Source organism: Candidatus Phytoplasma meliae, from assembly GCF_016876135.2.
This window is the reverse complement of sequence record NZ_JACAOD020000001.1, coordinates 1-115,343: the sequence shown is the minus strand read 5'-3', so window position 1 is coordinate 115,343 and position 115,343 is coordinate 1. Positions and strand designations below refer to the sequence as shown.

108 protein-coding genes, 15 tRNA genes, 3 rRNA genes, 1 other RNA gene and 2 pseudogenes (1 of these 129 running past the window's edge) are annotated in these 115,343 nt (G+C 29.0%); 23 read left to right on the top strand and 106 right to left on the bottom strand.

Features of this window, described 5'->3' with window-relative positions:
* From trhO to rpsT, 5 genes are all read right to left on the bottom strand, one after another.
* Positions 1 to 513 carry the 5' portion of an oxygen-dependent tRNA uridine(34) hydroxylase TrhO gene (trhO, locus tag CHTY_RS00645; protein ID WP_203552001.1) on the bottom strand. 468 nt of this gene lie to the left of the window's left edge, so only the first 513 of its 981 coding nucleotides appear in the window; it begins with the start codon at positions 511 to 513; its stop codon lies off the left edge, out of view.
* Between the two features lie 104 nt (positions 514 to 617).
* Positions 618 to 947, bottom strand: coding sequence for a hypothetical protein (locus CHTY_RS00640; protein WP_203552000.1), 330 nt, complete (start codon positions 945 to 947; stop codon positions 618 to 620).
* A gap of 61 nt (positions 948 to 1,008) precedes the next feature.
* Entirely contained in the window at positions 1,009 to 2,286 is a 1,278-nt protein-coding gene (gene serS / locus CHTY_RS00635; RefSeq protein WP_203551999.1) for a serine--tRNA ligase, read from the bottom strand.
* Positions 2,287 to 2,763: 477 nt separating this feature from the next.
* Positions 2,764 to 3,018: a hypothetical protein gene (locus CHTY_RS00630; RefSeq protein ID WP_203551998.1), complete on the bottom strand. Its 255-nt coding sequence runs from the start codon at positions 3,016 to 3,018 to the stop codon at positions 2,764 to 2,766.
* Positions 3,019 to 3,083: 65 nt separating this feature from the next.
* Complete coding sequence (gene rpsT / locus CHTY_RS00625) at positions 3,084 to 3,344, bottom strand: 30S ribosomal protein S20 (protein WP_203551997.1); 261 nt, start codon at positions 3,342 to 3,344, stop codon at positions 3,084 to 3,086.
* Between the two features lie 397 nt (positions 3,345 to 3,741).
* On the opposite strand from rpsT, the gene CHTY_RS00620 reads away from it, so the two are divergent.
* Together CHTY_RS00620 and CHTY_RS00615 are read left to right on the top strand one after the other, a co-directional pair.
* Entirely contained in the window at positions 3,742 to 4,497 is a 756-nt protein-coding gene (locus tag CHTY_RS00620; protein WP_203551996.1) for a hypothetical protein, read from the top strand.
* 227 nt (positions 4,498 to 4,724) lie between these two features.
* Complete coding sequence (locus CHTY_RS00615) at positions 4,725 to 5,069, top strand: hypothetical protein (RefSeq protein WP_203551995.1); 345 nt, start codon at positions 4,725 to 4,727, stop codon at positions 5,067 to 5,069.
* 225 nt (positions 5,070 to 5,294) lie between these two features.
* Here CHTY_RS00615 and CHTY_RS00610 read toward each other — a convergent pair whose 3' ends face one another.
* The 7 genes from CHTY_RS00610 to plsY all read right to left on the bottom strand — a co-directional run bounded on the left by CHTY_RS00610 (position 5,295) and on the right by plsY (position 12,261).
* Positions 5,295 to 5,699, bottom strand: a complete 405-nt coding sequence (locus CHTY_RS00610) for a transcription antitermination protein NusB (protein WP_203551994.1) — start codon at positions 5,697 to 5,699, stop codon at positions 5,295 to 5,297.
* A gap of 5 nt (positions 5,700 to 5,704) precedes the next feature.
* Positions 5,705 to 6,316, bottom strand: a complete 612-nt coding sequence (locus CHTY_RS00605) for a superoxide dismutase (RefSeq protein ID WP_203551993.1) — start codon at positions 6,314 to 6,316, stop codon at positions 5,705 to 5,707.
* Between the two features lie 128 nt (positions 6,317 to 6,444).
* On the bottom strand, positions 6,445 to 7,806 hold the full coding sequence (locus CHTY_RS00600) for an FAD-dependent oxidoreductase (RefSeq protein ID WP_203551992.1): 1,362 nt from the start codon (positions 7,804 to 7,806) through the stop codon (positions 6,445 to 6,447).
* 115 nt (positions 7,807 to 7,921) lie between these two features.
* Positions 7,922 to 8,359: a holo-ACP synthase gene (locus CHTY_RS00595; protein WP_246454051.1), complete on the bottom strand. Its 438-nt coding sequence runs from the start codon at positions 8,357 to 8,359 to the stop codon at positions 7,922 to 7,924.
* Positions 8,356 to 9,318, bottom strand: coding sequence for a DNA-binding protein WhiA (gene whiA / locus CHTY_RS00590; RefSeq protein ID WP_203551991.1), 963 nt, complete (start codon positions 9,316 to 9,318; stop codon positions 8,356 to 8,358). The genes CHTY_RS00595 and whiA overlap by 4 nt, the downstream gene beginning before the upstream one ends.
* A gap of 21 nt (positions 9,319 to 9,339) precedes the next feature.
* The gene (gene ligA, locus CHTY_RS00585; RefSeq protein ID WP_203551990.1) at positions 9,340 to 11,370 is read right to left on the bottom strand and encodes an NAD-dependent DNA ligase LigA; all 2,031 of its coding nucleotides are present in this window, start codon (positions 11,368 to 11,370) and stop codon (positions 9,340 to 9,342) included.
* A 186-nt stretch (positions 11,371 to 11,556) separates the two neighbouring features.
* Positions 11,557 to 12,261 carry a glycerol-3-phosphate 1-O-acyltransferase PlsY gene (gene plsY / locus CHTY_RS00580; protein WP_203551989.1) on the bottom strand — a complete coding sequence of 235 codons (705 nt, stop codon included), beginning with the start codon at positions 12,259 to 12,261 and terminating at the stop codon, positions 11,557 to 11,559.
* 364 nt (positions 12,262 to 12,625) lie between these two features.
* Here plsY and CHTY_RS00575 point away from each other — a divergent pair, with 364 nt between their 5' ends.
* The 6 genes from CHTY_RS00575 (at position 12,626) to dnaJ (ending at position 22,317) form a co-directional block, all read left to right on the top strand.
* A complete protein-coding gene (locus CHTY_RS00575; protein ID WP_203551988.1) occupies positions 12,626 to 14,845 on the top strand; it encodes a hypothetical protein in 2,220 nt (739 codons plus the stop codon).
* Between the two features lie 744 nt (positions 14,846 to 15,589).
* On the top strand, positions 15,590 to 17,224 hold the full coding sequence (locus CHTY_RS00570; protein WP_203551987.1) for a DEAD/DEAH box helicase: 1,635 nt from the start codon (positions 15,590 to 15,592) through the stop codon (positions 17,222 to 17,224).
* Positions 17,225 to 17,525: 301 nt separating this feature from the next.
* On the top strand, positions 17,526 to 18,551 hold the full coding sequence (gene hrcA, locus CHTY_RS00565; protein WP_203551986.1) for a heat-inducible transcriptional repressor HrcA: 1,026 nt from the start codon (positions 17,526 to 17,528) through the stop codon (positions 18,549 to 18,551).
* A gap of 75 nt (positions 18,552 to 18,626) precedes the next feature.
* Positions 18,627 to 19,388, top strand: a complete 762-nt coding sequence (locus CHTY_RS00560) for a nucleotide exchange factor GrpE (protein ID WP_203551985.1) — start codon at positions 18,627 to 18,629, stop codon at positions 19,386 to 19,388.
* A complete protein-coding gene (dnaK, locus tag CHTY_RS00555) occupies positions 19,372 to 21,219 on the top strand; it encodes a molecular chaperone DnaK (RefSeq protein WP_203551984.1) in 1,848 nt (615 codons plus the stop codon). Before CHTY_RS00560 ends, dnaK begins: the two co-directional genes overlap by 17 nt.
* 66 nt (positions 21,220 to 21,285) lie before the next feature.
* Positions 21,286 to 22,317: a molecular chaperone DnaJ gene (gene dnaJ / locus CHTY_RS00550; RefSeq protein WP_203551983.1), complete on the top strand. Its 1,032-nt coding sequence runs from the start codon at positions 21,286 to 21,288 to the stop codon at positions 22,315 to 22,317.
* A 93-nt stretch (positions 22,318 to 22,410) separates the two neighbouring features.
* Here dnaJ and CHTY_RS00545 read toward each other — a convergent pair whose 3' ends face one another.
* The 7 genes from CHTY_RS00545 to lysS form a co-directional block, all read right to left on the bottom strand.
* Positions 22,411 to 23,949 carry an ABC transporter ATP-binding protein/permease gene (locus tag CHTY_RS00545; protein ID WP_203551982.1) on the bottom strand — a complete coding sequence of 513 codons (1,539 nt, stop codon included), beginning with the start codon at positions 23,947 to 23,949 and terminating at the stop codon, positions 22,411 to 22,413.
* Between the two features lie 193 nt (positions 23,950 to 24,142).
* On the bottom strand, positions 24,143 to 26,569 hold the full coding sequence (gene pheT / locus CHTY_RS00540) for a phenylalanine--tRNA ligase subunit beta (RefSeq protein WP_203551981.1): 2,427 nt from the start codon (positions 26,567 to 26,569) through the stop codon (positions 24,143 to 24,145).
* Positions 26,566 to 27,588 carry a phenylalanine--tRNA ligase subunit alpha gene (gene pheS / locus CHTY_RS00535; protein WP_203551980.1) on the bottom strand — a complete coding sequence of 341 codons (1,023 nt, stop codon included), beginning with the start codon at positions 27,586 to 27,588 and terminating at the stop codon, positions 26,566 to 26,568. The genes pheT and pheS overlap by 4 nt, the downstream gene beginning before the upstream one ends.
* An 85-nt stretch (positions 27,589 to 27,673) precedes the next feature.
* Complete coding sequence (locus tag CHTY_RS00530; RefSeq protein ID WP_203551979.1) at positions 27,674 to 28,042, bottom strand: hypothetical protein; 369 nt, start codon at positions 28,040 to 28,042, stop codon at positions 27,674 to 27,676.
* Positions 28,043 to 28,085: 43 nt separating this feature from the next.
* Positions 28,086 to 28,883, bottom strand: coding sequence for an HAD-IIB family hydrolase (locus CHTY_RS00525; protein ID WP_203551978.1), 798 nt, complete (start codon positions 28,881 to 28,883; stop codon positions 28,086 to 28,088).
* 157 nt (positions 28,884 to 29,040) lie between these two features.
* Positions 29,041 to 31,914 carry a DNA polymerase III subunit alpha gene (gene dnaE, locus CHTY_RS00520; RefSeq protein ID WP_246454050.1) on the bottom strand — a complete coding sequence of 958 codons (2,874 nt, stop codon included), beginning with the start codon at positions 31,912 to 31,914 and terminating at the stop codon, positions 29,041 to 29,043.
* 21 nt (positions 31,915 to 31,935) lie between these two features.
* Positions 31,936 to 33,531, bottom strand: a complete 1,596-nt coding sequence (gene lysS, locus CHTY_RS00515; protein WP_203551977.1) for a lysine--tRNA ligase — start codon at positions 33,529 to 33,531, stop codon at positions 31,936 to 31,938.
* A gap of 371 nt (positions 33,532 to 33,902) precedes the next feature.
* Here lysS and gtfA point away from each other — a divergent pair, with 371 nt between their 5' ends.
* Positions 33,903 to 35,360: a sucrose phosphorylase gene (gene gtfA, locus CHTY_RS00510; protein ID WP_203551976.1), complete on the top strand. Its 1,458-nt coding sequence runs from the start codon at positions 33,903 to 33,905 to the stop codon at positions 35,358 to 35,360.
* A 204-nt stretch (positions 35,361 to 35,564) separates the two neighbouring features.
* Positions 35,565 to 37,046 carry an MATE family efflux transporter gene (locus tag CHTY_RS00505; RefSeq protein ID WP_203551975.1) on the top strand — a complete coding sequence of 494 codons (1,482 nt, stop codon included), beginning with the start codon at positions 35,565 to 35,567 and terminating at the stop codon, positions 37,044 to 37,046.
* Between the two features lie 35 nt (positions 37,047 to 37,081).
* On the opposite strand, the gene CHTY_RS00500 is transcribed toward CHTY_RS00505, so the two are convergent.
* Genes CHTY_RS00500 through CHTY_RS00485 form a run of 4 tightly spaced genes read right to left on the bottom strand, consistent with a single transcriptional unit; the run spans position 37,082 to position 43,105 of the window.
* Entirely contained in the window at positions 37,082 to 37,726 is a 645-nt protein-coding gene (locus tag CHTY_RS00500) for an FtsH/Yme1/Tma family ATP-dependent metallopeptidase (protein ID WP_203551974.1), read from the bottom strand.
* A complete protein-coding gene (locus tag CHTY_RS00495) occupies positions 37,723 to 40,971 on the bottom strand; it encodes an AAA family ATPase (protein ID WP_203551973.1) in 3,249 nt (1,082 codons plus the stop codon). The genes CHTY_RS00500 and CHTY_RS00495 overlap by 4 nt, the downstream gene beginning before the upstream one ends.
* Before the next feature lie 51 nt (positions 40,972 to 41,022).
* Entirely contained in the window at positions 41,023 to 41,793 is a 771-nt protein-coding gene (locus CHTY_RS00490) for a hypothetical protein (protein WP_203551972.1), read from the bottom strand.
* A 55-nt stretch (positions 41,794 to 41,848) separates the two neighbouring features.
* On the bottom strand, positions 41,849 to 43,105 hold the full coding sequence (locus tag CHTY_RS00485; RefSeq protein ID WP_203551971.1) for a hypothetical protein: 1,257 nt from the start codon (positions 43,103 to 43,105) through the stop codon (positions 41,849 to 41,851).
* Positions 43,106 to 44,747: 1,642 nt separating this feature from the next.
* Here CHTY_RS00485 and dnaX point away from each other — a divergent pair.
* From dnaX to tsaB, 10 genes are all read left to right on the top strand, one after another.
* Positions 44,748 to 46,568 (top strand): DNA polymerase III subunit gamma/tau, encoded by a 1,821-nt coding sequence (dnaX, locus tag CHTY_RS00480; protein ID WP_308705362.1) that lies wholly within the window; start codon positions 44,748 to 44,750, stop codon positions 46,566 to 46,568.
* A gap of 39 nt (positions 46,569 to 46,607) precedes the next feature.
* Positions 46,608 to 46,892: a YbaB/EbfC family nucleoid-associated protein gene (locus CHTY_RS00475; RefSeq protein ID WP_203551970.1), complete on the top strand. Its 285-nt coding sequence runs from the start codon at positions 46,608 to 46,610 to the stop codon at positions 46,890 to 46,892.
* A gap of 102 nt (positions 46,893 to 46,994) precedes the next feature.
* The gene (gene rpoE / locus CHTY_RS00470) at positions 46,995 to 47,510 is read left to right on the top strand and encodes a DNA-directed RNA polymerase subunit delta (protein WP_203551969.1); all 516 of its coding nucleotides are present in this window, start codon (positions 46,995 to 46,997) and stop codon (positions 47,508 to 47,510) included.
* Positions 47,511 to 47,677: 167 nt separating this feature from the next.
* Positions 47,678 to 48,361, top strand: a complete 684-nt coding sequence (locus tag CHTY_RS00465) for a CDP-alcohol phosphatidyltransferase family protein (protein WP_203551968.1) — start codon at positions 47,678 to 47,680, stop codon at positions 48,359 to 48,361.
* Positions 48,362 to 48,395: 34 nt separating this feature from the next.
* Positions 48,396 to 49,265 carry a phosphatidylserine decarboxylase gene (locus CHTY_RS00460; protein WP_203551967.1) on the top strand — a complete coding sequence of 290 codons (870 nt, stop codon included), beginning with the start codon at positions 48,396 to 48,398 and terminating at the stop codon, positions 49,263 to 49,265.
* 123 nt (positions 49,266 to 49,388) lie between these two features.
* A complete protein-coding gene (locus tag CHTY_RS00455) occupies positions 49,389 to 51,005 on the top strand; it encodes a CTP synthase (protein WP_203551966.1) in 1,617 nt (538 codons plus the stop codon).
* Between the two features lie 327 nt (positions 51,006 to 51,332).
* Complete coding sequence (locus CHTY_RS00450; RefSeq protein WP_203551965.1) at positions 51,333 to 53,345, top strand: DNA topoisomerase subunit B; 2,013 nt, start codon at positions 51,333 to 51,335, stop codon at positions 53,343 to 53,345.
* A gap of 85 nt (positions 53,346 to 53,430) precedes the next feature.
* On the top strand, positions 53,431 to 55,920 hold the full coding sequence (gene gyrA, locus CHTY_RS00445; protein WP_203551964.1) for a DNA gyrase subunit A: 2,490 nt from the start codon (positions 53,431 to 53,433) through the stop codon (positions 55,918 to 55,920).
* Between the two features lie 61 nt (positions 55,921 to 55,981).
* Positions 55,982 to 56,416, top strand: a complete 435-nt coding sequence (tsaE, locus tag CHTY_RS00440) for a tRNA (adenosine(37)-N6)-threonylcarbamoyltransferase complex ATPase subunit type 1 TsaE (RefSeq protein ID WP_203551963.1) — start codon at positions 55,982 to 55,984, stop codon at positions 56,414 to 56,416.
* 43 nt (positions 56,417 to 56,459) lie between these two features.
* Complete coding sequence (gene tsaB / locus CHTY_RS00435) at positions 56,460 to 57,068, top strand: tRNA (adenosine(37)-N6)-threonylcarbamoyltransferase complex dimerization subunit type 1 TsaB (protein ID WP_203551962.1); 609 nt, start codon at positions 56,460 to 56,462, stop codon at positions 57,066 to 57,068.
* A gap of 323 nt (positions 57,069 to 57,391) precedes the next feature.
* Here the strand turns inward: tsaB and CHTY_RS00430 are convergent.
* The 73 genes and pseudogenes from CHTY_RS00430 to CHTY_RS00070 form a co-directional block, all read right to left on the bottom strand.
* Positions 57,392 to 57,467, bottom strand: a tRNA-Phe gene (locus CHTY_RS00430).
* A gap of 9 nt (positions 57,468 to 57,476) precedes the next feature.
* A tRNA-Asp gene (locus CHTY_RS00425) sits at positions 57,477 to 57,552 on the bottom strand.
* A gap of 6 nt (positions 57,553 to 57,558) precedes the next feature.
* A tRNA-Met gene (locus CHTY_RS00420) sits at positions 57,559 to 57,635 on the bottom strand.
* Positions 57,636 to 57,666: 31 nt separating this feature from the next.
* Positions 57,667 to 57,757 (bottom strand) — tRNA-Ser (locus tag CHTY_RS00415).
* 6 nt (positions 57,758 to 57,763) lie between these two features.
* Positions 57,764 to 57,840 (bottom strand) — tRNA-Ile (locus CHTY_RS00410).
* Position 57,841: 1 nt separating this feature from the next.
* Positions 57,842 to 57,918: transfer RNA gene (locus CHTY_RS00405), tRNA-Met, on the bottom strand.
* Positions 57,919 to 57,956: 38 nt separating this feature from the next.
* Positions 57,957 to 58,032, bottom strand: a tRNA-Ala gene (locus CHTY_RS00400).
* 5 nt (positions 58,033 to 58,037) lie between these two features.
* A tRNA-Leu gene (locus tag CHTY_RS00395) sits at positions 58,038 to 58,124 on the bottom strand.
* Positions 58,125 to 58,168: 44 nt separating this feature from the next.
* Positions 58,169 to 58,244: transfer RNA gene (locus CHTY_RS00390), tRNA-Lys, on the bottom strand.
* A gap of 3 nt (positions 58,245 to 58,247) precedes the next feature.
* Positions 58,248 to 58,323, bottom strand: a tRNA-Thr gene (locus CHTY_RS00385).
* A gap of 75 nt (positions 58,324 to 58,398) precedes the next feature.
* A tRNA-Val gene (locus tag CHTY_RS00380) sits at positions 58,399 to 58,474 on the bottom strand.
* A gap of 42 nt (positions 58,475 to 58,516) precedes the next feature.
* Positions 58,517 to 58,623: ribosomal RNA gene (rrf, locus tag CHTY_RS00375) — 5S ribosomal RNA — on the bottom strand.
* Between the two features lie 32 nt (positions 58,624 to 58,655).
* Positions 58,656 to 61,505 (bottom strand): 23S ribosomal RNA (locus tag CHTY_RS00370).
* A 57-nt stretch (positions 61,506 to 61,562) separates the two neighbouring features.
* Positions 61,563 to 61,639, bottom strand: a tRNA-Ile gene (locus CHTY_RS00365).
* Between the two features lie 65 nt (positions 61,640 to 61,704).
* Positions 61,705 to 63,237: ribosomal RNA gene (locus CHTY_RS00360) — 16S ribosomal RNA — on the bottom strand.
* The 16S, 23S and 5S rRNA genes sit together here with 13 tRNA genes alongside, the layout of an rRNA operon.
* 102 nt (positions 63,238 to 63,339) lie before the next feature.
* Positions 63,340 to 63,423: transfer RNA gene (locus CHTY_RS00355), tRNA-Tyr, on the bottom strand.
* Positions 63,424 to 63,604: 181 nt separating this feature from the next.
* Positions 63,605 to 65,071, bottom strand: a complete 1,467-nt coding sequence (locus tag CHTY_RS00350; RefSeq protein ID WP_203551961.1) for a YidC/Oxa1 family membrane protein insertase — start codon at positions 65,069 to 65,071, stop codon at positions 63,605 to 63,607.
* Between the two features lie 18 nt (positions 65,072 to 65,089).
* A complete protein-coding gene (gene rnpA / locus CHTY_RS00345) occupies positions 65,090 to 65,437 on the bottom strand; it encodes a ribonuclease P protein component (RefSeq protein ID WP_203551960.1) in 348 nt (115 codons plus the stop codon).
* Positions 65,438 to 65,587: 150 nt separating this feature from the next.
* On the bottom strand, positions 65,588 to 65,722 hold the full coding sequence (gene rpmH, locus CHTY_RS00340) for a 50S ribosomal protein L34 (protein WP_203551959.1): 135 nt from the start codon (positions 65,720 to 65,722) through the stop codon (positions 65,588 to 65,590).
* A gap of 146 nt (positions 65,723 to 65,868) precedes the next feature.
* The gene (proS, locus tag CHTY_RS00335) at positions 65,869 to 67,293 is read right to left on the bottom strand and encodes a proline--tRNA ligase (RefSeq protein WP_203551958.1); all 1,425 of its coding nucleotides are present in this window, start codon (positions 67,291 to 67,293) and stop codon (positions 65,869 to 65,871) included.
* A 291-nt stretch (positions 67,294 to 67,584) separates the two neighbouring features.
* Positions 67,585 to 67,676: transfer RNA gene (locus CHTY_RS00330), tRNA-Ser, on the bottom strand.
* Between the two features lie 94 nt (positions 67,677 to 67,770).
* Positions 67,771 to 67,844: transfer RNA gene (locus tag CHTY_RS00325), tRNA-Cys, on the bottom strand.
* A gap of 13 nt (positions 67,845 to 67,857) precedes the next feature.
* A complete protein-coding gene (locus CHTY_RS00320; protein WP_203551957.1) occupies positions 67,858 to 69,126 on the bottom strand; it encodes an aminopeptidase P family protein in 1,269 nt (422 codons plus the stop codon).
* Positions 69,127 to 69,246: 120 nt separating this feature from the next.
* Positions 69,247 to 69,396 carry a 50S ribosomal protein L33 gene (gene rpmG, locus CHTY_RS00315; RefSeq protein ID WP_203551956.1) on the bottom strand — a complete coding sequence of 50 codons (150 nt, stop codon included), beginning with the start codon at positions 69,394 to 69,396 and terminating at the stop codon, positions 69,247 to 69,249.
* 79 nt (positions 69,397 to 69,475) lie between these two features.
* A complete protein-coding gene (locus CHTY_RS00310) occupies positions 69,476 to 70,444 on the bottom strand; it encodes a hypothetical protein (protein WP_203551955.1) in 969 nt (322 codons plus the stop codon).
* Positions 70,445 to 70,526: 82 nt separating this feature from the next.
* Entirely contained in the window at positions 70,527 to 70,721 is a 195-nt protein-coding gene (locus CHTY_RS00305; protein ID WP_308705361.1) for a hypothetical protein, read from the bottom strand.
* A 148-nt stretch (positions 70,722 to 70,869) separates the two neighbouring features.
* Complete coding sequence (locus tag CHTY_RS00300; RefSeq protein ID WP_203551954.1) at positions 70,870 to 71,154, bottom strand: HU family DNA-binding protein; 285 nt, start codon at positions 71,152 to 71,154, stop codon at positions 70,870 to 70,872.
* Positions 71,155 to 71,260: 106 nt separating this feature from the next.
* On the bottom strand, positions 71,261 to 72,250 hold the full coding sequence (locus tag CHTY_RS00295) for an NAD(P)H-dependent glycerol-3-phosphate dehydrogenase (RefSeq protein ID WP_203551953.1): 990 nt from the start codon (positions 72,248 to 72,250) through the stop codon (positions 71,261 to 71,263).
* Positions 72,251 to 72,384: 134 nt separating this feature from the next.
* Positions 72,385 to 73,734, bottom strand: coding sequence for a ribosome biogenesis GTPase Der (der, locus tag CHTY_RS00290; protein WP_203551952.1), 1,350 nt, complete (start codon positions 73,732 to 73,734; stop codon positions 72,385 to 72,387).
* Entirely contained in the window at positions 73,724 to 74,407 is a 684-nt protein-coding gene (gene cmk, locus CHTY_RS00285; protein WP_203551951.1) for a (d)CMP kinase, read from the bottom strand. The genes der and cmk overlap by 11 nt, the downstream gene beginning before the upstream one ends.
* A gap of 40 nt (positions 74,408 to 74,447) precedes the next feature.
* The gene (locus tag CHTY_RS00280; RefSeq protein WP_203551950.1) at positions 74,448 to 75,185 is read right to left on the bottom strand and encodes a pseudouridine synthase; all 738 of its coding nucleotides are present in this window, start codon (positions 75,183 to 75,185) and stop codon (positions 74,448 to 74,450) included.
* Positions 75,186 to 75,268: 83 nt separating this feature from the next.
* Positions 75,269 to 76,120: a tRNA pseudouridine(55) synthase TruB gene (truB, locus tag CHTY_RS00275; protein ID WP_203552023.1), complete on the bottom strand. Its 852-nt coding sequence runs from the start codon at positions 76,118 to 76,120 to the stop codon at positions 75,269 to 75,271.
* 32 nt (positions 76,121 to 76,152) lie between these two features.
* Positions 76,153 to 76,476 carry a thioredoxin gene (gene trxA / locus CHTY_RS00270; RefSeq protein ID WP_203551949.1) on the bottom strand — a complete coding sequence of 108 codons (324 nt, stop codon included), beginning with the start codon at positions 76,474 to 76,476 and terminating at the stop codon, positions 76,153 to 76,155.
* A 185-nt stretch (positions 76,477 to 76,661) separates the two neighbouring features.
* Entirely contained in the window at positions 76,662 to 78,227 is a 1,566-nt protein-coding gene (gene metG / locus CHTY_RS00265; RefSeq protein WP_203551948.1) for a methionine--tRNA ligase, read from the bottom strand.
* A 49-nt stretch (positions 78,228 to 78,276) separates the two neighbouring features.
* A complete protein-coding gene (gene rsmI / locus CHTY_RS00260) occupies positions 78,277 to 79,122 on the bottom strand; it encodes a 16S rRNA (cytidine(1402)-2'-O)-methyltransferase (RefSeq protein WP_203551947.1) in 846 nt (281 codons plus the stop codon).
* Positions 79,123 to 79,184: 62 nt separating this feature from the next.
* Positions 79,185 to 80,168, bottom strand: a complete 984-nt coding sequence (locus CHTY_RS00255; RefSeq protein WP_203551946.1) for a DNA polymerase III subunit delta' — start codon at positions 80,166 to 80,168, stop codon at positions 79,185 to 79,187.
* Entirely contained in the window at positions 80,147 to 80,779 is a 633-nt protein-coding gene (tmk, locus tag CHTY_RS00250; protein WP_203551945.1) for a dTMP kinase, read from the bottom strand. The genes CHTY_RS00255 and tmk (CHTY_RS00250) overlap by 22 nt, the downstream gene beginning before the upstream one ends.
* A gap of 27 nt (positions 80,780 to 80,806) precedes the next feature.
* Positions 80,807 to 81,538, bottom strand: a complete 732-nt coding sequence (gene truA, locus CHTY_RS00245; protein WP_203551944.1) for a tRNA pseudouridine(38-40) synthase TruA — start codon at positions 81,536 to 81,538, stop codon at positions 80,807 to 80,809.
* 139 nt (positions 81,539 to 81,677) lie between these two features.
* The gene (gene rplQ / locus CHTY_RS00240) at positions 81,678 to 82,034 is read right to left on the bottom strand and encodes a 50S ribosomal protein L17 (protein ID WP_203551943.1); all 357 of its coding nucleotides are present in this window, start codon (positions 82,032 to 82,034) and stop codon (positions 81,678 to 81,680) included.
* A gap of 21 nt (positions 82,035 to 82,055) precedes the next feature.
* Entirely contained in the window at positions 82,056 to 83,048 is a 993-nt protein-coding gene (locus CHTY_RS00235; protein WP_203551942.1) for a DNA-directed RNA polymerase subunit alpha, read from the bottom strand.
* 32 nt (positions 83,049 to 83,080) lie between these two features.
* The gene (rpsK, locus tag CHTY_RS00230) at positions 83,081 to 83,467 is read right to left on the bottom strand and encodes a 30S ribosomal protein S11 (RefSeq protein ID WP_203551941.1); all 387 of its coding nucleotides are present in this window, start codon (positions 83,465 to 83,467) and stop codon (positions 83,081 to 83,083) included.
* A 15-nt stretch (positions 83,468 to 83,482) separates the two neighbouring features.
* The gene (gene rpsM / locus CHTY_RS00225) at positions 83,483 to 83,848 is read right to left on the bottom strand and encodes a 30S ribosomal protein S13 (protein WP_203551940.1); all 366 of its coding nucleotides are present in this window, start codon (positions 83,846 to 83,848) and stop codon (positions 83,483 to 83,485) included.
* A gap of 17 nt (positions 83,849 to 83,865) precedes the next feature.
* A complete protein-coding gene (rpmJ, locus tag CHTY_RS00220; RefSeq protein ID WP_203551939.1) occupies positions 83,866 to 83,982 on the bottom strand; it encodes a 50S ribosomal protein L36 in 117 nt (38 codons plus the stop codon).
* Positions 83,983 to 83,993: 11 nt separating this feature from the next.
* Entirely contained in the window at positions 83,994 to 84,212 is a 219-nt protein-coding gene (gene infA / locus CHTY_RS00215) for a translation initiation factor IF-1 (protein WP_203551938.1), read from the bottom strand.
* Between the two features lie 39 nt (positions 84,213 to 84,251).
* The gene (gene map, locus CHTY_RS00210) at positions 84,252 to 84,995 is read right to left on the bottom strand and encodes a type I methionyl aminopeptidase (protein WP_203551937.1); all 744 of its coding nucleotides are present in this window, start codon (positions 84,993 to 84,995) and stop codon (positions 84,252 to 84,254) included.
* Positions 84,995 to 85,645, bottom strand: a complete 651-nt coding sequence (locus tag CHTY_RS00205; protein ID WP_203551936.1) for an adenylate kinase — start codon at positions 85,643 to 85,645, stop codon at positions 84,995 to 84,997. The genes map and CHTY_RS00205 overlap by 1 nt, the downstream gene beginning before the upstream one ends.
* Before the next feature lie 19 nt (positions 85,646 to 85,664).
* On the bottom strand, positions 85,665 to 86,924 hold the full coding sequence (gene secY / locus CHTY_RS00200) for a preprotein translocase subunit SecY (protein WP_203551935.1): 1,260 nt from the start codon (positions 86,922 to 86,924) through the stop codon (positions 85,665 to 85,667).
* A gap of 1 nt (position 86,925) precedes the next feature.
* Complete coding sequence (gene rplO, locus CHTY_RS00195; RefSeq protein ID WP_203551934.1) at positions 86,926 to 87,363, bottom strand: 50S ribosomal protein L15; 438 nt, start codon at positions 87,361 to 87,363, stop codon at positions 86,926 to 86,928.
* Positions 87,363 to 87,560 carry a 50S ribosomal protein L30 gene (rpmD, locus tag CHTY_RS00190; RefSeq protein ID WP_203551933.1) on the bottom strand — a complete coding sequence of 66 codons (198 nt, stop codon included), beginning with the start codon at positions 87,558 to 87,560 and terminating at the stop codon, positions 87,363 to 87,365. Before rpmD ends, rplO begins: the two co-directional genes overlap by 1 nt.
* Positions 87,557 to 88,072 carry a 30S ribosomal protein S5 gene (gene rpsE, locus CHTY_RS00185; protein ID WP_203551932.1) on the bottom strand — a complete coding sequence of 172 codons (516 nt, stop codon included), beginning with the start codon at positions 88,070 to 88,072 and terminating at the stop codon, positions 87,557 to 87,559. Before rpsE ends, rpmD begins: the two co-directional genes overlap by 4 nt.
* Before the next feature lie 13 nt (positions 88,073 to 88,085).
* Positions 88,086 to 88,439 carry a 50S ribosomal protein L18 gene (gene rplR / locus CHTY_RS00180; RefSeq protein ID WP_203551931.1) on the bottom strand — a complete coding sequence of 118 codons (354 nt, stop codon included), beginning with the start codon at positions 88,437 to 88,439 and terminating at the stop codon, positions 88,086 to 88,088.
* Positions 88,440 to 88,449: 10 nt separating this feature from the next.
* Positions 88,450 to 89,004, bottom strand: coding sequence for a 50S ribosomal protein L6 (gene rplF / locus CHTY_RS00175; RefSeq protein ID WP_203551930.1), 555 nt, complete (start codon positions 89,002 to 89,004; stop codon positions 88,450 to 88,452).
* Between the two features lie 22 nt (positions 89,005 to 89,026).
* Positions 89,027 to 89,419, bottom strand: a complete 393-nt coding sequence (gene rpsH / locus CHTY_RS00170) for a 30S ribosomal protein S8 (protein ID WP_203551929.1) — start codon at positions 89,417 to 89,419, stop codon at positions 89,027 to 89,029.
* A 15-nt stretch (positions 89,420 to 89,434) separates the two neighbouring features.
* Complete coding sequence (gene rpsN, locus CHTY_RS00165; RefSeq protein ID WP_203551928.1) at positions 89,435 to 89,704, bottom strand: 30S ribosomal protein S14; 270 nt, start codon at positions 89,702 to 89,704, stop codon at positions 89,435 to 89,437.
* A 14-nt stretch (positions 89,705 to 89,718) separates the two neighbouring features.
* On the bottom strand, positions 89,719 to 90,267 hold the full coding sequence (gene rplE / locus CHTY_RS00160; protein ID WP_203551927.1) for a 50S ribosomal protein L5: 549 nt from the start codon (positions 90,265 to 90,267) through the stop codon (positions 89,719 to 89,721).
* Between the two features lie 15 nt (positions 90,268 to 90,282).
* Positions 90,283 to 90,630 carry a 50S ribosomal protein L24 gene (gene rplX, locus CHTY_RS00155; protein WP_203551926.1) on the bottom strand — a complete coding sequence of 116 codons (348 nt, stop codon included), beginning with the start codon at positions 90,628 to 90,630 and terminating at the stop codon, positions 90,283 to 90,285.
* A 12-nt stretch (positions 90,631 to 90,642) separates the two neighbouring features.
* On the bottom strand, positions 90,643 to 91,005 hold the full coding sequence (gene rplN, locus CHTY_RS00150; RefSeq protein ID WP_203551925.1) for a 50S ribosomal protein L14: 363 nt from the start codon (positions 91,003 to 91,005) through the stop codon (positions 90,643 to 90,645).
* Positions 91,006 to 91,017: 12 nt separating this feature from the next.
* Complete coding sequence (gene rpsQ, locus CHTY_RS00145; RefSeq protein WP_246454043.1) at positions 91,018 to 91,281, bottom strand: 30S ribosomal protein S17; 264 nt, start codon at positions 91,279 to 91,281, stop codon at positions 91,018 to 91,020.
* 209 nt (positions 91,282 to 91,490) lie between these two features.
* Positions 91,491 to 91,685, bottom strand: a pseudogene (rpmC, locus tag CHTY_RS03570) (50S ribosomal protein L29); the annotation flags it as partial.
* Positions 91,682 to 92,104, bottom strand: a complete 423-nt coding sequence (rplP, locus tag CHTY_RS00135) for a 50S ribosomal protein L16 (protein WP_203551924.1) — start codon at positions 92,102 to 92,104, stop codon at positions 91,682 to 91,684. The gene rplP and the pseudogene rpmC, both read right to left, overlap by 4 nt.
* Positions 92,082 to 92,837, bottom strand: coding sequence for a 30S ribosomal protein S3 (rpsC, locus tag CHTY_RS00130; RefSeq protein WP_203551923.1), 756 nt, complete (start codon positions 92,835 to 92,837; stop codon positions 92,082 to 92,084). The genes rplP and rpsC overlap by 23 nt, the downstream gene beginning before the upstream one ends.
* Positions 92,815 to 93,210: a 50S ribosomal protein L22 gene (gene rplV, locus CHTY_RS00125; protein ID WP_203551922.1), complete on the bottom strand. Its 396-nt coding sequence runs from the start codon at positions 93,208 to 93,210 to the stop codon at positions 92,815 to 92,817. Before rplV ends, rpsC begins: the two co-directional genes overlap by 23 nt.
* Positions 93,211 to 93,256: 46 nt before the next feature.
* The gene (gene rpsS, locus CHTY_RS00120; protein WP_203551921.1) at positions 93,257 to 93,541 is read right to left on the bottom strand and encodes a 30S ribosomal protein S19; all 285 of its coding nucleotides are present in this window, start codon (positions 93,539 to 93,541) and stop codon (positions 93,257 to 93,259) included.
* Between the two features lie 14 nt (positions 93,542 to 93,555).
* Complete coding sequence (gene rplB, locus CHTY_RS00115; RefSeq protein WP_203551920.1) at positions 93,556 to 94,386, bottom strand: 50S ribosomal protein L2; 831 nt, start codon at positions 94,384 to 94,386, stop codon at positions 93,556 to 93,558.
* Positions 94,387 to 94,413: 27 nt separating this feature from the next.
* Positions 94,414 to 94,704 (bottom strand): 50S ribosomal protein L23, encoded by a 291-nt coding sequence (gene rplW / locus CHTY_RS00110; protein WP_203551919.1) that lies wholly within the window; start codon positions 94,702 to 94,704, stop codon positions 94,414 to 94,416.
* Positions 94,701 to 95,327 (bottom strand): 50S ribosomal protein L4, encoded by a 627-nt coding sequence (gene rplD / locus CHTY_RS00105; RefSeq protein ID WP_203551918.1) that lies wholly within the window; start codon positions 95,325 to 95,327, stop codon positions 94,701 to 94,703. Before rplD ends, rplW begins: the two co-directional genes overlap by 4 nt.
* Positions 95,314 to 95,973 carry a 50S ribosomal protein L3 gene (rplC, locus tag CHTY_RS00100; RefSeq protein WP_203551917.1) on the bottom strand — a complete coding sequence of 220 codons (660 nt, stop codon included), beginning with the start codon at positions 95,971 to 95,973 and terminating at the stop codon, positions 95,314 to 95,316. The genes rplD and rplC overlap by 14 nt, the downstream gene beginning before the upstream one ends.
* Positions 95,974 to 96,049: 76 nt before the next feature.
* Positions 96,050 to 96,367: a 30S ribosomal protein S10 gene (gene rpsJ / locus CHTY_RS00095; RefSeq protein ID WP_203551916.1), complete on the bottom strand. Its 318-nt coding sequence runs from the start codon at positions 96,365 to 96,367 to the stop codon at positions 96,050 to 96,052.
* 213 nt (positions 96,368 to 96,580) lie between these two features.
* Positions 96,581 to 96,775, bottom strand: a complete 195-nt coding sequence (gene rpmF, locus CHTY_RS00090; protein ID WP_203551915.1) for a 50S ribosomal protein L32 — start codon at positions 96,773 to 96,775, stop codon at positions 96,581 to 96,583.
* Positions 96,776 to 97,310: 535 nt separating this feature from the next.
* On the bottom strand, positions 97,311 to 98,231 hold the full coding sequence (locus tag CHTY_RS00085) for a hypothetical protein (RefSeq protein ID WP_203551914.1): 921 nt from the start codon (positions 98,229 to 98,231) through the stop codon (positions 97,311 to 97,313).
* A gap of 41 nt (positions 98,232 to 98,272) precedes the next feature.
* A complete protein-coding gene (locus tag CHTY_RS00080) occupies positions 98,273 to 99,943 on the bottom strand; it encodes an AAA family ATPase (RefSeq protein ID WP_203551913.1) in 1,671 nt (556 codons plus the stop codon).
* A 234-nt stretch (positions 99,944 to 100,177) separates the two neighbouring features.
* Positions 100,178 to 100,978: a hypothetical protein gene (locus tag CHTY_RS00075; protein WP_203551912.1), complete on the bottom strand. Its 801-nt coding sequence runs from the start codon at positions 100,976 to 100,978 to the stop codon at positions 100,178 to 100,180.
* A gap of 27 nt (positions 100,979 to 101,005) precedes the next feature.
* A complete protein-coding gene (locus CHTY_RS00070; protein WP_203551911.1) occupies positions 101,006 to 101,794 on the bottom strand; it encodes a hypothetical protein in 789 nt (262 codons plus the stop codon).
* A gap of 841 nt (positions 101,795 to 102,635) precedes the next feature.
* Between CHTY_RS00070 and CHTY_RS00065 the strand changes: the two genes are divergently transcribed.
* The 3 genes from CHTY_RS00065 (at position 102,636) to CHTY_RS00055 (ending at position 104,537) form a co-directional block, all read left to right on the top strand.
* Positions 102,636 to 103,247, top strand: a complete 612-nt coding sequence (locus CHTY_RS00065; protein WP_203551910.1) for a hypothetical protein — start codon at positions 102,636 to 102,638, stop codon at positions 103,245 to 103,247.
* Complete coding sequence (locus CHTY_RS00060; RefSeq protein ID WP_203551909.1) at positions 103,231 to 103,596, top strand: hypothetical protein; 366 nt, start codon at positions 103,231 to 103,233, stop codon at positions 103,594 to 103,596. Before CHTY_RS00065 ends, CHTY_RS00060 begins: the two co-directional genes overlap by 17 nt.
* Before the next feature lie 407 nt (positions 103,597 to 104,003).
* Positions 104,004 to 104,537, top strand: a complete 534-nt coding sequence (locus CHTY_RS00055; RefSeq protein ID WP_203551908.1) for a hypothetical protein — start codon at positions 104,004 to 104,006, stop codon at positions 104,535 to 104,537.
* A 183-nt stretch (positions 104,538 to 104,720) separates the two neighbouring features.
* Here CHTY_RS00055 and rnpB read toward each other — a convergent pair.
* From rnpB to CHTY_RS00005, 10 genes and pseudogenes are all read right to left on the bottom strand, one after another.
* Positions 104,721 to 105,105, bottom strand: an RNA gene (gene rnpB, locus CHTY_RS00050) — RNase P RNA component class B.
* Between the two features lie 102 nt (positions 105,106 to 105,207).
* The gene (locus CHTY_RS00045) at positions 105,208 to 105,438 is read right to left on the bottom strand and encodes an AAA family ATPase (RefSeq protein ID WP_203551907.1); all 231 of its coding nucleotides are present in this window, start codon (positions 105,436 to 105,438) and stop codon (positions 105,208 to 105,210) included.
* A gap of 851 nt (positions 105,439 to 106,289) precedes the next feature.
* Positions 106,290 to 107,798 (bottom strand): hypothetical protein, encoded by a 1,509-nt coding sequence (locus tag CHTY_RS00040; RefSeq protein ID WP_203551906.1) that lies wholly within the window; start codon positions 107,796 to 107,798, stop codon positions 106,290 to 106,292.
* A 43-nt stretch (positions 107,799 to 107,841) separates the two neighbouring features.
* Complete coding sequence (gene tmk, locus CHTY_RS00035) at positions 107,842 to 108,489, bottom strand: dTMP kinase (RefSeq protein WP_203551905.1); 648 nt, start codon at positions 108,487 to 108,489, stop codon at positions 107,842 to 107,844.
* Positions 108,490 to 108,724: 235 nt separating this feature from the next.
* Entirely contained in the window at positions 108,725 to 109,234 is a 510-nt protein-coding gene (locus CHTY_RS00030) for a hypothetical protein (RefSeq protein WP_203551904.1), read from the bottom strand.
* A gap of 108 nt (positions 109,235 to 109,342) precedes the next feature.
* On the bottom strand, positions 109,343 to 111,268 hold the full coding sequence (locus CHTY_RS00025; RefSeq protein ID WP_203551903.1) for an ATP-binding protein: 1,926 nt from the start codon (positions 111,266 to 111,268) through the stop codon (positions 109,343 to 109,345).
* On the bottom strand, positions 111,217 to 112,227 hold the full coding sequence (locus CHTY_RS00020) for a DUF2963 domain-containing protein (RefSeq protein WP_203551902.1): 1,011 nt from the start codon (positions 112,225 to 112,227) through the stop codon (positions 111,217 to 111,219). The genes CHTY_RS00025 and CHTY_RS00020 overlap by 52 nt, the downstream gene beginning before the upstream one ends.
* A gap of 157 nt (positions 112,228 to 112,384) precedes the next feature.
* Complete coding sequence (locus CHTY_RS00015; protein ID WP_203551901.1) at positions 112,385 to 114,472, bottom strand: coiled-coil domain-containing protein; 2,088 nt, start codon at positions 114,470 to 114,472, stop codon at positions 112,385 to 112,387.
* A 32-nt stretch (positions 114,473 to 114,504) separates the two neighbouring features.
* Positions 114,505 to 115,119, bottom strand: coding sequence for a ribonuclease III domain-containing protein (locus tag CHTY_RS00010; protein WP_203551900.1), 615 nt, complete (start codon positions 115,117 to 115,119; stop codon positions 114,505 to 114,507).
* A 19-nt stretch (positions 115,120 to 115,138) separates the two neighbouring features.
* Positions 115,139 to 115,343, bottom strand: a pseudogene (locus tag CHTY_RS00005) (hypothetical protein); the annotation flags it as partial.

Below are 115,343 nucleotides of genomic sequence, written 5' to 3'. Positions count from 1 at the left end.
GCGAAAATTTTTAATTTTAGGATTATAAGCGTTACGAAAATGACCTAAATCATATTCATAATAATTTCTAGCGTCTAAAATAAGAACATTTTCTTCTTGCATTGCTTGATAAAATGCTTGAGGTTTGAGGTATTTTCCTCTATTTTTTAAAATATTTATATCTTCTTTTAAATTAAGATTTACTAATTCTTTTTTAACTTTAACAGAAAGTCGAGGAAAAATATGAGCGTTAATTGAGGATATCTTAAAAACAATATCACTAAATCGGGAGTCCTTTTTTAAATCATTCATGTAGGTTTGAATGTTTTTAACGATTCCTGATAAAGTTCCATTAATCCCTTCTTCAGAAAGGATAATTCGTCCTAAAAGACCTAATTTTTGACAATATTGAAAATGTTGTTTATGAAAAGAAACAATATCTTGAAGTTTAGTATAGTGATAATATAAAATAGCTTGATATTGATCCTTAGGTGTTAATTTTTGTACATAATTTGTTATTGTGTTATTGGTCATAAAAAGATTTATGCCTCATTTCCATTGAGTATTAAAAAATTTTATAATTGTTAAACTTATTGGATGATGGGAAATATAATTAAAATTTAAAATAAGATAAAGAATTATGTTTGAGAATTAGATTTCCAAAAAATATACATGTTTTGAGCACCATTAGACATTTTTTTTAAATCTGATAAATTATATTTAATTTCACCTTTAAATGAAGGATCTCTTTGTCCGTTGTCAAAGTAAACTCCTAATAATCCTAAAGGAGAGTCTTTGATGCGACATAAAAGACAGGGGTAAGTGGCGATAGTTTCGGAATTATAACAAGGATAACGTGAAACAATACCCCAAAATGATGGATGGATATGCTTTTTAATATAACAAGCAATTTGTTGATTGAAAGTTTGTTCTTTTCGAGGAGATAAATAAATATTTTTAATTTCCATATTGGATAATCCTTGTTATTTGATTTAATAATATGATATACAATTATTGAAATAATCAAAATTATTTAATGATATCAGTTTTTAAATAAGGAATTAAAACTTGAGGAACTCGAATAGTGCCATTTTTATTTTGGTAATTTTCTAAAATAGCAATTATTGTTCGTCCAATAGCTAAACCAGATCCATTTAAAATATGAAGATACTCCTTTTTATTAATTTCTTCATTGTGTAATTTAATATTAGCACGACGGGCTTGAAAGTCTTCGGAATTACTAATTGAGCCAATTTCACGATAACAATTAGAACTTGGTAAAAAAACTTCTAAATCATAAGTTTTAGCCATACTAAAACCGAGATCACCTGTAGATAATAAAACTACTCGATAAGGAAGGCGAAGTAATTGCAAAATTGATTCAGCATCTTTTAACATTTGTTCTAAACAAAGATAGGAATTTTGAGGATGAGAAAATTGAATTAGTTCAACTTTATTAAATTGATGTTGTCGAAAAATACCACGAGTATCTTTTCCAGCAGAACCAGCTTCTTGGCGAAAAGCAGTTGTATAAGATACATATTTCAGTGGTAAGGATGAAGTTTTAAAAATTTCATCACGATGTAAATTAATAGTTGGGACTTCGGCTGTTGGATTCAAATACAAATCATGTTTATGATGTAATATTTGATAGACTTCATCTTTGAATTTTGGCAATTGTCCTGTTGAAAACATTGACTTTTCATTAACAATATAAGGTGGAATAATTTCTTGATATCCTTTTTGACTGTGTACATCCATCATAAATTGAATAAGAGAACGTTCTAAACGAGCTCCTAACCCTTTGCAAACAACAAAACGACTACCTGTTATTTTAGTGGCTCTTTGGAAATCAAAAATATCTAATTTTTCAGCTAAAGCAACATGATCTTTAATGTCAAAATCAAAATGACGAATTACTCCTTGGCGATATAATTCTTGATTAGTTGTATCGTCTTTTCCTATCGGTAAAGAATCATGTGGGATATTGGGAGTATTGCTTAAAATATCAAAAATTTCTGCTTCTATAAGTTTTAATTGATTTTCTAATTTTTGCAAGTTATCGCGTAAAAAATTATTTTTTGCTAAAAAAAGTGATAATTCTTTGTGATTTTCTTTAGCTTTTTGAGCAACAGTTTTAGCTAATTGATTTTTTTGACTTCTTAACTGTTGAATTTGCAAAAGCAAAGATTTCCTTTGAGATGATAAAAAAGGTAATTTTTTCAAATAATCAAAGTTTTGGTTTCTTTTTTGTAACTTTTTGATAATTGATGGCAAATTTGCAACAGTAAAATTTAAATCTAACATATAATGTCTCTTTTATTTGAAAAAATTTCTTTTTTGTGTTTTGATTGACTTTTGAAAAAATAAAAAGTAAATATGTTTTTTTAGTTAGTTATCAAAAGCAATTATAAAAAATATTAGTAATTTATATTTTTGCAACTTTTTCAACTGTAACATAGTAACATAGGTTAATTAGTTGTTTTATTTATAAAACAAAATAACTTTTTTATTATTTCTTTTAGGTTTTTCTAAAAAAGTCAATTTTTAGGTTTTTTATTTTTATTTATGGTTTTATGTTTTTTTGTTATTGAGTGCTTTTTTCTACTTGATATTTAATATTTACATTTTAATTTATGAACTAACCAAGATATTAAAAAATGATGATTATTATCAATTTTTGCCAATTTTACTAATTATAAATTAAGATATTTGGATAAAAAAATCCATCTTTTATTTTTCATAATTTTTCTTTTTGATTGTTAACAGATAATTATTGAATTACTATCTTGAAAATAGTGATAGTATTTTATCTTTGAAAATAAATAACAAGATAACTATAACAATAATAACTATTGATGCAAGTATAATTATTAATTTTTTATTTTTTGGCTTTGCATTAACGTTTAGTGGTATTTTAACAGTAGTTTTAACATTTTTTTTAGGAACAGTTATATTATTTTTGATAACTTTTTTATTTGAGTTAATTTTATTTTTATTAGTCTTATTGTCAGTCTTGTTGTTTTTATTATTCGCCATTATTTTTTATTTCCCCTTCAATTGGTTTTTATTAAAATTGTGATTTTTAATTTACGATTTAAAATTTAAACAGTATTAACTAGTTTTTGCAAAATTGATTTATTTCTAGCGGCATAATTTGCATGATAAACTCTTTTAGCTACACCTTTATCTAATTTTTTGTAAGCATAACTTAACAAAGATAAAGCTTTAGTTTTGTCAGCGCCAGCCACTGCACCTTTAACTTGTTTGATAACTGTTTTGACAGATGATGAAAAAGAAAGGTTTCTTAGACGACGCTTTTCATTGGTTTTATTGCGTTTTATTTGTTGTTTGATATTAGCCATTATTTTTTTATTCTCCCATTACTATATTTTTTATGATAATTAATTATTAATAAACATTAATAACTCTAATAAAAATTATATCAAAAATTATATCAAAAAACAAGTTTCTTGATCTCTTCTTTTTTTAGATAGAATTCTCTTGAAAATATATTTTTAAAAGTTGGGAATTTGAGTAAATTAGATCAACGGGATGATGTATTTATGCAAAAAATTATTTTATTTAATACAAAATATGATTTTATGTTATATTATTAATTAGTGTTTGGTGTTTGTTTAATGTTTTAATTAATCAGTAAGTTGAATAAGTTTTGTATTTAGATTAAATGCAAAAAAGTTATCAAAATGAATGTTCATTGATAAAGGTAAATAAAATCTAATAGAAAGAAGTTTAATATTTATGAATTATAAATCTTCCTCATTTAGGAAAATATTTTTAAAACATTCATCTGATAGTTTTTTAAAAATAATATTTGCTTTGGTTTTAACACTTATCACTATGATAGTTTTTGGATATCATATATATGATATATGCTCTAAAAAACAAGAATTACGTAGTTTAATTTATCTTTTTACATCTGAAAGTAATATTTTAGTTTTGGTTGTGATGATATTATTTTTCACTCCTTTAAGAAATAAAAAATACTTTATCTATTTATCTTTTATTGCTTTGATCAGCATTTTGTTCACTTTCCTTGTTAACCATATTATTCTTGACAGTCAAGAAATTACAAAATTTACTTGTAATATGAATCAAACAACAATTCACTATAAACACACTGTTATTCCTATTTTATACACATTATTTTACTTTGGGAACAATCTGAAAGCTATTTCTGTATCTCAAGTATATATGTGTTTAATTCACCCTTTATCTTATTTTACATTCTTTTTAATTAAGGGTTTATTAAATCATAGCGCTTCTTATCCTTATGATTTTATTGATCCTCGTAAACCAGGTATTTTTCGCATTCATCCTCACCAAGGATATCCTTATCTTTTATTAATGGTTTTAGTTTTATCGGTGTTAGTTTACGCCTTGGCTTATGTATTAACTTTAATTAAAAATAAATGGTTTTCATTGCAGCAGGAAAAAAAATCACGTTTATCAAAGAATAAGTTGCGTTCATCAGCGTCAATTCGTTCTAAAAAATAATTTGTTTTTAAGATTAAGTTTTTATACTATTCACCATATTTAATAAGTTATTAGGCATATTATTTCAACAACTTGTCCACGATTTAAAAACATCAATTTATTTTTGGTGTTAAACCTACTGGTAATAGTTTGGCGTTTTAACAATTGCTGGTGAAGATTAATTCAATAAATATGAAAATATTTATTGAATATTTTTAGATAAAAATAATCAAAAGGGGGTTTATAAAATGGGTTTTTGGAATAGCGTTGGCAATGTATTAGGGTTAAACGATAAAAAGAAATTAAAAAATTTAGTTAACAAAAGAATGATTATAAATTCACAAATAAAAGATATTCAATTATCTATGATTGGTCTTGATAACTCTGTTTTAAAACAACAAGCTGAATTCAAAATTAATTCAATTTCTCAAAGGAATGATGAATTAGATTTTACTAAAAAAAATTTTTTTACTAAAAATAAATTTATTAATGAACTTATTTATCATCATGATTCATTAGAAAAAGAACTTAATGGTTTTATTGCAGAATTAACACAACTGCAACATAAGTTCAAAGAGTTTAAATTAATTTAAAAAATAAAGTAGAATCAAAATTGACATTTTCTTATTAATTTTACTAAAAAAAGTTTAAAAGTGTACTTTTTTTCATAATTTAAACAAAAAAACACTCTAATTACATTTAGTATATTAAACTATTAGTAAATATTTATCCTAAATTTATTAATTATTGATCTATCTATATTCAAAAAGAGACTGCTTAAAGTCTCTTTTTTTAGTAAAACGATGAAAAATAGTTAATTAATTGGATGTAATTTGTAACTCTTTATTAATTTTATCTAATAATTTATTATTAAATTTATGCTGTTTTTCGTCGTTTAAATTACAAAATTTCTTGGTTAATTCAACAGCTTCATCAATAACGATTGCATAAGGAACATCTTTTTCTAATAATTCAAAAGTAGCTAAACGAATGATGGCCTTATCAACTTTGTTTAAACGATTTATTTTGTAATTATATAAATTTTTAATAATGATGTTATCAATCAATTTTAATTTAGCAATAATTTTATGAAATACATTACTGACTATTTCAGATTCTTGAGACAAAAAAGGTAAATTATTTTCATAAAAATCATATTGATATAATAATTTAATTATTTCAATGCGTAATAATCTCGATTCTTTTTTCTTTTGATTATTCATGGTGATTATTTTTGAGAGGCTTGAAGTAAATTAGTTTCAATTTGTTGCCAATTTAAAACATTAAAAAAAGCTTCAATATAATCAATTCTTCTGTTTTGATAACTTAAATAATAAGCGTGTTCCCAAACATCTAACCCTAAAAGAGGAGTTCCTTGGTTTAAAACTACATCTTGATTAGTGGTTTGAGCAATTGTTAAACGTCCTTGTGGATCTAAGATTAGCCAAGCCCAACCGCTACCAAAAATAGTTTTAGCGGTCGCACTAAAAGAGTTTTTGAAAGATTCGATAGAACCAAAAGTCGTTGTAATCATTTCTTTTAATTTTCTTTGTGGACCCGCTCCATGATTTAATTTTAAAATTTTCCAAAAAAAAGTATGATTAAAGTGACCACCACCGTTATTGCGGACTTTTTGGCGGATATCTTCAGGAATTAAAGTTAAATTGGTAAGCATTTGTTCTAAAGTTAAATCAATTTTAGGATATTTTGTTAATGCTTCATTAAGATTATTAATATAGGTTTGATGGTGTTTGGTATGGTGAATTTCCATAGTTTTTTGATCAAAAAATGGTTCTAGATCGTTGTATTGAAAATGAAGTTTTGGTAAAGTAAAGTTCATCTAGTTTTCCTCCTTGAAATATAAATGAGTTGAATTGTTTTTTTGTTAGTTTGTTTTAATAAAAAACATTGTTTGTGTCTGCGATAACAACAAACAATGTTTATATTAAATGAAAATAAGTTGAAGCATTAATTAGTTAATAAATTTTTTGATTGACTTTTATCTAAAGCTTTAAGGCCTGCTAAGTTTAACAAACTCCAAGGTTTGTTGAAATGAGGTTGGAAAAAGAAATCAACAAAAGCTAATTGTTCGATGGTCATATTGTTTTGAATACAAACACTTAAAGTGTTTATTTTTTCTGTTAAATCAAGGCGAGAAACAATTTGGCCACCTAAAATTTTATGAGAACCTTTATCAAAAACTAATTTCAAAGTAACAGTGTCATAATCTGGCATAAATTCAGGTCTATTAGCGTCTTTGATAGTAACGGTTTCATAGTTTTTACCTAGATCTTTAGCAACTGTTTCTGTTAGCCCAGTGGAAGAAATATTTAAATCAATAATTTTAATGCCACTGGTTCCTTGAGTTCCTAAATATTTAACTTGTTGTTTTTCAATGTTTAAACCAACAAGTGTCCCCATTCTAATAGCGTTAGTAGCTAAAGGCATATATTTAACTTCGCTGTTAGGGTTATAATAAACATTAACACAGTCACCACAAGCATAAACATCTGGATTAGAAGTTTGCATATATTCGTTAACTACTAAAGCTCCATTAGGAGATGTTTTTAAGTCTTGAGCAAATAAATGAGTATTTGGTTTAAAACTAATGCACATAATTACCATTTCAGTTTCAAAAGAATCTTTATCTGTTTTAACACGTGTGACTAAATCATCTTTGGTGGTAAAACCAGCTATTCTTTGGCCTAAAGCCAATTTTACTCCGTGTTTAGTTAATTCTTGTTGTGCTAAATCAGTAAATTCTTTATCTAAGTATTTAGACATAATACGAGGTTCGCCATCGATTAAAATAACTTCTTTGTTGCGCAAAGCAAAAGCTTCTGCTAATTCGATTCCAATATAACCAGCACCTACAACAGTTATTTTGTTAACCTTTTTGCTATATGCAATAATATCTTTGGCATTGTCAAAATTTTTAGATAATAAAACATTTTTGCTTTTAATTCCTTCAATTGGCGGAATAACAGGCCAAGAACCAGCAGCAATGACTAATTTATCGTAAGTATCTGTAAATTCTTCATTAGTAGTTAAGTTTTTAACTATTACTTCTTTTTTATTAAAATCTACTTTTAAGACTTCATGTTTTAATTTGGTCGTTATTCCCATATTTACTAATTCATCAGGGTTAGAATAAAAAAGCCCACGACTATCTTTGACCACGCCGCCCACATATAAAGCGATTCCACAAGAAAGAAAGGAAATATTATCATTTCTTTCGTAAACTAAAATGTCGGTTTGAGGGTTGTTTTTTTTCATAGTTTTGGCAGCAGCAGTTCCTGCATGAGTACAACCAATGATTATAACTTTCATAATTTTGTTATAAAACTCCTTTTAAATTTCTTTTATTTCAAGATTTTTTTCTACACACATCTAATTATACAATAAAAAGAGATAACTTTAAGAAACAATTTAATATTTTTTACTTTTAGGTTTGTTCCTTTGATAAAAGATTTTCGTAGACCATCGCTAAAGCTAAAGCATAGTTGGAAGTATGAGTGATGGAAAGTAAGACTTGGTGTTTGGGGTTAGGGTTGGCTAGATAGGGAGCGCCGTTTTGATCGGTGAGAATAGACCATTCACGATAATGAGGGTTGACGAAATTCAGATTTTTTGTCGTTTTAAAAGCTTTAAAAAGGGCTTCTTTGGCTGCCCATCTTCCTGCTAAAAAATCTAATTGACGTTGACTATTTTTAAAAGTAAGATAAATTTGATTTTCTGATAAAGATAAGATTCTAGGAGCTAAAATTTGTATTCCTATTTTTTTAATTTTGTTGATTTCTACTAAATCAATACCAATGTTGGGGACGTTCATTTGCATATTTTCTTTCCAATGTGTGTTTTTTTGGATATTTTTTGTTTTCATTCGTTTTGTTCATTTGTGTTTGTGGGATTTGGTTTTAAGTGGGCACTTATTTCTTTAATTTTTTGAAAATAATAATTTAATCCTGATTTGGTTATTTTAGGATTATATCTTTGGTTATATTTTTGGGTTAATTCTTTCAGACTTAAATCAGGATATTTTTTTCTTAATTGGATAATTTGAAGTATTTTTTCATTTTTAGGAATTGTTTTGATTTGCTTTTCGACTAAATTAATTTGTTTTAATTGTTTGTTGGAGGTATTGATAATTTTTTGTTCGTTTGAAATTTCAAAATTAATAGTTGATTTAATATTTTGTTGAAATTCTTTGTTAATGATGATTTTTTCATATTGAAAGACCATTTCCAAAGCCCCAATTAATCTTAAAAAATCAATAATCATTTGAGATTCTTTTAAATAAACCAAAAAACCTTTTTTATGTTGAATTATTTTAGCGTTAAAATTTAAAGAAAGCATTATTTTTTGGATTAATTGAATTTTGATAATATCTTTATGAAAAAATTCTAAATGAGAACTATTTTTTTGAGGATCGTTGACATGGCCGATACAAAAAAAACTTCCTCTTAAATAAGCTTGTTTGGCTTTTGAATTAGTTTTTAATTGAGTAAAGATTGTATTTTGGTTTTGGAATAATAAATTATGTTTTTTTAAAATAATAGCAATTTCTTTTTCAATTCCTATATGAATACTTTTTAAATGAGGTAGATTGTACTCTTTGCTAGTCATTAAAAAAGAATTGGTATTAGGATAAAAAGCTTTAATTAAGATTAAAAATCTTCTTGCAATTTTGAGGTTTTTGGTTTTAAACCATAAAATGGTTTTTTCATGGTTTTTTTCTACTTCACAACCAAAATGCAATAAAGCAGTTAATTCAAAAAAATTTTCGAAAGAAGAAAATTGTTGAAAAGTTATTTCTTCTTTGATATCGATAGTAAAAGACATAAGTGCCTCTTTTGTGATTTATTATTTGAGTTTGTTATTGTTTTTTGTGATTTGATTTTCTTTTAATAAAGTTTGAAGTTGGTTTTCTTCTATAATAGCTATTTTTAATTGTTTTGCTTTGGTTAATTTAGAACCAGCATTGTTACCAACTATTAGATAATCAGTTTGAGAAGAAAGAGAATTAACAATAATGGCTCCCATATTTTTTAATGTTTTAGTAATTTCAAAACGATTATATTGTTCAAGAGTTCCTGTGAAAACAATTTTTTTATGAGTAAATAAATTATGTTCAAATTGTTTTTGGGTGTTGTTGCTTTTAAAAGCAACTCCTAAATTTTGCATTTTGGTAATTTCTTCTAAATGATTAGGGTTACTAAAATATTGTTGTAGGCTTTCGGCAATTTTATCACCTATTTCTTCGATATTGGTTAAAGTGGTAAAAGAAGCTGTGATGATCTTATTTATGGTTTTGAAGTTATTTGCTAAAACTTGTGCTATTTTAATACCAATGTGTTTAATTCCTAAAGCAAATAAGGCGTTTTCTAAAGATTTGTTTTTGCTTGCTTCTACCCCTTTTAAAATTTTGTTAATTTTTTTTTCGCCAAATCCAGGAATTGTTTTGATAATGTTGACGTGATTATGTAATAAATATAAATCTGATGGCTGTTTGATTAAATTTTGATTAAACAAAGTAATAATGGTTTGTTCTCCTAAAACATCAATATCCATGGCATTTTTTGACACATAATGAATTAATTTTTGAATTTTTTGTTGATAACAATTGTCATTAAGACAAAAATAATCGACTTCTCCTTCTTTTTTGATTAAATTAGTTAAACAATAAGGACATTGTGAAATCATGAGGGTTTTTGGTTGCTTGTTGCGTTTGCTTTTGATAACTTCTAATATTTCAGGAATAACAGATCCTGCTTTGTGAATTTTAATATGATCGCCAATACGAATATCTTTTTTACAAATATAATCATAATTATGTAAAACAACTTTAGAAATTAAACTACCATCAACCATAACTGGCATAATTTCGCAAACAGGAGTAATGACACCAGTTCGTCCTAATTGAAAAATAATATTTTGAACAATACTTTGGCTACTTTTAGTTTCAAATTTATAAGCAATCGCCCATTTAGGAACTTTAGAAGTTGCTCCAATTAAAGAATGAAGTTCAAGTTCGTTAATTTTAATGACAATGCCATCGGCATCATATGGAAGCTTTTCTTTTAAAGATTGATAATTTTTAATGTTAGCGATTAATTCTTGAAATGAAGAAGCTAAATGATAATGAGGATTGACTGTAAACCCTAAAGAAATTAAAAATTCTAAAGCTTCTTTTTGAGTCTTTTTGATTAAATAAGGGTTTGTGATGTTATAAATAAAAATTGATAAATTTCTTTGAGCCACAATAGTGGAATTTAGTTGTCTTAAAGTTCCTGAAGCTGCATTACGAGGGTTTACAAAAAGAGGTTTTGTTTCTTTCTTACGTTGTTCGTTTAATTTTTCAAAAGCTTGATAAGATAAATATACTTCTCCTCTAACTTCTAAATCAATTGCTTGGTTTAGTTTTAAAGGAACAGTTTTAATGGTTTGGATATTTCTTGTGATATCTTCTCCTAAAATACCGTTACCCCTTGTTAATGCTTGTGTTAAAATTCCTTTTTCATACTTTAAACTAACAGCTACGCCATCAATTTTTAATTCAGTTAATAAAGTAAAAGTAGGCTTGATTTTACAAATACGATTATAAAAATTTTGTAATTCTTCTAAATTAAAAGCATTAGCTAAAGACATCATGGGGGTGAGATGTTTTACTGTTTTAAATTTTTTTTCGATAAAGCCGCCTATTTTTAATGTCGGGCTATAAGGAAATTGATATTGCGGATATTTTTGTTCCAATGTGATTAATTGCTTTAATAAAGCATCATATTGTTGATCGTTAATTTCGGGGTTACTTAAATTATAATATTGATAATTTGCTTGATTGATTTGTTTGATTAAAAATTTAATCTTTTGCTCAATGTTATTTAAATGTGGCATTAAATGTTACCTTTTAATTATTCTTTTATTATTCTTTAATATGATATTTATGATAAAGAAATGGGAGTTGTTTTAAAATTTCGTTTATTATCGTATTTATTGTATTTTATTATATTGACATGTTTATTGTTAGTTGCCATAAATAGTTGATGATTGATGGTTTTGATAGTTAATCAGTCATTTTATTTATTTTAATTTATTTGGTTTATTCTTGTTGTAAAATTTATTTTCTTTTCCTTGCCAAAGACGGATGATATTAGAATGATGTTTTAAGATGATAATTAAAGTAACAATTCCTATAGCAATATATAATGTTACTTCATTAATACAGTTTGTTGTGTGATTATAACTAGTTATTGATGTAATTTGTAAATAAAGGCTAAGCCAAAGTAATAAGTTAACTAAAATAGTAGCAATTAAAGCCGATAAGGAAGCGTAACCAGAAAGTTTTAAAAAAAGAAGAAATAACGCAATTCCATAAAATCCTATTAAAGGATTAATAGCAGTAATAACACCTACTGAAGTAGCAATTGCTTTGCCTCCCTTAAAACGATTAAAAAGAGAAAACATATGTCCTATAATAGGGGCAATCATTAAAAGAGAAATAGTAATATCTTTATTATTAAAGGGGCTGGGGCCATGATAATTTTTAAAACAATCTGATTTAAGACAAATGATGGCTGGAAAAAATCCTTTCAGAAAGTCAAATATAAAAACTAAAATACCCCATTTTTTACCTAATATTCTAGAAGCATTAGTGGCTCCAATATTGCCTGAACCAGTATAACGTAAGTCCTTTTTTTGTACTATTTTACCAATAATTAATCCTGAAGGAATAGATCCTAAAAGATAAAATAAGATAAATAAAGTGATTATTTGTAAGCTGTCCATATTTTTTAATCCTTTGTAAATTTGATAAGTGTTAAAATATCATTCATTGTTTGAATAAATAAATCTTTTAAAAAGATGAAATTATAAAATTTAATAGTATCTTGAACTTTTTTTGATATTATTCATAAATAAAGAATCAATAATATTGTACCATAATCATTAGTTTTTTTGATTTGAGTATTTGAGATGGAGTGTGATTATTTTTTATGAGATGCTTTTTAATAACATATCTCCTTTTTTATCTTAAAAACAAGCATTTTTCTTGCAAAAAAAAAAAAAAAGAGTACAATAGAATTTGTACAATAAAATTAAAATGAAGAAAGTACAATCAATTAAAATAAAAGATAAAAAGGAGCACTAAAAAATGCAAAATCAACCTAATTTTTACCCTTATCAACCACCTAAATCAAATGCTAAAAAAATTATTATTTCAATTATAGTTGTTATTGTTTTGGGCGTAGTTGGCTTGGGTTTTTATGTTTATAATCAACCTTCTTACCAATCTCTTAAAAAGTTGCAAAAGACGGAAATGACAAAAATGGAAAATTATTTAGAATTTCAAAGATTAATTAGTGAAAACAAAATAGAAGAATGTAAAAATAAATTTACAGCTAAAGATTTAAAAACCGCTGGTTGTTCAGCTCGAGAATTAAAAGATGCTGGATATACACTGGAAAACTTAAAACAAGCTGGATATAAGGCTCAAGATTTAAAACATGCTGGATATACACTTAAAGAATTAAAAAATACTGGATATACAGCAAAAGAGTTAAAAGATGCTGAATTTAAAGCTAAAGATTTAAAACAAGCTGGATATACTTTACAAGAATTAAAAGATGTTGAATATACACCTAAAGATTTAAAAGATGCTGGATATACAGCACAAGAATTAAAAAATGCTGGATATACAGCAAAAGATATTGTAGATTCATATCGATACCATTTATACGGGGAAGAACAAATCAAACGTATTCAATGGTTGAAAGAAGGTGGATACACACTTAAAGAATTAAAAAATGCTGAATTTGAAGCTCAAGATTTAAAAGATGCTGGATATACAGCACAAGAATTCAAAAATGCTGGATATACAGCAAAAGATATTGTAGATTCATATCGATACCATTTATACGGGGGGGAAAAAATCAAATATATTCAATGGTTGAAAGAAGGTGGATACACACTTAAAGAATTAAAAAATGCTGAATTTAAAGCTAAAGAGTTAAAAGATGCTGGATATAAGGCTCAAGAATTAAAAAATGCTGGATATACACCTAAACAATTAAAAGAGGCTGAATATAAAGCTAAAGAGTTAAAAGATATTGGATACACACTTAAAGAATTAAAAGATGCTGAATTTAAAGCTAAAGAGTTAAAAGATGCTGGATATACAATTCAAGAATTAAAAAATGCTGGTTATACAATTCAAGAATTAAGAGAAGGTCGACTTACAGCTCAAGAGTTAAAAAAGGCTGGATACCAAGCTCAAGAATTAAAAGAGGCTGGATATACAGCTAAAGAGTTAAAAGATATTGGATATACGCCTAAACAATTAAAAGAGGCTGGATATACGGCAAAAAACATCATAGATGAACATAATGTTTTATATGTAGAATACGACAAAAACCAATTTATTAAATGGTTAAAAGATGCTGAATATACAATTCAAGAATTGAACAACGCTGGATTGAAACCTGAGTACTTCAGATTATATGGGAAAACAATTCAAGAATTAAAACAAATGCGTTTTTTACCACAAGATATAATAAACGCTGGATATAATATTTCAGAGTTACTAAATAATGGGTATACACTTCAAAATATTAAACAATATCATGAAAAAATTGTTATAGCGTTAAAAGATGCAGGATATAAAGCTCACGAATTAAAAAATAATGGATTTACATCTACAGATATTAAAAAGAAATATGAATATGGATATACAGGAATAGCCAAATGGTTAAAAGAGGGAGGATATAAAGCTCAAGAATTAAAAGATGCTGAATATACATTACAAGATTTAAAAGATGCTAAATATACACTTAAAGAATTAAAAGATGCAGGATATAAAGCCAAAGAATTAAAAGATAATGGATATACAGATCAACAATTAGAAGATGCCCAGTTTACAGAAAAAGAAATTCAAGATGCTTATAATTTGGATGAGAACGAAATCGAAAAAATACATGGCTATAATTTAAGATTTACAATTGATGAAATTGTTAAATTGAAAAGAGCAGGAATTCAAATTATAAGAGAATATTCATATGAACCAAGCGAAATCGAAAAAATACATGGCTATAATTTAAGATTTACAATTGATGAGATTATCAAATTGAAAAAAGAAGGAATTCAAATTATAAGAGAATATTCATATGAACCAAGCGAAATCGAAAAAATACATGGCTATAATTTAAGATTTACAATTGATGAGATTATCAAATTGAAAAAAGCAGGAATTCAAATTATAAGAAAATATTCATATGTACCAAGCGAAATTGAAAAATTAAGCAATAATACAAGTTTGTCAGTTGATAAAATTATTGATTTGAAAAATAAAGGAAATTTACAACAATATCTTAAATAATAAAGTTTATTTTCGATATATAAACAAATATGATCAAAAGACTCAAGCAACATTGAGTCTTTTTTATTTTATGCTTCTTTTTACCTCATTTATCTAAAAAAATTAATCAAATAACAAACAAATCAAAAATCACAAAAAGAATTGATATTTTAACAAATATTTATAAAAAAACAAAAAAATATTGAAAAGAGTTGTTTTTTAATCAATTTAAAAGTATAATATTAGAGATACAGTAAAAATTTATAAAATGTTTAAATTACAAAAACTATTATCAAATAGTCTAATTTGTTTTTCAAAAAAGGTTTTATAAAATTTGCATTTTGAAGTAATGAATATGTTCATCAATTGTTTTATTTTTCTTTGTTTTATAATTACGATAAAATAATTAATCTTTTAATTTTATACGTTTATTACTTATTTCGCTTTTCCTTCAATTGCTTCAATTTGTTTTATTATAGAAATGTTTTAGTTTTAAATGTCAAAATATTTTAAAAACTAATTACTAAGCAAATAGTTTTTCAAATACGTCTTTAGTCTTTCTTATTTTCAGGTTATTAAATTTAGTTTAATTATTTATTATCAAAAATTAATAAGACTAAAGTTTCTTTAATCTAATTTATCCAGAAACACATTTCTTAAAAACAATTTTTAAGAATATTTGGCAATCCTTGTGCAAAAACATTTTATATTTCTACTTGTATATTTTATTTTCAATATTAAAAAAAAGAAAGAGATGAAGAAATTATGAATACTTTATTTGAACAATTGCCTATCTTAGAACAAACTAAAAAAGCTTTAAAGGAATTAAATTTTATTGATGCTACCCCTATTCAAGCTTTAGTTATTCCAGAAATTATAGAAGGTCATGATGTGATTGGACAAGCACAAACAGGTACTGGAAAAACTTTTGCTTTTGGGATTCCCATTATTGAAAAAATTGATCCTAAATTAGCTAAAACTCAAAGTTTAATTTTATGTCCTACCAGAGAATTAACCCTTCAAGTATATGAAGAATTAAAAAAATTATTACGTTTTTATCATGAGATTAGAATTGCTGTTATTTTTGGAGGCGAATCTTATACTAAACAATTTAGAGCTTTAGAAAGTAAACCTCATTTAATTATTGCAACTCCTGGTCGCATTATTGATCACTTAGAAAAAGGAAAAATTGACTTATCAGGTTTAAAAATTTTAACCCTAGATGAAGCCGATGAAATGTTAAAAATGGGTTTCCAAGATGCTTTAGAAACTATTTTAAAGCAAATTCCTGAAAAAAGACAAACAGTTTTATTTTCAGCCACTCTACCTCCTTTTATTAAAAAAATAGCTAGTAAATATCAAAAAGATACTAAGATTTTAAAAGTTCCTGTAACTAAAGTTGCTGTTAATGCAATTGAACAATTTTATTTTTTAGTGAAAGAAGTTGACAAAAATAAGTTATTGTTACGTTTATTAGATTTAAAAAAAGACCATTCTGTTATTTTATTCGCTAACACTAAAAAAGATGTTGATGAAATTGCTTCTTATTTACAAGATAAAGGTTTTTTAGCAGATGCTGTTCATGGTGATTTAAAACAAAATCAAAGACAATATGTCATGAATAACTTTCGTAAAGGAAAAATTAAGATTTTAATTGCTACTGATGTAGCTGCTCGTGGTTTGGACATTTCTGATATTAAAATAGTAATTAATTATGATTTACCACATGCAGAGGAAGTTTATGTACACAGAATTGGAAGAACTGGACGAGCTGGTAAAAAAGGATTAGCTTATAGTTTAATCAGTCCTCGTAAAATGGGTCAACTTAAAAAATTAGAATATTATTTAAAAGAAAAAATTAATTTTTTAGAAATTCCTTCTGTAGATAACATTCAAAAAGAACTTTTAAAAAATTTTGAAAAACAAATATTAGAGATGATTACTCAAAATAATGAAGAAAAAACAAATTATCCTTTAATAGAAGGCTTGTTAAAACAATTTTCAGCAGAACAAATTATTCAAGGATTATTAAAAGATATTTTACCAAAAAAAAGACACTATCCGGATATTTTGGCGCCAAGAATAGGTTTTAATAACTCTTTTACTTCGAAAAGTTTTAATGAACCTCGTTTCCATGAACCCCGCTATGGTTCTTCTAAGAGAAGTGATTTTATAGAAGTAATAATTAATTTAGGTAAAAAAGATAACATCAACCCAACAACCTTAATTAGACTTTTAAAAGATCAATTTCAAATTTATGGAAAAAATATTGGTAACATTAAGCATTTAACTCATGAAACTATTTTTGAAGTTGCCAGTCGTTTTTGGTATCAAATGAAAAACAAAACTAATGTTCGTTTTCAAAATAAAACTTTAATTGTTAATAAAAAAAATTATTAAGACATGATAAAGCCACTTTAAAAGGTTTTTAAAAATACTTTTATGTCTTGAAAAACAAGAATCAAAACATAATCAATTAAAAACTAACTTATGCTAAAATGAGTTAGTTTTTTTATATTTTAGCAGAATTAATTAAAATCATAAATTAGATTCATAAATGAAAATTAGTAGAAATAAGCAGTTAGAAATAATCTAAATTTAAATTAATGTTTTTTTAATTGAAAAGATGTTGACAATATTCTTAAAAAGTAATATAATATTATTGGCAATCGTTAATTTGAGTGCCAAGAGGTATTAATTTATGCTTTCAGATAGAAAAAAGTTAATTTTAAAAGCTGTAGTCGAAAATTATTCTCAAAAAGGTCACCCAGTAGGTTCAAAAGCTTTAATTCAGTTCCCTTATCTTCAATTTTCAAGTGCTACCATTCGTTATGATATGGTTCAATTAGAACAGGAAGGTTTTTTAAAAAAAACTCACACTTCTAGTGGCAGAATCCCTTCTTTTAAAGGATATACTTACTACTTAACGCATTTATTAACTAGGGATCAAGATGTGGCTCGTTTATTTCCTTTAATTGATGGAGTGATGAAAAAAAAAAGTTTGCATAAAGGACAAGTAATTAAAGAAACTTTGAATTTACTTAATAAATTGACTAGTTATACTGCTATGGCTATTGGTTCCGATGTTTTTAATAACAGTAAAGTAAATAAAATTGATTTTATTCCTTTGAGTCGCTCTCAAGCTTTAATTTTAATTATTACTGATCAAGGAAACGTTCAACATCAAAATATTTCTTTATCTCAAAATCAAGAAATTAGTCTTTATGAATTAAGAGATGTTGTCAAAATTATTAATGATTTACTTGTGGGAAAATATTTATCTGCAGCTGTTAAAATTATTCAAAGTGATTTTGTCAAACAAACTATTGCTAAATATATTAGTTTTCAAGAGCAATTAATTACTTTGTTTATTGAAGCTTTTAGTAGTTTTGCTTCAGAAAATCTTTATTTTGCAGGAGTTTCTAAAATGGTTGAAAAACCAGAATTTAGTAATCTTGAATTAATTAAAAAGTTTATGAGTCTTTTAGAACGTAAAGAATTATTAAAAATTATGTTAATTCAAGAAGGCTTATCTTTTAAATTTTCAGATGAGTTGCAGTTAACTCCTTTAAAAGATTGTATGATACTTTCTATTCCTTTTACTGTTAATTCTAAGGAAAAAGGAACAATTGCCATTTTAGGACCTTCTTGGATGAAATACCCTAAAGTTATTCCTCTTTTAGAATATTTAGCTATTCATTTATCAAAATTAAATGATTCACAATAATCAAGCCCTAACAACTTAAAAGAAAAATGATGATTTCAAAAGACAATAATAATTTTAAAGAAAAGAGGTTGTAAAATGTTTTTGGATCAAGAAAAAGACCAAAAGGCAAACCAAAATGCAAATGCCGATGCAAATTCAAACGCAAACACTCATCAAGAAGCAAGTAAAGTGGCAGAAGAACAAACTCACAACAACAATCATGATGCTTCAATAAATAAAGATACTGCTCATTGTTGTTGCCATAAATCAGATTTGAAGAATTCTCCAACCAGCACCAAAAAGGAAACTGATAAGAGTTTAGATAAACAAAATATATGCGAAGGTGAACACTTAACTCAAATAACTAAATTAAAAACTCAAATTAAAGAGTTACAACAACAAAATAAAAAACAAATTGACATAGAAAATGAACTTTTGAAAAACAAAGCAGAACTAATTAATTTTAAAAAAAGAATGCAACAACAAAAAATACAAGAAGTTAAATATGCTTCAAGTGCTTTTATTAGTAATTTATTAATCCCTTTAGAGCAGTTGGAAAAAGTGTTAGAATTTTCAACCGATAATGAATTATTAAAAAAGTATTTATTAGGATTTCAAATGATTCAACAACAAATTAAAACTATTTTAAAAGAAGAGGGGGTTGAAGAAATTCAAGCTTTAGGACAAGTTTTTGACCCTAAAGTGCATTATGCTTTAGAAACAGTTTCAGACCCTCAAAAACCTAATAAAACAATTATATCAGTTTTACAAAAAGGTTACTTTTATAAAGACAAAATTTTAAAACCAGCAATGGTTCAAATTAATGAATGGAGTGATAAAAATGGCGAAAACAAATAAAATTATAGGAATTGACTTAGGAACAACTAACTCTTGTGTTGCTGTTATGGAAGGCGGAGAGGCTAAAGTTATTCCTAATGCTGAAGGAGGAAGAACAACCCCTTCAGTTGTTTCTTTCAAAGGAAATGATATTATGGTAGGAGAAATTGCAAAACGTCAAGCAATTACTAATCCTAACACTATTAGCTCAATTAAAAGACATATGGGAGAATCTCAATATCGTGTTGATGTTAATGGTAAAAAATATACTCCTCAAGAAATTAGTGCCATGATTTTAACCAATCTTAAAAAAACTGCAGAAGATTATTTAGGAGCAGAAGTTAGTGAAGCTGTGATTACAGTTCCTGCTTATTTTAATGACTCTCAAAGACAAGCTACTAAAGATGCTGGTAAAATAGCTGGTTTAAATGTAAAACGAATTATTAATGAACCAACTGCTGCTGCTTTAGCTTATGGAGTTGATAAAGGCAACAAAGAACAAACTGTTTTAGTTTTTGACTTAGGGGGCGGAACTTTTGATGTTTCCATTCTTAATTTAGCTGATGGTACTTTCGAAGTGCTTTCGACTTCTGGCGATAACGCTTTAGGGGGCGATGATTTTGATGCTCGTATAGTTGATTTTTTAGTTAAAGAATTTAAAAAAGAACACAGTGTTGATTTATCAAAAGATAAAATGGCAGTACAAAGATTAAAAGATGCTGCTGAAAAAGCTAAAAAAGAATTAAGTGGTGTGACTGCTACTCAAATCTCTTTACCGTTTTTAACTATGAGCGCTGCAGGACCTTTACATTTAGATTATAATATGACACGCGCTAAGTTTAATGAATTAACCAAAGATTTAATCGATCGTTGTTTAGGCCCTGTTAAACGTGCTTTAAGTGATGCTAAATTAACAATTGATCAAATTAATCAAATTCTTTTAGTAGGTGGTTCAACTCGTATTCCAGCTGTTCAAGAATTAGTTAAAAAGGAATTAAAAAAAACCCCTAATAAAAGTATTAACCCTGATGAAGTAGTTGCTATTGGAGCCGCTATTCAAGGAGGTATTTTAACAGGAGATGTGAAAGATATTTTACTTTTAGATGTAACTCCACTTTCTTTAGGAATTGAAACATTAGGTAATGTTTTTACTAAATTAATTGAAAGAAACACTACGATTCCAACTTCTAAAAAACAAGTGTTTTCAACAGCAGCAGATAATCAACCGGCAGTAGATATTCATGTTTTACAAGGAGAAAGACCTTTAGCAGCTGATAATAAAACTTTAGGTAGATTCCAATTAGCAGATATTCCACCAGCTGCTCGTGGCATTCCTCAAATTGAAGTTACTTTTGATATAGATGCTAACGGAATTGTTTCTGTTAAAGCTAAAGATTTAGGGACTCATAAAGAACAAAAAATTACTATTTCTGGAAGCGGCGCTTTACAAGAAGAAGAAATTCAAAGAATGATTCGTGAAGCTGAAGAAAATGCAGAAACAGATCGTATTAAAAAAGAAGCAATTGATGCTCGCAACGAAGCTGATAACATGATTTTTATGACTAAAAAATCTTTAGAAGATCTTAAAGATGAAGTTCAAGCAGAAGAAAAAGCTAAAATAGAACAGCAAATTAAAGAATTAGAAGAAGCTTTAAAAGGCGAAGATGTTACTTTGATTAAAGAAAAAACAGTTAGTTTGTCAAAAGAATCACAAAATATTGCTATGAAAGCTTATCAAAAAAAACAACAAACTCAAGATACTAATGCGAAACAAGAAGATCAAAATACGACTTCTGCTAATGCCAAAGATGGAGTAGATAAAGTAGTTGATGCTGATTTTGAAGAAAAATAAACTATAAAAAATAATAAAAAAGGGGGCAACCCCTTGATTTTATTATGAGGCGGAGCGATATAAAAAATGACTAAAAAAGATTATTATCAAATTTTAGGATTAAGCAAAGATGCTACTCCTGAAGCAATTAAAAAAGCTTATCGTGTTCTTGCTAAAAAATATCATCCTGATATTTCTAAGGAAACCAATGCAGAAGCTAAATTTAAAGAAGTACAAGAAGCTTATAGTGTTTTAAGTGATGCTAATAAAAAATCTAATTATGATCGTTTTGGTTCTGCTTCAGAACAAGGGTTTGAAGGCTTTAGTGGCTTTGAAGAAAGTATTTTTAATTCTTTTGGAGATTTTTTTGGGAATAGACAGACTAAAAAAACTAATTTTGACAAAAAAGTAGAAATGACAATTAGTTTTATAGATGCTGCTTTAGGAGCTCATAAAAATATTGAAATTATAGTTGAAGCTGATTGCAAAGTTTGTCAAGGTTTAGGAGCTTCATCTTCTAAAGATATTACTAAATGTTATCGGTGTGGTGGCTCGGGACAAATTATTATTGAACAAAGAACTTTTTTAGGTAATATTCGTTCTCGTCAAGTATGTCCTAATTGCCATGGTCAAGGAAAGCAAATTAAAAATAAATGTTATGCTTGTCGTGGTGAAAAACGTCAAAAAGTTAAACAAACAGTTAGTTTTGATATTCCTGCAGGAATTGAAGAAGGAATGTCTTTGCAAATACCTGGGAAAGGGCATTTTATTCCTTCAAGTTCTCAAGTAGGTGATTTATATGTTATTTTTAAAATTCAACCTCATAAATCTTTTGTTAGAAAAGGTCAAGATATTATTTTAGAAATTTTTATTACTTTACCAGAGGCTGTTTTAGGAACTAATATTTTAATTCCTACTATTTATGGTGATATTAGTTTAAAAATACCTGCAGGAACACAATCTGGCAATAAATTAAGAATTAAAAATAAAGGGATATCTTATCTTAATTCTTCTCATCGTAAAGGCGATCAATATGTGGTAGTGCATTTGAAAACACCAATTCAACTTACTTTGGAAGAAAAAAAACTTTATCATAAGTTATTGCAATTGCAACATTAAAAAAATCAACTATTAAGTTGATTTTTTTTTGTTATATGGGTTTAAAAAAAAGAAAAGACTATCTTCAAAAGATAGTCTTATTGTTTTAAGAAATTATTTTTTTAAGATAACGTCAATTGGTTTTTTGCGAGATAGTTTTTTGATAGCAGGGTAAGTGGTTAAGAAAACTAATAGTACACATAAAAGGAATTCCATTAAAAATAAAGAATACCAAGCAATTATCCATTGATGTTTTAATTCGAGGTTGATTCTTGTGAGACTTTGCATGAATACCGTCATTTCCCAACCTTTTTGTTGACCTAAGGAAAAATAATAAGCAAATGGTTCTGACATCCAAAAATATTTTATTCCAAATAAGATAATTCCCCAAATAGTGGCCAAAATTGCAATGATTAAGCCTTCGCTAAAAAATATTTTAAAAACATCTTTTCCACGGGCACCTAAAGCGCGTAAAATACCAATATCTTTGTGTTTGAATTGGATACTTTTTTTAACAAAACCTCCTGTAACTATCCAAAAAAATAGTTGAACAAATAAAATTGTAATTATGAAGAAAATTTGCAAATTTGTCAAAGGTAATTTACTCTTGATTGCTTCAAAAAGTTCTGGCGCCATTTGCGCTTGTGTTTGTTTATAAAAAGAAAGAGCATTAACTAAAACAACAATTTGTAAATAAACAGCAAATGATAATCCAACACTTGCTAAAGAAACAAAAGCAGTAGAAAATTTTTTATTTTGTAAGAAACTAGATCCCATTTTAAAAGCAATTTTAGAAGGTAAAACACTTGGACTCTTTACAAGAGGTTGCCCTTCATCTTTTATTTTAGTAGGATCTGTAGAAGTAAATTGTTTTTTTAATTGATGTGAACCTTGTCCTTGTTGTTGAATTTGCAACAGTAATTCTTCTGTTAAAACTTTTCCCTTTTCCAATTTTATTTTGGGAGTTTCTTTTTTTGAAAGATCACGGGTTAAATCAGAAATTATTATTCCATCTTTAAATTCAATAACACGATCACCATAATTATAAGCATTTTCATGATCATGACTAACAACGCATACTAATTTTTCTTTAGATAAAGCTTGTAAAATATTAAAAATTTTAGTTCCTGTTTCAGAATCTAAATTCCCTGTTGGTTCATCTGCTAAAATAATTTGAGGATTTTTAACAATTGCTCTAATAATAGCGATTCTTTGTTTTTGTCCTCCTGAAAGTTCGTTGATTTTACGATAATCAAAACCACTCATTTCAACATCTTTTAATAATTGATGAATTAAATTAGGGTTAACTTCTTTTCCTTGTAATTGTAAAGGTAAAGCAACATTTTCAAAAACAGTCATATCTTCAATTAAATTAAAATCTTGGAAAATAAAACCAACATTACCATTGCGATAACAATCTATATCGTTGGCATTTAGATTTCTTAAAGAAGTATTGTTAATTGTGATTTCACCGTTATCACAATAATCAAGACCCCCTAAAAGATTAAGTAAAGTAGATTTTCCGGAGCCAGATTTTCCTAAAATAAAGACTAAACCTTTAGAAGGTAATTTTAAAGAAACATTGCTTAAAGCAATAGAAGGAATCCCTGTTTTACTGATAAAACCTTTATTAAGGTTGGTTATTTGAAACATGTTTTTCCCCTTTCGTTGTTTGTGTTAAAAGAAAAATAAAATGAAAATTATACAAAAAATTATATAATAGCCGAGATTAATTTTAAAGCTACAATTTAATTGTATCATATTTAATTATTAATGTTGTTTTTTTAAATTTTTAAGGCAATATGATATTGTTTGTAATGGTTGATGTAAAAAATAGTTAAAGTTGTTATCTAATTTGAATTTGATATTTTTTCATTAAAGTTTGAATAATAGTTTGCATTTTTTGGTCAATAGTTGTTTTATCTAAGTTTTTATTAGGATTAGAAAAAGAAAGTCTTAAACCTAAAGAACGAATTTTATCTTGATTGGAGGTAGTTGCTTGATAAACATCAAAAAGTTCACAATTAATCAAATCAAGTGAAGAGTTTTTATTAATGGTTTGTATTACATGCTCAAAAGAATACTTTTGATTGATGAAAAAAGCTAAATCGCGAGTAATTACTGGAAATTTAGAGATAGGTTGATATAAAGTGGTTGGTGTTTGGGTTAAAATAGGTTTAGTTAATAAAAATTCACAAAGAAAACTATCTTTTAAATGATGTTTTTCATTAAATTGAGGATGAGTTTTGCCAATTATTCCAATAATTTCATTGTTGTATAAAAGGTTAGCTTGAATATTCGGATGAAGATTTAAGTTAGAAGAACTTTTTTGATAAGTAAGGTTAATTCCTAGAAAAGCACTTATTTGCTCAACAACCCCTTTTAAAACAAAAAAAGAACTAGTAATGTTTTGCTTTAACCATCCACTGTTTAAGAAATCACCACTTAAAGCTAAACCTAAGGTTAATATTTCTTCTTGGGGGTAATAAACTTTTCCAATTTCAAAAAACGCATTATCAAAAGTTTGCCTTTTGTGATGATAACTTAAAACTTCAGCTAAACCACTTAATAAACTTTGTCTTAAAATAACTTTATCTTGTGACAATGGGTTTATAATTGCAAGATGTTCTTTTTGATAATGAAAAGCATTAAACATTTCTTGACTAATTAAACTATAAGTAATAGTTTCGTAAAAACCTAAATTAATTAATAATTTTTTCAAAGCACGGAGGTTTTTTTGTTGTAAAGTCATTTTATTTTGTTGAGAAGATAAAAGGGGAGCAACTCCAGTAGTTGTTTTATTGCAACCATAAAGACGAATTAAATCAGCAATGATATTTTCTTTAATTCTAACATCATATCTACTTAAAGGTGGAGCAACTTCTAAAATATCATTTTTTTGGGATATAATTTGATAATTTAAATTTAATAACCATTCTTTGATTTGGGATAAAGAAAAAGAAATACCAGTTTTTTGTTGAACATAATCAAGATGTAGAGTAATGGGTTTTGCTTTTAATTCTTGTTTTTTCTGTTGAACTGGTTGTGAAGTTATTTTAGCATCAGCTAAAGAAATTAAAAGAGAACATGCTTTTTGTAAAGCTAAAGGAATTAAATTAGGATCAATTCCTCTTTCAAATCTTAAGGAACTTTCAGTTTTAATTTTGAGTTTTTGAGTGGTTTTGATAATAGTTTCTGGTATAAAATAAGCAGCTTCTAAAATAATACTTTTGGTATTATTGTTGATTCCACTTGATGAAAGGCCAATAATACCTGCTAAAGCGATTGCATTTTGACCATCTGTAATAACTAAATCACTTTCTTCTAAGCGATACGTATTTTGATTAAAAGTAGTTATTTCTTCGTCCTTTAAACCTTGTCTTACTTTAATTTCTTTGATGTTTTTAGAATCAAAAGCATGTAAAGGAATGCCATATTCAAGTAAAATTAAGTTAGTAATATCAACAACATTATTAATAGGGTTAACTCCTGATTTTAAAAGAGTGTTGCGCAACCATAAGGGTGATGGTTTGATGGTAATATTTTCTAAAATACAAGCGTTATATTCATAACAAACATCACTTTCAATAGTTACTTTGAGGGGCGACTCTGGCAAAAGTTTTTTGGGAAACATTTGATGAAGGGATAAAGCTTTTTTACTGTTAGATTTTATTTGATATTCTTGGGAAGGATGACTTTTGACAACTGCTTCTAAATCTTTGACAAAACCAACATAAGATAAAAGATCAGCGCGATTAGGAGTAATTCCTAATTCTAAGATGAAACCAGCTAATCCTAAAGGAATTAAAGCGTTTTGTCCAAGAATAATTTCATCGTTAGGATCATCAAAAAGATAAATTCCTGTTTGTTCTTCTGGGGTTAAAATTTTAGGATCTAACCCTAATTCATCTAAAGCACAAAGCATTCCTTCTGAAAATACACCACAAATACTTTTATTTTTAATAGTTGTTTGCATTCCTTCTAAAAAAGAACCTTCAGAAGCAACAATAACTTTGCGATTATTAACTAAATTAGTAGCACCACAAACAATTTTAACTATTTTAGTCCCTATATCAACTGTGACTAAGTTTAATTTTTTAGAATTAGGTATTTTTTGATAGTTTAAGATTTTTCCAACTATTAAATTAGTATTTTCAGATAATTGAGTACAAGTTTTGACTTCACAAATGTAATTATTAGTTAAGTTAAAAAGTTGGTCATGATGAGGTATTTTTGGTAAATATTGTTTTAAAATATTTTCAATAATTTTCATGCTTTTTTCTTCCTTGCGAATTGTTTTAAAAAACAAAGATCGTTAGTGTAGAAATGACGAATATTTTCAATATGATATTTAATCATAGCGATTCTTTCAATTCCTAGGCCAAAAGCAAATCCTTGGTATTTTTGAGGATCATAGTTGGCATTCATTAAAACTTGAGGGTGAACTAAACCTGCTCCTAAAATTTCTAAATACTCTTTGGTATTATTTTTGCTGTCAATAACTAAATCAACTTCAACACTAGGTTCAGTAAAAGGGAAATATGAAGGTCTAAAATTAACTTCTTGTGAGGGTCCAAATAATTCTTGAGTAATGGTTAGTAATGTTTGTTTTAAGTCTATAAAATTAATTTTTTGATCAATTACCAAACCTTCTAATTGCATAAATTGATGGCTGTGAGTGGCATCATCATTATCTTTGCGAAAAACTTTTCCTGAAGAAATAATTTTTAAAGGTTTTCCTTGGTGAGTTAACATTTCTTTTGCTTGAATATTAGAAGTATGAGTTCTTAAAAGACGTTCAGGGTCAAGATAAAAAGAATCTTGCATAGCTCTTGCTGGATGACCTTTTGCAATATTTAACATTTCAAAATTATAAAAATCTGTTTCAATTTCGTTGCCGTCTTTAATTTGATATCCTAAAGATAAAAATAAATCTTCTAAATGTTCTATAATTTGATAAAGGGGGTGGATTGATCCTTGTGAAAAAGGGAAACCTGGTAAATTAATATCAATCTCTTCTGTCAGCAATTGTGCTTGAAGAGCTTTATTTTTTAAAAATGACTTAGTTTTGGTTAAAGATGCAATCACTTCTTGTTTAAAACAATTAATTAGTTTTCCTATAATTGGCTTTTTGAAAGGATCGATTGATTTTAAATCTTGATTTAATTGTTGAAAAATCCCCTTTTTTCCTAAAAATTTTTGTTCTAAGGATGATAATTTTTCTAAATTATTTTTTTCTTTATTTAAGCTAATATCGAATTGTTCTTTTAAAAGATTAATTTTATTTTTCATAACAATGGCAAGATCTTTCTTATTAATTTTGTTTTTTGATTTATAGGATTTCTTGTTAAATTGCGTTTGTAAACAAATTAAATAATTATATTAACCAAGCAATTATGCGGCCTTCTGTCAAGAAGGATAACCATAATCCTAAAGCAGAACCTATAAAAACCCCTAAAGAAACTCCCATAGCTCCTTTTTTAAGTCCTAAAATTGATCCTCCTAAAAACATTCCTGAAACCATGGCTGTTAAATAAAGACGAGTTAATTGTTTATATGTATATAGATCTCCTGAGATGCGTAACTTATCTTTAAAAAGAACAATTGTTATTAAATTAACAGCAATCCCTAAACCAATAAGGACTAAGTGATAATTTTTATTTTGTAATAAAGCTTGATAAAATTTAGGTTTGTGGGGATAAAGGTTGTTTTCTTTAATTAAAGCTTTTTTAGGTGTTTGTTTCATTGATTCACATTCCTTTCTTATTTTTATTGTTATTATTTTAAATTTAAATTAAATTATGTGTATTAAAAAAATCATATAACTTATTTTCTTCTATGTGAGGAGCCACTAAATGAGCTATTTTTTTTAAATCAGGATATTTGGTGTTATTCATTACAATAGCAAGATTAGATGATTGAAACATTTCAACATCATTACAGCCATCTCCTACACAAATTAATTGATAGTTAGGATAATTTTTTTGAACTGGTTTGATTCCATAAGCTTTATTAACTTGTTTAGCGCTGAGGCTGACCACTCCATTATTCCAAAAATAAGCATGCAATTGAGGGAAATCTTTTAATAAATCAACAATTACTGCAGTATTAACATGAAATAAATTGATTTTGTAGATTGGTTTTTCAAAGTTTGAAAGATGAAAGCTTTTTTTCTTTTCTTCTTGGTTTTGACGGGTTTCATTATTGATAAATGGTTGCGAATCAGGATCTTTTTGTCCTAAAATATCTGTTTTTTTAAATTCAACATTAACTACTGATATTTGTTGGTCATAAGCTTTTTGGTTTAATTTTAAAACATCTTCTTTTAATATTGGAGTTGTTTGGATGATTTGATCATTTTTAAAAGTCATAGCTCCATTAAGAACTACAAAATATTGGAATAATGGCATTAATCCCTTTAAAACACTAACTCCTGAATAACTACGTCCTGTAGCAATTCCTAAAACATTATTAGGATTTTTTGATAGTTGTTGCAATAGTTTTTTGGTTTGTGAAGGTATTTCTTTTTGTTCGTTGCAATATAGAGTATGGTCAATATCGAAAAAAAATAGTCTTTTTTTGGTCATGAATAAATTATATGTCCTTTTTAAATATCTTAATGATATGAATTATTTTATAAATTGATTATATTGATTATGGATAATAATTAAAAAATGAAATAATAACAATGGTAACATAAGCATATTTTAATTAGTATACATAAATTATAACAAATCATAGTAATTATTTTTGATAATAAGTGCTTGATGTTTTTATTTTGTGTTTTGTTAGTTTTAAAGCGGTGAAATTAAAACCAAAAACTTTGATTTCGTTGGAAATTAATTCTTGAGGTGAATATTCTTGATGTAAAACAGGTTCATAATGTTCTAAATAACGATAATATTTAACTTCTTCTAAATTTTTATTATGGAATAAAGTTTTACGATTAAAGCCCATTTGGTCAAGTGCGCCACTAAAAATCAAATTAGTAAGAATCATTTCGTTTAAACAAAAAGATAATCTTTCTTTAAAATCAGGAAAGGATTCAAAAGCTTTTTGGGAACGTTCTTTGATTAATTCATGGCAAAAATTACGATTAACGCCTTTAATTATGTTTAAAGGTAAAAATAATTTATTTTGGTTAAAATCAAAATAATATTTGGTGTTACTAATAAATACATTTGGTTTTTCTAAAGAAACATTAGTTTTTGCTACTTCTTGCAATAAAATATGAGTTTGCAAAGGGTCATTAAGAGCGTCATTTAATAAAACAATCATAAAAACAATATTAAAATTAGCTTTCAGATAAGCCATACGATAACTGATTAAAGAATAAGCGACACTGTGACTCTTGTTAAAACCATAATTAGCAAATTTAAGAATATAATCATAAATTTTAGTAGCTAATGATAAGTTATGTCCTTGTTGTTGACTTTTATTTAAAAAACGTTCTTTTTCTTGCAATAAAAGATCTTTTTCTTTTTTACTAATGGCTTGGCGAAATAAATCTGCTTCAGCAAGGGTATACTTGGCAAAACTAGCTGCAATTTGCATAATTTGTTCTTGATATAAAATGATGCCGTAAGTTGGTTTTAGAATTTCATCTATTAAAGGATGAAAAAAGTGTTGTTGATGATTTTTGCGATTGCGATTTGTTAAAAATAAATTAAAAGAATCAATAGGACCAGGGCGATTTAAAGCTAATAAAGCAATTAATTCTTCAAAATTTTGAGGTTTCATTTTTTGTAAAAATAATTTAGCTTGGAGTGATTCTAATTGAAAAATACCTAATGTTTCGCCTTGTTGTAAAAGTTTAAAGGTGTTTTCATCTTTTAAAGAGATATCAAAAAGAGAAAAATTAGGGTTAATTGTATTAACAGCTGTTACTATTTTTTTTATTAAAGTAAGGCTACGAAGTCCTAAAAAATCTATTTTTAATAAACCAATTGCTTCTAAATCAGTAGCTTCCCATTGAGTTTGTTGTAAGTTGTTGGAATTTGATTTTTGTAAAGGAATGGTTTTGGTTAAATCACTTTGACTTAAAATTAGTCCTGCAGGATGAGTTCCTGTGAAACGCGGAACTCCTTCTAAATGAGAAGCCATTTGCAATAACTCTTTCATTTTAAAATCCATGGACGCAGGGATAGGAATTAAACCCTTATTTTTTTGGGAAGCTTGATAATCTAAAAATGAAAAAATACGTTTTATTTGAAAAGGCATAACTTTTTTAAATTTAATTAATTCTTTAATAATAGCTTTTTTATTCACGAAACGTCCAAAAGTAATAATATTTGCGACATGAGTTAATCCGTATTTTTGACACATATATTCAATTACTACATCTCTTTTATTATCTGGAAAATCAAGGTCAATATCAGGCATAGTTTTTCTTTGGGGATTCAAAAATCTTTCAAAAATAAGATTATATTTTAAAGGATCAATTTCTGTGATTTGAAGACAGAAACAAACTAAAGAACCAGAAGAAGAACCTCTTCCAGGACCTACTAAAATACCTTGTTTTTTGGCGTATTTAATAACATCACTCACAATTAAAAAGTAATTATGATAATTCATTTCATGAATAATAGTTAATTCTTGTTCTAATCTTTGTTGATATTTTAGATATTGAGGGCTTTGGGGATTTATAACCTTTTTTAACCCTTCATAAGATAATTGTTTTAAATAATTTTGAAGGAAAATGGTTGTTGCCTCTTCCTCTTTTGGTTGATTTGATTGATTTGATTGATTTGATTGATTTGATTGATTTGATTGATCTTCCTTTTTTTTATCTTGGGTTTTGTTATTTTGAGATTCCAAAGAAACTAAATAAGAAGGGAGAGCAAAATGTTGAAGTTGATAATTTTGATAATTAATTTGATTAATTAATTTTTGACAAGAATATAATATAGTATTATAATTTTGATATTTATTGTCAAAATCATTTTTAGTTAAAAAAGAAAGATCTAAATCAGAGTCGATTTTTCTGTTTTCCATTTGAGCTAAAATTTGATAAGTTTTTTTAGCTTCAGGAGTGATGTAATTAGTTTTATGAACAGGAAGACAAGATAAGTCGAAACGAGAAGCAAAATCTAAGATATTATCAGAAAGCATTTCTAAAAAGAGGCTTTGAAAAGAAACTCCTAAGAAAACATCGTCAAATATTTCTAAAAGGAGAGTTAATAATTCCTTAAAAACTTCTTTTTCTTGAGTTTTAAATAGTTTTTCAAAAAAAGGGCAAAGTCCTGTGATAATCGTGAATAAACCTTTTCCTAAGGGGATAATTTTAACTAAAGAGATATTGTTTTTATCAGTGTTTTTAACCATAGTTGATAGTTGAATTAAATTTTTGATTCCTGTTTCATTTTTAGCATAAACTAAAAGTTCACCAACTTGATTGTTCCATGTAAAAATTATTTTAATACCTAAAATGGGTTTAATTTGATGTTTTTGACATAATTTTAAAAAAGTAAGCATGCCATATAAATTATTGTCATCACTCAAAGCGATGAAATCATAATCATTTTCTTTAGCTTGAAGCACTAGTTTTTCTAAAGAATTAAGACTTTGTAACAAAGTATAGAAACTTTGTAAATAAAAAACACCTCTTATAATTGACATAATAAGATTACCTTGATATCTTTATTTTTGGTTTGCATTCGTTTTGTTGATCACACATTTAGAACGTTTTTGAATTTCTTTAGATAGTTCTTTGTTTTTGTTTTTAAAATGAGGAAATAAAATAACATCACGAATATTGGCAGTATCTGTTAAAAGCATAACTAAACGATCAATTCCCATTCCTAAACCACCAGTTGGAGGCATACCGTAACTTAAGGCATTTAAAAAATCATAATCCATGTCATTAGCTTCATCGTTACCTAATTCCTTTTCTTTTAATTGGTTTAAAAAGCGTTTTTCTTGTTCTATTGGATCGTTAAGTTCACTAAAAGCATTAGCAAATTCTTTACCAATAATAAAAAGTTCAAAGCGGTCAGTAAAACGTGGATCTTGTTCGTTTGTTTTTGCTAAAGGGCTAATTTCAACAGGATGGCCATAAATAAAAGTAGGTTGAATTAAAGTGCTTTCAACATATTTTTCAAAAAAAGCTTCAATAACATGACCTTTGCTAAAATGCGACATTAGATTGATTTGATGTTCTTTGGCTAATTGCTGGCATTCTTGTAAAGTGAAATTATTGGTAAAATCAATTCCAGTTGCTTTTTTAATAGCCTCTGTCATACTTATTTTATGAAAATGACGAAAACTAATGTCTTGTTGTTGATAACTAAAATCTAAAGTTTTTAAAACTTGTTGGCAAACATATTGTAAACATTTTTGAGTTAAAACCATAATATCTGACATATCAGCATAAGCTAAATAAGCTTCAATGGTGCTAAATTCAGGATTATGAGTAGCATCGATTCCTTCATTGCGGAAAAGACGGCCAATTTCATAAACTTTTTTCATTCCGCCGACTATTAATTTTTTTAAAGGTAATTCAGTAGCGATTCTTAAATAAAAATCACAATTAAGGGCGTTATGAGAAGTAACAAAAGGTTTAGCCGAAGCCCCTCCTAAAGTGGTTTGTAAAATAGGAGTTTCTACTTCTAAAAATCCTTCATTATCAAAAAAAATACGAATATTTTTAATAATTAAACTACGAGTAACAAATACGTTTTTAGCTTTTTCATTAACAATAAGATCAACATAGCGTTGTTTTCTCATTTCTTCTCGGTTTTGCAAACCATGAAATTTATCAGGCAAGGGTTTTAAAGCTTTTGTTAAATGTATAAATTGTAAAGCTTTAATAGTTAATTCTTGAGTTTTGGTTTTAAATAAAAACCCTTTGATTCCTATAATATCTCCTAAATCACAATTTTGATATAGTTGAAAAGCTTGGCTTCCTAATAAATCTAATCTAAGATAGACTTGTAAACGAAAATTAAAATCTTGTAAATGTAAAAAACCAGCTTTTCCTTGTCCTCTTTTTAAAACAATTCTTCCTGCAATAGCTACATTGATTTGCTTTTCTGCTAAAGTTTCTGGTTTTATTTGTTTAAATCCGGTAATAATTTCTTCAACGGTGTGAGTACAAATAAATTTTTGTCCAAAAGGGTTAATTTTCAATTCTTTTAATTCTTGTAATTTTTGATATCTAATTTTTTCTTGCTCTGTTATTTTTTTAGTTGTGTCTGTGTCTATTATGGTTACTTCTTTAGTTTCTTTTTTAGTCATTTTAATACTCTCCTAATGTAATTAATATCATTCTTATTTAATATCATTCTTATTATAAAACATTAATCTTAATTATACCAAAAAAATGATGTTTTTTATTTATATTTTATTTATTACCCAATTACCCATTTTTGCGAAATGTGATTATTTTCCAAAATATCATCTGTTAAATTATTTTTTTATTGTATAATTAATTGTATCATTGATTACATTTTATTATTTTTTTTTAAAAATATGTTAAAATTAAAAATGGTTATTAATTTTTTGTTTTTTATTTTTTTATGTTCATTAATTTATTTTTAGTTATTTTTGTTTTTTAAAAAATTCTTATTTTCAATTATAAATTTTGACAAACACAGGAACAAAAAATTATGAAATTTCAAAACAAAATAATGCTAATTACTTATGCTGATTCTTTAGGGAAGAACCTTGATGAACTTCGCAAGATCTTAAAAGAAGATTTTGGAGCAGCTATTGGTGGGGTTCACTTATTGCCTTTTTTCCCATCTACAGGTGATCGTGGTTTTGCTCCTTCTGATTATACTAAGGTGGATCCTCTTTTGGGGAATTGGAATGATATTGAGGCATTAAGTCGAAATTATTATTTAATGTTTGATTTTATGATTAATCATATCTCTCCTAAATCCGTTATGTATCAAGATTTTAAACAAAATCATGAAAATTCTAAATATAAAGATTTTTTTCTACGTTGGGAAAAATTTTGGCAACAAGTAGGCCCTAATCGTCCTACTAAACAAGATGTTGATTTAATTTATAAACGCAAAAATAAAGCCCCTATTCAACGCATTTGTTTCGACAATGGCATTTGCGAAAATCTTTGGAATACTTTTGGTGATGAACAAATTGATATTAATGTTCATGCCCCTATTGTCAAAGAATTTATCAAAACAACTTTAATCGATATGATTAAACATGGAGCTAGTTTAATTCGTTTAGACGCTTTTGCTTATGCTATTAAAAAAGCAGATACTAACAGTTTCTTTATTGAACCAGAAATTTGGGATTTATTAGAAAGCATTAGGCAAATTGTAAAACCATTTGGAGTCGAACTTTTACCAGAGATCCACGAACATCATACTATTTTAAAAAAAATTAACGCTCATGACTATTTTATTTATGATTTTGCTTTACCAATGTTAGTCCTTTATACTTTATATTCTGGTAAAACCGAACGTTTATCTAATTGGATGCAAAAATCTCCGATGAAACAATTTACTACATTAGATACTCATGATGGCATCGGAGTAGTGGATGTACGTGATGTTTTAACTGATGATGAAATTGAATATACTTCTGAAAAATTATATCAAATTGGAGCTAATGTTAAAAAAACGTATTCTTCAGGTTCTTATAATAATTTAGATATTTATCAAATTAATTCTACTTACTATTCAGCTTTAGGAAACGATGACACTTCTTATTTGTTAAGTCGTGTTTTTCAAATTTTTGCTCCTGGAATTCCTCAAGTTTATTATGTTGGTCTTTTGGCTGGGGTTAATGATATTGAATTGTTAGAATCTTCTAAAGAAGGCCGTAACATCAATCGTCATTATTATTCTCGTCAAGAAGTTAAACAAGAGTTAAAACGACCTATTGTTAAACAATTATTGAAATTATTAACATGGCGTAATCATTTTGATGCTTTTGACCTAGATGGATTGATTGAAGTATCTACTCCTACACCAAATACTATTAAAATTGTTCGTCAAGATCGCAAACGTCAAAATCTTGCTATTTTAGAAGCCAATGCTTTGAAGAAAACTTTTAGCATTTTCAGCAATGGTGTTCCTATTTTCTTATATGAATAAACTTATGAATTTATTTCTTAATGCTATTCCTTTTTGAAGGGATGGCATTTTTTTTATTACTGTTTTTCTTGACTCTTTTAGTTGATGTAATGCCATATGACTGATTTTCACGTTTTAAAATATATTATTTTTGATATAATAATAATGTTATTTTTTTAAAAATCTATTTTTTATCAACAAAACAAACAATTCATTGGAGGTTTTATGATAGTTAAAAAAAAGGAGCAGATGGTCAAAAAAAAATTCCGAATCAACGAAGAAAAAAAAAGAAAATTTTTAATGGAAGGTAATTTATGGAAAGTCATTTTATATGTCACTTTCCCGATTATCATTTATTTAGTTTTCCAAGCTTTATTTAATTCTTATGATATCTGGATTTTACAAAGAGATAAAGAAAACCCTCGCGATTCTAATTTATTATCAGTAATGAATCGTATTCATTTAGTTAAAGACATTCTTATTCCTTTTGGCGCTTCGATTGCTACTGCAGGAGTAATTTTAGTGGGTCGTAATTATGGACGCAAAAATATTGAAAAAATGCGGCTTTATTTGACCCAAACTTTTTTAGTATCAATTCTTATAGGAATTATTATTACTATTTTATGTACTTTTATTTTAAAAAGTGCTATTTTGAAATATCTAGTTGATTATTCTTCTGTTGAACCCGCAAATAAAGCAGATGCTAACAATTATTATCTTATTATCCTTTCCTCTCTTTCATGCATTATCATGAATTTAGTTTTTTTAAGTTTGGAACGCGCTAAAGGAAATAATAAAATGATTTTTTGGATTACGACATTAAATGTTGCTATCAAAATTGTTTTATCTTTAGTTCTTTACCAATATGATATTTTTTCATTAAAGGGTAAAATTGCTGCTTTAGCTTGGGCGACTTTTATTTCTCATACTTCTGTAACTTTATTTGCTTTTTACTTTCTCTTTTTAAATCAAAACAATCCTTTAAAAATAATTGTTAAAAAAATTCGTTTTGAAAAAAAGTTTCTAAAAAAGCTTTTTCAATTAGCATTTCCTATTTGTATAGGAATTATGATTTATAGCGTAGGAAGATTAGTGATTAATATCATTGTTAAAAAACAATATTCACCAACAATAGAAACGCAATTACTTTTAGCGGTTTCAGTAAATAATATATTTTTTAATATTATTAATTCTTTTGCCGATAGTCAAAACGCCATTATTTCTCAAAATTTAGGTCAAAACAACCTTAAACGTGTTTTTGAAACTTTCAAAAAGGTCGTTATTGCAATATTTATTGTTGCTTTAATAGGAACCTTGCTTCATATCTTTTTTTACAAATACATTTTATCATTAATGGATGGCACAAAATTTGATGAAATTGATGGTGATGCAAAAACTACTTTTAAAACATTATTTTTTTATGAAACCGCTAGTTTATGGTTAACATGTTTTTCTAATATTTTATTTAGTTTTTTTACATCGTTTGAAAAAACTAAATTTCCTCTAATTATGAATTTTATAAGAATTATAAGTAGTGTGTTTTTACTTTGGGGTTTAAGTTCGGATTCAATTAACCTCATTTCATCCCCACATAAGGTAGGTTTAAGCCTTTTTTTAGGTAATTTAATTTGTATCATTATTACTTTATTGCTATTTATCCCTTTTTATCGCAAAAATAAAAATGAATATATCGATGTTGAAGATTAATATTAAAAAGACTCTAGTTTAACTAGAGTCTTTTTTTAATTTGTTTGTAAAGGATATTGTTGAAGAATGTTTTTTATATCTTTATTAGATAATGTTCTTTTAAGAAGTAATTGTTGTGCAATTTGCTTAAGAGTTGTTTTATTAAGATGAAGCAATTGTTGGCTTTCTTTTAAATAATGATCAAAATCTGATTTAGGGTTGGAGGAATGGTTATTTAAAAGATTTTTGGCTTTTCTAAAGTCTGAACTCGAACCTTTACCTACTATTTCTTTTGAGATTTGATTATTTTGAGCTAATTCTTTTTCAGCAGCTGTTCCTCCTAAAGCAACTAAAACTTCGCCTTTCCAATTATTAGGGTTTATATATGTGTATTTAGCATGACCTAACATTCTTCCTGAAGGATTAATTGTAACATATGAAAATTCAAAATCATCAGGATATAAAAGAATTATTAAAGTGTGACCTGCTTCATGATAACTAGTAATTTCTAATTGAGATAAGCTGTCTTTATCGTCTAAATCATAGATATTTAAAAAATTTAATACATAACGTTTTATTTGTGCGTGATTATCAAGATATAAAATAGTTAGTAAAAAGAAATTAAATATTAATAAACACCAAAACCAAATGCGATATTTTTGGTTTTTATCGTAATTTTGATTTATTTGATTTGTTATCATTGGAAAGTCCTTGGTTTGCTGTTATAAAACCAGTAATAAGATGGAAGGATGAAATTATTTGATAACAGGATATTTGTTAGAAAATTTTCTTGTAATTGTTTATAATTTTCTGTTTTCTCTTCATATCCTTCTTGTCCGTGTGATTCTGTTTGCTCTTTTAATTTGTTTACTAATTTTACGTATTGTTGTTTAATGTCTTCAAATTTTTGATGAATGTTTTTTACTGATTGTTTTGTATTATTTCTTTCTTGTTCTAATCTCCTTAAGTACACATCTAGATTTAATGAATTTTGTGTTTGGCTTAAAATATCATTTGCTGTGTTTACTAACTTTTTTGGCGTTGCAACTTTTAATGAATTAATTATATTAGAATCCATATTATTTATTGCGTCATTTAAAGAACCATATTCACTTTCATATTTTCGACTACATTCATTCAATTCCTGTTCAATTTTTTCGTTAATTGATTTTTCAATTTGTAAAATATAACTGTAATTATGGTAAATATCTTCATAATTTTGTGTCATTGAATAATCATTTATTAATTTTACTTTAGACATAATAAGGGTACGAACTTGTTCTATTTGTGTTTCCACATTTTTCTGTTCTTGTGTTATTTTTGTTTTTGTTTGGTTATAATGATTTTGATAATCTCTTATTTGTTTTTGAGCTGCTTTATATTTAGCAATGTTTGTATAATATGTTTTTATAACTTCTTGAAATTTTTCTTTATTGCCTTTCATTGTTAAATCATTGATGTTTGTGACAATGTTTTCGCTTATATTATTGATTGTTTGTGATGGATTTAATTTTTCAAATGGTTCTTTTATATAATTCTTTACAACATTATCAATATTTTTGGTTAACACTTCTATTAATTTATTTTTATCTAGTAAATAAATTATTTGAGGACCCTTATTATTATATCTATTTTCAATATCTTTTTTTTGAGATTCTAGTTCTTTATTTAAATTATTTAAATAACTCTCAAGCTTTTCTTTGATGCTATTATAATCTTGTTGATATTTTGAAAAAGAATTTTTTAAGCTTGTATTTAATTTTGTTGCTTTCCTTTTGATGTCTTCTTGTAGGTTGTTTGTGATTTCATCACTACAATAATTTGTTTTAAAAACAAAAAGACCAAATTTCCTTTCGATTTCGTTTAAAAGATAAATAATGGTGTTATTATTTTTTTTAATATCTTGTATACTTTCGCTATTTTTTTCAAGCATATAATTGATTAATTCTTTTTTATTTAAACTAGGTGCTTTTAGGTCTTCCCCCTTAAATATTGGATTTATGGTTGTATTTGTATCTGTGTTGTCATTTTGGCTATGTTGTAATTGTGGATCTTGAAAAAGCTTTTTTAATTGCTCTTTAGCGTAATTCTTATTATCTTGTGTGCTGTTTTGCGATATCCTATTTGAATTTAAAATTGAATCATCATTCAAAGCATCAATTGTATTATCTATTAGCTCTGATAACTTTTCATCTTGTTCTTTTGGAATTTCATTATTTATTATATTTTTTAATGAGTTTATATAAATAGTTTGTCCGTTTTTTAATTCACATAAACTTTTATAAAAAATTCTTGCATTTTCGATAATAAATTGTAAGTTAGCAGGTTCTTCGGTGTAACTAAAAAGTTGAGTTCGTTTTAATTGAGTATCTCTTTTGATCTTCAAATCCTCACTTGAGTTTGAATTAAATGAATATTCATTTGGATAATTAATTATGTTCCTAAATACCAATTCTAAATATTGTTGATATGTTTGGGGTATAATTTGTGAATTTTGTGACCCATCATAAACATAGTCACATGATCTTTGTCTTTGTTGAGCTTCTTGATCGCAATTATTTCTTTGTATTTCATATTCATCTATGTTTTGCTGATTGGGGTTGACTCCTTCTCGTGTTTGAGCAAACGTTTGTGAAGGTCGTTTAATAAATGATTCGTTAATTGTTTTATATTCTTCTAGTTCGCCAAAATAATCACGAAAAACTTCTTGTAAATCATCTAATTGAATTTCTTGGTGTCCTTTGTAAGCTGCTTTTGTAGCTGCATCTCTTATAAATGCTTCTAATTTTCTACCTGATTGAATATCATAAAAATATTTTTTAATAGTTTCTAAAGTTTCAATATCATAATCTTTAGGAAGTGTATTTGGTCCATGTATTCGTTCATATTCTTGTTCGATTTCTTTTCTTTTTAACTTATCACTTAATGGTTCTAAATTACCATGCGGATTATTATCATCATCGATTCCTTTAATGATTTTGCGTCCTAAAGCAGGAATACAAAAATCTTTATTTAATTTTAAAGCTTTAGCGTATGCTTCAGGTTTTTTTAAAGCTTCGTTAAATTGTTCCATGATTTTAGGCAATCCATAATCTTGGGCATACTTTTCTATTTTAAATTTTTTGATGTCATTAATTATTTTGTTAATATAACCCAATCTTTCTTCAGGAGGAAAATAACCAACATATACTTGTTGTAAACGTGAAATAATAGCGGTATCAATTTTTGCTAAATGGTTAGTCGCTGCTACAAAATAAATAGGGTTTTCTTCGTCTGTTTTGACTCCATCAAGTTCAGCCAATAATAAATCGGTTTTTTTAGCATCACCGGTTTCTAAATGGGTAGAATCATCTCTTGATTTAATTATTTCTTCTGCTTCATCAGCGAAAATCAAAGAAGGGCTCCCTTTTCTAGCTTGTTTAAATATCTCTTCAATCTCATCTAAAGTATGTTTAGGAGTGATGGTATAGAAATTCATTTGTGATTCTTTTGCTAAAGCTTTTGCTAATAAAGTTTTTCCGGTTCCAGGAGGACCATATAAAATAACTCCTTTAGGGTATTCTAAAAAATTTTTACTACTTATATTTTTATAATTTTGGGCATTACGTGGATGAAAACGATGACAAACGTTTGTTAATTCTTGAATAACTTCTTTTAAACCGTAAACATCGTGAAATCCTTTAAAACCTTCTGAATTAATTTCTGGAAGGGTTAATGCATTTAATAAAGAACCAGCTTTATTGTTTGTAGTGTTATTTGTAGTATCTGATTGGGGTTCGTTGTCAGGAGAAGAATCAATTGGGAATTTATTAGCGTTATTAGAAACATTATGTATATAAGCAATTAAGGCAAATGTTAAAGATAAGAAAGTTATTATAGTTAAAACTACAAAAGATACTATTTTTAATACTTTTTTATAAGATTTTTGTTTAATTAGCTCTAACAAGTCATACTGTCCTTTCTTTTGTTTTTTGATTATTGTTTTGTATATTTTAATTTATCCCTGTCTTATTATTGATGTTAACTGGCGAAAACTTGGATGGGATCTGCCTTCGTTAATGTATTTAATTAATTTTGTACTTAAATTTGTTGTTATCATTGATTTTAATTTTTGTAATGACCCTTTTTCTTCATTTGATTTTGCTTGTTTACGTAATTCATCTATTTGTTCTATTTTGTTCGTATGTAAATCAATTAAAGTGGCATAGGCGTTTAAATATGTTCGGTATTTCTCTAAAAAATCTAGGTCGTTTGATGATAATGGATTTTGTGAATTTTCATATGCGCGTTGTGTTTCTAATCTTTCTTTTAGTATATCCCTGGCATCACACGCTTTTTTAAAGCCTTTCATCATGCTTGCTAAATTAGTAAAATCATTTCTGGATTCATTTGTATTAGCCTTTTGAGCTTCTTGTTCAAAAAAATTTATACTATCTGTAAAAATTTTAGTTGTTGCTTCATCTTGTTGATTTTTTTGTTGAATGTCTTTTATTGCTTGTATTTGGTTTTTTATTTGCTGATATGAGCCTTGAGCTGTTGGGCTAAATTCTTTGGAGTCAAATAATAAATTTAAATTTTTTTCTAAAGTTTCTAAATACTTAGGTTCTTCTTTAATAGTTTTGGTAGTTGTTGGTTTTGATGATAATTCTTTTTGTTTTTGTGTTAATTGTTTTAAGTTCGCTTTATTGATAAAAGTAAAAGTAGCAAGAATTATTAAAAATATTAAATTTAAAATACTTAATGTTATATATAATATCTTTTTTTTCATTTAAGTTTATCACCTTTATTTATTTTTTTTGGAAAACGCATTATGTTATTTAAATTTAAAAATTACTATTTGATTCATTAATTACCATTTGTCCCTTGTCCCTTGTTTCGAAACCACATTTGAAAATGTCATTTAAAAAATCAAGTGGGATTTTTGGATCTTTGTTATTTATTAATAAAGGACAATCAATGATATAAAAACATTGATAAACTTCTTTTATAAATTCCTCATTATTTTGAGGATTATAATTTATTTTTGTTTTTATAAATCGATTAAAATTTGTTTCTGTATTAAAATGGTCTTGAAAAGCTGACCATTCATTAGGTACATCTAGTACTTGTTGGCAAAATTTATTTTTAAAATTTTCTTTCATATCTTCACTCCAACCAAAATATAGATTGGAATTAGAATTTTGGAGATTGATAGTTGTTATTTCTTTAGAAATTATATTTTCAAACGTCAATTTCCCATTATCTATTTCTGTCTTTCCGTAATTAACATTAATAATATTTTTGAATTCTTCTAATGTTTTATATAATTCATTAATTAATTTATTTTTTGCAATTTGAATCTTTGTTACAAAATTAATTATTGCATCAAAATTATTATTAAAAGATGAAGATAAAGATAAATAATATTTAATTTCATTAATTGCCCGATGAAGATAATCAAATAAAACTTCTTTTTCGGGTATTTTCGAGATCCAGTTATTAAGTTCTTTTAAAAATTGTTCTAAAACTTGAGTAGCGATTAATGATTTTCTTTTGCTATATTTATTTTTTATTTCTTTTTTCCGATTTGTAATGTTGTTGTCTGCTGTTTTTGTTTTTGTGACGAAATTATTATAATCATCTTTTAATTCAGGAATTTGGTCAGTAATTGATTGAGAAACAAAATTTAGTGGATCGCTATTTTCTGATAATCCAGAGATGATGTTTATTTTTGTTTTTATCAAGTTTTTTGGTTTATCTTGTTCATTTTGTTCACTTCCTAACTCATTTTTTTGTTTTTCTAATTTTTCTTTAACTTTTTGTGCTTTCTTTAGAAAATCTTGTTTTAAAGCTTCTTTTTCTTTTTCCTCCTTTAATATTTCTAACCATAATGAAGGAATTTCTACTCTTCTAATATCTGCTATTTCTATTGTTGATTTTGTAAAATTTTCTGAATCATTAGCACAAATTGAATTTGATGTGGTTTTTGTTTTTTGTTTTAAATACCAACAAACTCCTAAGATGCTAATTATTGATATAACAACTAAACTGACAATTATTATAATTTTCTTTTTTCTTTTTTTAACTTCATTTGCCCACATTTTAAGCAATCTCCTTTTTTGTTTTTTTAATGATAAAAGAAGTCAATAAAAAGAAATATTTTGCAACAATAAAGTAAATAAATTAATAAATAAAATATATTCATAAATTATTTTAATAAACTATTTTTTATTTACTAAGTTTAATTATACTTGTTTTTTTTTTTTTTTGCAAGATAAACACTTATTAATTCGTTAAGGGATTTGAAGAGATGATGTCTTTGTGTATATTGAGTTAATTAAGGATAATTAATAAGACAAAAATCCAAACTGCTCTCAGTTTGGATTTTATTAGTAAATATAAATATTTGTGAAGAGAATGATAAAAAAATACTCAGTTAGACCAAAAAGTTGGACTTTTGAAAAAATGTTTTTTTGATTCAAGTTTATTGTCATTGAAAAGGACAAATTAAAAGAAAAGTTTTTTTTGGTTGTCTACTCTATATGTTAGCCAAAAAAGTTGAAAAGTCCTAATTTGGCTTTTTGGCTTCCTACTCTATATGTTAACCAAAAAAGTTGAAATCACCTAGTTTGAGTTTTTTGGTTTCCTACTCTATATGTTAGAGTAAAAAGTTGAAATCACCCAGAAAAGCTTTTTGGCTTTCTACTCTATATGTTAACCGAAAAAGTTGAAATCACCTAGTTTGAGTTTTTTGGTTTCCTACTCTATATGTTATGAAACGAACGACAAATCCAATGTAAAAATTGGCAAAAATACGACACCAAACTCCAAAACTGGAAAGATAATTGTGTTTTCAAACCGAATGTTGAATATTCCGCCAATCGCGTCAGAGATTTATTAAACAAACAAGATTGCACTTTATACACCAACGAACTATATCGCGGCATTGAACTAAGTATTTTCAATAATACTCGCCTTTATCAAGGTTCACCAATATCATTCAATTACGAAGAAAATTTTTGGACACCCGACAGTTTTGGTTTTAATGGTAACTTTGATATGCAGTTCAACGCTGGCACCATAAAACCTACCGCTCACTACCACGCTTCTCCACCACCATCTCCTCCATCTTTTTCAAGACCATAATTTTTAAAAACAAGACTATCTTAACCAACATCAAAACCGACGAAAGTCGCCGTCGCCAATAAACAAAACTTCTTCAAATTTCCAACTTTCAACCAAAAAAACATCCATTCTCATTGTCTCAACTTTTTATACATGTGTTTTTAGAAACAAACGGTAACACATACATATAGAAAGCAAAAACTTTTCCATTTTTCATAAAGTCCAACTTTTTGGTCTAACGGCGCCTTAGCTATGTTACAATAAAGTTATACTGATAAAAAAGAATAGCATATTCTAATTACTATCATTTATTAATTAATGAGCTTTGCTCTTATAAACTTAAAAATATTTATAAATAAATCAAAAACGCTGTTTCAGTTATCACGGCATAATCAAGGGCGCCTCCTTTGATCGTAGATCATGTTGTAATATCATAAAACTTATAATTTAAAAATGATAGTAATCAAAAAGTATTTTTATTTTTTTCTCATAATATGTTATAATAATTAAGAGATTTTTTTATATGTAAATATTTAATATATATGTGTAATTTGATTATTTATTAAATTTATTAATATCGCAATTATGACAAAGATGGTTATGCCAAGGGGGTTGATAGTGTCTTATTTAGTTTTATATAGAAAATATCGTCCTCAAACTTTTAAAGATGTTGTCGGTCAAAAAATCATTATCCAAATTCTTAAAAATGCTATTAGATATCAAAAGATTAATCATTGTTATCTTTTTAGCGGTAACAAAGGGACTGGCAAAACTACTTTAGCCAAAATATTTGCCAAAGCTATTAATTGTTTGCAAAATCAAGCAGGAGATGTTTGCAATCAATGTCAGTCGTGTCAAAATAATATGACAACTAATACTGATGTTATTGAAATTGATGGAGCTTCTTATAATGGAGTTGATGAAATTAGAGAAATTCATGATAAAATCCAATATAAAGCTCACGTGGGACAATATAAAATTTATGTTATTGATGAAGTTCATGTGCTTACTCCTAATGCCTTTAATGCTTTGTTAAAAATATTAGAAGAACCGCCGCAACATGTTGTTTTTATTTTAATTACGACCGAAATTTATAAAATTCCAGAAACTATTTTATCGCGAGCTCAAAGTTTTGCTTTCGAAAATTTACAATCAAAAGATATTATTGGGCAATTACAAAAAGTGACTCATTTAGAAAAAATTGTGATCACTGATGATGCTTGCCAAACGATTGCTAATTATGCTGAAGGTAGTATGCGCAATGCTTTGAGCTTATTGGATCAAATCAGCTCTTATCAAAATAATTTAATCACTTCAGAAGATGTTTTAGAGGTGAAAGGACTTGTTTCAGATACCTTTTTAAAAAATTTGTTGCAAGCCTTGGTGGACAAACAACCTCATAAAGCTTCGCAATTATTAGAAAAAGCTTGTGATGCGGGCAAAAATCTAGAATTATTAATTATTGATTTAATTACTGCTTGTAAAGATTATCTCTTCTTGCGTTTAGCGGATGTTAACCAAGTTACTTTGAAAAATACAAACACTAAAAATACTATAACTAACCAACACTTATCCTTAAATTATGATACTTTGAATCATGTTGATGTCATTGTTAAAACTTTGATGAAATTACAGCAAGATCTTAAAAAAAGTGTACAAAAAAAAGTTTTTGTGGAAATCGCCTTTTTACAAATTTGTATGTTTGACCATAAAATGCCTAAAAAAGAATCTTTAATGCTTTCAAATCCTGTATCTTTATCTTTAGGTGATAGTCAAAATTTCACAACAACTAAAACGGTTCATAGCGCACAAGTGAAACCCTTAGCTAAATCATTAATTAAGGGTGATCCAACAAATCCTAATCTTTTGGAAAAAATCCCTTTGAACGATGCTAATAAAACCCAATTATTGAAGCAAACACTAACACCAAATTATGATATCTCTTCGATTAAAGATTTAGTGATGACTGCTTATAATATTTTGTTGCAAGATAACCAATCTCAAAAACAAATGATTGTCAATTCTTGGGATAAATTAAAAAATCGTTATCAACATCCGTTTCAAAAAACTACTGCTACACTTTTATATAAAGGGAAATTAGTGGCTTTGAGTCAAACGAAAGAAATGATTTTGGTATATCAAGATAAAATAGCTTGTCAACAAATGTTGAAAAAGACTATGAAAGATGATGTACTTAATCTTTTAAATGCTAAAAGCGAACTGATTAAAGATTATATTTGCCTTTTAGAAAAAGATTGGCAATCTTTAAGGACTTTTTTGCAAAATAATTCCAATAAGTCGATTGATGTTTTTTTAATAAATTGTAATTGGGATATTAATTTTTATAAAATTAAACCTTCATCATCCATTCCAACGCCTTTTATTGTACAATTAGCTTATGATTTTTTTGGTAAAAATATAGTAGAAATAATTAATTAAAAAATAAAGAGTTAATTGGGGGTTCATAAAAGAAGAAACATGGAAACTAAATCTAATATGTTGACAAAATTACAAAAAATGCAAGAAGCAATTGAAAGCGCTCAAAGAACATTAGAATTACAAGAATTTATTGGTAAAGCTGGCGATGTTATTATTGTTTTGCAAGGAACAAAACAAGTAATAGATGTTATTATTGAAAAAAATAATAATACAGAAGTATTACAAGAAAGTATTTTATTAGCCTTTAACGCAGCTTTAAAGAAATTAGAAAAAACTTCTAAAGAAATTATGGGTCGAGTATCAGTTGACTTAACAGAATTTTAACTTATTTGGTTGGCAACTATTAAGCTTTTTGGTGTGGGTTGCTAACATAATAACAAATCTGATAAATTAAAAAAAATTATTGAAAAGAGGTGATCATGAATTATGAAAATAACAAAAACCCCTAAATCACTTTTAGAAACTGCTTATGAAATTATGCAAAAACAACATAAGCCTATTGCTATTTATGATTTATTAAAACAAACATGTAAAAAACATAAAATCAAAGATTTTAAAGATGCGCAAACCATTAATCAACTTTATTTAGACATTACTTTAAGTGGTCAATTTGTTTTTTGCGATGATCATTCTTTACTTATTAAAGAAAATAATAAAGCCTATTGGGATAAAGATTTTTTTGAAAAACCTTATGTGGAACAACTTGAATCTACTCCTGATGAAATTACAGTTAAAAATTTAGATTTTGTAGATTTTATGGTTGATAAATCAGAAATTGATAAAACTGATTCTAATACTCAGGATGAATCAGAAAATAATTTGTTGGAAAATGAACAAGATAATTCAAAAGAGTCCAAAAAAAATACTGATGAAACATCAGATGATAAAGATGACAATTATGATGATTCATTTGATGATTATGAATATCTTTATGATAAATAAACATTATTTTTAGAAATTTATGAACTCTTATCCTTTATTCATTTGTTGTATAAAGGATTTTTTATATTTTTCCTTTCTGCTTAAAGTTTGCAAAAAAGAAATAAAAATACCAAGGTTAAAATGATGAAGAAAACAATCTTTTAAAAAATTAGTAAATGAGGTGTAATGTGTTTTTAGGTTTATACAATTATACTACTTATTTAACCTATCTAAATTTAATAAGTGGGTTTTGTGGTATTGGATTTGCTGTTTATCATAAATATTCATATTCTTTAATTTTTCTTTTAATTTCAGGAATTTTAGATATGTTTGATGGGTTGGTCAGCAGAACTAAAAAAAATCGCACTTTATTGGAAAAAAAATATGGAGTACAAATTGATTCTTTAGCTGATATGATTAGTTTTGCTATTTTGCCTGTTTTTATTAATTATACTTTATTAGATGATCCACAAGACATACCTAAAATAATTTGGTTTTTTTGGAGTTTGTACGTTTTAGCTGCTTTAATTAGATTAGCTTATTACAATGTGTTAACTGAGGAATATTCCACTTCTCATTCCCAAGTTCAAAAATTTATTGGTGTCCCTGTTACCACTTCAGCCATTGTTTTCCCTTGTTTAGGCTTATTGCAAAAGATTTTTAAAAACGTGTCATCAATTGATAAAAATATTTTTTTTTGGATTCATTTCGCCTGCCTTCTTCTTTTAACTTTTTTATTTCTTTTTAAAAAAATTGAATTAAAAAAAATCAAAAATAAAAAAATTACAATTATCATTTCTGTTTTAGGAACCCTTTGGATCATATCTATTTTAATATTTAAATTTGCGAAATGGTTAAATTGGAATGTATAAAATTGTATAAAAATACATTAAAGTGAGTAAAAAAATGAAAATTGTTAATTTACAAGGGGAAACGATTACTAAAGATTCTGCTTCCGCTATTCAAAAATTTTTATATCGCAATATAGAAAAAAATTTTTTAAAAAGAATTCTTGTAAAAATATTAATTACAAGACCCATTTCGTGGATGGTCACCTTATATTGGTACACTCCTTGGTCTTGTCGGTATGCCCAAAAAATTATTAAAAAACATCAAATTATGATTAATAATTTTGAAAAAAATAAATTTAAATCTTATAATGATTTTTTTACGAGAAAATATAAAACAATTCCTTTTGAACGCGACAATGCTGCTTTTATTAGCCCTTGTGAAGCTAAATTAAGTATTTATCCAATTACCAACAATGCTTTTTACCGTATTAAAAATACTGATTATAGTTTATCTGATTTATTGCAAAATCCATCATTGACTAGTCAATATCAAGAAGGTTATTTATTGGTTTTTCGTTTAGAACCTCATGACTATCATCGTTATCTTTTTGTTGATGAAGGAACTTTTGTAGGGAAACCTCATAAAATCAAAGGGAAATTGCACACAGTAAATCCTATTGCTCTTCAAAGTTTTAATATTTTTAAAGAAAATACAAGAGAATATAGTGTTTTACAAACTAAAAATTTTGGTCAAATTGTTCAAATGGAAGTAGGAGCTTTGTTGGTCGGCAAAATTAAAAATCATGCTTGTCAAAGTTTTCAAAAAGGTCAAGAAAAAGGTTTTTTTGAATGCGGCGGTTCTACTGTTGTTATTTTAGTAAAGAAAAATATTGTATCTTTTGATTCTCGTATTTTAAAACATACTCAACAAAATTGGGAAACTCAAATTCAAATTGCTGAAGTCATTGGTAAAAAAATAGCTTAATAAAGTGTATTTTAATTTTAACTTTCCTCTTTCGCTGACACTTATCTTTCGTGTTTGTTTGAAAAAATATTTAAATTTTTGGTAATATTGTAAATAATTCTTATAAAGAAGGGACTTAAGCGCTTGAATCATCGACATTTAAAAACTAAATTTATTTTTATTACTGGAGGAGTTGTTTCTAGTTTAGGCAAAGGGATTACTGCTGCTTCTATTGGGATAATTTTGAAAAATAGAGGTTTAAAGGTTAGTTTGCAAAAATTAGATCCTTATATTAATATTGATCCTGGCACTATGAGTCCTTATCAACATGGAGAAGTTTTTGTTACCGATGATGGCACTGAAACCGATCTTGATTTAGGCCATTATGAAAGATTTTTAGATGAAAATATGAGTAAAAGATCTAATGTGACAGCAGGACAAATTTATCAAAGTGTGATTAATAAAGAAAGAAAAGGATCCTATTTGGGAAAAACTGTGCAAGTTATCCCTCATATTACTGAAGAAATTAAACATAAATTAAAAGAAGCGGCCTTTTTTCATCAATCAGATGTAGTGATTGTTGAAATTGGAGGAACAGTAGGAGACATGGAGTCAGCTCCTTTTTTAGAAGCCATTAGGCAATGTCGACATGAATTTGGATATCATAATGTGTTATATTTGCATACCACTTTAGTTCCTTATTTGAAAAAAGCTAAAGAAATTAAAACTAAACCTACGCAACATAGTGTGAAAGAATTACGTTCTTTAGGAATTCAACCACAAATTTTAGTTTTAAGAAGCGAAATTCCTATTCATCAAGAAACTAAAAAGAAGATAGCATCTTTATGCGACATCAAAGATAAAGCTATTTTTGAAGCTTTAGATGTTGATGTGCTTTATCAAATTATTCTTAATTTGCATCAACAAGGGATTGATGATTTTATTTTACAACATTTTCAATTATCCAATAATACTCCAGCTAATTTAACCAAATGGCATCATTTAGTTGATAGGATTCGAAATTTAAAGGAGAAAGTAGTAATTGCTTTAATTGGGAAATATGTTGTTTTACATGATGCATATTTATCTATTGTAGAAGCTTTAAAACATGCGGCTTATGATAATAATTGTGATCTTGAAATTAAGTGGATTGATTCTGAAAAAGTAAATAAAAATAATATTGCTTCTTTGGTTCAAGGTTGTCATGGTATTTTAGTCCCTCATGGTTTTGGGGCTCGCGCTATTAAAGGAAAAATTATAGCTATTCAATATGCTCGTGAAAATAATATTCCTTTTTTTGGGATTTGTTTTGGGATGCAGTTAGCAGTGATTGAATATGCTCGTCATGTTTTGGGTTTAAATCATGCTAATTCAATTGAAATTGATCAAGATACCCCACATCCAGTTATTACTAAAAAAATTACTACTACTGATTTAGGAGGAACTTTGAGATTAGGTTCTTATCGATGTGATTTTAAAGAAGGAAGCAAAAGTAAAACTATTTATCAACAAAAGACAGTTTATGAAAGGCATCGTCATCGTTTTGAAATGAATCCTGATTATTTTGATTTATTCGAAAACACTAATGATTTTATGATTACGGGGGTTAATTTAGAAAAAAAATTGCCTGAAATAATTGAACTTAAGAATCATCTTTGGTTTATTGCAGTGCAATTTCATCCTGAATTTTTATCAAGACCTTTAAAACCACATCCTTTATTTAAAGATTTTATTAAGACAGCTTTGCAAAATAAAAAATAGTTAAAAGGGTTGTTACTATTTGATGATATCAATGCCAATCCTTAAGAAGGCTTGCATTCAATAAAATAAACCATCATTGGCGATGGTTTTTTCTTTTTTAAATAATCTTATAAATCATTTATCGTTGCTATATCACTATTAAAAAACATAAAGATCAAAAATCGATTAATTCAAATATTTAACTACATATTTTGACCATGACTACTTATTTTATGCTATAATATCTTAAGATTGGAATTATAAAATAGTCTTATTTTTATATTTTTTTATCTATTTATCTAAAAAAGCAAATTATCAAATAAACTTAAAAAAGGAGCACTCATTCTTTTGAAAAAATACAACGCTGATAGTATTCAGATTTTAGAAGGTTTAGAAGCAGTACGAAAAAGACCAGGAATGTATATTGGTTCTACTGCTGCCAAAGGATTACATCATTTAATTTGGGAAATCGTTGACAATTCTATTGATGAAGTTTTGGCAGGACACGCTAATGAAATTACTTTAGAAATTATGCCAGGAGATGTTATTAGTGTTACTGATAATGGTCGAGGAATACCTGTAGGAATTCACCCTAAAACAGGGAAACCAGCGGTAGAAACTATTTTAACCACTTTGCATGCAGGTGGAAAATTTGATGGTTCTGCTTATAAAGTTTCTGGCGGACTTCACGGCGTGGGGGCTTCTGTTGTTAATGCTTTATCTAGTTGGTTTACTGTTGAAATTCATTTAGATAAAAAAATCCATTATCAAAAATATGAAAAAGGTGTGCCGGTTACCCCTTTAGAAATCGTTGGCCCAACTAATCGTAAAGGGACTATTATTAAATTTTTAGCTGATCCTGAAATTTTTAAAGAAACCACTGTTTATGACTTACAAATTTTAAAAGATAGATTGCAACAATTATCTTTTTTAAATAAAAAGCTGAAATTAAATTTAATTGACAAAAGAAAAGATGAAGCTGTTAGCTTTAGTTTTTATCATGAAGCTGGTTTACAAGATTATCTTAATTTTGTTGATCAAACACATCATCAAAAACCTTTTCATGATGTTTTTTATTTAGAAAAAGAGCTTCCTGGTTTAGCCTTAGAAGTTACTTTTGAATATACTGTGGATCAAAAAAATAAAAAGCAACAAATACAAGAATCAGATAAAGATGCAGAAACAGATCCCCAAATAGTTCAAAATTATACTCAAACACAAAAAATTTACTCTTTTGTTAATAACATTCACACTCATGAAGGGGGAACCCATGAAGAAGGGTTTAAATTAGCTTTAAATCGTAATATTTCAAAATATGCTAAAGAATTTAATCTTTTAAAAAAAGACGAACATTTAATGAGTGAAGATATTTTAGAAGGGATCACTGCTATTATTTCTTTAAAACATCAAGATCCTCAATTTGAAGGTCAAACTAAAGCTAAATTAGGAAATGTAGAAGTAAGAGCTATTGTATCACAACTTTTTGGTGAATTTTTAGAAAAATTTTTATTAGAACATCCTCAAAGCGCTAAAAAAATAATTGACAAATGTTTACTTTCAGCAAATGCTAGATTAGCGGCTAAAAGGGCTCGTGAAATTACTAGAAATAAACCACTTGATTCTTTAGGGTTTGCTTCTAAATTAGCTGATTGTCGTAGTAAAGATCCTCAATCTTCTGAATTATATATTGTCGAAGGCGATTCTGCTGGTGGTTCTGCTAAGCAAGGAAGAGACTCAGGCTTTCAAGCTATCCTTCCTTTGCGCGGAAAAGTCCTTAATGTTGAAAAAACGCAATCTTCTAAAATTCTAACTAATAAAGAGATTAAATCCTTAATTCAAGCAATTGGGGTCGGGATTAACATTGGCAAGACCAAAGAGCTTCCTCTTGAAAAAATCCGTTATCATAAGATTATCATTATGACGGATGCCGATGTTGATGGTGCTCATATTAGAACTTTACTTTTAACTTTCTTTTTTAGAAACTTTAGAACTTTAATTGATAAAGGTTATATTTATTTTGCAAGACCTCCTTTATATAAATATCAAAAAGGCAAAAATATTACTTATTTTTATGAAGAACAACATAAACAAGCTTTTGCTGAACAACGCAATATTAAAGAGGGATTCCAAAGGTATAAAGGTTTAGGAGAGATGAATCCTGATCAATTATGGGAAACAACGATGAACCCAGAAACAAGAACCCTTTTAAAAGTCACTTTACAAGACGCTTTAACAGCATTAACTCAAGAGGAATCCCTGCAAGAGGCTGATCAAACTTTTAATACGTTAATGGGTAAAAAAGTTTTACCAAGAAAAAATTTTATTTTAGCTAAAGCTTTAGAAGCAGAACTTGATATTTAGATTGTTAAAATAAATAAAATAAATATTAAAAAAATAAGATACAAGATATATAGATATATTAAAAAAATAAAGGGGTTAAGGAAATATGAGTGATGATAAGTCCAAATTAGAACAAGATATTTTTAACCAAGGGAATATCGAAAACATTAACCTTAGCGATGAAATGAAAAAGTCCTTTTTAAGTTATGCCATGAGTGTTATTGTTTCACGAGCTTTACCCGACATTAAAGATGGTTTAAAACCTGTTCAAAGACGTATTTTATATGGAATGAAAGAATTAGGCGTTTATAGCCATTCTAGTTATAAAAAAGCTGCTCGCGTTGTCGGGGATGTTATGGGGAAATTCCATCCTCATGGCGATTCTAGTATTTATGAGGCAATGGTACGTATGGCTCAAGATTTTAGCTATCGTTATCCTTTAGTTGATGGTCACGGTAATTTTGGTTCTATTGATGGTGATAAAGCAGCAGCAATGCGTTATACTGAAGTTAAAATGGCTAAAATTGCCATGGAATTAATTAAAAACATTGATAAAGAAACTATTGATTTTGTTGATAATTACGATGGTAGCGAAAAGGAACCTTTAGTTTTACCAACTACATTTCCTAATTTATTAATTAATGGAGCTACTGGGATTGCTGTGGGAATGGCTACTAAAATACCGACTCATAATTTGGGCGAAGTGGTTGATGGTTTAATTAGTTATATCCACAATAAAGACATTTCTCTTCATGAATTAATGCAACATATTAAAGGACCTGATTTTCCTACTGGTGGTGAACTTTTAGGTTTAAAACGACTTGAAAATGCTTATAAAACAGGTCAAGGAACAGTTATTTTAAAAGCTAAAGCTCATATTATAACCGAAAAAGGGCGTACTTCGATTATTGTTACTGAAATCCCTTATCAAGTTAAAAAAAGTGTTTTAATTGAAAAAATCGCTCTTTTGGTGAAAAATAAAATAATTGAAGGAATTACTGACTTAAGAGATGAATCTAATCGTCAAGGAATGAAAATAGTAATTGAATTAAAAAGAGATGCCAATGCTAAGATTGTCTTAAATCAATTGTATAAACACTCTCAATTAAGAGTTTCTTTTGGCATTAATATGGTAGCTTTAGTTGACCGTAAACCTCAGTTAGTTTCTTTAAAACAAATTTTAGAAGCTTTTTTTCATTTCCGTATCAATGTTATTAATCGTCAAAAGATGTTTGAATTACAAAAAGCTAATGCTCGTAAACATTTAGTGATAGCTTTTTTAACTATTTTAAAAGATATTGAACACGCTATTCAATTAATTAAAAAATCTGCTGATGTTAAAGATGCTCAACAAAAATTAATGTCACAATATCAATTTGATACTCTCCAAAGTAAAGCTATTTTAGAAATGAGTTTACAAAAATTAGCTAATCAAGAAACTCAAAAATTAATTACAGAAGAAGCTAATTTAACTAAAGAAATTAATGAATGTGAAAGCATTATTAAGTCTCAAACTAAAAAAGAAAAAATACTAGAAAAAGAACTTTTAGAAATTAAAAAGAAATATCAAGATCCAAGAAAAACAGTCCTTAATTTTGATTCTCTACTTGATTATCGAGATGAAGATTTGATTGAAGAAAAACCTCTTATTATCACTATTACTAATAAAGGTTATATCAAAAGTATGGAAATAGATACTTATAAACAACAAAAAAGAGGCGGCCAAGGAGTATCTGGGATGAAAGTTTATGAAGAAGATTTCATTGAACATTTAGCTACTACTTCTACTCATGATTATCATTTATTTTTTACGAATAAAGGGAAAGTTTATCAATTAAAAGGACATGAAATACCTTTAGGTTCAAGGCAATCCAAAGGAACCCCTTTAATTAATTTTTTACCATTTGAAAAGGGAGAATTTTTAACTTCTTTCACAAATGTTAAATCTTTTAACCAAAACCAAGATTATTTATTTTTTGCTACTAAAAAAGGAATAGTTAAAAAAACACCTTTAAAAGAATATTATAATATTAAAAAAAGAGGTTTAATTGCTATTAGGTTAAAAGAAGGAGATGAAGTATTAACAGTTAGCAAAACTAACGGACAACATACTATCGTTTTAGCATCTAATAATGGCAATGCTATTTGTTTTGATGAAATACAAACTAGAAAAACTAGCCGTAATAGTATGGGAGTTATGGGTATGCGCTTAAGCCCAGAAGAATTCTTAATTGGGGCTGCTGTTTTTGATGATAATTCTTTAATCCAAAGTATTTTAGTAATGACTGAAAATGGTTTTGGTAAAATTACTAATATTAATCAATACCGCATTCAATCTCGCAATGGTAAAGGTTCTAAAACTATTAAAGTGAATGCTGAAAAAGGACAACTAATTGCTTTAAAAGTAGTTTTGCCTTCTGATGAATTAATTATTTCTTCTGATAAAGGACAAGTAGTAAGAGTTTCGATCGAAAATATTACAAAAACCAAAAATAAAGCGACACAAGGAACTAAAATTATTAAATTAAAAAACGCTCACAAGGCTGTTTCAGTAGCTATTATTCAAAAAGAAGATTCTTTAAAAATTAATATTTAATTGTGATTGATCTTTTCTTCCCTTCTTTCCGACATCAATACTATTAAAAAGTGGTTTAAAAATGATATATTGTAATCAAATAACTAATTCTTTTAAAGAAACTAAAAAACTAGGCTTTTGGTTAGCTCAACAAATAGCTAATCGAACTCAAAAAACTATTATTTTGTTACAAGGAACTGTAGGTTCTGGCAAAACAACTTTTACTAAAGGTTTGATTCAATCTTTGGGAATTAATCAAATTATTGCCAGTCCTACTTTTGTCCTTATGAAAACTTATGAAACCACTAATCGTAAAGTTTATCATTTAGATTTATATAAATCACCTCTAGAAGAAGAATTTTTAGAGGAGTTATTAGAAGAATTTATTAATCCTGATATTTTAATAGTTGAATTCCCTCAAGATCATCGCTATCTTTTTCCTAATTTTAATTTTTTAATTAAAATTGATTTTATCAATGAAAAGCAACGAAGAATCACTATGGAACAAAATATATAATTTTCTTTCTTGGACAACAATTATGTAAAAAGGTAACTGCATTATGAAAACAAAAAATATTTTAATCCTAGATTCTTCTAGCAAAAGCAAAATAATTATTTTAAGCCAAAATAATCAAATTAAAACCTTAAAGCAACCACTTATATCAAAAGATTATGTAGCCTCTATTACCTCTTTAATAGATGCTATTTTAAAAGAAAATAATATGACTTTAAAAAACCTTGATCTTATCGTAGTAGGCGTTGGTCCTGGTTCTTATACTGGCACAAGAGTAGCTGTTTTAACTGCTAAAATGTTATCTTGGACTTTACAAATTCCTTTATATCAAATTAGTAGTTTAATTCTTTTAACTAGTGGTTATTCTTCCCAATTTTTAACACCTTTAGTAGATGCCAGAAATAATTTCTTTTTTGCTTTAAGTTTCAACTTAAAGCAAATTTGCTTAAAAGAAGGACGCTATGATAGTTCTTTTTTACAATTTTTTAAAAATCATATCTTAATTTCTGAAGAAAGTATTAAGATATCACTGAATAATATTTATCTTTTTATGACACAAGTTTTAAATCCTCATTTATTGGTCCCTAATTATTTAGTACAAACTCAAGCCGAACGTCAATTAAAAAATCAAAAGTTAACTAAAGATAATAAATAAACAAAAAGACTACTAACCTTTAAAGGTTAGTAGTCTTTTTGTTTGTAATTTAAACTAATTTTTCATTTTATTTGCCTTTTCTTTAACTTTTCCAAAAGTCAAACTATGACTTTAGTCTAATTAAGGTTCTTTCGTTATAAAAAGACCCTCCTTAAGGAGGGTCTTTAATGGATTTTAAATGACTTTCATTAAAAAAGACTAATTTTGAAAGTTATTCGTTTTTAATGAAAGAAAATAATAATAAAAGTAGCCTCAACAGGCTACTTATGTTTAATTGACTTAAGAAAGATATAGTTAAAAAATAAAATCAGAAAATAATAATATGGTGGCTCCGGGCAGAATCGAACTGCCGACACGAGGCTCTTCAGGCCACTGCTCTACCGACTGAGCTACAGAGCCTAATAAAAATGGCGGTCCGGACGGGACTTGAACCCGCGATCTCCTGCGTGACAGGCAAGCATGTTAACCACTACACCACCGAACCTTTATTTGGTTGCGGGGGAAGGATTCGAACCTACGACCTTCGGATTATGAGCCCGACGAGCTACCAAACTGCTCTACCCCGCGATATATAATAATAAAATGGAAAAATGATTAATGGCGGAGGAAGAGGGATTCGAACCCCCGCGTCCTTTCAGACCTCTCAGTTTTCAAGACTGACCCCTTCAACCGGACTTGGGTATTCCTCCAAAAAATGGTGGACCCGGTAGGATTCGAACCTACGACCAACCGGTTATGAGCCGGTAGCTCTGACCAGCTGAGCTACAGGTCCATGGTAGCGGCAGAGGGAGTCGAACCCTCGACCTCACGGGTATGAACCGTGCACTCTTGCCAGCTGAGCTACACCGCCATTGTGCAAAAATCAATATTAATATTTATTTTTATTTTTGGTGGAGCTTAGCGGGATCGAACCGCTGACCTTCTGTGTGCAAGACAGATGCTCTTCCAGCTGAGCTAAAGCCCCTAAATTGGTACCTGGAGTCGGACTTGAACCGACACGGTCTATCAACCATGGGATTTTAAGTCCCACGTGTCTACCGATTCCACCATCCAGGCAATAATTAAAAAAAGTTAAAATTTATGTTTGTATGCAAAAAAATTGGTATCCCGTGAAGGGGTCGAACCTTCGACACCTTGATTAAAAGTCAAGTGCTCTACCAACTGAGCTAACGGGACAAGTGGTGCCAAAAACAGGAATCGAACCCGTAACCTACTGATTACAAATCAGTTGCTCTACCGATTGAGCTATTTTGGCAATAAATTATTATAGTTAATATTAAAAACAAAATATAAAATTATTTTATCCGATATCATCAGAAAAAATATTTTCTGGTAGAGGATGAGGGGCTCGAACCCCCGACATTCTGCTTGTAAGGCAGACGCTCTCCCAACTGAGCTAATCCTCTTTGAGGAGTTTGAATTCAATGACGGAAAATAATTAAAGCAAACCTTGGCACTCCCTATCTTCGCTCGTGAAAACTATTGTCAGTACTAAGGACTTAACTGCTGTGTTCGGGATGGGAACAGGTGTGGCCCCTTAGTTTTATGCACCAAGGATCTTTCAAAACTAGATAAACGGGTTAAAAAAAATCAAAGTCAATGGATCTATTAGTACTAGTCAGCTGAAAAGATCACTCTTCTTAGACCTCTAGCCTATCAACCTGATCGTCTTTCAGGGATCTCATAGGGAAATCTCATCTTAAGGGAGGCTTCACACTTAGATGCTTTCAGTGTTTATCCCTTCTATACATAGCTACTCAGCTGTGGCTCTGGCGAACCAACTGAAACACCAGCGGTATATCCATCCCGGTCTTCTCATACTAGGGACAGTTCCTTTCAAATTTCCAACGCCCACGACGGATAGAGACCGAACTGTCTCACGACGTTCTGAACCCAGCTCGCGTTCCGCTTTAATGGGCGAACAGCCCAACCCTTGGAACCTTCTCCAGCTCCAGGATGCGATGAGCCGACATCGAGGTGCCAAACCGCTTCGTCGCTGTGAACGCTTGGAAGCGATAAGCCTGTTATCCCCAGGGTAGCTTTTATCCGTTGAGTCACGGCCCTTCCATTCGGTACCGTAAGATCACTAAGTCCGACTTTCGTCCCTGCTCGACTTGTCAGTCTCGCAGTCAAGCTCCCTTATGCCTTTATGCTCTACAAATGATTTCCAACCATTTTGAGGGAACCTTCGAACGCCTCCGTTACTTTTTAGGAGGCGACCGCCCCAGTCAAACTGCCCACCAAACACTGTCCCTCACAATCTACTTGTGCAGGTTAGAAACTAAAAATAACAAGGGTGGTATCCCAAGGATGACTCCCAAAAAACTAGCGTTTTTTGATCATAGTCTCCCACCTATCCTGTACATCCTATTTCCAATTTCAATATTAAGTTGCAGTAAAGCTCCATGGGGTCTTTTCGTCCTGTCGCGGGTAACCGGCATTTTCACCGGTAATTTGATTTCACCGAGGCTCTTGTTGAGACAGCGCCCAAATCGTTATGCCTTTCGTGCGGGTCGGAACTTACCCGACAAGGAATTTCGCTACCTTAGGACCGTTATAGTTACGGCCGCCGTTTACTGGGACTTCAATTCAATGCTTCGTTACCTGACATCTCCTTTTAATCTTCCAGCACCGGGCAGGCATCAGCCCTTATACATCACCTTGCGGTTTAGCAAAGACCTATGTTTTTGATAAACAGTCGCTTGGGCCTATTCTCTGCGGCTTTTACTTTTAATAAAAGCTCTCCTTATCCCGAAGTTACGGAGTCATTTTGCCGAGTTCCTTAACAAGAGTTTGCTCGCGCGTCTTAGTATACTCTACCTTCCCACCTGTGTCGGTTTACGGTACGGGTAGTTAATCAATTAACCCTAGAAGCTTTTCTTGAAAGCATGACATCAATCACTTTACTTTCAAACCTCATCTTTAAATGAGCAAACGGATTTGCCTATCTGCTCAGACTTAGTTTTTCTACCCCAATCCAATCAGGGGCGCGTTTAGCCTTCTTTGTCCCTCCATCAGTTGATTAACTAGTGCAGGAATCTCAGCCTGCTTGCCATCGGCTACGGACTTCTCCCTCACCTTAGGACCCGACTAACCCAGGGAGGACGAACCTGGCCCTGGAAACCTTGGGTTTTTGACGGATAGGATTCTCACCTATCTTTTCGTTACTTACACCGGCATTCTCACTTCTGACCTCTCCACCACTGCTTCCGCTATGGCTTCACTGATGTCAGAACGCTTCCCCTACCATTGAAATAACTATAAATAGTTATTCTAATCCGTAGCTTCGGTATGATGTTTTAGCCCCGGTACATTTTCGGCGCAGAGTCATTCGACTAGTGAGCTATTACGCACTCTTTAAAGGATGGCTGCTTCTAAGCCAACCTCCTAGTTGTTTTAACGTCTTCACTTCCTTTGCCACTTAACATCAATTTTGGGACCTTAGCTGACGGTCTGGGCTCTTTCCCTTTTGACCATGGACCTTATCACCCACAGTCTGACTGCTGATTTTATTTGATAACATTCGGAGTTTGATTGAATTCGGTACCCCGAGGTGGAGCCCTTACTCATTCAGTGCTCTACCTTCATCAAATAACCAAATCAACGCTAGCCCTAAAGCTATTTCGGGGAGAACCAGCTATCTCTGAGTTCGATTGGAATTTCACCCCTAGCCACAAGTCATCCAAACACTTTTCAACGTGTCCTGGTTCGGTCCTCCATTTAGTTTTACCTAAATTTCAACCTGCTCATGGCTAGCTCACTTCAGTTTCGGGTCTATGACATGCAACTAAAACGCCCTTTTAAGACTCGCTTTCGCTACGGCTCCGTTCCTTCAAACTTAACCTTGCTCCATATCATAACTCGCCGGTTCATTCTGCAAAAGGCAAGCCATCACACTTTAACGTGCTTTGACTAATTGTAAGCACACAGTTTCAGGATCTATTTCACTCCCCTTTCGGGGTTCTTTTCACCTTTCCCTCACGGTACTAGTTCACTATCGGTCACTAAGTAGTATTTAGCCTTAGGAGATGGTCCTCCCATCTTCCGACAAGATTTCTCGTGTCTCGCCGTACTTGTTGATACCCTAGATTTTAACTTACGTTTACGGGACTGTCACCCACTATGGTACTTCTTTCCAAAAGCTTCTACTTCGTTAAAACTTTATAACTAGCAATGGTATCAGGCTATTCCGGGTTCGCTCGTCACTACTACCAGAATCGTTATTACTTTCTTTTCCTGCAGTTACTTAGATATTTCAGTTCACTGCGTTTCCTTCCTCTTGCGAGGATGTTACAGCTTCAATGTAACGGGTTGTCCCATTCGGATACCCACGGATCTCCACTTATTTACAGCTTCCCGTGGCGTTTCGCCGTTAATTGCGTCCTTCATCGGCTCTTAGTGCCAAGGCATCCACTGTGCGCCCTTAATTCCTTTGATTTTTTTAACCTTAGTTTATCTACTTTTCAAAGAGCTTTTTTAAGATGTGACCTATTTTGGTGGGCCTAAATGGACTTGAACCACCGACCTCACGCTTATCAGGCGTGTGCTCTAACCAACTGAGCTATAGGCCCTAATCTTAAAAAATGAAAAACTTTTTTAAGTCTCTCAAAACTGAAGATGATAACTTTTTCCTTAGAAAGGAGGTGATCCATCCCCACCTTCCGGTAGGGATACCTTGTTACGACTTAACCCCAATCATCAACCCTACCTTAGACGGCTCCCTCTTGATTGCTCAAGTTAGGCCACCGGCTTTGGGTATTGCCAACTTTCGTGGTTTGACGGGCGGTGTGTACAAACCCCGAGAACGTATTCACCGCGACATGCTGATTCGCGATTACTAGCGATTCCAACTTCATGAAGTCGAGTTGCAGACTTCAATCCGAACTGAGACTGTTTTTTTGAGATTTGCCAAAAGCTCGCGCTTCAGCTACCCTTTGTAACAGCCATTGTATCACGTTTGTAGCCCAGGTCATAAGGGGCATGATGATTTGACGTCGTCCCCACCTTCCTCCAATTTATCATTGGCAGTCTTGCTAAAGTCCCCAACTTAATGATGGCAATTAACAACAAGGGTTGCGCTCGTTGCGGGACTTAACCCAACATCTCACGACACGAGCTGACGACAACCATGCACCACCTGTGCAACTGATAACCTCCACTGTATTTCTACAACTTTGCAGAAGCATGTCAAGACCTGGTGAGGTTTTTCGGGTACCTTCGAATTAAACAACATGATCCACCGCTTGTGCGGAGTCCCGTCAATTCCTTTAAGTTTCATACTTGCGTACGTACTACTCAGGCGGAGTACTTAATGTGTTAACTTCGACACTGGTTTAACCCAACGTCTAGTACTCATCGTTTACGGCGTGGACTACCAGGGTATCTAATCCTGTTTGCTCCCCACGCTTTCGTGCCTCAGCGTCAGTTAAGACCCAGCAAGCCGCCTTCGCTTATGGTGTTCCTCCATATCTTTACGCATTTTACCGCTACACATGGAATTCCACTTGCCTCTATCCAACTCTAGTCAAACAGTTTTTATAGCATCACAATGTTAAGCATTGCACTTAGACCATAAACTTATTAAACCGCCTACGCACCCTTTACGCCCAATAATTCCGGATAACGCTCGCCCCCTATGTATTACCGCGGCTGCTGGCACATAGTTAGCCGGGGCTTATTCATTAAGTACCGTCATAATGGTTTTTCCACCATCTTTTCTTCCTTAATAAAAGAACTTTACGTACCGAAATACTTCATCGTTCACGCGGCGTTGCTCGGTCAGAGTTTCCTCCATTGCCGAAAATTCCCTACTGCTGCCTCCCGTAGGAGTTTGGACCGTGTCTCAGTTCCAATGTGGCCGTTCAGCCTCTCAGCCCGACTACACATCATCGTCTTGGTAGGCTTTTACCCTACCAACTAACTAATGTGACGCAAGCCCCTCCTTAAGCATACCTATTGCTAGGTCTTTTAAAAATAAGAAGATGCCTTCTTATCTCCTATCCAGTCTTAGCAGTCGTTTCCAACTGTTATCCTCGTCTTAAGGGCAGATTACTTACGCGTTACTCACCCGTTCGCCACTAAAATTTAATTGCTTAAATTTCCGTTCGACTTGCATGTATTAGGCACGCCGCCAGCGTTAATCCTGAGCCAGGATCAAACTCTTCGTATATTGTTACTATTACTTTTAAATTAAACTAGTTAATTTAAAAAATGAAATTAAAAATTTATAAGTATCATCTTCAGTTTTCAAAGATTAAAAAAAGAATCTTAATGGTGAAGGGAGATGGATTCGAACCATCGTACCTTACGGAACAGTTTTACAGACTGCTGCGTTTAGCCACTTCGCTATCCCTCCAAAATTAAAAATGTAAAATTTATTTACCTAATTTATTATAACACAGACAAAAGGAAAAAGCAATTTTTTTAAAATTTAATTTAAAAATGCATATTTAGTAAAAATAGACAACCATTAATCTTTGGTAAAACAAATTATCAAATACAATATTTGTCTATTTTTAAAATAGTGATGCAAAAAATTAAATAGATTTATTTTTCAATTCCCAATATTTTTTTTCCAATTTTTTGCGAGTAATTAAAGTTTGAAAAATAGTATAAGTATTTCCAACAATCCAATATAAAGATAAAACTGTATTAGAACGAGAAAAAAAGACCATCATTAAAATCATAATCCAACTTGTAATTTTCATTGTTTTTTCTGACTGTTTAGCTTTCATTTTTTGTTCTGCAGTTAAATGATGTGTAGAAGTTTTTAAATAATCAGGTTTTTTAAAACTTATCTTATTTAAAATAAACATTGTTATACCCACTAAAAAAGATAATAAAATAACAATAGAAATGTCATTAGGTTGATCGGGATCTAAACTAATAAATCCTAAAAAAGGTTGGTGAATTAAAGCAGAAGTTTCAAAAATACCTCCCTGAATTAAAAAACGACGTAAAGTTTGGTTGATAGCAATGAATAAAGGTAGTTGTAAAAAGGAAACTAAAAAACCCCAAAAACTAAAATTATTCTTACGATAAACTTTTAAAATTTCTAACTGCATTTTTTGAATAGAAGCAGGATCTTTTTGTAAAGCATATTTTTGTTTCACTTTTGCAATTTCAGGTTGCAATAAATTCATATTCATGCTAAAAGTACTAGTTTTGGTATAAATAGGCCAAGTTAAGGTGCGGATGATAATAGTGGTTAACACAACACCAAGTCCCAAGTTTCCAAAAAACGCGCCACCACCAATATTAATTAAAAAAGTTGAGAAAAAATATAATAGAAAACTAATAGAAATAATTAAAACATTCCACAAATAACCAAAAAGACTCCAATCCAACCTAGAAGGCCATTGAATTGGCAGAGAAGAGTTGGTAATGTAAGTTTCTATTGTTACTGTTACTTTTTCTGATTCTGATGATGACGACTGGGGTGATAATATAAGTTCGACACTAGAAGAAGAATCATTGGAAACATTATTAAAGAGTTTTTGAGGTTCTTTGACACCAGGAGATAATTCAATTTTTTCAATCGTACTCTTGTTATTAATTGTTAAATGTTTTTGAATTTTATGCAAGTATTCTTTACCACTAATATATTCACAATTAGTGCCAGCAGGAATAGTCCAAAAGGCATACATAATTTTAATTTTTTCTGCGTCTGATTTAGCCGATTTAAATGATAAGTTTAATGGTGGAAGACTAACAACTGATTCATTTTCAACAACTGGTGGTAATTTAGAAAGCAATCCGAAAAAATATTTTTCATTTTTTTTTCTTTCAAACCATTTATCATAATCTTCTTGTTTATCTATTTTAACTTCTTTATTTTTATGATCAACAGCATAAATAACAAAGTGATCCGCACCAATGTTAACTTTTTGTAAAAACTTAATATTTAAAGCTTTTTTTGGCCAAAAAAACCAAATACCTATAACTAACAAAGTAATTATTAAAAAAAAAGAATTTTTTTTAAGAATACTGTTTTTAACATCCATATTTATTAATCCTTTATTTTAATGATTAGGAAGCAGCAAGTTAATTTTTAAAGCAAATTGTGCAAATAAATTTTTTAATTGCTGAAAATTTAAACCTTTAGCTTGAGGCTTAATAACGATCACAAAAAACATTTCTGGATTCAAATGAAGAGAATAATTAGTAATAATTGATCGGAAACGCCTTTTGATTAAATTTCTTTGATAAGCTTTGCCATATTTTTTACCAACACTCAAAGCAAACTTAAAATGAGAAGTAGTTTTTTGCAAAACATAATGAATAATAAAACAAAAATTACCACGTCTTTTTTTAGATTTAAAAACAGATGTAACTTCGCTTTCTTTTTTAAGAATATATTTTCTTTTCATCTTTTTAAATAACCCTAAAACTCTTCAACTTCTATGTTTATAATTCAAGCAAGCAAGCAAAAATATTTACAGTCTTTTTGCTTAAAAAAGATAAATCAAAAGGTGCCAAAAAAACATGTCTTAATGGTTAATTTGATTTATTCTTAACATTTAAACAGTTAATTGAACACGGCCTTTGGCTCTTCTGCGCGCAAGCACTTTGCAACCGCCAGCAGTTGCCATTCTTGCTCGAAAACCATGAGTTCTTTTTCTTTTAATTTTACTAGGTTGATATGTTCGTTTCATAAAAAAACCTCTCTTCTATTTAAACACACTTTTATAATTATAACTTTTTTATTGTTAAATGTCAATATCCAAAAATATTATTTACAAGAAATAAATATAATTATCATGCATCCATAAAAAAACCTAAAAACATAATAATTAGATTTTTAATAAGCTCTAGCAAATAAAACAGTTTGCAAGGCTTTTTGATGTGTTACCGGACAATTAGTAGTAATTAAGGGAGTTTCTAAAATAACTCTTGCAATAGCTCCAGTTTCCGCTTTAATGCGCATTTCAGCTTCAGTTCCTGCAATACTCATCGCCACATAACCTCCTTTTTGAAGATATGTTTTAAATTCTTCATAAGTAGATGCTTGATGACGATTAGCTTCTAAATGTTGCAAGGCTTTTTGATACATATTATCATGAATTGTTTGTAGTAATTGAGGAATTTCTTCTTTCAAAGTGGAAATTTTAATATTACGTTTATCAAAATTATATCTTTGAAAAAGAGTGATTTCTTCTTTCATTAAATCACGTTTACCAATTTCAATTCTCAAAGGAACTCCTTTGAGTTCATACTGACTGAATTTCCAACCAGGAGTTTTTTTTTGCAAATCCAAATGAACGCGATAATCTTGTTTTAATAAGTTAAATATTTGATGGGCAGTTTGTTGTACCAATTCTTCTTGGGGATGCAAAGGAATAATAACAATTTGTATCGGAGCAATATAAGGAGGCAATACTAAACCTTCATCATCGCTATGAACCATAATTAAAGCACCTATTAAACGAGTTGAAATACCCCAAGATGTTTGATGCACGTATTTATTTTGGTGATCTCGATCTTGGAATTGAATTTGAAAAGGTTTAGCGAAATTAGTTCCTAAATAATGTGAAGTTCCTGATTGTAAAGCTTGACCATCATACATTAAAGCTTCAATAGAATAAGTAATTAAAGCCCCAGCAAATTTTTCACTTTCGGTTTTTCGACCGCAAACAAAAGGGATGGCTAAAAGTTCTTTACCTAATTTTTGATACAGTTGAATAATATTTAAGGTCTGTTGGATAGCTTCTTGTTTGGTGGCATGAATGGTATGGCCTTCCTGCCATAAAAATTCTTTACCACGCAAAAAAGGTTTAGTGCTTTTTTCCCATCTTAAAACATTACACCATTGATTATATAACTTGGGTAAATCACGATAAGAATTAACAATTTTAGCATAATATTGAGAAAATAAAACTTCTGATGTTGGTCTAATAACTAATTTTTCAGATAATTCTTTGTGGCCAGTAGTGGTAACAATGGCTACTTCAGGGGAAAAGCCCTCAATATGTTCTTTTTCTTTTTGAAAAAGATTTTCCGAAAAAACTAAAGGGAAATAAACATTTTGATGCCCTGTTTTTTGTAACTCATTATTCACATATTTTTGAATATTTTCCCACAAAGAATAACCATAAGGAAGATAAATTATAAATCCTTTAATGTCTGAATATGCTATTAATTCAACTTTTAGGCAAATATCTGTATACCACTTTCCGAAATCAGATAAGCGTGAGGTAACTTTTGTAACCCGTTTTATTGTTTTCATTTTAAGATGACCTTTATATAGTTATTGAAAAAATAACTATTTTTAAAATTAAATATAAAATTTTCAGTTTGGAATTTCAACTATTAGTTAAATGTAGGCGAATGTGGGCGAAAACAAAAAGGATTAATAACTAAAAGAATGTAATTCAAAAATAAATATTTAAACAAAATCCAACTAAAAAGATAATTTTATTGAAATATTTATTTTTTTAAACTAACGAAACAAGTATTTTCAAGATATTATTTTTTTTCATGCAAAAAATATTTTAATCCAAATGAAATACATAAAAAATGGCGGAGCAGAAGGGATTCGAACCCTTGCACCGATTTCTCGGACTACGTCCTTAGCAGGGACGCCTCTTATAGCCGCTTGAGTACTACTCCTTCAATATACAAGTTTTTTAAAATATTTTAAGGATAAAAATCAAATAAACATTAAAGGAAATAAAAATAAAATCCAACAAAATAAAAAAGAAAGTGGAGGCCCCGAACGGATTTGAACCGTTGATCAAGCTTTTGCAGAGCCATGCCTTACCACTTGGCTACAGGGCCAAAAAATAAAAAATTAATTATTGCAAGCAGTTTTCATAAGAGCTTCAATTTCGTGAATTTCTTTAGGAATTTTTTGAGATAAATTAATAGCCCCGTCTTTGGTGACCAAAAGATCATCTTCAATCCTAATGCCAATATTGAATTTTTTCAAATACAATCCTGGTTCAATAGTAATAACACTATTTTCTCCAATAATATTAGAATAGTTACACACATCATGAACATCTAAACCTAAATGATGAGCCAACCCGTGATAACAATACTGATCAATGCTTTGACCATCTTCTAAAAGAGATAACTCTTTTAAACCTTGAGTTAAAATAGCTTTACCATATTGATTTAATTGGGTAAAAGTATATTCTGGTTTTACAAAAGCAATCAGTTCTTTATTGGCTTTTAACACTAAACTATAAAGTTTTTTTTGCAAAGAAGTAAAAAAACCACTAACAGGATAACAACGCGTAATATCAGATGAATAATGATTATAAGTAACTCCTGAATCCAACAATAAAAGATCATTAGATTGCAATTGTGAATGATTGCGATCATAATGTAAAATTAAGGCATTCTTGCCAGAAGCGGCAATCGTTTGAAAAGCATTATTAGTGTGTTTGTTTTCCAAAAAATAATGAAATAAGGCAGTTACTTGATATTCATACATAGGTAGTTTAATTTTTGGTAATAAATAACTTAAGGCTTGTTGGTGAATATCAATAGCCATCTTAATTTGTTCTTGCTCGTAATTACTTTTACTTTGGCGCAAAGAAGATAACAAAGGAGAACTATTATAAATTTTTAAAAAAGGATACAAAGATAATAATTTTTGTGAATATCGCGAAGCCCAACTAGCTTCTTGCTCCAAAGAACTATTTTGTCTTGATAAATCAAAATAAATACTATCTAAAGAAGCAACAACAGCACTTCTCAAAGGATTAATTGTTTGCAACAAAAAGGAAGAAAAAGATTCTATTTGATGAAGATGAGATATATTAATTTGCGATATTTGCGAAGCATCAGCAAAACTTAAAACATCGCCATCCCATAACGTTTTATAAGAATTACTTGCTTCTAAAAATAAATAAGTTTTATGACTATGTAAAGTTTTAATAATCAATAAAATGACATTGTCCTGATTAATTCCTGTTAAATAATAAAAATTATGATTAACTGCAAAAGGAAAGTATTGATCAGCACTTTTAATAATTTTTTTACCAGAATAAAATAAAGCTAAGGTATTAGGTTGCATTTCATTAATAAAATTATTTCGATTTTGTAAAAACATAAAACCATGAATCCTTTTTTTACATCTGATGTTATTGCAAACATAAGTGTTTTATAGCTGCAATATCGAAAAAACAAACATCAATGAAACTTTTTTAACAAATAATAAAAATCAAAAAAATTATTTTTTTTCTCGATGTAAAGTATGTGTTCTTGTAAAAGGACAATATTTTTTCAATTCTAAACGCCCAAGGGTTCTTTTTTTATTTTTATCAGTATGATAATTTTCTCTTTTACAATCTGTACAAACCAATTTTACTAAATCACGCATCTTTGATTATTCTCCTAACTATTAAATCAATATAAACTTATTATATCAAAAATTTATATTCAAAATCAAAAAATTATTATTATTGTTGTAATTTAAAATGATATTTGGTACCCACCATTCTTCTTTTCATATACAAAAGGATAAATGTCATTAAAAAAATTGGTACAAAAAGCACAATAAAAATAACAAAAACACGTTCATATCCGCCATAACGAAAAAGATATTGCTTTTTTCTTTCTTTGTGTTTGCTTGATTCAGTTGGATTTTGAGCTTTATTTAATTTAGCTTTTTTTTGATTTTCAAATTCTTGATCAGGGTAAAAAGGGGAAAAAAACCAATAAGGGAAATGTTTAAAAGGATCGATTTTAGCATCTGCTGGAGAATTAACAATAGGTTGATCTTTTTTAAAATGACATAAATATGGTTTAATAGCAAAATAACCAAATAAACTAAAAAACAACATATAAAGAAAAGGATGAACCCAAGCAATCCATATTTTGCGATAAGAAATAGCAAAGATATTAACTTTAAAATAAAAATAAACAAAAGTTAAAGGGGTTAAAGTATGTAGTAAATGTGAAAGAAAATAAGAAAGTTTGAATTGAAATGTAGTTAATTGTTGAAATTGATTAATAACAATATGAAAAATTAACCCTGTCATTAAAATACTAATTAAACAAGCAAAAACCAAATAATGATACCACTTTTGATAACGATATTTAGTGAAAAATAAAATATAAACCAATAAAACAAATAAATTACTTTGATAAGTGAAATAAAAAACCATTTTGATCAAAGTATTGTGATTAGGATACCAACTAGTGCCATAATCTAAAATTCCTTCGCGCACATATTCAGGAGTTTGGTATTTATTATCCCAATATGATTTGTTGTTCTTACGAGCATTGTCATAATCAACAACAAAAGCAAAAATCATAACAAAAATAGCTAACATTAAAAAAAAGGAAACAACGTTAGTGTTTTTAAAATAATTACGAATAGATATTATCTTTTTAATTTTTTGTTTAATTTGTGGTTTAATTTTCATATCACGACCTTTGATATTTAAAAAATTATTTTTACAAATAATCGGTATTAAATTTTCATTTAGGAAAAATTTAAGATTTTTCTTAATGTTTAATAATAGGTTTAATCAAGTTGTCTTCTAAAGCTTGAGGAAAAGGATATTTTTCTTCACGCATTCTTTTAAATAATAAATAAATAAAACCTCTTTGAAAATCAATGCGAGTAATAACTGCTATTTCTTTTTCATTTTCAACTCTTGCTCTTTGTCCTATTAAATTAGTTTTAGGGAAAGTTTTCACTATCGGCAATACCTACTTTCTTTTAGAACGAATTTCTTGACCAAAAAAACAAAAAGATCAAGAATAAAAAAATATAATAAAAAAAACAAACTAAGAAAAGTTTGTTTTTTTATTACAAAAATACTCACAAAAACTAACGATAATTTTTTTAAGAAATAAAAATATCTTTAAAACTTTTGCTAAATTTAAAAACAGGAACTTTTTTAGCTGGAATATCAATAGGTTTGCCGGTTCTAGGATTTTTCCCTTGGTACGCATTTCTTTGCTTCACTTCGAAAGTGCCAAAACCAGTTAAAGTAATTTTTTCTTCTTCTTCAAGAGATTGCATACTTTCTGCAATTACGTCAACAAAACTAGTAAGTAATTTGTCAGCGTCTTTTTGACTAATACCATTTTTTTCAGCTAATTTTTTTAAAAATTCTAACTTACTCATTTTTTTTACTTCCTTTCTTTTAAATTACATACTTATTATAACATCAAAAATATTTTACAAACAAAAACAAATAATTTTTTCAAATACTAATCAATTTTAAATATTTTTAACAATCATTTTTAAAAGGTCTTTGCATCAATTCATCCAAAATAACTTCAAAAGCTTTATTTTCAAAAATCAAGGCATGTGCTGATTGAATAAGAGGTAAATTTAAATGATGTTGTAATTGTAACTGATAAAAAGCTTGTAAACTTTGAAAACCTTCAATAATTTGAGAAGAATCATCCATAATCTGTTGATAAGTTTTACCTGAACCAATTTTAATACCAGCAGTAAAATTTCTCGAATAGGAACTAAAAGCAGTAACAATTAAATCACCTAAACCAGGCAACCCCAAAACTGTTTGAGGATTACCGCGATAAAAAGCAACTAAACGCGACATTTCTAAAATCCCACGACTCATCAAAGCTGCTTGAGAATTGATGCCAAACTTTTTAGCAACTAAAATACCGTTAATCAACGCTAACACGTTTTTAAAAGAACTACAAATTTCATTGCCCACCAAATCCACAGAAGTATAAATTTTTAAATATTGCGAATTGGAAAAAATTTTTTGAATATCGGCAGCAAAAGAGGGATCGCGCGAAGATGCTGTCAAAAAGGTTAATTTTCTTAAAATAACTTCTTCGGCATGCGAAGGACCCATTAAAGAAGCATAATTTTTAAGTAAAGGAGCAGGAATAACTTGGGTTACAATTTGCGAAACACGTAAAAAAGTAAGTGGTTCGATTCCTTTTGACACATTAACAAAAGCTTTAGGAGTTTTAATTAATAAAGCTGCTTCTTGCAACACTTGTCGCATTACTTTAATAGGAACAGCAAGAACCAATAAATCAGAATATAATAATGCTTCTGAAAGATTAGAAACAGCTTTAATATTTTTCAAAGAAACGTTAAAAAGAGGGTGTTCCCCTTGATTTATTTTATCGATATAACGACAATTAAGATCATAAACTAAAACTTGATGACAATTATCAGTTAGCACTTGAGCTAAGGTAGCACCCCAAGCACCGCTTCCAATAATAGTAATTTTCATAATGTCCAAAAACCTTTCTTGAAAATAAAAACATGGATAATTAGTAAACAAAAAATATAAATGAGCTAATAACTAAAATAACCAAAGATAAAGGGACATAAATAACCAAAATGAAAAGAGGAGCAAAAGTTAAATTATTTTTTTTTATGAAAAAGTAGTTTAAGAGGGGTTCCTATTAAATTAAGACTTTGACGAAATTGATTTTTCAAAAACCTTTCATAAGAAAAATGAATATATTTAGGATTATTCACAAAACATAAAAACTCAGGAGCCTTACTTTTGGTTTGTACAATATATTGAAACTTAGCTTTGCCTTGATTAAAAAAAGTTGGAGGAGTAATTAAAACAGCTTCTTGCAAAATATTATTTAATTGATTAGTGCTAAAAATACTTTGATAATTGTGAAACACTAATTTTAAATTCATAAATATTTGCTGTACCCGATTAGCTTTTAAAGCTGATAAAAAAACAATAGGAGCATATGATAAAAACTGAAATTCTTGTCTAATCTGTTGTTCAAAATGTTTCATCGTATTAGTGTCTTTGGCAATTAAATCCCACTTATTGACAACAATTAAACATGCTTTGTGATGTTTTAAAATAAAACCAGCAATATTTTTATCTTGTTCTAAAATACCTGCCTGAGCATCAATAATTAAGCAAGCAATATCGGAATTAGCTAAAGAGCCTAAAGCTCTTAAAACACTATATTTATCTTCTTGTTCATATATTTTACCTCTTTTTTTAATTCCTGCAGTATCAATAATTTGATATTTTTGCCCTTCATTTTCAAAAAAAGTATCCACAGAATCAGTAGTAGTTCCTGCCAAATCAGAAACTACCATTCTTTGAGAAGTTAAAATAGTATTAGTAAGAGTTGATTTACCAACATTAGGTCTCCCAATAACACAAAACTTAATAACATTATCAAATGTACTTTTTAGTGTAGTTGATATAGAAGTTTGTTCACTTAAAGAGATCAAAGGGGGGTTTTTGCGGCAATGCCCAACAATATGATCTAAAAGGTCGCCAATACCAATTCCATGATGAGCACTAACAGGAAAGGGAGAACCAAAACCCAAAGCATAAAATTCATAAATATTAGATAATAAAGTTTGATTATCAATTTTATTAACAACTACAAACACAGGTTTTTGACTTTTATACAAAATTTTAGCTAAAAAATGATCACTTTGGGTTAAACCGGTTCGTCCATCAACTACAAAAAGAATAGCATTTGCTTCATCTAAAGCTAATTGAGCTTGTTGTTTGATTTGCTCTAAAAAAGGAATATCTTTAATTTCAATCCCACCGGTATCAATAACATCAAATGTTTGTGTTAACCATGTTGCTTGAGCATAAATACGATCACGAGTAATACCTGATTTGTGATGAGTAATAGCTTGTCTTTTGCCAACAAAACGATTAAAAAGACTAGATTTACCAACATTAGGACGCCCTAAAATAGCTATTTTAAAAGACATAAGGGGCTTCTTGAAGGCTTCTTTTTTTAATCAAAGAAGTTATTTTTAAAACTACTTCATTAACCGATAATTCAGTAGTATCTAATAAAACAGCATCGTTGGCCCTTATCAAAGGAGATAAGTGACGATGGTAATCTTGATGGTCGCGCTCTTTTAATTGTTCAATAATATCTTGTATTTCCATAATTTTACCTTTTTTCAGGGCTTCTTCTTGTTTTCTTAAAGCTCTTTTAGTAATATTGGCAGTTAGAAAAATTTTTAAATTCGCATCAGGAATAATAACAGTTCCTATGTCTCTGCCATCCATAATTAAATAAGGAGTTTTAGCACAAATTTCTTTTTGCAACACCAATAATTTATTTCTAACCGCAGGAATAGAAGCTATGGAAGATACTTTTTTTTCAACATCTAAGGTTTTAATTTTTAAAGAAACATCTTCTTGATTTAAAAAAATTTTATTATCACAATAAGAAATATCCATTTTTAACAAAGCTTGTTGCAATAATTTTTCATTTTTCAATGAAATTTTATTTTCTAACAAATACAAAGTCAAAGCACGAAACATAGCCCCTGTATCAATATGATCCCAACCTAATTTATAAGATAATTTTTGACTAATAGTGCTTTTACCAGCTCCTGCAGGACCATCAATTGCTAATTTAAAACTTTGCATATCAAACACTTACTCCTTATATAATCAATCTTTTCCAAGGTTATTTGGAAACTTGATTAGTTAAAACTTTTAATTTCTTAATTTCGTGAACCTTTAAAGGGCGATAGGCACCCATTGTTAACCCGTCAATAGTTAAAAAAGCATAACGATAACGTTTTAACTTTAAAACTTGATACCCTAAAGATGCTATCATTTTACGAATTTGTCGATTTTTCCCTTCAGTAATAACTATTTTTAACCAAGTTGATGGTTTCGGAAGACGACAGTTTTTCAAAAGACATACCTCTTGAACAGTGGCTAAATAATTATTATCAATCAGAATCCCTTTTTTAAAAACCAAAAGATCTTTTTTAGTTAAAAAAACATTAATTTTAACATGATATTCTTTAGGAACAGCAAAACAAGGATGGGTTAACTTTTGAGTCAAATCACCATCATTAGTAATTAAAAGTAAACCTGTAGTGTTAAAATCTAAACGACCTACAGGATATAATCTTTGGTTTTTAGCTTCTGCTAACAAATCTAAAACAGTTAATCTTTTTTTATTATCTTTAGCTGTGGAAAGATAACCCATTGGTTTATTAAGTAAATAATAAAAAAAAGCAATTTTAACAATAGGAGTATTGTCTAAAGTAATAACATCGGAAGAAAATACTTTAGCACCTAACTGGTCCACTATTTGATTATTAACTTTGACTCTTTTTTGCAAAATTAAAGCTTCTGCTTTTCTTCTTGAAGCAACGCCTGCTGCAGCTAAAACTTTTTGTAATCTCTCCATAAAAAATACCTAAAACCTTCTTTTGTTTGCGCAAAACAAACACTTAAACTAATTTAACAATTATTGCAACTAGCAATCAAAAATTAAAACAAATAACGCGGATAATATTTATTTTTGTCCAAAACATCATAATAAGCAATAAAGTTATTGTTGCTATCTTTTACTATAAAAGGTTTTTCTGTAATACGTTGTCTTTTATCTAAATAAACACCATTTTTAACTAATTTAATCAAATAATCATTTAAAACTATTTGATCATAATTTTTAAATAAAGAAGTGTCTGGAATACAATCATTTACTGTTAACTGTTCCAAAGTCTTAGCATTTTTTAATAAATAAGATCCAATAGCAACCCGTTGTAAAGACGAAAGAGCTCCATAAGTATCCATTTTTGAAGCTATATCTTGAGCTAAACTGCGAATATAAGTCCCTTTAGAAACGCGTGTTAAAAAAGATATTTGATTATGACAAAGAGGCGATGTAGCTTCTAAATGATGAATAATCACTTTTTTGAGAGGAAGCGCAATGGTTTTATTTTGCCGTGCTAAATGATACATTTTTTGACCATTAACTTTAATAGCTGAAAACATCGGAGGAATTTGATCATATGTTTGTTGATGAAAAGCTTTAAAAGATGTTTTGAGTAAATTTTCATCAATAACAACATTTTTTTCATCAATCAACTTACCTGTAACATCTAAAGTATCATATTTGCGATTAAAAAGAAAAGTTCCTTGATAAGTTTTACAAAGTTTATCAAACAAAAAAGTTAATTTAGTGGCTTTACCAACACAAACAATTAAAAGACCAGAAGCCAAAGGATCTAAAGTTCCTGTGTGTCCTGCTTTATTAACTTGAAATTTTTTTTTAATACGCCAAACTACATCATGCGAAGTCAAATTGATGTCTTTATGAACCAAAAAAACACCATTCATTTGACTAAGAGCGGGATTCGAAGCAAAAACCATTATTGATGAGTGTTTAAAAGATCTAATAACGATTTTTTGTCTAAAGAGCCCACTTGTCTTAATAATTCTTTTTTATTTTTATATAAAATTAAAGTAGGGAAGCTAGAAATTTGATGTTCTAATGTTAATTGCCTATAAGCGTCAATGTCTACTTTCACGAAAAGAACTTCTTTTTGTAAAACCGCCACTTCTTCTAAAATAGGAGCTAACTTTTGACACGGAGGGCACCAAGTAGCAAAAAAGTCAACAAGGACTAATTCTTTTTGATGAAGTAATTCCTTGAAATTTTCTCCTTGATAATTAATAACTTGATTTATTGGCATTTTATAAACTCCTTTTTTTATATACTACAATTTATTATAACTGAAAAAAATAATAAATTAATTAATAATTTAGATGTTGATTGGTAATTATTAATCAACAAAATAAAATTATAGTTTTACTTTAGAAAAAGCAAAGATTTTCATAACAATTTCACCAAAACAAAATACAAAAAAATATAATTTAATTAAACAACATTGAAGGAAGATAAAACAGTATCTAAATCTAAACGTTGAAATAAAATTTCATCTTGCATCAATTCTTGGGCATCAAGCAAACCAAAAGTACTTAAACTTTCAAAAGTAACAACTTGCGCCCTAATTTGAAACAAAATTTTATCAGCTGTTTGAGGCAAAAAAGGTTTTAATAAAACACCTAAAAACCTTAAACTTTCAAACAAAGAATATAAAACATAATCCAAAAGAGAAGCTTTTTCAGCAATTCTAAATAATTTCCAAGGCTCAACTAAATCAATATATTTATTAATAAAACGAGCTAATTGCATAATTTCTGCTAAAGCATCGCCAACCTTACATTCTGCCATTTTTTGACGCACTAAAGGAAGAATTAATAAAACTTTTGATGATAAATCAAAATCATCATTTTCACTAGGATTAATTAAAATTTTATTCAAATAATTTTGACGATAACTTTTTACCATTCCAAAAATTCTATGAACTAAATTACCAACCACATTAACTAAATCATTATTATGTCTTTCTACTAACAATTCATAAGTAATATTGCCATCTTGAGCATAAGGAATCTCATGTAAAACAAAATAACGAATCGAATCAACTGGAAAAATTTTTAATAAATCATCTACATATAAAACATTTCCTAAAGATTTAGACATTTTATTTTTATCAAATAAAACCCAAGGATGAGCTAAAAATTGTTTTGGCAATTCCATCTCAAGAGCCATCAATAAAATAGGCCAATAAATTAAATGAAATCTTAAAATATCTTTCCCAATAATATGAAGGTCACAAGGCCAATATTGCAATAGTGATTGATTAGAAGATAAATGAGGATTGTATTTTAAACCTGTTAAATAATTACTTAAAGCATCAATCCAAACATAAATAACATGTTTAGGATTAAAAGTAACATGAATACCCCATTGAAAAGAAGTTCTTGAAATAGATAAGTCGTTTAACGGTTCTTTTAATAAATTTAAAAGTTCTTTTCTTTGATTTTGAGGTTTAATTAAAGCAGGATTATTTTTTAAATATTGTAAAAGACGATCTTGATATTTAGAAAGTTTAAAAAAATACGTTTCTTCACTAATTAAAACTGGAGTTTCACCATTCAAAGTTTTTCCATCAATTAATTCTTTTTCCAAAACATAAGCTTCTTCTACGACCGAATATAAACCTTGATATTTACCTAAATAAATATCACCTTTTTGATATAATTTCTCAAAAATAGCTTGAACTGCTTTTTGATGTGATTGATCAGTAGTTTTCACAAATTGATCATAACTAATTTGCATTAAATCATAAATTCTTTTAATCTCTGAAGAAACATGATTAACATATTCTTGCGGTTTAATTCCTTGTTGCAAGGCTTTTTTTGCAATTTTTTGCCCATGTTCATCAGTTCCTGTTTGAAACAAAACATCATAACCATCTAAACGTTGAAATCGAGCAATCGCATCAGCTAAAATAATTTCATATACATTACCAATATGAGGAATACCTGAAGCATAAGCAATTGATGTAGTAAGATAAAATTTAAGTTGAGGTTTCATAAAGTTTATAAGCCTCCTTGATATAAACATAAATAGCGTTGCAAACTATTTAATTATTGTGATATTGACGATAAATTTCTTTTTTTGTAGTCTTTCTATCTTGAGCAACTTTAAGCAAAGCATCTTTTTGATTAAAACCTAATTTTAAATAAAACAAAACATGTTCAGTAACACTTAATAAAAGCAAATGTTGACAAGGATTTTGATTACCTTCCACTAAAAGAACATATTCACCTTTAATTATTAAAGGTTCTTTTAAAAGAGAAGCAAGATCGCCATTAATAATGGTTTCAAATTTTTTAGTTAATTCACGAGCTAAAGAAACTTTTCTATTGCCATAAAGTTGATAAATTAACAACAAAGTTTTTTGAATTCTATGAGGGGATTCATAAATAATAAGAGTTTCAGGGGCATATTGATATTTCAATAATTCTTTTTTTATAGTTTGAGTAAATCGAGATAAAAAAGATAAAAAGATAAAGGGAGTAGAAAGATTAGCTGTTACAAAAGCAGTTAAAAAAGCAGATACTCCAGGAATGGCTACAACATTAAAACCATGTTGTTGCACTATTTGAACTAAAGAAAAACCAGGATCACTAATTAAAGGAGTACCTGCATCGCTAACCAAAGCCAAAGATTTTCCTTGCGATAACAATTCTAAAATTCGAGGTAACCTTTTTTTTTGATTATACTCATAATAAGAAAGCAATGGTTTTTCAATTTGATAAAACTGCAAAAGTTTTTTAGCTGTTCTAGTATCTTCTGCTAAAATTAAAAAAACTTCTTTTAAGGTTGTTAAGGCTCTTAAGGTAATATCTGCTAAATTTCCTATTGGAGTTGCCACTAAATATAAAGTTGTCTTGTTATTAAAAAAACTTTTTTGATGAAATAACATGTTTTTACCTTATTTAAAATTAAGTTTGAAAAGTGAAATATGGAAGTGGTGATATTTAAATGTTAATTATTTATATAGAAATTAGTCTCAATATTTCTTTGTTCATCTAATTCCATTAAAAAACCAAAAAAAAGATTTTGAGGATTAACTAAAATATTCTTTTGATAATATTTTTGAATCATTGTTAATATCTTAATATTATCTTGCAAAGTTAAGTTTTGAAAGTTTTTTTTTAAAACAGGTTGTTGGATGAAATAAACTGATAGTTGAATTTTTTCATGCAATAAATCCAAAAACCATCTTAATAAAACTAACCAAAAATCATTCAAAAAACGAGTAAAATCTTGATTTAAAGAGGAAGGAAAGAGGAAGGAGGCGCAAGATGTTACTAAAGAAGTAGATTGTTGCCATTTTTTTAAAAAATATAACAAAAAATGTTTAAAATCATGATAATAATCGCTGGTACTTAATACATTTGGTTGTGAATAATTTTGATTTAATAAAGCAAGTAGTAATACATCAAAGAGATCCTCTTGGCGATTCACAACAGATGGTTTTATATGTGATTGATCAAAATGATTAATACTTATGGTTTGACAACGCGAAACAATAGTAGATAGCACTTGTTCTAAATTATCAGCCAATAAAAAACCAACAATATTGGGAGGAGTATTTTCTAAAAAATGCAATAAACTATTAGCCGCTGAAGAGGAAATTTTATCAATTGCTTCAATAACATAAATTCGTTGTTTCCCAAATAAAGATGTTTGATTAAATATTTTTTGAAATTGAAAAATTTGTTCTTTTTTCAAAGAATGATTATCTTTGCTTAAGTAATAAAAATTAGGATAGGATAGATCTAGTAAGGTTTGTTTATCAAAAACATGAGATTGATGATCTGCGCGCAATTGAAAAATTTGATAAGATAATTCTAAAACAAAATTCTTTCTTTGTTCTAAAGAGGAACCGGCAATTAAATAAAGATGTGAAAGTTTGTTATTTTTAATAATTTTTAAAAATTGATTTAACAAAGCTTGGAATTGCATAATAAATATTTCACTTTTTGATAAATGATAGCAAAAACTTTTTCTAAAGAACCAGAAGCGTTAACAGTAATAATGCGTTTAGACTCTTCTAAAGCTCTTTTTAAATACCCTTGACGAATTTTTTGATGAAATAACAAACTTTCTAAATCAAGACGATTTTGAAGATTCACTCCACGAAAACGAACTAATCTTTTCTTAGCTATTATAGGTTCTAAATCAAGATAAAAGGTAAGATGAGGTAAATATTGTAAAGCAAAACGATTAATTTGAGCAATATATTGATGACTTAATTGTCTGGCATATCCTTGATAAACAAAAGAAGAATCTAAATAACGATCACAAATAACAATGTTTTTCTTTTCAAAAGCAGGTATCATAACATGAGATAAATGTTCTATGCGGTCAGCAGCATACAACAAGGCTTCTGTTTCATAAGAAACTTTTGGCATTTTAGGGTTTAAAAGTGTTTCCCTAATAAAACTCAAGGGAGCATAACCTCCAGGTTCTTTAGTTAAAACAACCTGATAACCTTGTTGGGTTAATTTTTGAGTCAACATACGTGCTAAAGTAGTTTTTCCTGAAGCCTCGCCGCCTTCAAAAGAAATAAACATAACAATTATCCACTCTCCTTTTTTATTTTAATAAAAGATTTTTTTTAAAAACAACCCTTTAGCAGGTGCCAACAAAGTTGCTTTAATATGAGTTTGTCGCAATAACATAGCTTGGAAAAAGTCTAAAGACATCCTATTTTTACCAATTTCAATCAAACTCCCTACTAAAAAACGAACCATATACTTTAAAAAACCATCACCATGAAAAAACAAAATATATTGTTGTGCGGTTTCTTTCATAAAAGTATGAAAAATCGTTTTATAAAAGTTTTTAGATTGTTTTTCGTTAGTAAAAGAAGTAAAATCATGTTGCCCTTGGATTAAATGAAGGGGTAATTTAATTTTATCAAAATCAAGATCGGGGATAAAAACTTGAAAACGATAATTAAAAGCATTAAGCGGTTGTTTAGAAAAAAAATATTGATAAACTTTAGATTTTGCCAAATAACGAGCATGAAAGGTAGAAGATATAGTTTGCATGTTTTTGACTCTAATATCTTGTGGTAAAAGATGATTAAGTGTGTTTTTAAAACGTTTAGGTTCAATAAAAAAAGGGGTTTTAAAATGAACAATTTGTCCCCGAGCATGAACCCCTTTATCAGTTCTACTAGCTGCAAAAGTATCAATATTTTGGTGAGTCATTAATTTTAAAGCATTTTCTAATGTTTGTTGAATGGTAGTAACTTGAGGTTGTTTTTGATAGCCACAATAACAAGTACCATCATAACTTAAAATTAACTTATAGCAAAAATACTGCAAAAAGGCCTCCTTATTAAGGAATTCTAAGTTTTTAAATCACATTTAATTCGCTCATAAACTATAAAAAAGCTTTCTTAGTATTTAAGAAAGCCATTATTAAAAAAATAGATAAGATAAAGTTAAGTCAAGAAATAAAAAATCAAACAAAAGCAATAATTGCCATAGGTGCTCCATCGCCACGACGAGGAACTGTTTTAATAACCCTAGTATATCCACCTTGACAATTAACATATTGAGAAGCGATTTTTTGAAATAATTTTTGTAAAACAGTAGTTTCTTCGTTAATTTTTTCATCAAAAAGATGTCTTACGGCTTGACGTCTTGTGTGAAGAGTTCCTTTTTTGGCTAAGGTAACCATTTTATCAGCTAATTTTTGTAATTCTTTTGCTTTGGATTCAGTTGTAATAATTTGTTCTTGGATGATTAAATCAGTCATTAAAGTTCTTAATAAAGCTCTTCTTTGAGATTTATTGCGCCCTAATTTGCTAAAAGACATAATAATCTACATTCGTCCTTTCTAATTTGTATCTTTGTCTTCATCAAAACCGTGATGCAAAGCTTCTTTTAAATAATCATTAAATTCTAAACCATATTCTAAAAACTTATCTTTTAATTCTTGAAATGATTTACGACCTAAACTTTTCAGTTTGATCACTTCTTTTTCACTTAATTTTACTAAAGAAGCAACTGTATTAATGCCTGCTCTTTTCAAGCTATTAAAAAGTCTAACTGATAAATCTAATTGTTCGATTTCCAAATCAAGCACATAATTATGAGCTTCAGGTTTATTCTCGGTAATAAATTCTACTTGAGGTACTTTTTGACTTAATTCAACTATGAGGTTAAAATGCTCTACTAAAATTTTAGCTGCTGTTGCTAACGCTTCTTTAGCTAAAAGAGCTCCATTAGTAGTTATTTCCATAATTAATGCCTCTTTATTGCCTAATTTTTTTTCTACTTGATAAGCAACATTGACAACTGGAGTAAATAAAGAATCAATGGCGATAACACCTATTTGATTTTTACTATGAATTTTATTTTCTTTAGCGTTAACGTAACCAATTCCTTTTTTAATGGTAACTGTCATATGAAAGTTAATATCAGAAGAAATAGTGGCAATATGATGATCAGGGTTCACTACATAAACACCTGTAGGCAATTGAAAGGCTGCTGCTGTAACGCGTTGTGGTCCTGAAAGAGAAATTACTAATTTTTCTTCAAAATCATTAGATTCATCATCAACTTTGAAAACAATTTTTTTCAAATTTAAAATAATACTCATGACATCTTCATAAACGCCAGGAATAGTAGTAAATTCTTGTTCTACTCCCTCAATCTTAACATTAACAATAGCGGTTCCAGGTAAAGAAGATAATAAAATTCTTCTTAAAGGGTTGCCAAGAGTAATAACATAACCACTTGTTAAAGGTTGAATGATAAATTTACCAAAACAAAGACTTTCATCAATTTCTTCAATATAAAAAGGTTTCGTAAATTTAAGATTTTTCATAATCGCTCCTTAAAATTTCAAACAAAATTTGCTTATCCTCTAGGAAGTTTTGGAGATCGACACCCATTATGAGGGACTGCAGTAACATCTTTAATAGCAGTTATTTCTAATCCTGATGCTTGCAAAGAACGAATAGATGCTTCTCTCCCGGGTCCAGGTCCTGTCACAAAGGCTTCTACCTTAACCATTCCGTGTTCCATAGCTGCTTTTGCTACTGCTTCTGCGGCTAATTGAGCAGCAAAAGGTGTTGATTTACGACTACCTTTAAATCCTAAAGCTCCAGCACTACTCCAAGTAATAGCATTACCATGAAGATCTGTAATCGTTATAATAGTGTTATTATAGTTTGTGTGGATGTGTGCAATTCCCAAAGGAACATTTTTTTTAATTTTCCGTTTGGTATTTCTTTTTTTTGCCATTGCCTTTCTCCTTTGTTATTTTTTCTTACCAGCAATTGCTTTTGGCTTGCCTTTAACAGTATGAGCGTTATTTCTTGTTTTTTGGCCTCTTACAGGCAATCCTCTACGATGGCGCAATCCACGATAAGCGCCAATTTCCATCAAACGCTTAATATTTAAAGTAACTTCACGTCGAAGATCTCCTTCAACATTATACTTAGTAATTTCGCTACGTAAAGCCGATAATTGCTGTTCTGTTAAATTTTTAACTCTAATATTTTGATCAATATTTAATTCGGTTACAATTTTTTGAGATAATTTATTACCTAAACCATAAATGTAAGTCAAAGCAATTACTACTCTTTTGTCATTGGGAATATCTATTCCTGCAATTCGCGCCATAAAGATCTCCTTTTAATTTATCCTTGTCTTTGATTGTGTCGACGATTTTTTTTATTAATAACATAAACACGCCCTTTACGACGAACAATAATATCGTCTTCACTACGTTTTTTAACTGATGCTCTAACTTTCATATTTTTTCTCCTTACTTAAAACGATACGTTATACGAGCGATAGTTGGATCATATGGTGATAATTCAATTTTTACTTTAGCACCAGGTAAAATACGTATATGGTTGATACGTATTTTACCAGAAACATAAGCGGTGATCGTTTTTTTATTGGGAAGTTCTACTATAAATTTAGCATTAGGCAAAACTTTAACAATAATAGCTTCCATTTCAATAATATTGGTTTTTGACATTTAAAGAATTCCTTTAATTTGTTAATTTATTTTTGAACATTAAGCTAAAATTTCATATCCTGTAGCAGTAACTAAGATTGTATGTTCAAAATGAGCGCTCAAGCTTTTATCAATAGTGACAACAGTCCAATTATCAGCTAAAACTTGGACTTCTGGACTCCCTAATGTTAACATCGGTTCCACGCAAAAGGTCATCCCTTCTTGAAGAATAGGTCCTTGATGTGGTTCACCGAAATTAGGAATGTAAGGTTCTTCGTGCAAAGCTTTACCGATGCCATGTCCTGTAAAATCTTTAACAATCCCTAAATGATGTTGCTTGGCAAATGTTTGGATAGCATGGGAAATGTCAGAAAAATGATTATTCGGTTTAATTTGCACAAGACTTTGTAATAAAGCTGCTTGAGTCAAAGTAATAAGTTGTTGCACTTGAGAAGCGATGGAGCCAACAGCATAAGTATAAGCACAATCAGCATAATAACCTTGATAGCTAATCCCTAAGTCTACTGTCACAATATCTCCTGACTTTAACAAAAGATTGGGAGAGGGGATGCCGTGGACTACCACTTCATTAACAGAAGTACAAACATACTGAGGGAAACCATGATAACCTTTAAAAGCAGAAGTAACGCTATTTTGTTGATAAAATTCTTGCACTAATAAATTAATTTTATGAGTAGTTATACCCGGAACAATTAAAGAAGCAAGCATTTTATGAGCTTGTTGTAAAAGATTGCCTGCTTGGCGCATTAACATAATTTCATGAGGTTTTTTAATGGTAATCATTATTTTTTAATTTCCAAAACTTTTAAAATCATTTGAGTTACCTGATCAATGTTTTGCATCCCATCAACTTCAAAAAGTTGATTTTTTTGTCGATAATATTCAACTAAAGGCAAAGTTTCTTGATTAAAGACTTTTAAACGTTTTAAAAAAGTTTCTGGTTTATCATCTGTTCTTTGAATTAATGCTTTTTGATCTTTATCACAAACTCCTGGAACTTGAGGAGGGATATTGTTTAAGTGATAAACTTTACCACACAAAGGACATATTCTACGACCAATGATTCTATTCATCAAATCTTGAGTGCCAGCATTAAAATAAATAACTTTAGTTAAAAGTAAATGTGATTCTTGAAAAAAACGGTCTAAAAAACGCGCTTGAAACACATTTCTTGGAAAACCATCTAATAAAAAATCTTTAGACAGGGGTGTAGTTGATAAATAATTGGCAATCATTTGATTAGTGATATCATCAGGAACTAAAAGTCCTTGCGAAATAAAGCTTTTACTTGATACTCCTAATTGAGTTTTTTCTTTAAAATTCTTACGAAAAATATCACCTGTAGCAACATGATGAAGTTTTAAAGCATCTGATAAAACAGCAGCTTGGGTCCCTTTTCCAATTCCGGGAGGCCCTAATAATATTAATATCATGGTTCTTTTGCCTACCTTATTACAATAATTTTGCATATTCTTTTTTATTAGCAGTAGCCATAATACGTTGAATAGTTTCGATTGCAACACTAACGATAATTAGTAAACTAGTTCCTCCTAATTTCATTTGTTTCAATCCTAAAAATGTATCCATAAGATAAGGGATAGTAACAAGGGAAACAAAAAAAATAGTTCCTAGAGTAGTAATTTTAAACAAAAGAGAAGAAAGATAATTAGTTGTTTGTTCTCCAGGTCTTAAACCCGCAAGATAAGCATCTTGTTTTGATAAATGTTCTGAAATATCTTCAGGATTAACATTCATAAAAGCGGAAAAAAAGGAAAATACAACAATTAACACAATCTGAAGGGCAAAAGCAAAATTAATAATTTTAGGAGTATTAAAGTAATTTACCAAATATTTAAACGATTCATTTCCAATCACTTGTGCTAAAAATTGAAAAGGTTGTAATAAAGCTGATGTCAAAATTAAAGGCATTACTCCAGCAGTATTAATTTTGAAAGGAATATAGCTTTTTCCTCGTGTGTGAGCTTGATTGCGGGCATAATGAACTGGTATTTTTAAAGAAGTTGTTTGTACAACAACAGTTAAAATTAAAAATACAAGTAAAATAGATAAGACACCAGCGAATATAAGAAGCTTTTCAATGTTGTAATCGACTAAATACTTTTGATGCATTTCTTTTAAAGAGTCGATCAAATTACCACTCATAGATGCCATAATTAAAATGGAAGTTCCGTTACCAACTCCTTTAGAATTAATTAAATCTGAAAACCAAATTAAAAGGGCGCACCCAGCAGCTGCCATTAAAGCAATTAAAAAGCAATGAAGGGTAGAAATGGGTGGTAGCACAATCGAAAAGCTACGATTATACGCATTTAAGCTACGATTATACGCATTTAAATAACTAAAAGTTTGTCCGAAAACAAACAACATAGCTAAAACACGAGTTAGCAGATTAAGCTTACGTTTGCCCATTTGTCCTTGTTCTTTCCATTCGCGACAAAGGGGTAAAAGTTTTTGTAAAAACTGCACTACAATCGAAGCAGTAATATAAGGATAAATGCCTAATCCAAAGAGTTTCCAAAGTGGAGTTTTGCTAAATGGCATCCAAGGGAGACGTAGGACGTCAATTCCTTTAGGAATTAAAGGTAAATCGATATCACCACCTACTTTAAAAAGAAAAAGAATAAATAAAGTAAATAAGATTTGAAAAATAACTTTAGGGTTACCTAAAATTAATTTTAATTTCCCTTTCATTTTAAATAACCTCTATTTTTCCACCAACTGCTAAAATAGCTGCTTTAGCTTTACTAGAAAATTTAGAAGCTTGAACAACCAATCTTTTAGTTAAAATTCCTTGCGCAAGAACTTTAATACCACATAATGGATCTTTAATGATTTTTTGATTTACCAATAATTGAGGAGTAACCAAAGTGTCTTCTTCAAAGTTTTGCAAAGTTTTTAAATTCAAAAGAGCATATTTTTTGTGAAAAGGATTATGAAAGCCTCTTTTTGGAATTCTTTGAAAAAAAGGGATTTGACCGCCTTCAAAACCGGGTCGAAGAGTTTTACCAGAACGAGCTAATTGACCTTTATGCCCTTTACCCGAAGTTTTACCAGTGCCACTACCAGGACCACGACCTAAACGTTTAGTTGTTTTACGTGCCGCTTTAACAGGTTTGATGGTATGCAACATTATGCTTCCTCCTTAGTATTCAAAATTTTTTGAACTGAAATAAGATGACTAATGGTTTTAAGCATTCCATTGATGGCTGGAGTATCATCTTTTATTACTTGACTATTGATTTTTTTCAAACCTAAAGCATAAGCTGTTTTGATTTGATTATCACGACAAGTAATTAAACTTTTAATTAAAGTAATTTTTAGTTTCATCGTTCTTTTTTGGCTAAAGTAATTCCTCTTAATTTAGCCACTTCTTCTTTAGTTCTTAAACTTTGTAATCCATCCATTACAGCTCTTAACACATTAATAGAAGTGCGTGAGCCAAAAGTTTTAGTTAAGACATCATGAATACCGACTAGTTCTAAAATAGCTCTAGCAGCTGTTCCCCCGGCAACAATACCAGTTCCTTTAGAAGCGGGTTTTAAAAAAAATTTCGAAGCTCCAAAACGACCAATAGTATCATGAGGAATAGTAGTACCTACAAGAGGAATATGCATTAAATGTTTTTTAGCTTTAGCCGAAGCTTTTTTAATAGCGTCAACAATCTCTTGGGCTTTAGCAGTGGCAAATCCAATTTGACCTTTTTTATCGCCGACAGCAACTAAAACAGAGAAACGAAAACGGCGCCCACCTTTAACTACTTTAGTAATACGATTAATTTTAACGACTTTTTCCTCAAAAAGAGACGTCTTTTTAACAAATTCTTTTTTTATTGTTTTCATCTAGTTCTCTCCTTTAAAACTCTAGTCCAGAATGACGACAAGCTTCAGCTAAAGCCTTGATTTTGCCATGATACAAATAGCCAGAGCGATCAAAAACAATATTCTTAATGCCTTGGGCTAAAGCTTTTTTAGCGATCAAAGTGCCAACTGCTTGAGCCGCTTTAATATTAGCACCAGAAATACTAGTTTCTTTACTGTGGACACTACATAAAGTGTTTTGCGCATGGTCATCAATTAATTGAACATAAATAAATTTATTCGATCTAAAAATATTTAAACGCGGTCGTTGTTGGCTTCCTATAACAATTTTTCGTAGACGCAAATGACGTTTTTTACGTAACACATTTGAAGATTGTTTAGTTATCATAACTTAATTGTTAGTCCTTTCTGGTTTTTTTAGCACTTTTACCTGCTTTTTGACGAACATATTGCCCCACATAACGGATTCCTTTGCCTTTATAAGGTTCTGGTTTACGTAATTTTACGTTTTTAGCAGCGAATTCACCAACAAGTTGTTTATCAATGCCTTTGATCACGATTTCTGTATTTTGATTAACGGCAACTTCAAGATTATCAGGAATAGTAACACTGACAGTATGAGAGAAACCTAAAGATAAAATAAGTTGTTTATCTTTAATTTGAGCACGATAAGCTAACCCAATAATTTTTAAAGTTTTTTGAAAACCTTTACTTACGCCTTCCACCATGTTGGCTAATAAAGCTCTGGTAGTACCATGAATTTTTTTCATAAAAATATCATCATTAGGACGAGCAACTGTAACAACTTGATTTTCATTAGTAATTTTTAATCTACGATTAAATTGGTATGATAATTGACCTTTTGGACCTTTTACTGAGATAAGATTATTATCTTGAATGTCCATTGTAACCGCATCAGGGATTGCAATTACTTTATTTCCTACGCGAGACATAAATTTTCTCCTTTAATTGTTTTTACCAAACATAAGCTAAAACTTCGCCGCCAATTTGGGAAAAACGAGCTTGAGCATCGGTTAAAATTCCTTTAGAAGTAGAAACCAAAGCTATTCCTAGACCATTTAATACTTTAGGTAATTGTTCAGCTGATGCATAAACTCTTAATCCTGGTTTCGAAACTCTTTTTAAACCTTTAATAACTTTTTCTTTATTGGAAGCATATTTTAAACTAACAATTATTTCTCGAGATAACTGAGGTAAATAAAAATCTTTAATAAAACCTTCTTTTTTTAAAACTGATAAAATTTCTAATTTTAACTTTGAAGCAGGAATTAACACTTTTAAATGCGACATTTGATTAGCGTTGCGAATCCGTGTTAACATATCTGCAATAGGATCAGTCATAACCATGTTTTAGTCTCCTTTTTACCAACTAGTTTTTTTAACGCCAGGTAACTTTCCTTCATGAGCTAACTGTCTAAAATTAATTCTGGAAATGCCAAATTTACGAATATATCCTCGAGGACGACCATCAATAGAATCTCTATTTTTTAAACGAACAGGAGATGCTTTGACAGGTATCTTAGATAAGGCAGCATAATCAGCTTTTTTTTTAAGTTCTAAACGCAATGCAGCATATTTCAAAACTAATTCTCGTTGTTTTTTATCTTTTGCAATTTTTGATTTTTTAGCCATAAATAATCTTTCCTTTAGTTTTTAAACGGCATGCCATAAAGTTCTAAAAGCTTTTTGGCTTGAACGTTATTTTTAGCAGTAGTGACAATAATAATGTCCATACCACGAATTTTTTTAACTTTATCAATATTGATCTCTGGGAAAACTATTTGTTCTTTTAGTCCTAAGGCATAATTGCCACGACCATCAAAAGATTTTCCAGAAATACCTCTAAAATCTCTTACACGAGGGAAAACAAGGGAAGTCAATTTATATAAAAAAGCTTCTTTACGAGCTCCTCTTAAAGTAACTTTAACTCCAACAGGCATGCCTTCACGTAATTTAAAATTGGAAATAGATTTTTTAGCTTTAGTAACAACAGGGCTTTGTCCAGTTAATAATTTTACTTCTTCCACAACTTCATCAATTACTTTACTGTTGGAAATAGCATCGCCAACCCCTATATTAACCACAATTTTATCTATTTTAGGGACTTGCATTACTGATTTATAGTTAAATGTTTTCATTAAGGTAGCAGTTATATTAGCGTAGTCTAATGGGAATAAGTTATTTTCTTTTTTCATTTAATAAAGCTCTCCTTAATTTGAATCATTTAGCGTAGTGTTTGATTTTTTAGCATAACGAACTTTTTTTCCTGATTCCAAACGAATTCCTATTTTAGTAGGAGTTTGAGTAGAAGGATCAATTAAAGCTACATTAGAAATATGAATGGGGGCTTCTCGTTTAACAATAGTACCTTTATCTTGATCTTGAGCAGGTGGTTGATGTTTGGTTTTAATGTTCACACCTTCAACAAGAATTTTTTGAGTTTCAGCAAAAATTTTAATAACTTTGCCTGTTTTAATTTTTTTCTTACCTGTTTCATCCATATAATAACGATCTTTACCAGATAAAATAGCTACGGTTTCGCCTACTTTAATATGCATATAAGATACTCCTTATAAAACTAATTGGGCTAAAGAAACTATTTTAGAAAATTTCTTATCGCTCAATTCTCGAACTACTGGTCCAAAAATGCGGGTACCAATGATACTTAAATCTTCTTTTAAAAGAACTAAGGCATTATCGTCAAATTTAATATAAGAACCATTTTGACGCCTTAACCCTTTTTTTGAACGTACAATAACGCCTTTTAAAACATCGTGTTTTTTGACTGTACCAGATCCTGATTTAACAGTTACTACTACAACATCGCCGATGTTTGCATAACGACGTCCAGTCCCTCCTAAAATACCAATAACTAGGACTTCTTTAGCGCCACTGTTATCAGCCACAACTAAACGGCTTTCTCGTTGAATCATCTCAATTTCTCCTTAATTTAGTCTCTTTGAATGAGAAAGAATTTTGAATAATCGAAATTTTTTAGTTTTAGATAAAGCTCGTGTTTCCATGAAGTTAACTAAATCACCTATTTTAGCTGATTGGTTTTCATCATGAACATGGAATTTTTTCGATTGTTTCACTCTTTTGCCATATAAAGGATCTTTTTTATAAATGTCAACAACAACAGTAATAGTTTTTTGCATTTTATCAGAAACTACTTTTCCAACAAAAGTTTTTCTAAAATTGCGTTTCATTATTTATCCTCCTTGTTGATATTAACTTCTTGTATAGTTTGTTTAGTTTCTTCTGGTTTACTATCTTGTTGTTTACTATTTTCAGAAGAAGCAAGATTAACTTCTTGTTTTGCCAAAGAATCATCATTTGAAGTTGAAGTTGAAACAACATTATCTAAAGAAATTTTTAAAGTTTTTTTTGAAGGTTTAGATGGTTGAATTAGATTTGCATTTGAAGTTATTTTTTTTTGTGTAAGAATAGTTTTAATACGAGCAATGCTTTTTTTTAATTTACGAATTTGAGCAGTATTAGTTAGTTTTCCTAAAGCTAATTGAAAACGCAAATCAAAAAGTTCTCGGTGTAAAACAACTACTTTGTTTTCTAATTCTTCAGAGTTCATTTTTAAAATTTCTCGCATTTTCATAATTCTGCACCTTTTTTAACAATTTTGGTTTTAATTGGTAATTTGTGAGAAGCCAATCTTAAAGCTTCTACTTCTGTTTTTTCAGAATTAGAGGTGTCTTTAACTTCGAATAAAATTTTGCCAATTTTAACAACAGCTACCCATTCTTCAGGAGAACCTTTTCCTGATCCCATTCGAACTTCAAGTGGTTTTTTAGTCAAAGATAAATGAGGGAAAATATTAATCCAAACTTTTCCTGTTCTTTTCATATAACGTGTCATAGCTATTCTGGCAGCTTCAATTTGTTTGTTAGTAATGAAAGCCCCTTCTTTAGCAATTAAAGCATAATTACCATTAACAATGATGTTTTTACCTTTTGCTTTTCCCTCAAAACTAACACGATGAGGACGACGATATTTAGTTCTTTTTGGCATTAACATTTTTAGAGCCTCCTTTAAAATAACGAGAAGGGCGTTTATTATTTTTGTTGTTAGAAGAAACAAAAGGTTTTCTAGTATCTAAAATAGTTTGGCCCGGTAAAACTTCACCATGAAAAATCCACACTTTAACCCCCAAAACACCATAAGTAGTATGAGCTTGTAAAGAAGCATAATCAATATCTGCTCTTAAAGTATGTAGAGGGACTCTTCCTTCGGAATTGCCTTCACTACGAGCTATTTCAACACCATTTAAACGCCCAGAAACTAAAGTTTTAATTCCTTTAACACCTGCTTTAAGGGCTTTTTGAATAGCCATTTTTTGAACACGTCGGAAATTCATACGATTTTCTAATTGTTCAGCTATATTTTGAGCTATTAATAAAGCTATTTTTTCAGAATTTTTAACTTCTAAAATATTTAAATCGACGTCTTTTTGAGTTAATTCTTTTAATTTAGCCACCATTTTATTACGTGTTTCACCGTCTCTACCAATAATAATACCTGGTTTGGCTGTATGAATATGGATTTTAATGCGGTTTTTAGTTTTTTCTTTTAAGCGTTGGATTTCAATTTGACTAATCGCACTTTTTTTGCTAAAATTATTAATTAATTCGCGGATTAAATAATCTTCTTTGATTAAAGCAGGAATTTCTTTATCTTGAACAAACCATTGAGAATCCCAAGTTCTAATAATCCCTAATCTTAAACCATTAGGATTGATTTTCTGACCCATCTTGTCCCTCCTTTAGTATTTGTTCATTTCTTAAAGCCACTACTAAAGTAATATGGCTAGTTCTTTTTTTAATCATATCGCCAGAACCTTTAGCTCGCGGGAACATACGTTTTAAGCGTAAGCCTTCGTTAACAAAAACTTCTTTAACATAAAGTTGTTCATGATGTAATTTTAAATTATTAGTAGCATTAGCAACTGCGCTGTTTAAAAGTTTTAAAATAACGGGAGCAGCTACTTTTGGAGTAAAAGTTAAAATAGCTTGAGCTTGAGCAATGTTTTTACCTCTAATTAAATCAATGACTAAACGTGCTTTACGAGGAGCAATCGAAACTTTAGATGCAATCGCTTTAGCCGTTTTGGTTTCCGTTTCCATAGTCCATTCTTTTCCTTCCCCTTATTTTGCTTGGGTTTGCTTTATTTTACTTTTTTTGGCCTTTTTTATTATCTTTTTTATCATGTCCGCGATAAGTACGAGTAGGAGCAAATTCTCCTAATTTATGTCCTACCATATTTTCAGTAATATAGACAGGAATATGTTCACGACCATTATAAACAGCAATTTTGTGACCAACAAAGATAGGTGTAATAGTAGAACTGCGCGACCAAGTTTGAATCACTTTTTTATTTTTTAAATTTCGTTGTTTTTCTATTTTAGCTAATAAATGACTAGCTACAATAGGACCTTTTTTGATTGAACGTGGCATTTATAACCTCCCAATTATTTTGTACGTCGTCTAATAATTAAAACATTAGAAGTTTTTTTACGATTACGAGTTTTAATTCCGCGAGCTTTTTTGCCCCAAGGAGTCATTGGTGATTTGCGTCCAATAGGAGCTCTACCTTCTCCTCCGCCGTGTGGATGATCATTAGGATTCATTGCTGATCCTCTAACAGTAGGTCTGATTCCTAAAAAACGTTTCTTTCCAGCTTTACCATAATTAATTAGTTTATAAGATTCATTTCCAATTGCACCAATAGTAGCGCGGCAAGCATCAAGCACTTTACGAACTTCACTTGATTGTAAACGTAATAAAACATATTTACCTTCGCGACCAATAATTTGAACCGAAGAACCAGCACTACGCGCTATTTGGCCGCCTTTACCTGGTTTTAATTCAATATTGTGAACAGTTGTTCCTACTGGGATATTGATTAAAGGGAGGCAATTACCAACTTTAATATCAGCATCTTTCCCAGAAACAATTTGCATGGATACAGTTAAGCCTTTAGGAGCTAAAATATATCTTTTTTCACCGTCAAGATAATGAATTAAAGCAATATTGGCACTACGATTAGGATCATATTCAATAGTAGCAACTTTACCAATAATATTATCTTTATTTCTTTTAAAATCAATTAAACGGTATTTTCTTTTAACGCCACCGCCCCGATGTCTGACTGTTATTTTACCTTGATTATTACGTCCTGATTGATTTTTATAAGCTACTAATAAACTTTTTTCCGGTGTTTGAGTGGTTATTTCTGAAAAAGCAGAAACACTCATATTACGAGTTCCGTTAGTAGTAGGGTTGTATTTTTTAATCGCCATGATTATTTACCTTCCTTTTAACTGTTTTTATTCGTTTGATAGAATTGGAATTTTTTGCCCGGAAGCTACTTTAACAATAGCTTTTTTATAACCTGAAGTGTAACCTTCAAATTTCCCTTTTCTTTTAAAACGAGGAAGGACGTTTCTCGTATTCACTGAAACTACTTTAACTGAAAAAATATGTTCTAAAGCTTTTTTAATTTCAATTTTATTAGCTGTTTTTGATACTTTAAAAGTATATTTATTTTGTCTTTCAATTAATTTATTAGTTAATTCAGTGATAATTGGAGTTTTAATTAAAGTATAATATTGATTCATTTTTTAAAAGTCTCCTCAAAATAGGTAACAGCATCAGCAGTTAAAACTAAATGTTTACAATTAAGCATTTGATAGACACTAGTATGAGATGCTTTTTCTAATGTAACATAAGGTAGATTACGAGAAGCAAGCATTAATTGTTCTGTCATCTTAGTCACAATAATTAAAGTTTTAGCTTGTATTTTTAAAGTTTTTAAAATTTGAGCTAAATCTTTAGTTTTATTAGTTGCTAAATTAAAATCATCAATTACCATTAATTGTTTTTGTTGTGCTTGCAAAGATAAAGCAGATTTGATGGCTAAATGAGATACTTTTTGATTAATTTTAACAGAATAATCACGTGGAGAAGGACCAAAAGCAACACCACCACCACGCCATAAAGGTGAACGAATAGAGCCATGACGAGCACGACCGGTTCCTTTTTGTTTCCAAGGTTTTTTGCCACCACCAGCAACTAAAGCGCGAGTTTTAGTAGCATGTGTTCCTTGACGCATCGCTGCTCTTTGAGCATTAACAACATCATATAAAACCTGTTGATGAGGTTTAATATCAAAAACACTACTTTCTAAAACTTTGGTCGCAACAAGATCGCCTTTTTGATTGATAATATTATATTTTGGCATGCGCTTCTCCCTTTATTATTTTTTTAACAGCAGTTTTAATGACAACAAAACCTTTATTTGGTCCTGGAACATTGCCTTTAATTAAAAATAAATTTTTACTTTGATTAACATCCACAATCATTAAATTTTGAATAGTAACAGTTTCATGTCCCATTTGTCCTGGTAATTTCTTACCTTTTAATTTCCCTTTAATAGGACCCATGGATCCAGGACGACGATGATAACGAGAACCATGGCTTTCAGGACCACGACTTTGATTATGTCTTTTAATCGAACCGGAAAAACCTTTACCTTTAGAAGTACCTGTGACATCAACTAAATCACCAGCTTTAAAAGAGGGGCTCACTGTTTCTCCCACCGCTAATTGAGTTAGGGGTGAATTGATATCTTTAAAAATAATTTCTTTAATGAAGCGCTTAGGAGCCGTATGAGCTTTTTTAAAATGACCTAATAACTGTTTGGTTGTATTCTTTTCTCTTTTAGGATCATAACCAATTTGAGTAGCTTGATACCCATCAGTTTCATTGTTTTTTTGTTGCAAAACAACATTTGATGCAACATCTATAATAGTAACTGGAATTAACACACCTTGTTCGTTAAAAATTTGTGTCATTCCTATTTTTTTTCCTAAGATTCCTTGAGCCATTCTCTTCCTCTTTTCTTCTTTTCTATCTTTTTTATTTTTTTAATTATTGTTTATCTTTTCTATTTATTGTTAATAATTATTTTTTTAACAAAATATCGATTGCAGGTGGCAAACTAATATGCATTAAAGATTCAATAGTTTTATTATTAGGATTAATAATTTGAATTAAGCGTTTATGAGTGTGGCGTTCAAATTGTTCTCTGGAATCTTTGTTAACAAAAGGAGAACGCAAAACAGTAAAAACTTCTTTTTTAGTAGGCAGGGGGATAGGGCCTTCAATTTGAACTCCTGTTTTAATAACGATATCAATTATTTTTTTAGCTGCTTGATCAATTAAATGATGATCATAAGCTCTTAAAAGTATCTTGACAATTTCTTTTTCTTTTTTGTTCACTAATGTGCTCCTTTTAATATCTATTTTTCTAATCTCTTTAGACAACTGATATTGGTGTTTAGTTTTTTAATCAAAAAATTAAAGCAAAAGAACAACAAAAAATAAGGGTAAAAAGGGATAACTATTGTTTTCCTAAGTTTATGCTTATTATTTTTATTTATTATTTTCACTTATGAAAGGTTAATTGATTAAATTCTTTATATCTTTAAAATACTAATTATTTTTAACTAATTTATTATTATCTAAAATTAGCTTACCTTTATAATAACCGCTATTTTTAGTTACTCGATGAGATAGGGTATAATTATTTGTTTGTTTACAAACAACTAAAGCAGGATTACCCAATTTATAATGAGTACGTCTTTTTCTTTTTGCCGTTTTTCCGGTTCGTCTAAAAGGAACAGCCATGTTTGAATCCTTTCTTTTTTTATTTTTATTATTTTATTAGCTTGTTTAATAAATACTTAAAAACTATTAAAAAATTGAGGCAAGATATAAGCTTAAAAAATTAATAAAAATGAAAAATTAATTTTAAACCTAAAAATATTTTAACTTAAAAAAGTTATTTTGTCAACCTTTAAAGATAATTAAAAATATAATACTGTACTTAAAATAAATTTCAAGTACAGCATGACTTAGTGTATTGCTTCTTATTGTAATGTATTGAAAACAAATTTTACCTACAATTAATAGCCAAAATATGTAGCTCAACTTTTCGCTGTACTTAATCTACAAAAGATTTCACCTTTTACACATTAAGCAACCCCCAACAATCAAATGTGAAAAAAATGATTTTTTTCACATTAACGATTTGGGGGCTCAATTGGAAATAATAATAATATTTATATTAAAATTATTATTATAAATCAAATCCTGCGTCTTTTAATTCTCTATCTATCTTGCTACTTTTAATTCTTTAACGCTGTATGTTAGCGATTACTTCCTAAACTGTTGTTGGGTTTTTTGGATTAAATTGAGTTAGTTCGTTGTTTCCGATTTTTGAGTATGAATTAACTCCATCAGGGATATCTTTGTCAGCGTAACCAGAAAATAAGAGTATAGATTTCAGCTTTATCTTTTCGTCTCTCTTTGTTTTTGGACTCTCTGGGGTACCCCAAAGTATGCCTTTTTCATAAGCTTGCTTAAACGCGTTATTTTCAGCTTTAAATTCTACTTCTACATAAATCTCATTTGATCTATGTTGTGATACGAGTTGAGAATCATTCCTGTCTCCCTTATATTCTTTACTTAACAAACATAATTTATCTGTTGTGGAATTTCCTTTTCCTAAACCAACTTCTTCCCAATTTTTATTATAAAAATTAAGTTTACTAAAACGAAAATAATTTGTGGGGTTGTCAACTGCATTGTTGTCGCCTTTTATAACTTGTGTTCCAGGGTTATCCTTAGGGTTTACTTTAAGATAAAGGGATTGTAATGGAGCAGCATCTTTTAAAGCCACTCGGTAATATTTCTTAACTACTCCATCATTTTTTAATTTGTTGGTTTTCAAGGCTTTATGAATAATATGAAAATCATTATCATCCCCCGATAATAATTCTGCTGATGGTTTTTCTTCTGTCTCATATGCAAGGTCTAGGTATTTTGCTCTTTGTTCTTGCAAAACATTTATATCTTTAATCTCGTCAATTATAAAATTTTCTTCATTGAATTGTTCAAATGACATCGACAATTCAGGAGCTCCTAATTCCAAAGCAACTTCTTTTATTTTTTCAAATCTTTTCAGAGCCTCAATACCAGCCCAAAATAAAACTGTTAAAGGAGTAAATAGCAAAAATAAAGTAAAAATCTTTTTAATGCTAAGACAATTGTTAACAATAAATTTCTTTTTTTTATGACTCATATTTTTCAATTTTTCCTTTTTTGTTATCTTTATTATAATAATTAATTATTTGTTAATTGTTGTTCTAATTGTTCTAGTTGATCTTTTGGTCTCTTTTGTAATGTTTTTAGTCGTTCATCATCTTTTCGGTTTAAGACTAGGCCTTTTTCTTCCTTAGATTCTTGTTTTCTTGCTAATTGTAATTGTTCTTCATCTTCTGTATTTTTAATAAAAAATGCTAAAGCTTTTATGATATGACACTTCTTAATTTTTCCTGTATCACCTACTGCTGGGTCTATTAAAGCATTCATTTTAGCTTCATTAATGATGTGTTCAATAGTACGAATGGATTGTAAGGCTTTATATTTTTCGATTTCGTCGGGTAATTTATGTATAAAATAGTTTTCGGCGTCATGTTCTAACTTTCGTTCTGCATCAGTTGCATTTCTGCCTGTGTGTAAATGGCTTATTTTCCTCTTAATCAAACTTCTTCTTGCCTCAAGATCTAATGGATCAACTTGGATTTTAGCGGCAAAACGAGATAAAATCGCACTATCTAAATCTTCTAAGTGATTGGTAGTTCCTATCCAAAAAATATTCTTCTTTTTGATATATTCTTTATATTCAGCACCAGTAAAGTTATTTTTAAACATAGTTACAATATTTTTAGTAGCTTGACTATCAGCTTTTTTAAGATCTCCCCAAGTATTTTCACATTCATCAATACAAACAATTGCTTGTTCGCAACCACCTGAATAGTTGCCTTGTGTGTCTTTTTCACCCATTAACACTTTAAATAAAGCTTTAACCATCTTAATGCCTTCTTTTTGATTATATTGATGGAAATTAGTTCCATCAATTTCAATATAAGTCCATCCAAGAGTTTTTGCAAAAGCGCGAGCAAGGGTGGTTTTACCTGTTCCAGGTACACCATGTAAAATAACTCCTAAAGTAGGTTCAATTTGAAAGTGGGGTTTGTTGCTGTTGACATATTGTCTAAATCCATCTAAAACTTTGATTTCGCGGTTAAGACCTGTTAAAGCTTCTAATTTTGGGGTGTTTTTCCAGGATTCTGTAACTTCTGTACCTTCTTTATTTTCATATTTTTTACATTCATTTATTACTTTTATATATTCATCTAACCCTGAATCTATATTTTCACCTGAAAGAGCTCCTTTAATGTCTCCTAAATGAGTATTTATTACTTCTTTTAAGTCTTTCATCAAATTACTTTCTTTAAGGGCTTCTTTAAGAGCTCGTGTCATGTTTTCTGGAGTCATAGGCGGGGGAGTTGCTCGAATACTCTCTTTAAGTTGAGTTATTTCATGTTTTGTTGTAATAGTGGCTAATTTATCTTTTAAAGCCATTATAAAAGGGTTGCCATCGCCTTGAATACTATTTGTAAGTTGCTGGATAGCAGCTGGTATATTTGCTTGTGCTTGTGTTTCAATGAATCCTAAATAACCTATAATTTCGCCTAAAGGAATGGTTTTAGAAGGTAAAATATTAATATTGTTACCTTGCGTTTCACCTTGAATGCTTATTATAAGGTTTTTTATCTCTTGTCCTACTTGTTCTTTATTCAAAGCAGTACTTTGGATACTTTCTAATTTAGCTTTTAAAGGAGGGATTAAGGGTTTATTATCATAATCAGAAATAGTTTGAATAAAGGTGTTAATATCTTCTTTTATTGTTTCTACATTTGTGTTTTCTTTTGTTTTTGATTCTATCATCCTGAGATGACCTATAATAGTACCTAAAGCAATAGTCTTAGAACTATTCTCTCAAGGTTCAGCATCTGAAGATATATTTTTTTCTTTAGTTTCCGTCATATTATTAAAAGTAAAAAGAACAATACAACAAGTAATAATTACTAATAAGATAAGATAAGATAAATTATAAAATTTACTATTTGGTTGATTTTTTTTCAATTAGCAACTCCTTAATGCGATTTAATGCGATAGCGATCACGAAAGGAGAAATTCTTGGAATAGAACTTTCCATAGTGCCAATTCTGCGGGATTTGCACTTTTATCTGGATACTTAAATTCACAATTAGAACAACCATCTTTTATTTTTATTATCTTTTCAGGGGTCAATATATATTCTTTTTTTTTTTTTTGTTCCCTTTGTTCCTCACTCTCATCCACCATTATTAAAATACCTTTGGCTTTATCTTGAATTGGGTCATAAAATAAAGGGAGGGTGGTATATGTATTCCCTTTATTCTCATATCTTACTTCTAATAATTGTGTATATCCTTCTCGACTTTGTTTTTCTCGAACGTGTTCTTGTTTTGCATAATCGCGCATCTTTGAAACTAGTGTTTCGAAAAATTGAGATACCGTGTCTCGGAATTGCTGTGGCAATGCCTCCCAGATTATGCGTCCTTGTTTGTTCAAGTAATTTGTTATTTTGTTTATTTGTAGTGTTTTTGTTAGTTGGTTTGTCATTTTTTTCGTTGTCTTCCACCAACTCTTTGTATTACTCTTGTGTTTTGGTGCATCCCCTTGTTCTCCTGTATTAGCGTTATCAGGTTTATTTAACTCAGCAACAAGGGATTCTTCTTGATTATTCTTATGAACATCAATAATAAATTTCCACAATTTTTCATAAAACTCTTTGTTTGAATTTGAAAGAGGAGGACAAGAGATTTCAAATGAAGGAATATCTTTTTTCTCAAAGTGATTTATTCCATTAACAGAAATCATTAATATAAAGAAAGAAAAAATAATTAAAAATAATAAAATAAACTTTTGTTTAACCATTTTTGTATTTTACACTTCAATTTTCCTTTAATGTTTTTCTTTTTTAATGAAATTAGTTTTTAAATTATTCCAAAAAAAAGATAAAAAAATAATAAACATAAAAAAGATCATTATAATTACTATTAGAATAGTGATTATAATATAATGATTAGCATCTTCTTTAACGGGTTGAGGGGGATAAAGAGGAGGGTAAATAATATTAGGAGGAGCAGGAGTGTTAGAGTGCATTGGAGGTACACTAGATGTATTAGGTATATTAGTTTGATTTATTGATTCTTTTATTTCTTTTATTATAGATTCTTTTATTTCTTTTATAGTATCTGTAGTATTAGTGTTAGCATTAGTATTAATATTATTTAACTTATTATCTATCTTATCCATTTGTTTTTGTAATGGTTCTATCTTTTTATATAACAAAGATGATAGCGCTTCTTGTTTCTTAGTTTTAGGATTCTTTAGTTTTTCTAATTTACTTGTTGCCTCATTTAAGTCATGAGTTAATTGATGTTTATCAATAGTGCCTAACATTTTATCTATATGATCACAAAAATCAATAATGCGAGCTAACATAGTAAATCGAGTACCACGGAATTTATTAAGAGTGCCCATCTTATAACCTAAATAGAAATTAAAAAATACAAATAAGAAAGAATGCCAAAAAATACAAAATATCATTAATGCTTTATATATAATATAATGAATATCTAAAGGTTGTTTGCTTTTAGGTCTTCCTCTTTTTTTACCCTTAGTGTCAGTAATTTTTTTAACACTTGTTTTCTTAGTATCATCTTTGATTCTAAAATCATATAATCGCATATCCTCCCCCCTTGTTTGATCCTAACCTTATAAATATAAAAAAAATATGTAGTTTCCAAATTTTAATTATTATTAATGTTAAATATATTATATTTAACTTCTTGTTGAAATTACATATTTATTTAATTAATAAAATTAAATAAATACTAAAAAACATAAACAACAATAAATAAAATTGATAAAACTACATACTATGTAAAAATAGATATCTTAAATAATAAAAGAATATAAAAAGAATATAAAAAGAAAGTGAATATAAAAAATCATGAATTCATGAAGTATTTAATTTGTAAGTGAAAATTAAAAATAATTTAAATTCGCTGCCTAAATCAATTACTTTTAAATATAAAAGACAATTAAACTAAATTAGCCAGGTCATAAGTTATTATATAATAAAAATAAGCTATTTTAACAAAAAAATATCATTTTTATCATTAAATTAGCTTTATTTTGTATTTAATTTTATATATTTTTTAATTATTTTAATTATTTTGCATTTAATTTTATATATTTTTTAATTATTTTAATTATTTTATATTTAATTTTATATATTTATTTTAATTATTTTAATTAAATAAGCATTAAATTTGTATTTTTTAACTATACTGTGTATAATTACAATTAATGGCTATGTTTTATTTATAAGCAACGATGATTTATTAATATTAAAAATACTATTAATTTATTTTTATTTACTAAAAATGATTATTAATTTATTTTTTTAATAACTTATGAAATATTTAAATATATATCACATCGCCATATTAAAAAAATATTATATAATTATAATTTTAAAATATTAAAAAGCATAGTCATAAAACTAGAAAGGAATCTTAAACTAGTGAATGTATATATGCATAAAAAAAAGGTCTTTATTAAGATCATTCTTATCTTCTTATTAATTGCTTCAATTGGAACTATTGGAGGTCTTATTTGGCACATTCATAAAAAAGAAATTCATCTTGATGAAATTAAAATATCAAAACCTCAAGAAATTATTACAATTGAAACAACTAAACTTGCTACTGAAAATTTAATTCCTAAAGGCTCTCCTCGTTTATCTAATGAAGAAGTTTATGAATTAATCTATTATACTAAAGTTACTAATAAAAGCATTGATAACCTCAAATTACAACTTGCACAAGAAATTAGTATTAAAGATGATAACAATATAGGAGGAAACAGCAACCAAGAAGAAATTATCTCTTTATTAAAACAATTAATAGATATTAAATACTTATGGAAAGCAACTAATAGTAATGATTATCATACATATGATCCTAATAATAAACCTTTAATGAAACATAATGAATCAATTGATGTTAAAACAACTATTGAACTTAATATAGATAACTTACCCAAAGAAAATAATCATGAAAGTATGAAGGTGTTAAAAGATAAAATTCCCTTTTACTCATGTAAAGGTATTCTGTCTTATGAACTCCTTGAATAATCAAAACATATGTTTTCATATCAATGAAAAACTATTAACATTATTAAAAATAACTTATCAAATCAAAGACTTAGAAGATGTTATTAAACGTAATCTTCCTTTAAAAGAAAAATTAAAAAAATGTAAAAATATCAAAGCAGTAAGAGAAGTGTTAACTAATGCTAACATCATTAATCATCTATCAGAATCAGATTTAATCATTACATATAAAAATAAAACACTTCAAGAAACAAGCAATAAAATTACTAAATTCATCCTAGGAATAAAAACTCCTAAAACAATCACAATTGAAGCCAAAAAAGAAAGTCTTTATTTCAAAGGAACCGTTAAACTTAACATCAACAAATAATCAACATCCTAAGTTTATGTAAGAATAGAACAATTAAGTTTCTATTCTTACAAAACAAATAGTATACTTATACTATCTTTATTATTTAATTATTATTTAATTATTATTTAATTATTATTTAATTATTATTTAATTATTATTTATATATCTTTATTTAACTATTTTTTTATACATTAATATAAATCCTTAAAATAGATTAAAAGGTAAAATTTTGATATTTTAGATATCTTTAAAAAAAGATATAATTACTTTATATTTGCTATTTATATATTTATTTTATGATTTATCTTATTATATATTTATATTTTAGTTTTATGTAATTCCATATTTACCTTCAAACAAATACCAAACAAATACAAGGGAGATAATCTAAGGCGAGAATCAAAACAACCAAAAAGATTTATAAAATGAGATTTATATTAAATATATTGATTACTTCCTTATCAATGAGTTTATTTATAGCAGCCATGATATCGTATAAAAATCATCAAAAAGAACAAACAACAAATATCGAAATCAAAACATCACAAGACATAGAAATTGAAGAAATAGAAGGGATTGATAAAACTAAAAAACTAGTTCCCAAAGGAGCTAAAGCTTTATTACCAAATGAAGTTGATGAATTAACTTATCTTGTAAAAGCAACTAATAAAAGCCCAAATAATAAAAAATTAGAATTAGAACCAAAAACTATTAAATGCGTTTCAAAACAAGAAGAAGACATACTACAAAAATGTTTATTAATTACAAATGAATATGAAACTGATGAAGATACAAATTATAAAAAATATAACAACGATAATAAACCTAACATAAATAGTAAAAAATCAATATATGTAAAAACCACTATTTCCTTAAATGAAAAATCAATAATATCAAAAAAACTAATATCTAATCAAGAGTTTACAATTATTCTATCCTTTAATCTTGCTGACAACTAAAAGGAAAACAATAAAAACATAAAAACAAGTAATAAAAACACATTAATTGCAAGCATTATTGCAAATAAAGAAACAAAGAAAAAGGAAAAAACCAAACAAATAATTTAAACATCACTTTATTTAAATTATTTGTTTGGTTTTTCTTATAATAACTTATAAAAGTTTCATAAAAAAAAGGTCAATATGCATAAGCCATGTTTTGTCTTGTTAAAAAAACAAGTGTGATCATTTATCTGCTACTATAAAAGTAGTGTAAAACTGACTTCATTTCATCGTTTTACATGCCCCTACCATTTTTTGGGTTGTTAGCTTGAGGGGTTTATCGCGTTTCACCTAATTATTTCTAATTAGCTCGTCTCTGTGACACTTTCAGCTTTTATTTCATAAATATAATAATAAATTACTTTATCACCAATCCTTAGAAATAAAAAACGCCGTTACTTTGTTTCCAAAATACTCTAAGTTATGAATTCCTTAGACACAAACACTACATGCAATCGCAGCATGTGCTAACATGGACTTTCCTAAATTTAAAAATATTATTTTTAAATCTCGATCACCTTCTATTGACCTTTTTTATTTTATCAAATCTGATTAACTTTATCAAATAAAAGAACGGACTTGGACCAAAAAGTTGAACTTTTGGAAAAATGATTTTTTGGTTTCAAGTTTAGTGTCGTTGAGTTTGGTACATGTTGGCAAGACTTAGATGAAGTCTTGTTGGATTGTTGAGGTTGGTGTGAGTTAAGAAAGTTTGTCGGATTTGGTGGCCGATTGTGGAACTACCGAGGCCACTGAGTGCGATAACTTCTTTGTTTTGTTGTTGAAGTAAGTTGGCAAGTTGTTTGATGAGTGTTGTTTTGCCAGAACCATCGAGTCCTTCAATAATTATTAGTTTCATGGTTGTTAGTTTTCTCCTTTTGAGATTGGATTTTGGTATAAAAAAAGAACCAGAAATTAATCTAGTTGTTTGGTTGGTGGTTTTGGTATAAAAAAAGACTATCAGTTAAGATAGTCTTGTTTTTAAAAATTATGGTCTTGGAAAGGATGGAGGAGTTGGCGAAGTTTGGTTTCGGATGTAAGAAAAAACTGATAATTAAGTTGATTTTTGAAGATAATTAAATTGTTTTAAATTGTTTTGTATTCCGTTTGTTAGTTATTTTATTTTTTATATAAATCGATATCAAAGAAATTACAACGAGAAAAATAGTTATCGACAATATAATTAAAATAAATTTTAATTTATCAGTATTTATTAAATTTAAAAAAGAATATGGATATTTATTCATCATCTTACCGACAACCATAGTTATTAAAAAATAAATAAAAGGATAAATTAATCCGACATAAAATTGCTTTAACTTTAAAGTGGTGTTATCAATAAAGAAATAATAAAATATAAACAACAAAGGGAAAAAACAGTGTTCCATAATGGAAACCAAAAAGTAAAATCCATTTAATTGTTGATATTCTATATTGCTTTCAATTTTTAAATACAATATCATCATTAATAAATTATTAATCAAACAACAAAAACCAAAAAAAAGAGTTTTTTGGTTTTGTTTATTTTGAAAAAAGGACGTCAAAAAAAAATAAACAACACTTAAAAAAATATTTTGTCTCGTAAACAAATAAAAAGAAAGGATTTTTTGCTCCTTTAAAATTCCTTTCGTCATTCCAAAAGAAAAAATTATCAAACCAGCAATGAAAAAATATTTTTTTATTCGAATTTTAAACATATATATATTCTCCTTAATATTCAAAAGAATTAGAGTCGTAAATATCGCATACAAAACGAATGCTACTAAAACTTTTAGCAGAATTTGCATTATGTGTTGAAAGTTCGGCTACACAATCGTTCTCGCTTGCTAAAAAATTTCTTCTTTTTGCACTAATACCAAAATACGAACTAAAATTATTGTTTAATGGCGTCAAGATTCCTTCGTCTGTTACAATTATATCAGTCATTCTATTATTTTCTTCGTCGAAAGCAAACATATGAATTCCGGGTTTTAGAACAAACCATCTAAATGTTTCTTCTCCAAATTTTATAGCTTTTTGTCTCAATTCGGTCGGATAATAAAGTCCGTTGTCTTTACTAAATATTTTATTTCCAGTTGGTCGAATTTTGCGATTAGTTAGATTGATTTTGATAGTATCACGATTTGTTAGATAGTTGGTTGGTAGTAATTGTTCGATTGAATTACGAGTTTGATATGTCGAATAATCTAAGTTTATTTTGACATTGAAAAGATATCCATTTTTGGCATCGTTCGATAGTTTTAGTAAAGTGTCGATTGTTGTATCAGCATCGAATGCACGGAATCCATCATCGAAATAAAGACAAAAGTTGGTTTTAGTTGTGTCATTTTGATTGAATGGAAACGAGATCGAACAGTTTGGTGCAACATTCATATGATTTGGCATGATTTCTCTTAGTTCACTCTTGATTATTTTGTTTGAAAGAAGATATTTGTTAACTTCTTGACGAACAATTTGGTCACGATAATTGGTCAATTCCAATTCGGTTAGCTTGGTTTCGGTTTTTAGTTTGTTTTTTATTTCTTGACCGATTGTGTGGTTGTTAAGATTGATGTCTAAGTCGATATTGTGGATTTTACAATCGGTTCTTGTTGGTTGTGTTGAAACATCGTAAAAGAGCCATGCTTCTTCAAAGGCAATGTCGTGTTGAAGTAAATCTTGGATTGTGTATTTATCATCCGATCGAGGATATCGGTATCCAAATGGATTTTGCCTTGGTGTAAAGAAGGTATGGATTAGACCATTTGGTGGTTCTTTGAGATACCACCAAACATACGACATACTATACTCGTTATATGATGGTCTGTTGTTAAAATAATGAGTTGCTTCGAATGGTATTTCGGCTCTTTTTAATATTTCTGGAATTTGATTTCGGTTTTGGATGTTGATATGGTGAACTTTTGTTTTTAACATGTTTGTACGAAATATTTCTTTGGATTCGTCGGTTGATGTGATAGAAATTGGATCAGTTTGTGTTTTGGTAAAAATTGATGGTTGAGAATAAAATAAAATTTTGTTTAATAGCAAGATTAAGGCAATGGTTGTTAAAATAAAAATTATTTTAAAATGTTTTTTTTTGAAATTCCAATTTTGTTTTTCCTTTCTACTTTGTGTGTTTTTGGTGTTTTTGTTTTTTTTGATAAATGGTTTTTGGCAGGTGGTGGTTTTGGTGGTTTTGGCCATTTTGGAGTGTGTTGGTAGTTGTGGTTGATTCTGCATATGGTGAAAGAGGTGGTTTGGTTTGAAGAGAAAGAACCAATGGTTAAGTTGGTTCTTTGGTGGAAGTGAGAATTGGTTTTAGCTTGTTGATGGTGGAAAAGATGGTTTCGATGTTATGGTTGGTGGTTTGGTTGGTTGTAGTATCTAAGATTATTTTGTGACCAATGTCTTTTCGTTTCATAAATTGTTCGAAACCGAGAGCGACTTGATGATGGTATGATAGTGGACTTTGTTCGATGACATCAAGTTGATGGTTAGCTTGTTTTTGTTTTCGATTAAGACCAATTTTCGGATCGATTTTGAGATAGATGGTCATGTTTGGTTGGATGAAGTTTTTGATGGATTGGTTGAATATTTGGTTGATGGTTGGATTTTGTGATGGATAGACTCGATAGGCATAATTAGAACCAATCCATCTATCGATTAGGATTATTTTGTCTGTTTTGATGTTTGGATCGATTAGTTCGTGTTGAGTTTGGTACATGTTGGCGAGACTTAGATGGAGCCTTGTTGGATTGTTGAGGTTGGTGTGAGTTAAGAAAGTTTGTCGGATTTGGTGGCCGATTGCGGAACTACCGAGGCCACTGAGTGTGATAACTTCTTTGTTTTGTTGTTGAAGTAAGTTGGCAAGCTGTTTGATGAGTGTTGTTTTGCCAGAACCATCGAGTCCTTCGATAATTATTAGTTTCATGGTTGTTAGTTTTCTCCTTTTAAGTTTTTTTTGATTTTGGTAAAAGAAAAAGACCGACAGTTTAGTCAGTCTTTTGAAGTTTTTATTCAATTTTGAAAGTTTTCTTTCCTTTTGAATCATATTTGGCGATGTGGTTGTTTGTGCCATCGTCGTAGTAATTTGTGAATTTGGTTTTGGTTGGTTTTGGTTGTAAAAATGGGTGTGTGATGCTTAAATTGCGGAAGTGGATATTGGGTTATTTTTTGGGGGATTTAAAGTAGGAGTAAAGGTCTTTGAGTGTGAAAGAGCCAAAGTTTTCAATTATGTTTTTGAGGCAATTGATGATTTCTTCTTTGGACTGAGGGTCGAGGTAGGTGTCTACTTTATTGTTTAGGAAAATAATTAGTTTTTCAATTTGGTCAAGAATTAATTGTTTGAATTGTTGGATTTTAATATCAACATTGTTTTCAATTTTATTAAGGGTTTGGGTTTTGGTAGTAGTAATGTCGTTGTAAAGGTTGTCAATTTGTTGATTGAGGTGAGTTGAGGTTTTGGCGATTTCAGAGTTAAGATGGTTGGTTGTTTTAGAGAGTTCGACGTTGAGATGATTGAAAGAATGGGTGATTTCAGAGTTAAGATGGTTTTGGACTGAAGTTTGTGAAGTTTGATATTGGTAGAGATTGTAGATTGCTAAGATAAAGAGGGTGATTCCTGTAATAAGAAAGATGGTGAAAAGAGTTTGATTTATTTTTTTTAGTTTTGTCATAGTTTTAGTTCCTTTTGGTTAGAAAATGGTGGAAGGTTGGCGGTCGAGAAAGGTGTTTTTTTTTATTTATAGAGAAAGAACCAACTATGGTAGGTTGGCTCTTGTGGATTAAGGGCGGTCATCTTCAAATTCTTCATCAGTTTGCGTTTCTGAAAGTTCTATGACCTGTTGGGAATTAAGGTTTTGTGTTTGGTTTTCTGTTAATTTTTCTGTTAAAGTTTCTTGATGTTTTTTTGTTTTTTGGTATCCTACAAGAAGTTCTTGGTAGTCGTATTCTTCGTTTGCTTTGTCGTGATAGTCTCCCACCGCTTTTTCTACATTTGTAAAGTTGGTTTCGTGTTCGTCAAGTGTGTTTTGGAAAAGGGCGTCTTTTAGTTTTTGTGTTTCTGCTTGGGATTGTTGGTATTCGATATCAGTTTGTGATAATTTTTTTTGAAGATTTGAAGGTAAAAGTTCCTTTTTAAGGTTTTCAATTTCTGTTAGTCTTTTTTCTAATTTTTCCTCTTCTAGTTTTGTGTCTTCTTTAATTTTGTTTTCCAAATATTGAAAATCTTCTGGGGTGTACATTGCATATAAGTCTTTTCTACTTCTTTCGTTTGTGTAAAAGTCGACGAGCGCAGAAGCTGCCATCCTAATTTTATTGGCATTCATGGCTTTGCCTAATAATTTAATACCAAGTTTGGAAGTGATTTTTTTGATGGCGGCAGTTCCAGATAAGTCCGCAAGAGCGTTGGTGATTTTAACCACAGATTTTGTACCATGTTTAAAAAAATTGGCAATAGAGGATTGGTGGTCGATTTGAGCAGTTCTAAATTTACTTAGTCCTTCTCTTGCTCTTTCAGATAATAGTTCTAATGCTACCATTTTGCCTGCTATGTTAATCATATCTTCTTCAATTCTTTCGATTTGTTGTTCAATTTTAGAAATTAGGTTTCCTTTTTCTGTGATGAAATTATAGATAATTTCGTTTTCTTGTTGAAGTTGTTTCATCCTGTTTTCAATTTGTGTTTGTTTTTTTATTAAAACCTCTTTTCTAGTTTCTAGATAATTTTTTCTCAATCTGATTAGTTCTAATCTTTGATTGATTTTGAAAATTTCTTTGTCGATTTCTTTGATTCTAGTATCTATTTTTTCTATTTCTTCTTTTATTTTTGCTCTTTTTTGAAGGTTGGTTTCGTTTTTTAATTCATTTTCTAGTTGTGCCTTTTTGAGAGTTAATTCTTTTCTTATTTTAAGCCATTCTTGTTTTCTGGCAATTAAAATCTTTTGCTCTTCGTCTAATTCTTTTAATTCAGAATTGATGTTGTTTAATTCGTTTTTGATTTTGGTGAGTAATTCCACTAATTCTTTTTCTTCTTTTTGGTTGTTTTCAAGTTTGATATAAGCGTCAGTTACTTCCTTTTTTAATTGGGTTAATGCGTTTTCTAGTTCTGTTTTATTGTCTCCTAGTGTGGTTAGTATTTTTTTAAATTTAGTTTGAGCATGATGTGAGGTTGTTTGAAAATCGCTGTGTGCCTTTGCGGTTTTTTGGTCATAAAACGAAGTTCCAAAAAAATTAAAGCAAATAAACCCAATTATAGATATTACTATTAAGGCAATAAAGATGAAGATGGATTTAGATTTTAAGGGTTGTTGTTTTTTAATTTTTTTGAAAATGTTAATCAGGATTCCTAGTGTTGATATAACAATTAGGAAAGTTAGTAAATATTTGGTATATTTGAGGGTTGTTAATAGAGTTAACATGTTTTGGTTCCTTTCGTGTTTTGGTTTTTTTGGTTTATTTGGTTTTTTATTTTGATAAATGGTTTTTGGGGGGGTGGTGGTGATGGTGTGTGCTGGCATTTTTTGGAGTGTGTTTTTGGATGTGGTGTGTTTGATATATTCAGTTAGTTTTGTTTTGGGGTTTGAGTGCGTTTGATATATTCGGTTAGTTTTGTTTTGGGTGTAAAGAAAAAGAACCAACTGGGAGGTTGGTTCTGGGGTTAGTTTTGGTTGTAGAGATTGTACTGGCGGATAGCTTCTTGATGGAGGCATTTGGCTTCTGAGATTTGTTGTTGGGTGAAGGATGAGTAGGTTGTGATGTATTTGTGCAGTTCGGGGTTGTATTCGATGATGTAGTCGATTGTACCATCTTTGTTGTAATATGTCCTTTTGGTTTCGGTTCCATTTTGGTCGCATTCGACGATGGAGCAGATTGTGCCATCGTTGTTGTAATATGTTTTTTTGATTATTTTGCCAGTTGTTGGATCGTATTCGATGATGAAGCAGCGGGGTTTGTTGTTGTCTTTGTATACAATGAATTTGGTTTTGGATTCATTTTGGTTGTATTCGGTGATGTATTGAATTGTGCCATCTTCGTTGTAATCGGTGTGTTTGGTTTTGGTTCCATTTTCGTTGTATTCTTCTATCTTGCTGTATTTTCGGGGGGAATTTGGTGTCATTCTAGGGAAATATTTAATAAATTTTGTTTTTTTGTTTGTTTGGAGGTCGTAATAGGTTTCGGTTTGAACACTAGCATAAGAACCTTCGGTTATTATTTTGGTGTTGCCGACAATTTGTGTGAGTGGTATATAATGACAAAGCTCGTCATTTTCTTTTTTCTCTTGTTGTAATTGTTCTTGTGTTTTTTGTGGAGTTGAGGTTGGTTGAGGTTGGGGTTTTGATTCAGATTTTGGTTTTGGTGGGGGTGGGGTGGTTTTTTGGTCGTTGTTTTGTCGAGTAGAAGAGGTAGTTTGTTCAAATTTGGTATCCCTAATAGTTTGAGGTCGGGATTGATTGTTTGATGTTTTTGGTTGAGATTGAGAAGAATGATTGGGGTGAGGTGGTGTTGGTGGGGTTGGGGGAGTTAAAGCCGAAGTTGGACCTTGTTCAGAGATTGGTGATTGGGGATGAGAATGATGTTTTTTGTAGATGATGACACCAATTATTAATAAGATTGTGATGGTTAAGGCAGAGATAGCGGTGTAGAGAGTTGATTTGGTGTTTGGGTTCATTTTTCGTTTCCTTTCGTGTTTTGAGATTCTGTATTTTTTGAATACAGTTCCATTATACTGTTTTTTTTTTTTTTGCAATTTTTGTGCTTGTTTCGTTTTTGATTGGTTTAAAAAAATCACCAAACCTCATTAAATAAAGTTTGGTGATTTGAGAAGATTAGTTTTGGTTGGAATCGTCTTCTTCCATCACTTCGTATTCGACATCCTCTCTCGTCTGTTGCATAACATCATCATCAGTGTTTGTGTCTAAGTTCGTGTTTTTGATTTTTTCTTCGAATTTTCTTTGTGATTTTCTGAGTTGTTCGTTTTCTTTTGCAAGTTTTTTAATTTCGTCTTCTTTTTGAGTGATTTGTTTGTTAGTTTCGTTGTAATTGTAGTTATTGACCTTATCCTCGCTATAAGCGGTTAAAGTTTTATCGAAGGAATCTTGAAGGGCTAAGTATTTCTTAATGTTGTTTTTTATAGGATCGTCGAAGGTTGTAACAGTCGAATATACTTCGCGTTGCGCGGCCAAATTATTATTAAATAATGTTTTGGCGTTCTTCACATAATCTTCAATTTCTTGTTTTTTGCTTTTAATTTCTCGTTCTAATTCAACTTTCTTTTCTAAGGTAAGTTTTAATAATTCATCAAGTTGTTCTATGGTCATAGTGGCGCATTCTAAAAGTTGTTGGATAACTTCTTTCATCCAACCTGTTTTGGTTAATTTTTCATAATAGATGTAATTTGGGTATCGTCCGCCTATATACCCGTCATTTTTTAATTTTCTTTCTAGTCCATCGTAAGTTTTTTGTCTACTATAAGTGCCGGAATTTGCTAACGAGGTTTTATAAGTGGATATGATATCAACCACCATAGGAATGTTGTCTAACGAATTTTGATGCACTTTAATTTGGTTTTGAAGGTTGGTTTTGTTTTCGGCTTTTGGTTCGTTGGCTTTATTTTGTGTCTTTTCGTCTTTGGTTTTTGAGTTTTCTTTTTTTTCGGTTTTTTTGTCTGTTTGTGTTTGTTCGGTTGTTGGTGTTTTTGGTGCTTCGGTTTGGTCTTCGGGTTCCGAGATTCTTTGTCTAAGTAGCGTTAAAGAGGAATTATAACTATCTTTTAAGATTTTTATAAGTTTAGAACTGGATTCATCCTTTGCATCATTTAAATCTTTTTGAAGTTGTTTGTTGCGTTCACATAAGTTATCCAATTGTGTTTCCAATGATTTTTTAGTTTCGTCTCTGTTTTTTCTAATATGTTCTAGTGTTTTTAAATGTGGTTTTAAATGATTGTTTATTGTGTTTTGGGCTGAAAGTATGGTGTTGGCGTTGTTATTAATTTTATCAGTAAAATAGGTTTGGATGTATTTCGCGATAAGAGCGTTGTTTTTGAGTTCTTTTGTATTTTCTGATAATATTTGTCTTGTTCGTTCGAGTGTTAAATCGGCAGAAGTTTTTGGTGGTTGGTTGAGTTGGGATGATGTTGTTGGTTGAGGTGAAGTTGAGATAATTGGGGTGTCTAAGTCAATGTCATCTTGTATTTTGTTTATTTTTTCGGTTAATGCCTCTTTTAAAACATTAATTTGAGGGTCGTCTAAATTAAAGAAAAAAAGTTTTAAATCTAATTGATAACCATCTAATTTTGTTTTCTGTTGTAGTCTTTCGTTTGAGGTTTTGGGGGTGAATTTTATTTCGTTGTAAATGTTATCTAACAACACATTTAGGTCATCTTGTGTTTTGGATTTGACTACCAAGGTTGGATTGTTTGGTGGTTTTGGCGGGATTGAGGTTGGGGGAGTTGTTGGGGTTGGGGGAGTTGTTGGAGCTAAGGCTGAGGTGGGGGCGTCATTTGAGGGTGAGGATTGAGTTGGATTTTGAGGGTCTAATTGGTCTTCTTGGTTCGTTTTGATTATTAGCGGAGTTGTTATTCCTAATATTAAGATTATTCCTATCAGCAATAGGTTAGGGATTGTTTTTAAGTTTTTTCCTAACATTTTGATAATAAAAATATAGGTAATTACTATACCAACCGCAATAATAGGGTAGTTAATATAAGTTTGTAGCATTTGTTCTTTTTGCATATTTTGGTTCCTTTCGTGTTTTGGTTTTTTTGGTTCTCCTTTGGTTTTTTTTTTTTTTGATAAATGGTTTTTGGCTGGTGATGGTGTTGGTGGTTTTTGGCCATTTTGGAGTGTGTTTTTTGATGTGGTTGATTGTTTTATACGGTGTGAAGAGGTGGTTTTGGTTTGAAGAGAAAGAACCAATGGTTAAGTTGGTTCTTTGGTGGAAGTGAAAGTTATTTGAGTTTGATGGTGTGGTTTTCGACAAGTGGTTTTTTGATGATGTTGTTGAAAACTCGTTGAGCAACTTTGATACCACGATCGTAATAAATTGCTCCAAAGAAGGCTTCGAATAAGTCGGCATAAGCTTTGTGATAAAGTTTGTTATGGTCTATTAAGTTGTTTAGTTTGACGACATGAAACCAAAAAAGATTAGAAATAAGATATGGAATTTCGTGATTGGAAAAGTTTTTTGATTCTTTTATCATGTCAAAGATAAAAACACGTAAGATAGCATCACCAACAAAAGAAAACGATAAGTTGATTGTTTTTGAGTATTCGTTTAAAGTTGGTTTAAAACGATAAAGAGAAAGATTTTTTGGTTTTACTTTCAGCTTGGTGAGAATTGAAAGTGTTTTTTTATCGATTTGTTCATCAGTTAGAAAAGGACAAAATAATTGGTTGATAAATGGTTCACTTGTGTAATCGTCGTTTGTATAAATTGGTTTTGTCATTGGTGAATATTGGTTTTTGACAGCTTGTTTTTTGTATTTATTCATTTTGTCTAAAATCGGTCTGAAAGCTTTTGTTACTGGTAAAGGTGAACAAGATGTTTTTTTGTTTTTTTTCATGTTTTTATTTCCTTTGTGATTAAATTATTCTAGTTAATGTTTTTAGAATTTTAGTTTGTGAAAGCTCTTTTTTGGCTTCTGAGAGAAGATGGAGATAAGTTTGACCATCTGTTAACATTTTTTTGATGAATGGTTGATCGATTTTAACTTCTAGTGTTTTATATGATATTGGTGATTGATAGACGAAGAAGTAGCAAAGTTTGGTGTTGGAACAGAAAAGTTGG

Coding starts and splice junctions, on each gene's coding strand:
- rpmG (WP_203551956.1), bottom strand. CDS start 69,396: ATGCGTGATTTAGTAAAATTGGTTTGTACAGATTGTAAAAGAGAAAAT.
- CHTY_RS00235 (WP_203551942.1), bottom strand. CDS start 83,048: ATGAAAAATCTTAAATTTACGAAACCTTTTTATATTGAAGAAATTGAT.
- tmk (WP_203551905.1), bottom strand. CDS start 108,489: ATGAAACTAATAATTATCGAAGGACTCGATGGTTCTGGCAAAACAACA.
- rpsS (WP_203551921.1), bottom strand. CDS start 93,541: ATGCCACGTTCAATCAAAAAAGGTCCTATTGTAGCTAGTCATTTATTA.
- gyrA (WP_203551964.1), top strand. CDS start 53,431: ATGAGTGATGATAAGTCCAAATTAGAACAAGATATTTTTAACCAAGGG.
- rplW (WP_203551919.1), bottom strand. CDS start 94,704: ATGAATCAATATTATACTTTAATTAAAACTCCAATTATCACTGAATTA.
- rnpA (WP_203551960.1), bottom strand. CDS start 65,437: ATGAAAAGAAAATATATTCTTAAAAAAGAAAGCGAAGTTACATCTGTT.
- rpsM (WP_203551940.1), bottom strand. CDS start 83,848: ATGGCGCGAATTGCAGGAATAGATATTCCCAATGACAAAAGAGTAGTA.
- CHTY_RS00620 (WP_203551996.1), top strand. CDS start 3,742: ATGAATTATAAATCTTCCTCATTTAGGAAAATATTTTTAAAACATTCA.
- tsaB (WP_203551962.1), top strand. CDS start 56,460: ATGAAAACAAAAAATATTTTAATCCTAGATTCTTCTAGCAAAAGCAAA.
- CHTY_RS00320 (WP_203551957.1), bottom strand. CDS start 69,126: ATGTTTTTACAAAATCGAAATAATTTTATTAATGAAATGCAACCTAAT.
- CHTY_RS00605 (WP_203551993.1), bottom strand. CDS start 6,316: ATGAACTTTACTTTACCAAAACTTCATTTTCAATACAACGATCTAGAA.
- rpsH (WP_203551929.1), bottom strand. CDS start 89,419: ATGGTTATGACTGATCCTATTGCAGATATGTTAACACGGATTCGCAAC.
- CHTY_RS00630 (WP_203551998.1), bottom strand. CDS start 3,018: ATGGCGAATAATAAAAACAACAAGACTGACAATAAGACTAATAAAAAT.
- dnaK (WP_203551984.1), top strand. CDS start 19,372: ATGGCGAAAACAAATAAAATTATAGGAATTGACTTAGGAACAACTAAC.
- CHTY_RS00500 (WP_203551974.1), bottom strand. CDS start 37,726: ATGATAACAAATCAAATAAATCAAAATTACGATAAAAACCAAAAATAT.
- rplB (WP_203551920.1), bottom strand. CDS start 94,386: ATGGCGATTAAAAAATACAACCCTACTACTAACGGAACTCGTAATATG.
- CHTY_RS00490 (WP_203551972.1), bottom strand. CDS start 41,793: ATGAAAAAAAAGATATTATATATAACATTAAGTATTTTAAATTTAATA.
- CHTY_RS00575 (WP_203551988.1), top strand. CDS start 12,626: ATGCAAAATCAACCTAATTTTTACCCTTATCAACCACCTAAATCAAAT.
- CHTY_RS00025 (WP_203551903.1), bottom strand. CDS start 111,268: ATGCCTCCATCAAGAAGCTATCCGCCAGTACAATCTCTACAACCAAAA.
- whiA (WP_203551991.1), bottom strand. CDS start 9,318: ATGTCTTTTACTATCGATATCAAAGAAGAAATAACTTTTCAACAATTT.
- CHTY_RS00485 (WP_203551971.1), bottom strand. CDS start 43,105: ATGTGGGCAAATGAAGTTAAAAAAAGAAAAAAGAAAATTATAATAATT.
- rpsE (WP_203551932.1), bottom strand. CDS start 88,072: ATGAAAACAATAAAAAAAGAATTTGTTAAAAAGACGTCTCTTTTTGAG.
- dnaE (WP_246454050.1), bottom strand. CDS start 31,914: ATGTCAATTATAAGAGGTGTTTTTTATTTACAAAGTTTCTATACTTTG.
- rplO (WP_203551934.1), bottom strand. CDS start 87,363: ATGTTGCATACCATCAAACCTGTTAAAGCGGCACGTAAAACAACTAAA.
- CHTY_RS00070 (WP_203551911.1), bottom strand. CDS start 101,794: ATGCGATTATATGATTTTAGAATCAAAGATGATACTAAGAAAACAAGT.
- rplV (WP_203551922.1), bottom strand. CDS start 93,210: ATGGAAACGGAAACCAAAACGGCTAAAGCGATTGCATCTAAAGTTTCG.
- ligA (WP_203551990.1), bottom strand. CDS start 11,370: ATGCCACATTTAAATAACATTGAGCAAAAGATTAAATTTTTAATCAAA.
- rsmI (WP_203551947.1), bottom strand. CDS start 79,122: ATGTTATTTCATCAAAAAAGTTTTTTTAATAACAAGACAACTTTATAT.
- metG (WP_203551948.1), bottom strand. CDS start 78,227: ATGAAACCTCAACTTAAATTTTATCTTACTACATCAATTGCTTATGCT.
- CHTY_RS00525 (WP_203551978.1), bottom strand. CDS start 28,883: ATGACCAAAAAAAGACTATTTTTTTTCGATATTGACCATACTCTATAT.
- CHTY_RS00560 (WP_203551985.1), top strand. CDS start 18,627: ATGTTTTTGGATCAAGAAAAAGACCAAAAGGCAAACCAAAATGCAAAT.
- CHTY_RS00295 (WP_203551953.1), bottom strand. CDS start 72,250: ATGAAAATTACTATTATTGGAAGCGGTGCTTGGGGTGCTACCTTAGCT.
- cmk (WP_203551951.1), bottom strand. CDS start 74,407: ATGCAAAGTTTTAAATTAGCAATTGATGGTCCTGCAGGAGCTGGTAAA.
- rpmF (WP_203551915.1), bottom strand. CDS start 96,775: ATGGCTGTTCCTTTTAGACGAACCGGAAAAACGGCAAAAAGAAAAAGA.
- CHTY_RS00075 (WP_203551912.1), bottom strand. CDS start 100,978: ATGGTTAAACAAAAGTTTATTTTATTATTTTTAATTATTTTTTCTTTC.
- CHTY_RS00030 (WP_203551904.1), bottom strand. CDS start 109,234: ATGACAAAACTAAAAAAAATAAATCAAACTCTTTTCACCATCTTTCTT.
- CHTY_RS00350 (WP_203551961.1), bottom strand. CDS start 65,071: ATGGATGTTAAAAACAGTATTCTTAAAAAAAATTCTTTTTTTTTAATA.
- rpsK (WP_203551941.1), bottom strand. CDS start 83,467: ATGGCAAAAAAAAGAAATACCAAACGGAAAATTAAAAAAAATGTTCCT.
- CHTY_RS00640 (WP_203552000.1), bottom strand. CDS start 947: ATGGAAATTAAAAATATTTATTTATCTCCTCGAAAAGAACAAACTTTC.
- rplE (WP_203551927.1), bottom strand. CDS start 90,267: ATGAAAAAAGAAAATAACTTATTCCCATTAGACTACGCTAATATAACT.
- CHTY_RS00205 (WP_203551936.1), bottom strand. CDS start 85,645: ATGATATTAATATTATTAGGGCCTCCCGGAATTGGAAAAGGGACCCAA.
- pheS (WP_203551980.1), bottom strand. CDS start 27,588: ATGAAAAATAAAATTAATCTTTTAAAAGAACAATTCGATATTAGCTTA.
- infA (WP_203551938.1), bottom strand. CDS start 84,212: ATGTCAAAAACCAATATTATTGAAATGGAAGCTATTATTGTTAAAGTT.
- rpmH (WP_203551959.1), bottom strand. CDS start 65,722: ATGAAACGAACATATCAACCTAGTAAAATTAAAAGAAAAAGAACTCAT.
- rpmD (WP_203551933.1), bottom strand. CDS start 87,560: ATGAAACTAAAAATTACTTTAATTAAAAGTTTAATTACTTGTCGTGAT.
- dnaJ (WP_203551983.1), top strand. CDS start 21,286: ATGACTAAAAAAGATTATTATCAAATTTTAGGATTAAGCAAAGATGCT.
- tmk (WP_203551945.1), bottom strand. CDS start 80,779: ATGTTTATTTCTTTTGAAGGCGGCGAGGCTTCAGGAAAAACTACTTTA.
- secY (WP_203551935.1), bottom strand. CDS start 86,924: ATGAAAGGGAAATTAAAATTAATTTTAGGTAACCCTAAAGTTATTTTT.
- CHTY_RS00615 (WP_203551995.1), top strand. CDS start 4,725: ATGGGTTTTTGGAATAGCGTTGGCAATGTATTAGGGTTAAACGATAAA.
- rpoE (WP_203551969.1), top strand. CDS start 46,995: ATGAAAATAACAAAAACCCCTAAATCACTTTTAGAAACTGCTTATGAA.
- rpsQ (WP_246454043.1), bottom strand. CDS start 91,281: ATGAAACGCAATTTTAGAAAAACTTTTGTTGGAAAAGTAGTTTCTGAT.
- CHTY_RS00255 (WP_203551946.1), bottom strand. CDS start 80,168: ATGCAATTCCAAGCTTTGTTAAATCAATTTTTAAAAATTATTAAAAAT.
- CHTY_RS00300 (WP_203551954.1), bottom strand. CDS start 71,154: ATGAGTAAGTTAGAATTTTTAAAAAAATTAGCTGAAAAAAATGGTATT.
- map (WP_203551937.1), bottom strand. CDS start 84,995: ATGATTACCATTAAAAAACCTCATGAAATTATGTTAATGCGCCAAGCA.
- rplF (WP_203551930.1), bottom strand. CDS start 89,004: ATGTCTCGCGTAGGAAATAAAGTAATTGCAATCCCTGATGCGGTTACA.
- CHTY_RS00600 (WP_203551992.1), bottom strand. CDS start 7,806: ATGAAAGTTATAATCATTGGTTGTACTCATGCAGGAACTGCTGCTGCC.
- CHTY_RS00040 (WP_203551906.1), bottom strand. CDS start 107,798: ATGCAGAATCAACCACAACTACCAACACACTCCAAAATGGCCAAAACC.
- rplQ (WP_203551943.1), bottom strand. CDS start 82,034: ATGTCTTTTAGCAAATTAGGGCGCAATAAATCTCAAAGAAGAGCTTTA.
- rpsN (WP_203551928.1), bottom strand. CDS start 89,704: ATGGCTAAAAAATCAAAAATTGCAAAAGATAAAAAACAACGAGAATTA.
- CHTY_RS00055 (WP_203551908.1), top strand. CDS start 104,004: ATGAGATTTATATTAAATATATTGATTACTTCCTTATCAATGAGTTTA.
- CHTY_RS00545 (WP_203551982.1), bottom strand. CDS start 23,949: ATGTTTCAAATAACCAACCTTAATAAAGGTTTTATCAGTAAAACAGGG.
- CHTY_RS00530 (WP_203551979.1), bottom strand. CDS start 28,042: ATGAAACAAACACCTAAAAAAGCTTTAATTAAAGAAAACAACCTTTAT.
- CHTY_RS00595 (WP_246454051.1), bottom strand. CDS start 8,359: ATGAAAACAAAAAATATCCAAAAAAACACACATTGGAAAGAAAATATG.
- CHTY_RS00060 (WP_203551909.1), top strand. CDS start 103,231: ATGAACTCCTTGAATAATCAAAACATATGTTTTCATATCAATGAAAAA.
- CHTY_RS00505 (WP_203551975.1), top strand. CDS start 35,565: ATGATAGTTAAAAAAAAGGAGCAGATGGTCAAAAAAAAATTCCGAATC.
- rplN (WP_203551925.1), bottom strand. CDS start 91,005: ATGATTCAACGAGAAAGCCGTTTAGTTGTGGCTGATAACAGTGGCGCT.
- rplD (WP_203551918.1), bottom strand. CDS start 95,327: ATGCCAAAATATAATATTATCAATCAAAAAGGCGATCTTGTTGCGACC.
- rplP (WP_203551924.1), bottom strand. CDS start 92,104: ATGTTAATGCCAAAAAGAACTAAATATCGTCGTCCTCATCGTGTTAGT.
- CHTY_RS00080 (WP_203551913.1), bottom strand. CDS start 99,943: ATGATAGAATCAAAAACAAAAGAAAACACAAATGTAGAAACAATAAAA.
- CHTY_RS00460 (WP_203551967.1), top strand. CDS start 48,396: ATGAAAATTGTTAATTTACAAGGGGAAACGATTACTAAAGATTCTGCT.
- CHTY_RS00475 (WP_203551970.1), top strand. CDS start 46,608: ATGGAAACTAAATCTAATATGTTGACAAAATTACAAAAAATGCAAGAA.
- CHTY_RS00010 (WP_203551900.1), bottom strand. CDS start 115,119: ATGAAAAAAAACAAAAAAACATCTTGTTCACCTTTACCAGTAACAAAA.
- lysS (WP_203551977.1), bottom strand. CDS start 33,531: ATGACTAAAAAAGAAACTAAAGAAGTAACCATAATAGACACAGACACA.
- rpsT (WP_203551997.1), bottom strand. CDS start 3,344: ATGGCTAATATCAAACAACAAATAAAACGCAATAAAACCAATGAAAAG.
- CHTY_RS00610 (WP_203551994.1), bottom strand. CDS start 5,699: ATGAATAATCAAAAGAAAAAAGAATCGAGATTATTACGCATTGAAATA.
- rpmJ (WP_203551939.1), bottom strand. CDS start 83,982: ATGAAAGTTAGAGCATCAGTTAAAAAACGTAGTGAAGACGATATTATT.
- gtfA (WP_203551976.1), top strand. CDS start 33,903: ATGAAATTTCAAAACAAAATAATGCTAATTACTTATGCTGATTCTTTA.
- CHTY_RS00570 (WP_203551987.1), top strand. CDS start 15,590: ATGAATACTTTATTTGAACAATTGCCTATCTTAGAACAAACTAAAAAA.
- CHTY_RS00020 (WP_203551902.1), bottom strand. CDS start 112,227: ATGAACCCAAACACCAAATCAACTCTCTACACCGCTATCTCTGCCTTA.
- rpsC (WP_203551923.1), bottom strand. CDS start 92,837: ATGGGTCAGAAAATCAATCCTAATGGTTTAAGATTAGGGATTATTAGA.
- rplC (WP_203551917.1), bottom strand. CDS start 95,973: ATGGCTCAAGGAATCTTAGGAAAAAAAATAGGAATGACACAAATTTTT.
- pheT (WP_203551981.1), bottom strand. CDS start 26,569: ATGAAAATTATTGAAAATATTTTAAAACAATATTTACCAAAAATACCT.
- der (WP_203551952.1), bottom strand. CDS start 73,734: ATGTCTTTTAAAATAGCTATTTTAGGGCGTCCTAATGTTGGTAAATCT.
- rplR (WP_203551931.1), bottom strand. CDS start 88,439: ATGATAACTAAACAATCTTCAAATGTGTTACGTAAAAAACGTCATTTG.
- CHTY_RS00085 (WP_203551914.1), bottom strand. CDS start 98,231: ATGAGTCATAAAAAAAAGAAATTTATTGTTAACAATTGTCTTAGCATT.
- hrcA (WP_203551986.1), top strand. CDS start 17,526: ATGCTTTCAGATAGAAAAAAGTTAATTTTAAAAGCTGTAGTCGAAAAT.
- CHTY_RS00280 (WP_203551950.1), bottom strand. CDS start 75,185: ATGGAGAGATTACAAAAAGTTTTAGCTGCAGCAGGCGTTGCTTCAAGA.
- rplX (WP_203551926.1), bottom strand. CDS start 90,630: ATGCATATTAAAGTAGGCGAAACCGTAGCTATTTTATCTGGTAAAGAT.
- CHTY_RS00045 (WP_203551907.1), bottom strand. CDS start 105,438: ATGAAACTAATAATTATTGAAGGACTCGATGGTTCTGGCAAAACAACA.
- proS (WP_203551958.1), bottom strand. CDS start 67,293: ATGAAAACAATAAAACGGGTTACAAAAGTTACCTCACGCTTATCTGAT.
- truB (WP_203552023.1), bottom strand. CDS start 76,120: ATGAATGGTGTTTTTTTGGTTCATAAAGACATCAATTTGACTTCGCAT.
- trxA (WP_203551949.1), bottom strand. CDS start 76,476: ATGCCAATAAATCAAGTTATTAATTATCAAGGAGAAAATTTCAAGGAA.
- serS (WP_203551999.1), bottom strand. CDS start 2,286: ATGTTAGATTTAAATTTTACTGTTGCAAATTTGCCATCAATTATCAAA.
- CHTY_RS00310 (WP_203551955.1), bottom strand. CDS start 70,444: ATGAAAATTAAACCACAAATTAAACAAAAAATTAAAAAGATAATATCT.
- plsY (WP_203551989.1), bottom strand. CDS start 12,261: ATGGACAGCTTACAAATAATCACTTTATTTATCTTATTTTATCTTTTA.
- tsaE (WP_203551963.1), top strand. CDS start 55,982: ATGATATATTGTAATCAAATAACTAATTCTTTTAAAGAAACTAAAAAA.